We start from the raw sequence: 115,343 nt of genomic DNA, 5'->3' as shown, positions 1-115,343 counted from the left end.
TTTTCCATAATTATCCACATCCCTTATGGTCCAAGTGAATCATCCTATTAACTACTTACTTATGTTTCCTTTCTCCATTGCTAAAGGCACTCAAATATAAATCTAACGAGTCTTCAATTTCCTTCGCTACAAGATCTATAAAATCGTCATAATCTTTATTAATATAAGCTTTATCTAATGCATTGAAGTAAGCTAATCGATTTTTTATGTGAATTATAGTAGGTGGGTAATCAGATTCCATTAACTCTAAAAACAACCTAGAACTACGGCCATTACCATCTATAAATGGGTGAACCTCTCCAAAGTGAATATGTAGCATTGCAGCACGAATGATTGGATGTAATTTTTGTGCTTCGCCATTATACCATTTCATTAGGTTATCCATTCGTTCCTGAACTTTAAACGGTGGTGGCGGTGTATGATTAGAACCAGAAATAAATACTTGTTGATCACGATATACACCGGCATAATCATAATCAATGCCTTTTAGAACAAGGAACGGTACTCCTTTCTGCACAATATCTTCAACATACAAAATAGCATCTCGGTGGTTGATAACCTCTAAATGTTCACGGATGGTTTTACCGCCAACTGTAATTCCTTCAAGTACTACCTTTGTTTCATTAATCGTCAGTGTATTGCCTTCAATTGCATTTGAATTATAGATCCAGTCTAAGATGAGCTTTTCTTGTAAGCTTCGTGCCGTATATTTAGGCAGTGGACTTTTTGCAATTAACTGATGCTTTTTTAAATCGATTTGCTCAGACATTAAACCTACTCCCCTTAAAGATTTTATTTGTACTAATATTAGACATAGAGAATTGGACATCCTTGTTAATTATGTTTAACAAGTGGGGTATAGTTCAACGGTCGTTTAGCAACTTATTTTGTTTACAATATTAAATCTGTATAAATATGGGAAGTGCTTTTATTTTAGAACTATTGCAGAAGCTTTAGCAAAATTGTACATCATGATACGGATATTTATAAAGCAAATCAATGAAGTAATTTTATAATTATTCATTGATTTGCTTTATTAATTATATCAATGGAGATTAATAAAACGGTTAGCGAGAAGAGGATTTAAAACTACATACCACTTTTTGTTTCCCTTTGGTCTATAGTTAAAATAAATATAGCCATTATTATGGAGTAAAATTAAATATTTATCTAAATTATTCGCACCTTTTAATTTTAAATAAGAACGCTTATATATTTCTGAACGTGGTATCTTCACATAACCATCTTCTTCAACTATATCTTTAATTATATTTTGTAAATATTATGCAGTACTAACTAATTTTATATCCCCTCTAATTGGCATTATAGTTGGCCAATTATAGTCACTAAAGTGACCTCGATTACAGGAAGACAAAAGAAAACCCGCCTGTTATATTCCTTGATGTGGAAGAAGAGAAGATCATTGAATTAGCTCCCGACTTTGAAACATTCTTAAGCGGATTAACCGTGTGGGAAGATGATGAAGAAGACGAAGATGAAGATGAGTGACAGCCACACCAGTTGAAACGGAAAAACAAAGCCTTACTACCAGTCACATGTAGTAAGGCTTTTAGGGTAGATTAACGTCATACGCATACCTATTAAACTTTGATAGCCACCCTTTTGGTAAACAGGCGGATGAGCCATAGGAGAATGCCTACTATTACCAGCACTACGAAGACCGATACATACAAAGGCATCGTGAAGGTGTAGTTATACATCCCAATTGCGAGTCCGGCATGCATGAGAACGTCTTCTATATAAAGAACTAAGCCCCCCAATGCAATACTGCCAAGGCCGGCAATGGTTCCAAACCGGTAGAAGGCCGCCCCGATGAGCCATCCTACTATATAATAGGTGAGGACATTTAATGAGAAGATCAATAGGGCTAATAGCGGGTCACTGTGAAGTTCTACAATCGGTGTTAAAATAACGGATTGGATCATATCACTAATGAGGTTACCGCCATCATCTATATGCTCCGACTTATACCCTTGAAAAACGATCGGTAAATCAGCAAGCTTGATGATAAACGAAATCACTTGAGTAACGAGTGCGGATAACAAGGGAATGATGATGGATAAGCTAATGGAAGTAAGAGAGGCACCATAAAAGAAATCTTTCCTTGTGATTCCATGGCCTACATAGTGTTTGATGAAACTAGATGAGGAGATAATCCCGATGACAAGCATAAATATATTGGAAGTAATGGAAGACGAGGCGAAAAATGTACTTACTTCATCCTCGCTAAACTGAGAAGTGGTTATTTTAATTACATGGATAAGCAACATGACGCCAAAGAAGCTGAGTGTCCAAACAAACTGCATCCAAAACATATCCCTCGTTACTTGTAAGTATGGCTTTTGATTCATTTCAGACATCCTCTCCAGTCAAGTGAATGAATAAATCTTGAAGCGAAACGGGTCCCATTTCGAGTCCACGTTGCTGCGCCTCTTTTTGTTTGGCTTCACTAAGTTCCCCGAAAACCATTACAGACTTGGTGCCGCCCAATTGCTGTACACTTAACTGCTTCAATTCAAGGCCACGCACAAAATCATCTACCTCATCAGTTTCTCCGGTGATCGAAGCGCCCTTCGTGATGAACGATTCATACTCTTCTTGAAGTAACAGCTTTCCTTCATGCAGAATCAATACTTCATCAAACAAATAGTCCATTTCCGAAACTAAATGAGTGGAAAGGATGATAATCCTCGGATGGTGAGCTTGATCCTCTAACACTTCCCGGTAAAATATTTCACGTGTCGGCGCATCCATCCCTTGATAGGCTTCATCGAATATGGTAATCGGTGCCCTACTAGCCAAGCCGGCAACCACATCAAAGGCAGATTGCATCCCTTTTGAGAATTTCTTCAAAGGTTTATTGACCGGTAAATTGAACTTCTTGAGGAGGGTGTCTGCATAGTCACGATCAAAATTCGCTCGATACCTTTCGACGTCCTTGAGAAGGTTTTTAGCGTTTTCGGATTCTTCCTTATAATCCTTACTGTAAATGAAATTAACCAATGACATGACCTTTGCATTCTCAAAAGGTTCTTCACCATTGATTGTAAGCATACCCTCCGTTTGAGAGCGGAATGAGGAGAGAATGGACAATAAGGAGGTTTTTCCTGCCCCATTTCTGCCGAGAAGACCGTAAATTTTCGGTCCAGACAGCTTGAAATCAATATGCTGCAGGGCATGGTGCTCCCCGTAGCGTACACCAAGATTATTCACAATAACCTCTACTGTCAATTCAATCCACGTCCTTTCACCATTTTAATGAACTCCATTATTTCAAGTTCACTGATGCCTAGATTATCTGCTTCCTGAACCAATCCGATGACATACTGATCGACGAACGCCTCTTTCCGTTTTTGAACAAGCTTGCTTTTAGCACCTTCCGCTACAAACATGCCAATCCCCCTTTTTTTAAAAAGAATCCCTTCTTCCACCAACTGATTAACCCCTTTAGACACCGTAGCATGGTTGATCTTATAAAAGCTGACGAGTTGGTTCGTGGAAGGAGCCTGGTCGCCTTCCTTTAACTGATCATTCACAATCTGATCCTCGATTTTCTCGCGTATCTGTAAATAAATCGGTTTTTCCTGATGGAACGGTTTCATTTCCCTCACCACTTTTCAGAATCACCATAATAAAACTTATATGGTTATATACTTATGTGTATAACCATAAAGGGTTAACCAATATTTGTCAATAACTAAGTGGTGGGATCTCCTGTCTGCAAATTTCATGAAATTGTCATTTTCAAAGAAGCCGGACCTAAAAGTTCTATTAAACTTCACAAAATGACAAGAAAATCAGTAAAAATGAATGAATCTTCATTAAGAAAATGAAAAATTAGGCCTTTTTGGGTCTGTTTTGTAAAGAGTAAGTTCATTTAACTGGAATATGAATCAAAAAGAACAAGTTTTTTATAGGTATAAAGAATTAGGTTTATTTTACAAAAAATACAAAAAATAGGATAATGGTCGCAGGGGTGATTAATATGAAAAGAGAATACATAATTAATAAAGAAACAATTAGTTTAATATCGGAGTTTGATAATTTCGGTAAGGAGAATACTAGAGCAATAGAAGGAAAGAATATGTTTTTAGTAAATAAATCTCCAGAGAAAATAATCAATGATACTCTTAACTACCTAGGATCAAGTTTAGAAGGGGCAATTATAGGTTCGAAGTCCATACTGGGAAATATATATAGAGTGCCTATTTCCATTTCTGCAAAACAAGGAATTACTTGGTTTCCATGTAACTCCTGTAAACCAAAGGAAAGCATTTGGTTAGCGCATTCTCACATTGAAAATTTAGAAAAACTAAATTCTATTGAAACCATAGTACATATGAGTCATGGGCATAGTTTAAAGATATCTATGAGAAAAAAACAAATTGAAGATAGGATGGGAAGGGCAGCACTTCTTCAAACTAAGCTAGTTGAACGTTCCACAAAGAAAATGCTTTTTCTATATGAAAAAGGAAGTGGTATCAAGCTTTACAAAAGGAAAGGAGAGATTAATTTCTCTGTAAATGATAAAGAAAAAGTAGATTAATATTTATTCAATGCTTCCTATCCTGATTTCTGTAAAAAAGAGATAGGACTAATAATATATATTGTAAATCTCGCTATAGTGAATTATTATTAATTATGTAAAAAATAGTAAATAAAAGGAGGTTATTTCATGAGAAAAATACTGGTTCCTTTTCTCTCTTTAACCATAGTATTGGGATTTTCAATAAGTTCTAATGAGATTGTTGAAGCAAAAGCTAAAGTCAAAACATATAAAAATTGTACTGAGCTGAACAAGAAATATAAAGGAGGCGTAGCCCGTTCTTCTTCAGTTAAAAACAAGGGCGGTAAAACAAAATACAATCCTTATGTTTCAAAGGCACTCTATGATGCTAACAAAAGTAAGGATCGTGATAAAGACCTAATCGCTTGTGAAAAGTAAAGTTCCATATAAATAAGTACAAAATCATTACTTTGAGAAGGCCTTTCTTAAGAGAGGCCTTTTTAAGTAATGCTTAAAAAGAAAAAAAAGCCCTTGCTCAAGCGAGAGGGCTGTACACTATTCTATCAATCCTCGAAAAGTTCATCCATTAAATCATCAATTTCTTTTCTTAACCTTTTAGTATTTTCATTAGAAATTGTTATTTCGTCTCCATTAATGATTAGAACATCCCCAATTTTAGCATCTCTTGGGAGTGCGCTTTTCGGAAAATCCTTCATTTCTGTGCCTTCCATTTCTACAACTGCAATTTCCCCTTCAAATCGATCAATAATTCCCTGTAACATTTACTTCACCGTCTTCACAGTAATTTTCGTACCCGTAGAAGTAAAAATAATGTTTCCTGATTTGTCTGTACGATATGTTTTAGCTTTAACAGAATTTAATCGTTTTACAACGGTAGATGTGGGGTGACCATAGCCATTTTTTCCAACACTAATTACAGCATACTTTGGTTTAGTTTTATTAATGAAAGCTGAACTTGATGATGTTTTTGCTCCATGATGGCCAACTTTTAGTACATCTATACTTGGTACTAGATTTTTAGCCAACATATCTTTTTCTGATTTTTCTTCGGCGTCTCCAGTAAACAAAAATGTTTTTTTATTGTGCTTAAGCAACAGTACAGCACTCCAGTTATTTAAGTCAGAATTGGAATAGGTTTTAACAGGAGCAATGAATTTTAATGAAGTGTTCTTTACCTTGGTTGATATTTCCACTCCTGTTTTAGCTGACTTAATTGTAAGCCTTTTCTTTTTTACTGCCTTTAAAAATTCTTTGTATGCTTGCGTGGTATGGGACACTTTCGGTGCATATACAGACTTTACATTAAGTGATTGTATAACATAAGCTAATCCACCGACATGATCCGCATCTGGATGAGTGGATACTACAGCATTAAGAGTTTTTACCTTCTGATTTTTGAGGTAGGCAACAACCTCATCACCTTTACCTTTTCCGCCACCATCAATTAGGATATTTTCATTTGGTGTCTGAATTAATATAGCATCCCCTTGACCAATGTTAATGTAGTGCACTTTGACGTTTGAAGCAGCTTCAGTGGTCTTAATTCCAGTTATTAATGATAATAGTATAGCGATAATTAAGAGTATGTTTAGTTTTTTCATATTTTTCCTCCCAGAATATTTTATAGCTTAATTTAATCTTATAGTAAATAGTATTACAAGATTATAATATATTTGTAATTTACTATTCTTCACTTACAAACTGAGCTGAAGCTAGGTTATACGCGTATAATATAAGTGTCTAATAAAATTTTGTCTTTAGTTGAATAACTTCTTATTTTAAAAGTTAGTTTAGATATTAAAAAGGACTATTGTTCTATCTTTTATTAAATATGATATCATCGCAAGAAGAATATGTATATATGTCCCAAATTATAAAACGAATAGGAGCCTCAATTTATGACCACCGAGAAAAAGTTAATTGTTAACTCGGCAAAAACCAATCTATTAAATGAACTCATTTCTTCTATAAACGAATGTGAACGATTTTATTTTAGCGTGGCCTTTATTAATTATAGCGGGCTGCAACTTTTATTGGATACTTTTAAGGAAGCAGGGAAAAGAGGCGTAGAGGGGAAGATTATTACTTCTACTTATCTGAACTTCACCGAAGCTAAGGCACTTAAGAAAATAAATGAGTTTAATAATATCGATTTAAAAGTCTTTGAATCAGAAAAATCGGTTGGTTTCCATACGAAGGCTTATATTTTTGAGTTTAAGGACTCGTATAAAGTGATTATTGGTTCTTCGAATATTACACAGAGTGCTCTCAAGAGTAACATTGAATGGAATGTTGAGATCATTACGAAAGAGGATGCACAGTTCCTTAAAGATGTATTAAAAGAATATGATAGTTTATGGAATAGTAGTGTGATTGCGGATGACGTGTTTATTAGTAAATATGAAGAGTTCTTGAGTAAATTAAGTGGGTTTACCAATACACAGCCATTTATTTATGAAAGCTCCGAATATATTGTTCCGAATAAGATGCAAAGGCAAGCGGTAGAAAATCTCGAACGAATTAGATCTATTGGTGAAAATAAAGCGCTGGTCATAGCGGCAACAGGTACAGGTAAAACATATATGTCGGCTTTTGATGTGAAATCCGTTAAGCCCAAAAGATTGCTATTCATTGTACATCGAGAAGAAATATTAAAAAAAGCTAAAGAGACATTTGAAAAACTTCTTCCTAATGAAAAACGAACATTTGGATTACTAACAGGGAATCATAAGCAAAAGGATAAGGATTATATTTTTTCAACGATACAAACCATGTCTAAGTACTTTCAGGAATTCAAACAAGATGCATTTGATTATATTATTTTCGATGAAGCTCACCATGCTACAAGCCCAAGTTATCAAACCGTGTTGGAGCATTTTAAACCGCAATTCACTTTAGGAATGACAGCCACACCTGAGCGAAGTGATCAGCAAAATGTCTTTGATTTGTTTGATAATAACGTGGCGTTAGAGGTTCGATTACATGAGGCTTTAGAAGATGAGCTTGTTATTCCTTTTCATTACTTTGGTATTACCGACATTGAGGGTATTGATTTAAGTGATGTTGATATAGACGATGTAGCGGAGATCACAAAAAGATTAAAGGTTAACGAGCGAGTAGACTTTATTATTAAGAATATGAACTTCTATGGCCATGATGGGGAAAAAAGAAAAGGTCTAGGCTTTTGTGTAACAATTGAACACGCTCAATATATGGCCCAAGAGTTTAATAATAGCGGCTATCATAGTATCTGTTTAACTGGAGAGGATTCAGTCGAGCGGAGAGCCTATTATATGAATAAGCTAGAAGATGATGCGGATGAGTTAGAGTTTATCTTTACGGTCGATATTTTTAATGAAGGTGTAGATATTCCCTCTGTTAACACGGTTTTGATGCTAAGGCCTACTAATTCACCAATTGTATTCATCCAGCAGTTGGGACGTGGACTTCGTAAACATAAAGATAAAAGTTTCCTAACCGTTCTTGATTTTATCGGAAATCATAGTAAAACGTTCTTGATTGCAATCGCCTTAAATGGGACTCGTTATTATGATAAAGAAAGTTTGAAGGTGGCCATCGCGACTGGTTTTGCCAATATACCAGGTTGTACGCATATTCAAATGGATAAAATCTCTGAAGAACGAATTCTAGCTCAAATTGATAAAGAGAACTTTAACTCTTTGAAATATTTGAAGGAAGAGTATTTTGAATTTAAAAAGATGAATCAAGGGAAAATCCCATTGTTATTAATGGACTATATGAAATTCGACGGTGCTCCTGATCCTATTAAATTTATTAATCGTGATAAAACGTATTTGCAGTTCGTAGCAAAAGTAGAGAAAAATGATCACTTAAAAAGTTTATTAGTAAATGAAGCTTTTGAAGGAGTATTAAAAGAATTATCAAGTAAGCTGCCACTTAAAAGGGTATACGAATTTGTAATTTCTAAATACTTATTAGATCATGATGTGATCTCTTTAGAAACCGCAAAACATGAGATATTGAAGTGGGTTAAAGAAGTTGATGAAGATAGTGTATTGCACGCCTTAGAATGTCTAAATCAGAATTTCTATGACCCTGGTCAGAAGAAAAGAAATCTTAAACTGTTTACACTTCAGGATGGTTTATTATCGAAGACACCTGTATATGAAACAGTTCTTCAGAATGAAGAGTATAGAAAATATATCGAAGATCTCATTATATACGGGATTTTTAGATACGAGAAAGAGTTCAAGGAAGAGTACTATGGTGTGCCACATCTGAAATTATATGAGCAATACCAAATGGGTGACGTGGCACTTCTTTCAAATTATCGTAAAAGTCATAGTGCCTTTAGAGGATCAGGGTTGCTTGCGAATGGGAATGAGTATTTCTTATTTATTGACTTGCATAAGGAAGAGGACATTAAAGAAAGTATTAACTATCATGATGAATTTATAAATGAGCGATATTTCCAATGGCAGACACCAAATAGTACAGCTCCAAGCTCTGATAGAGGAAAAAATATCATATTTAACCAGGAAAGAGGAGTTCATCTACACCTATTTGTGAGAAAGTATAAAGAAATAGATGGCAAGATAGAACCTTATATTTATATAGGCAAGGGTAATACCGTGGAATATGAAGGAGAAAAGCCAATAACCGTTAAAATGGAATTGGAGAATGAAATTCCTGCAAGCTTATATACAGAATTCACGAAAAGAGTATAGTCTTCTCATTTGAGAAGACTTTTTTTCGTTCATCAATTGCTCAACTGCTGGGATGTCAGCAGGTGCCAGTTTTAGAGAGCTTAAATTTTCTCGTTTTAACCAAATAAACTTGAAATGCTCACTTGCCGTTGGTTACCTTCAATGATCATACATTTTATTGATATTAAGTTAATGATGAATGTTTTGTATTCATGCGTATAAGTAAATCTGTTCTATGATATAAAAATGCAGTAAAATCAATACTAGTAGAAATGATAGAAGCAGTACTAATGAAAATATAAATATCATTAAAGGTATATGGTTTTAATAATCATGTTGAATAGGGGGTATGTTAATGGAAACTGAACTACTGTCACAAGTCAAAAAAGTTCTTCAGACGTTCTCAGAGTATTGGGATAATGAAAATTTGCTTAAACATAAAGTAATCGAAGACTTAAGGAATTATAGGGAAGATTTGCTTAAAAGTTTAATTTCAAACGATAGAATTAAAGAAGCTTATTCCTTAGATGTTAATAACGGGTCTGTTTTTAAAATAAATGAGTTTATTGGTATGCTGCGGTTCAAAAATTATTGGGAGGACAGCTATACAAAATATTCGAATGAAATTGGGTTATCTAGTGACGGAAAGTATCTAAAGTATAATAGCGATGTTGTTTTAGACTTTCCGCATAAGGATTGTGTGCTTGAAGGCGGAATGATGAAGGAAGATTCTAAAAGAAAAGAAATGTTTTATCATAAGGTATTGGCAAAGGATGAGTTAGACGTCATGTTCTCTCCTAAAATACTCACTAATATTAAGAAATATAATGAAAAAGGCGAAACTATTCCTCAAGAATTTTTAGATACAGACAACTTAATCTTAAAGGGCAACAATTTAATTGCACTTCATACATTAAGAGTAAAATATGCAGGTAAGATTAAATTAATATATATCGATCCTCCTTATAATACAGGTAAAGATTCGTTTGGATATAACGATCGCTTTAATCACTCAACATGGCTTACTTTTATGAAAAATAGATTAGAGGCAGCCAAAGAATTATTAAGTGAAGATGGTTCTATCTGGATTAATATTGATGATGATGAATCACATTATTTAAAAGTGATTGCAGATGAAATTTTCGGCAGAAATAATTTTATAGCAAATATTATTTGGCAAAAAAAGTACTCACCACAGAATGATGCTAAATACTTTTCTGATATGCATGATCACATACTAGTTTTTGCAAAAAACAAAGAGAGTTTTAAGTTGAATTTGCTTCCGCGTACAGAGGAAATGAATAAAAGATATAAAAATCCTGACAACGATTCTAGAGGACCTTGGAAAGCTGGTGACTTTTTAGTAAAGACATATTCAGCGGATTATGATTACCCTATCACTACTCCTAGCGGTAGAATAGTAAATCCACCGAGGGGGAGATGTTGGAGGACTTCAAAGCAAAAATTTGAAGAACTAGTAAAAGACAATCGTTTTTGGTTTGGTGAAGACGGGAATAATATTCCATCTATAAAAAGATTCTTATCAGAAGTTAAACAGGGAGTCACACCATTAACAATTTGGAGTTATTCAGAGGTATCTCATAATCAAGATGCTCGCAATGAAATCTTGGGATTGGATATTGACGACTTCGCTACACCCAAACCGGAAAAATTATTGCAACGTATTATCCATTTAGGTTCAAATGAGAACGATATTGTCTTAGATTTTTTTATGGGATCATCAACTACACAAGCAGTTGCGATGAAAATGAATCGTAGGTTCATTGGTATTGAACAAATGGATTACATTGAAAGGGTTTCTATTGCTCGATTAAAGAAAGTCATACAAGGTGAGCAGGGTGGGATATCAAAAGAAGTCGGTTGGTCTGGAGGTGGTAGTTTTGTTTATGCAGAGCTATATGAGTTAAACCATAAATATATAACTCGTATTCAAAACGCACCCTCAAATCAAGAAATCGAACAACTTATTACCGAAATTAAAAGTAATGCTTTCTTGGACTATAAAGTAAATATAGAACGTTTGACTGAAGATAGTGGTTTTGCTTCATTACCATTACAAGATAAGCAGAAGTTACTGATAGAAAGTCTGGATTCTAACCAAATATATTTAAGCTATACAGAGGTTGATGATGCTAACTACTCTATTCCAGTGCCTGTAAAAAACTTTAACAATTCTTTTTATCAAGGAAAAAAAGCAGCGGTGAAGAATAATGAATAAAGAAATCTTACATGCCAGAATCGAAAAGCGATTTAATGACATATTTGAAACACCACCAGAAATACCAAAATATATCTATGATAATTTGAGACACAACTTGAGGCCTTATCAAGAACAAGCATTGAAACAATTTATTTACACGCAGCGTGCTAGCACAGCAGATATTTCATTCAATCATTTACTTTTTCACATGGCTACTGGATCTGGAAAAACTTTAGTATTGGCTGCGACTATGCTTTATCAATTTAAAGAAAATGGGCATCAGAATTTTATTTTCTTTGTTAATAGCGATGCAATTATAAAAAAAACCTATGATAATTTAACAAATATAACTTCACCTAAGTATCTATTCAATTCCGGTGGGATTATCATAGATGGTAATTCAGTTAATATTCAAGTTGTAGATGTTTTTCCAGCATTGCCTGCAGAAAATACGATTTATCTAAAACTAACAACTATTCAAAAACTCCATATGGACTTAAGTAATCCAAAGGAGAACGGACTTACTTATGAATCTTTAACGGAGACTAACCTTGTTTTACTTGCTGATGAGGCACATCATATTAATGTTCTAACAAGAAGTGATAAAAGAAAACTAAACACAAAAGAAGCAGAAGAGAAAACATGGGAAAAAACTGTTAGCACCCTGTTGGATCTCGATCCATCCAACAGATTAATTGAATATACAGCAACTATTGATTTAACGAATGACGCGCTCTTTGGAAAGTATCAAGATAAAATTATTTATCAATATGATTTAAAGCGATTTATGGAAGACGGGTATTCAAAAAATGTTGTGTTATTAAGGGCTAATGAAGATGATGAGCAAAAGATGTTACATGGTATGTTACTTAGCCAGTATAGAAAATACATTGCAAAAGATCATGGGATTGATTTAAAACCGATTATTCTCTTTAAGTCCAACAAAATTGCTATTTCTTTAGAGGCAAATAACACCTTTTTAAATCTCACAGAGAATCTTACAGTTGAAAAAATGCAAAAAATTATTCAGAAGGGTCTTACGGTATATCAAAATGAACAGAGTATTTGGCGTAAGATGTTTTCTTACTATAATGGAAAAGATTTAGACCAAATAGTTAGAGATTTAAAATGGGACTTTACAAGTGAGACTGTTTTAAACGCTAATGAGTCTACCTTTATGTCTGAGAGTAACGCACTATTGTTAAATACTTTGGAAGATTCAAGTAACCCAATTCGTGCAATATTTGCGGTGGCAAAATTAAATGAGGGATGGGATGTTTTAAACTTATTTGATATTGTACGGATAAGTGAAGGTGCATCAAATACGAAAAATACGACTGATAGCGAGGCACAACTTATTGGTAGAGGAGCCCGTAATTATCCATTTATTCATAATGGAGAAAAGTCATATATCCGAAGACTTGATTATACCAGCACTGATTTAAAAGTAATTGAAACGTTGTACTACCATACGATCAATGATAATTCATACATCAAAAATCTTGAGAAATCACTTAAAGCTGCAAATATTCAAGTGAAAGAAGACCAGATTAGCCGACTAGAAGCAAAAGTTAAAACAAAATTTCGTAAGAACGAGCTATTCAATAAAGGGAAAATCTACATTAACAAGCTAGTTCCCACTTCTGTTGAAGACTATCAGTCGTTAAGCGACTACAATATTTCCCGAGACTATGAGTTGCAATATGAAACTTCAGTCGAACAGCAATATGGTTCTCAGCGTACTACATCGGCAGGTACAAAAAAGCATGAGGAAGAGCTATTAATAGATAAGAGCTTATTACAAAAAGGAATACAACGGAATCCATTTTATCGATTCAACAATCTAAAACAATATATCCCAAGTATCTCAAGTATGAAAGATTTTATTGAGGGTAAAAAGTTCTTAGGCAATATTAGATTTAACATTACTTTACCAGATGGTATTTCTGTAAAAGACCTTTCAGCAAAAGAGAAGTTAGACATAGTAGAGAAATTCTTAGTGTATGCTGAAGGGAATATACGTTCAAATTATATGAAAGAAAGAGGAACGCCTGTATTCGAAGGTTTTGCAATCTCAAAATTAATCGATGACTATGTAATTGAAATGAATACAGTGAACCAGCGAGTAAAAAATGTTAATCAAGTAATTAGAACCAAAAATATGAAAGACCAGGATTGGTATATCTATGACCAAGCGATTGTTAACGGTCTGGAAAGTGATATGATTGATTTCATTAATAATTATATGGAAGAGTTACAATCTAAATATGATGAAGTCTATCTCATACGAAATGAACGAAAAATTAAATTTGTAGAGATTGATGGAATTCGTGGTTTTATGCCAGATTTCTTGTTATATATGAAAGACGCTGATTTTACATATCAGGTTTTTTTAGAACCTAAAGGGGATTATTTACGAGAGAAAGATAAATGGAAAGAGGACTTTCTGTTATCGTTGGCTAAACGTTCAGATATCAAAGTGTTAAATGAGAATGAAAAAGTTCGTTTGATTGGAATTAAATTTTTCTCAGAGAATAAGGAATCGAAACAAGCGTTTAGAGAGGATTTTAAAGAAAAAGTTTTTGGTCAGAGCAAATCGACATTATAAATCAACGTTACTTTATTGAAACTGAGTTCAAGGATAAATTCTTTGCCTCAGTTATTTTGTTGTTTTAAGTATCAGATATATCTTGGTAATATCATTTATTATATAATTCTAAAAAAATATTACATTATTAGTTAAAGGTGGTTATAATTATTTGTTGGTATAACAAATAGTTATGGGGGATTAATTAATGAATCAAACAGAAAAAAATGATTGGTTAAATGATTTTTTAGCACCGAAGAATTTTGTGTCGAGTCACGAAAGTTTTCGGGTTGCTCTAGGTTTACCTGAGGAATCTTTTCCTTCTATCAGATATATAAATTTAAGTGGTAAATATTTATGGCTTTTAACAATTGAGGCTTCGGAAGAAAATTGGGAAACAATAAAAAATAATCTTGATAAAAATCAAGCATATAACTTAATTAATTCAAGATTCGAAGAATATTTAAATGTTCTATTATATTCTCCAGAAAAAATGAGCTGTTTTTCTTATAAAAGCTATAACAGTAATTATGAAGATACTGATGGTAATGGTTTGAGAGAGAAACTCAAGGAAGAACTTAAGAGTATTGACGTAAATATAGGAACATCGAAGGAAGAGAACAAGAGTCTCAATGACAATTTCCAGAAATGGACAAGAGAAAATTTAAGTATGTATTGCGTAATAAATGACTTTGATGCTGTATTTTTGACGAATAAGGAAGGTGAAAAGTGCATTATATATGAGTTAAAAAGGGTCGGAGAAGATATAGTTACTTGGGAACCTTATACAGATGAAACACGTAATTACCAAAGGGTGAATGACATTTCATCAAAGCTAGGATTTAATAACTTCACAATAGCTTATAACGTTAAAAGCACTGAAACATTTGCAGTTCACTATAATATAAAACCTCAAGTTAACCAAATAACAGGTACAAGAATAATATATGATGTTAAAAATAATCAATACATTAAAACCTCTAAAAAAAGCTACGTAAGTAAAAGGAAAAGACAAAAGAGAATATAAACTTTAGACAAGCTGTTTAAATTTTATATATTTGTAAGATAAGCACTGACGAATGGCTGTGCTTATCTTTTTATGATACTGCATTCTTAATTCCTATTTCTTAGGTCCAGTAGAAAAGAATTATTTCCTTCAAAATTTATGCTGCCATCCTCGTGGACCCATCCCTTAATGATTCCTAATCTGTCAGAGATCTGTAAATTTTATATACACGTGATCTAAACCTTTTGTTATCCGGATTACCTATGATAAAAAAGAACCTATTAGAGTGGTCATAGTACTTTTGAAACTCATAATCCGTTCAATTAGATATTATCAAAAAGGAGAAATTAATGAATATTAGTATTATGTTAAAAAATAAGGAAATTTGTTTGGAGGTATTTGTATGTTAGATTTCACTGAATTGTCAATTGATGGAACCGATTTAGAGCGTTTAGTTCGAGAGATTTTTGTTCGTGAGGGATTTGAGACTCATTGGACTGGCAAAGGTCCTGATGGTGGTCGTGATTTATTGATAGTTGAAAAAGTACAAGGACCTTTGAGTAATTTTGAAAGGACATGGTTAGTTCAATGTAAACATAAGGCCCATTCAGGTAGAAGTGTTGGAAGAGAGGAATCGTATTCTCTAGTAACTGATTGTAAAAGTGCTAATGCTGATGGGTATTTATTAGTTTGTACTACCGCTTTAACAACTGGTTTAATAAACACTTATAGAGAACTACAATCTAACGGAGAGATAGTTATTGATTATTGGGATGAAGTTAAAATCGAGGATAGATTATTAAAGCCATGTAATTTTTCTTTAATTAATCAATTTTTCCCTCGAAGTTCCAGTAAGGTAGGTTGGAAAATATATAATACTCATTTAACATCTTTTTGGACCGCCCATTATAAAAGGGCTTTCCTTTATTTATCTTCGAGACTAAGTGTGCATTTTAAAACAGTATCATATATAAGTAGTATTTATAATTGTGTTCAAGCTGTATATAAAGAATTGGAGCTAAATGTTAAGGGGATAGATATGCAGTTAAGAGCTGTTTATTATGATGATAAGTATACAAACTATATAGCATTTGTTGATTTTTTTGCAGATAAAAAGGATGTACGTGAAAATCCCTTTGAATTATCAGATTTAAAGAGAGATATTGAGGAAGCTTTAAGAAATGAATTAGTGCATTATATGGTTACACTAGATGAGGGAGAGGGACTGTCATTAACTTGGGATGTTAAAGTATATTTTGTTCGTGGCTATAGCGATGATGGATTCGATTCTCACGGGAAAGAATATTATACCCCTTATATAGATAATTTTAGATATGGATATTCTAGAGAATAAAACAAATGGTTATCTACAACAAGGGCTTATTGATAAAACGCTCGGTTCATAAACCAAGCGTCTTTATTTTATGGTTATCTTTTAATGTTTACACGTATATTAGGGAAAACAAAAACAGGTGAGCATGTGGCTCAATATTGACTATATATCCCTAGCTTAATGAACCTTTGGAACTTTTCTGCTGTCTGCTCTTTAAGTCTGTTATGTGTGGCTAATACTTATAAAGGAAGTCCGCTACTGTTCTCAGTCTTGTAGGACTTCCTTGAGTTCTGTTAAAGATAGTGTTGATATTCTTCTTTAACTAGCCTCTGTAATTGAAAAAACTAGGGTCCTAAAAACATTATATGAAAGAAAATAAAAACTAACATATAAAAAGATGCCATTAAATATTTTGACCACTTTTTGGCCACGAAATATATAGAACAATATATTCTTTCATTTATCCTTTTAGGTTGTAAAAAAGGATAAATCTTATATTACAATGATCGTTTTATTTCATTTTTCTTTATATAATAAGGACATATTAAAGAACGTAAAAATACGGTCTTAATGGTGCTCACAGGTCTCTAATTATTAATGCTTCAAAGGCTCTCACCCATATTGGTTGGGGGCTTTTTTATTATTAAAAAACCTCTTTTTACTCATAAAACGTTAAGTACCCAGTATTTTTTTCGGTCAATATTGTGGCCTGCCATTTTTGCCTCAGGCCACGGATATGGTCGAACAATTCATCGAGCACCTCATTGAAAAAGGTCCTGAGGAAATCCAAGCGGAACGGATCTTACCTAGGGGAACGAAAGAAGAATGGACATCCACGTTAGAGGAAAAAGTACTTGTCGGAACGGTTTCGTCTGAAGGGGATTATCGAGATTTTATCCAACAAGGATCCTATCAAATCCCGGTTACTAGTTTGAGAAAAGGGTGGCAGGAAGCGAAATATATAGCCCTTTATAAGACCTCTGGCATCGAAGAGAACGCCATTAAGGAGTATGGTGAAATCAAGAGGTTATCAACGGATGAGTATTTCGTGACGTTCTTTGTGCATGTCTGGAAGAATACGAAGCAGGCGATCCGTCCGGTTAAATACGGAATCGCAACCTATATGATGACCACATTAACCCAACTAAATGACGCGAAAGAGCTGCCAGAGCTTTATATGAAAATTAAACAGGAAACGACTCTTTTGAGGATGCTTAGAAGGATATCAGATTCAAATCAGCCTGGATAGTCAGGTCGTCGATCAAGCCTCCAAGTTTGAAACGTTTTCATTTAAAGATATCGAAATTCGATTGAACCAAGAAGAACAAACCTTATCGATAAGTAAGAATAGCGAGACACGGGTATTAAGTACAGAATTATTAATTCACCAGCCATCGAAGGTATTTAGGGAAGTGCTTAGATTGCTTTAATAAGATGCAAATCCATTTTACTATCTGTAAAGTGGATTTTTTTCGTTCATCAATTGCTCAACTGCTGGGATGTCAGCAGGTGCCCATTTTAGAGAGCTAAAATGGGCAGGATTCAACTAATAATAAGTAAATAATTACCAATAAACCATTTATTTTTCAAAAGCGAATTACTGATACAATTGTAATATAAATATAAAGTTATCTATTCATTCTACTAAATAAAGAGGAGCCCTACATTGAATTCTTTAAAAATTGGTTGGATTGATTATTCGGGGGAACATCGAAATAAGGTGATGGCAGTCCTTGATGCCCTATCTTCCCCAGGAGCATTGGATGAACTCGGAATTGGGTCCATTCGGGATGGCTTGGCTGATATTCTTTTTCCTGGTACATCGACCATCCAGACGAGGGCGAAGTATTTTTTTATTGTCCCTTATTTATTGATGGAACTAGAGAAAGAGAATTATAAATCTTCGAAGGAACTTATCGAAAAGCTAGATATAGAAGAAATCGCGTTAATTGATATTTTGAATAAACAAGAGGTTGATGGCGTTATTGGAGCTCGTGCAGGTCATAAGCTTAAGAGGAAACCTTCCAGTATCTATTGGAGTGGACTGCGAACGTTTGAAATCTTTAAGCATAACTCCCTCTCATTGGCAAACTATGCAAAGGCAGTTATCAGTATGAAGAAGAATAAAAACTCGGCACGATTCTTAGGCAATGAAGAAAATGATGATGTGAATACAAGTATAGATGAATATAATGGTATGTTTTGGAGTTGCCTTCTTCCAGAAGCGGATTGGAGGGAAGGTCTCACTATGGAACTTAGTTATCATGAGGCGGAATTCTTAAAAGGGAAAATCGTCAAATCCGAAAGAGGTAAAGAGAGTTTATTTGCCTTTTTGCTTAAAAGAGATTTTGAAGAAGTGGAGAAAATTCATGATTTCGAAGCCATTGGTGATGCTCTCCATCTTCCGGCCCATATAAAAGAAGACTACATGATGGCAAAGCGGTTTAGCGAGTTCGTCTCTGGTGCGAATATCCGTTACAATGTAATCCTTTCTAATGGAGAGAATGAAGAAGCCCTGCAGAAGTGGGAAAAGTGGAAGGTGAGTTCCTTTGTCCAACGAGAATTTCCGTCCTTTCCATTCAGAGAGCTTACCCATCGCCTTGGCATCCATAATATTCGATTGAACAGGTTTCTTGAGGGGTGGCAAAAAGCAGTCATATCAGGGGACGAGTCAGTCATGGATCAGCTTATTATAAACCGTGAAATTGAACTGAAAACAAAAGACCGCGCAAAGCTTCACAATACGAAGGTGTACCATTATAAAGAAGGGGATTGGGTTGGGACCGAAAAGCTTCAATACCGTTTTGCAAATGCAAAAGTACTACTCACAGATACCATGAAAGGATTGGAGGAACCTCATGCTTAAACCAGCAGAGAATCGACTCAATTATAGCGATTTGCTAATGCCCCCGCCAGGGTATGATGTGGAGTTTGCCATTGGAACGACTTACTCATTGGACTTGGAGGCACTTGTTGGTGTTCCTTTGGCCCTGAGTCTTTCAGAAGAAATGGACCATACACTTCAGGATGATCCAATTTATGTTCTTGAGGGATTAAGAAGAAGCGTGGACGCATTTGCGATATATTGTGAAGCAGGACAAATTAAGGCGCCGAAGAACGGAAACAACCTATTCGCATTAATGGAGAATTCAGTATTTGAAGTGGCATTAGAAAACGATTATTCTTTTCACCCAAAAGTTTGGGTCATAAAATATCATGACAAAGATCGGAATGAATTATATCGGGTGCTGGTGTTGTCCCGTAATCTGACCTTCGATAGAAGCTGGGATATGGCGATTGCGCTGGAAGGGAAAAAGGTAAAAGGAAAGAATCCTCGAAATCAGCCATTATCCGATTTCTTGTCTTTCCTTATCCCCTATACAAAAAATAAGCAAAAGAAAAAGCAAATCAAAAAATTAATAGCAGAGCTGGAATTCGTCCAATTTGATACGGTTGATTCATCGATTCCGGAGGTTGAGTTCTGTCCGATTGGCATTGAGGGATATGGAAAAGAAGAGACGGAACTATTTGAAACCTATCATAAACTGATTATCATTTCGCCATTCCTTAGTGAAACGATCATAAAAGAACTAAATGATAAATCATTGAAAGATGCGACTAAAGTGTTGATTACAAGGAAAACGGAATTATCTAAGCTTAAAGAACACGTATTCCAGGACTTCGATGTATATGTGTTGAAAGATAGTGTGGTTGAAGGCGAGTCCTCCATTAGTGAAGAAAATGCTGAACATGTCATGGCTCAATTTCAGGATATTCATGCAAAGCTCTATGCCAGAACCAAATATAATCAGCATCATATTTATATTGGTTCCGCCAATAGCTCATCCAATGCATTTAACGGGAACATAGAGTTCTTGCTGAAATTACACTATCAAAAATATGGGTTCAAGATTATGGATTTATTGGATGATTTATTCGGGGAGAATGAAGAACAAAATCCCTTCGAAAAAATAGAAACCCTTCCACCATTCACTGACGAGTTTGAATCAGACGTAACCGATGAACTACAGAAGCGAATCAAAGAGTTATGCCGAATACCATCGAAAGCCATGATTCTTACTGAAGAAAATCACTTTACTATGCGAATTACTTTTGATTCACTTCCTGAAGATACCCAGTTTTCAATTGGGCCATTGTTAAGTAAAAACATGCAGCCACTCAAACAGGAGACATTCATTCAAAATTTGAGCCTGTTAGAGCTGGGTGAATTTTATAATATCCGGGCAGAAAAAGACGGCGAAAAGGTGAAGAGAATTATCAAGATTGAGACGGAAGGGATTCCAAAAGAAAGAGAATCAGAAATCTTCCGTTCCATTATTAATGACCCATACACCTTTCTGAAATATGTGGCTTTTTTATTATCAGATGATTTACTATTGTCTGCCCTTGAGGAGTCACAGAATAAGAAGTTTGGAGCAGGGAATTGGGATATGACGACAGGCGATTACCCTGTTCTCTATGAGAATATGCTAAGAGCAGCTTCCCGTTCACCAGAGAAACTGAAAGAAGTGGAAGCGATTATGGATATCATCACCCATGACGAAGACATCATCCCAAATGAGTTCCATGCCTTATATCAAACATTCAACAAAGCAGCTAAGAAGGTGAGAAGATGATGAATCTCATTCAAAAGGAACAGGAAATCCTTTCTGGGTTAAAAGATTTTCAGCAAGCAACCGTGGAGAGGGTCTATCACCTTTTTACCCATGATTATGCACGTGTCCTAGTAGCGGATGAAGTCGGGCTTGGCAAAACAATGATAGCGAGAGGGGTCATAGCCAAAATGGCCCGCTATCACCGGTATGCATTGAATGATGATTTATTTAAGGTCGTATATGTTTGTTCCAATCAAAGCATTGCAGGCCAAAACCTGGCGAAGCTGAAAATCGATCAACAGGTTTTGTTGGACGGCCTGTCGGATACAAGGTTATCGATGCAGCATTTGAAAATATTTGAAAATAAATTCAATCCGGAAATGAAGGATCATTATATCCAGCTCATTCCGTTAACCCCATCCACTTCCTTCGATATGACTGGAGGTTGTGGAAGTGTTTTAGAAAGAGCTTTGATGTTCGCTATTTTAAAAAGATATCACCTTTTGCAGCCTTATCTAGTTGAGTTAGAAACCTTGATGATGGACACGGCCACAAAAAGCTGGGATTGGTGGAAACACGTTTATGAAGAGAGAGTCGAGGCTTGTGACGCGCAGAGCAATAACGAATATTGCACAGTCCTCCTTGAGAAGGTCGATGGTTTCTTCAAGCAGGAAGCGGACTTGGTGGAGATTTTAGCAGAGGTTTGTCACGTCATACGCAGGGAAGGAATACCGGGTAAACGAGTAGACGGTGCCAGTAAACTGATCCATGAGCTGCGAAAAATGATGGCAGAAATCAGTGTCGATTTAATGGATGCTGATCTTGTGATTATGGATGAGTTTCAGCGCTTCCCCGAGCTGATTGATTCTGACGGAGAGAGTGAAACGGCCCTACTAGCCAGTAAGTTTTTTAACAGCTCCAAGGAAAATGAAGAAAAGGTGAACATTCTTTTATTGTCTGCCACTCCCTACAAGTTATATTCCACAATGGAAGAAATGAGTGAAACGGGAAGCGATGATCACTATAAGGAATTTATGCAGGTCACGGATTTTTTGTTTGAAAAACATCCGGAGCATCAACAGAATTTCAAGAAAGTGTGGCATGATTATTCATTCGCTTTAAGCCAATTAGAATTTCAAGATTTTGCGATGGTCACAATCAAGAAACAGAAAGCAGAAGATAGTCTCTATAAAGGTATAGCACGTACTGAACGTATGCTTGTGGAGGGTGCAAGCGAGCTGATTGATTCTTCCGTTGGGAGTCCTCTGAGGATTACCGAAAATGATGTGCTGTCCTATATCGAAATGGACCGACTTTTGGAGGATGCAGATTTAAAGGACAAGGTACCGGCAGAATATGTGAAATCCGCACCTTTTCTCATGTCCTTCATGGAGCATTATAAGCTGAAGCAAAAGATCACCCATTATTTTAGGGAAAACCGTGACAAAATCACATTGGCTAGAAAACCTGTGCTTTGGGTGAGTCGAAAGGCAATCGCAAACTATGAGAAATTGCCGGCCATGAATGCCAAGCTAACGAAACTGCAAGAAACCTCCCTTCCAAAAAAAGCGGAGAGACTTATGTGGATCCCACCGTCCATTCCCTACTATGAGTTTGGGGGTCCTTTCACCGGGCAAAGCCGTTTTTCTAAAGTGCTAGCGTTCTCTGCATGGGAAATGGTCCCGCGGGCAATCGCGACTCTTATTTCCTATGAAGCTGAGCGTCGAACAGTAGGAGAATTGATTAAGAAAACACTAAAGAAGAAAAAGGATAAAACACGAAACTACTTTGCAGAACGACGGTTCCCTTCACCAAGATTAACGTTCGCTATGAAAGATCAGGCGCCAGCCAATATGAATCATCTTACTCTTTTATATCCTTCCATCACCTTGGCTAAGCTCTTCAACCCGGTAGATGTGTTGAATAGGAAGCTTACTATTGCCGAAATAAAAGGAGAGATAAAGGCTGAAATTCAAAAAAGGCTCGATCAACTACCATATGAACGGAAGGAAGACCAGTCACGTCAGGATGAAAGATGGTATTACCTGGCTCCATTGTTATTCGATTTAGGTGAAAAGCCGATTCATGAGTGGTTTGAGAAATCGGATGTTTTACCTTCATTGGAGGCTGATGAAAAAGAAGAGAACGGAGCGGATAAAGGTGTATTAAAGAAGCATGTAGAAGAGCTTCGGTCAATCTTTGTCAGTGAAAAGCTTCCCGTGCTAGGGAGACAGCCAGATAATTTACTTGATGTTCTCGTTCATATGGTTTTAGGATCTCCCGCCGTGGCCGTAGCCAGGATGCTTGAGGATTTGGACAGTGAATCTCTGACAGGAGCCATTCATCTGGCTAAGGTCATGGTTGACCGTTTTAATACACAGGAAGCCATCTCTATTGTCGAACTAGAATATGGAACGGAAAGTAAGGACGCTTATTGGCAAAACGTGCTCAAATACTGTGTCGATGGAAATATCCAAGCCATGCTCGATGAATATGCCCATATGCTTCTTGAAGAAGGCGGGCTGAATAAAGCAGAAAAACAGCAGCGAAATAAACAGCTGATTAAAGTGATGGCCAATTCTCTAAAAACACACACGGCAAGCTACAATGTTGATACGTATCAAACTTTTAAAAATCGCATCATGTCTGATGGCAAAGAGAACAAAGGGGGAGAAGACCCCTACATCAAAATGAGAACCAATTATGCCGTTGGCTTTTATGATACGAGAAATGAGGATAAAACACTTAACCGAAAGGAAAACATCCGGCTATCGTTCAATTCGCCCTTTCGTCCATTTGTGTTGGCCACAACTTCAATCGGACAGGAGGGACTAGACTTTCACTATTATTGCCGGAAAATCTTCCATTGGAATCTCACTTCAAACCCGATTGACCTGGAGCAGCGAGAGGGTAGAATCAACCGGTATAAATCCCTAGCTATCCGGCAGAACATCGCCAATAAATACGGTGATATAAAATTTAAAAAAAACATATGGCAGGAGATGTTTCATACCGCGAACTTCGTGGAAAGAGATGATCAAACATCGGAATTAGTGCCGTTTTGGAGTCTCCCAGGAAACCAGGACATTAAAATTGAGAGGATTGTTCCACTCTATCCACTTAGCAGAGACGGGGTAAAATATGACCGGCTTATGAAAATCCTTGCTCTCTACCGACTGAGTTTAGGACAAGCGCGCCAAGAAGAACTGATTGAATATATATTTAAGGATAATATTGAAGAAGAACAGTTGAAAAAACTATTTATAAACTTGAGTCCTTTTTATAAGAAAGCGGAAAAAGACGATATGTAAAGAGAGAACGAATGTGGTAAGAGGCTAGAAGTAGTTGGGGAAATAAGCCGGTTATGAAAAAAATAGTCTACTCATTTGAGAAGACTATTTTTTTCGTTCATCAATTGCTCAACTGCTGGGATGTCAGCAGGTGCCCATTTAAGAGAGCTTAAATTTTCTCGTTTTAACCAAATGAACTTGGAATGCTCACTTGCTGTTGGTGTCCCTTCAATAATTCTACATTTTATGGATAACAAATTAATAATGAAGGTGTCGTATTCATGGGTGTTATCATTAAATACCGCCCCTTCTGTTTCTACTTTACACTGCAATTCTTCATCAATCTCTCTTATTAAAGCAGAAAAGGCATCTTCACCTTTTTCTATTTTTCCACCGGGAAACTCCCACATATTTGGAATGCTCATGTCTGGAGAGCGTAACGCACATAGTATTTCATTTTTCTCGTTTTCGATAATGGCTGCAACTACTTTAACTAGCTTCTTCATGGTATCCTCCTATGGTTTTGCTATGTGTAAATAATATCATGATTGAGAGCCTGTGTGGAAATGACAAAATAAAGAGGGTCTTTTGATATAATCATGATATAAACCTAAAGGAGGCCGTTGTTATATGCCAGTCCACAACAAACTAGTCCGGGATCGTATCCCACAAATAATCGAAGCCACAGGTAAGAAATATACAACCAGAGTGTTAAATGATAATGAATACATAGATGAACTGAAAAAGAAAAGCTTTGAGGAGTTACAGGAATATGTAGAGACGGATAATAAAGAAGATGCGATTGAAGAATTGGCAGATGTGTTGGAAATTATGCATGCACTAGCTGAGTATCATGGATCTTCTATGGAGGAAGTAGAAGAAGTTCGGAGAAGTAAGGCTGCTAAACGTGGTGGCTTTATGGAGAAGATTTATCTGATTGAGGTTGAAGATGAGTAAGGTTCAGTTAATCACCCATCAACTTGGAACGCACTTATTGGAACAGATTCAGTCTGCTTCTTCGATATGTATTTTGACTTCCTTTGTCATGAAGTCTGGTGTTCAGTATCTGAGAGATGCCTTGAAAGTGGCAGCTGAACGTGGGGCAGAGATTAAGGTGTGTACAGGCGATTATTTATTTGTGACGCAGCCAGAAGCATTGCGAATGTTTTTAGAGATTGATCCTAGGATTGAGGTCAGACTGTGGAAGAGTAATGGTGTGTCCTTTCATCCCAAAGCCTACCTTTTCCAAACGGAGAATCAGGATTGCTTGTTTGTTGGTTCTTCCAATCTATCAAGGTCAGCGTTAAGTCATGGGGTGGAGTGGAGTCTTTCCATTAGTGATGATGAGGATGTCTTTTCTGAAGGCTTGCACCTTTTTTTAGAAACGTTTTATGCCGGTCAAACGATTCCATTGAATCAAGAAACGCTGAAGGAGTACGAAGATCGGTATGAGAAGTTTCACATACATACGCCAAATCTTGCACAAAAATGGACCGAGACAGAAGAAATGGATTTAATGCTTCCAAGCGAGACAGAACCCATTCCAACAACTGAAGTCATTCATGATCCACCGGCTCCGTATGGAGAAATTTATCCACGATTTGCACAAATCGAGGCGCTTGAGGAACTGAATAAAACACTGGTAGAAGATTATGATAAGGCATTGGTCGTGATGGCGACCGGATTAGGAAAAACGTATCTTGCTGGTTTCTTTGCTCGTAGTTTTAAACGGGTCCTGTTTATTGCCCATCTTGAAGAAATCCTGCATCAGGCAAAGAAGTCATTCCAGACGGTCATGCCTGATCAGGATTTTTCGATCTATAATGGCAAGGTGAAGGAAACGAACGGACACACCACTTTTGCTTCCATTTATACATTAAGCATGCAGCGGCATCTCCAAGTGTTTGATCCTGAAGAGTTTGATTTGATTGTGGTCGATGAATTTCATCATGCGGCAGCGGATTCTTATCAACGGGTGCTGGAGTACTTTCAGCCGAAATTCATGTTGGGGATAACAGCCACGCCGGATCGAAACGATAACAAAGATGTGTATGCAATTTGCGGTGGGAATGTCGCTTTCCGATTGGATTTCTTGGAGGCAATTGAGCGGAACTGGCTTTCACCATTTAAATATTATGGTGTCTATGATGAGACAGATTATAGTCAGATTACATGGCTCGGGAATCGGTATGATGAAGCCGAATTACTTCAGCTTCAATTACGGGATGAGATGGCTGATAAGGTACTGAAGGCTTGGACAGACAAAAAGCAAACGCGGACAATAGGCTTCTGTTCTTCGATTAAACAAGCCGATTTTCTTTCTACCTATTTTAATAGGAAGGGATTTCGAACGGTTAGCCTTCATTCCAAGCAAGTGGGCCTTAACCGAGATGATGCCATAAGTCAGCTTGCAGATGGCACGTTGGATATTATTTTTACGGTCAATCTATTCAATGAGGGAGTCGATATTCCGGCCGTAGATACGCTTTTGTTTGTAAGACCGACTGAATCTTTAACGGTCTTTACCCAACAAGTGGGCAGGGGGCTACGGCTCCATGATACCAAGGATCATTGCGTGATCATCGATTTGATAGGCAACTATCGTAATGCAGATGTTAAGTTGAGTTTGTTTGATAAAGACTTCAGTGGCAAAAAGAAAAGCAAGATCATTGAGCCAGTCGTTCCTGAATTATGTGATATAGAATTGGATGTTCAAGTTATTAATCTTTTAAAGGAAATGACGAGGAAGAAACAACCTAGACGGGACAAACTACTGAGCGATTATCAAGTATTAAAGCAAGAGTTAGGAAGAAGACCAACATATTTGGAGTTACATCTAAAAGGGGCCTCCGATTCTCCGCAGTATCGGCAGGAGTTCTCTTCTTATTATGGATTTTTAGAATGGGCGGGGGAGCTTTCACAAAGTGAATCAGCCATTTTTCATAAATATGAACAATGGTTGGTGGAAGTAGAAAAGACCGGTATGGCGAAGAGTTATAAGATGGTGGTTCTACTGGCGATGCTGGAGCGCGGACAGAATGATTGGTCCAAACCCATTACATCTAAGCAAGCGGCTCCTTTCTTCCATGGTTACTTAACTGAAACCGAATATCGTAAACAAATCGACTTTGCAGACAACTCTTCTAAGAAACTATGGCAGTATGATGAAGCTGGAGTTAGTAAGTTGATAGCAACGATGCCGATGACCAAGTGGAGTGGAAGTTCTAAGGGCCTCCTTTCGTATGAAGATGATACGTTTAAGCTGAATTTCGATATTGCACCAGAGGATCAGTCGCTTTTATTTGATATGACCAAGGATATTTGTGAATATCGGTTGCATTATCATTTTGAGCGGAAGGCTAGATGATTTTTGGGTACTAGACCACCAAAGGAGAATTGCCATGCAAGAAATAATCAGTAGAAAAATCAAATCTGTCCTAGTTGTCAGCATTATCCTCAGCGGGTTCTTTCTTCTTCTGGAGCCCTGGATGTTTGTAATCGTGTTGATCTATGCTTTCATCGGGTGTACCGTATACGGAATCCCGGTTTCGTTTTTATCGGATTTTGTCACGAGAAAGGCTGGAAGATATCGTTTTGTTTTGGCTTCTTTGGTCTATTCGGTTTTTGGGTTTTTATCCTTCATCGTTTTACGAGATCTAGGAGTCTTTGCCGTTGTCTGCTCTTTGCTCTTCTTTCTTTCAGAAGAGTGGCAGAGTGCGCGAGGAAACGGGAGGGGGCAAAAGCCGGCGAACAAGATGATGTTCATGAACGGGCTATCCACCGTCCTCTTCTTCTCGTTGGCTGCATTCGGGTTAATGCTACTTCCGGATACGATGTTCGAAGAGTATACCAATCGATCGTATCTCATTCCAAAAGGGTATGAGGGGGAAGTGAGGGTGGTGTACAATATCGAGGATGCACCGCCACCTGAGAAAAGTGAAGGTTTTGATGTGTACCGAATCAATGATAAAGGCTACACACTCAGCTCCCTTCCTGTAAGCGAAGGCATAATTAATGACCAATATTATTATGTGGATTCAGAAGGGAATAAAGAAAAGATTGACGAAGCGTGCATCCATATTGGAGGCACGGATGGAGTCGGGAACGAAGAATATGAATACTCCAGTTCCTACTTTTTTGTCACACAGACACAATGTGGTGATACGTTTGGTGAAAATGCATTCCCACCCGATATGCCCCGTGGCATGTCGGTAGACCAAATTATCGATGAAGAAGGATTGGATAAGCTTGCATACTAGATTGAAATGTAGGTACGGTTTGATATATGATCAAATCACGCGCCGTCCTTACTATTGAGCGGACTTTTTTTGGAGGTATTTTCTATGAATGATGCGAACTATTATGTGACCAAGCTCGGGATGGAACCACATCCAGAGGGTGGATTTTATAAACGGACATTTGAATCCGAGGAGCGGACTTCAGATCAAGAGTTATCGGTAGCGTTTGAAGGAAAGAGAAAGCTTTATACAAGCATCTTCTTTCTATTGGGTTCGAATGACATTTCCCATCTACATCGTTTGAAATCCGATGAATTATGGTATTACCATGCGGGAAGCCCTTTAATAATTCATGTGATTGATGAGAATGGGGACTACAAAGAACATAAGCTGGGGATTAACCTGGACGAAGGGGAAGTCCCGCAAGTGTTGGTTCCGAAAAACTCCATCTTCGGTTCTTCCGTCATGGATGAAGATACGTTCTCATTAGTTGGATGCATGGTCTCGCCCGGTTTTGAGTTCCAGGACTTCGAGCTGTTCACTCAAGAAGAGCTATTGTCGAAATATCCTCAACATAGGGAAGTAATCATGAAGTTGGGTTACGAAGAGATCCCTAATGATTGAGCTGTCTTACACACGATAAAAAAGAGAAGTGGATCCTCTACAGACTAGTAGGATTTCCACTTCTCTTTTTCACTATATAGACTCTTTACGTCTTTATATTCCGACTGTGTTTCGTTTGTCTTTAGGTCGGTCCGTCATACTGAAATACACGGCTCCTATTATAATGAGAACGATGATGATTCCTGCGATAATCAGGGATGAGTTTAATAATAATATGAATCCTAATCCTGATATGGAGGTGATAGTGGATAGTACGGTCCATGTTGAGAATGTTTCTTTCATGCTTAGTCCAAAGTATTCTTTAATCATCCAAAATCCTGCGTCATTCACATGCGAACAAATGGAACTGCCGGCTCCAGTCGCAAGCGTTACCAAGGCTAGATTCACATCGTATTGAGCCAGGATGGGGATGACTAATCCTGCAGTGGAGATAGCGGCAACTGTGGCTGATCCTAAGGAAACCCTTAAGATGGCAGCGACTAACCAGGCAAGGATGATTGGTGACATGGCACTGCCTGTGAATAATTCGGCTACGTAATCTCCTACACCACCAGTGATGAGTACTTGCTTGAAGGCACCGCCGCCTCCAATGATCAAGAGCATCATCCCGATTGCGGCAATGGATGAGGTACAGGAAGCCATTACATCCCTTATTGGAGTCTTTCTTGCGATTCCCATTGTATAGAAGGCAAGAAATAAAGATAACAACATGGCAGTCGAAGCGTTTCCTACCAGACGAACGATTTCTATTAATGTATTATCTTCAAAGCCTACTGATTTTTGAACCATATCAAGGATGGTGGCTATGGCCATTAATAAAACAGGGAACATGGCAGTCAAAACACTTATTCCGAAACCAGGCGTTTCTTCCAGCTTGAATGTTTTTTGTTCGCCCAAAGAAGCGATATTACCCGTTTTCTTGAATGCATCCGGGACTATTTTTTTAGCAAACTTCGTATATAGGGGACCTGCAAGGATGACGGTCGGTATGGCGACAATGATCCCGTAAAGTAAAACCAATCCAATATCTGCACCATATTCACCAGCTATGACTGTTGGGCCTGGATGTGGGGGTAGGAAACTATGTGTGGCTAATAAGGCTGCAGCCATGGGGATACCTAGGTGTAGAATTGAAACTTTCAGTTCTTTGGCCATGGTGAATACAATCGGAATCAATAACACCAATCCTACTTCAAAGAATAGGGCGATCCCGACGATAAAAGAGGCAACCACAACAGCCCACTGAATTTTATCTTCGCCAAATTTGTTAATTAAGGTCATGGCAATCCGCTGGGCTCCTCCTGCATCGGCAATTAATCGACCGAGCATGGCTCCAAGCCCAAAGATTAAAGCAATATGGCCAAGTGTACCGCCTAATCCACCTTCAATGGTTGTCACAATATCCTTTAAAGGCGTCCCTAGCGCTAAAGAGACAACGAAAGAGACAACAATCAATGAAACGAATGTATTTAACTTGAATCCAGTAATCAAAATGAGCAACAGGATAATCCCAAACGCTACTATAAGTAATGGCATACTATACCCCCATGAAATAATTAAATTTTTCAGTTTGCTTAAACTACGAAAATAATGACTCTAGGATGGTTATGCTCTTTTGTTTACCAGTCAAATAGTAACCGCTTTCATTTTGCAAAAGTCAGCGTACTTCATTATCCAGTTTCTTAGGAGATAGGGAGAGTGTTAAAAAGCACCAAAGTTGAACAGAAATATATTAATTCTGAACGAGTGTTTTTTCTTCACCCAATGCTTTTATTCCGGCTTTTAGAACTTCGATAATTCGATCTGTATCATAGATATTTCCACGCCAAGTTCCTCCACTCACTGATTGAAGTGCAGCCCATAAACGAGTATCATCTGGAAGTTTGGGATCCGGTCTAAGGTCCGGGTGAAGGTCACGTGCTTCTAAGACTGTAGTGGCCTCTTCTAAAGAAAGTCTTTCATTCTCCGTTCCGACGAAATTGACGGAACCCGCTAATTGATTGCGATCGACGATGATTTCAATGATATCTCCGTCACGCAATTTTCCTATTGCTCCGCCAGCCAAGGCCTCGGGTCCAATGTGTCCAATACATGCGCCAGTAGAGACACCAGAAAAACGCGCATCCGTAATCAAGGAGACATGTTTTCCGTAAGACAGATGTTTTAAGGCCGATGTTAGTTGATAGGTTTCCTCCATCCCCGTTCCTGAAGGACCGCCGCCCATAACGACCATGATATCTCCTGCTTGTATGCCTCCTGTTTTAATCGCTTTTATAGCGGACTTTTCTGAAGTGAACACTTTGGCTTTTCCTGTGTGGCGATATACTCCATCTTCTCCCACTACAGATGGATCAATGGAAGTGGATTTAATGACTGATCCTTCAGGAGCAATATTTCCTTTCGGGAATGTTACGGTAGACGTTAGCCCTTTTTCTTTTGCTATGGCTGGGTCCATGATCACGTCATCAGGATTGATCCCATCATTTTCTAACAGTTGTTTCTTCATCATGGCCCGTCGTTCTGATTGTTCCCACCAATCGAGGTTAGCACCAAGGGTTTCTCCGGTAACGGTTAGTACATCTTCATGCAAGACACCTAGTTTTCTTAAATTAAGCATTACTTCCGGGACCCCACCTGCCAGGAATACCTTTACGGTTGTATGGCCAGTCGGACCATTTGGCAGTACATCGACTAGGCGGGGTACTTTCTTATTGATCCTGGTCCAATCTTCAACAGTTGGTAACTTGCATTTAGCTGCATGGGCAATGGCTGGGATATGAAGTAATAAGTTTGTGGAACCTCCGAAAGCTGCGTGAATCACCATTGCATTTTCTATCGCTTTATCCGTAATAATATCCTTGGTGGATATTTTTCTCTTCTCCAATTCTAAGGCTGCACGTGCTGATTGCTTTGCCATCTCCACCCATACTGGTTGGCCTGAAGGGGCTAGTGCCGAGTGAGGTAGTGCCATTCCAAGAGCCTCTGCCACGACTTGGGATGTGCCAGCCGTACCAAGGAATTGACAGCCGCCGCCTGGTGTTGCACACGCACGGCAACCGAGGTCGGCAGCTTCTTGCAACGTAATTTCGTTGTTTGCATATCGCGCCCCGATGGTTTGGATCTTTCCTGCATCTTCTCCATTGGTGGGTGGAAGTGTCACACCTCCAGGGACGATGACAGTTGGCAAATCGTGCATGGAAGCTAAAGCGACCATCATGGCTGGAAGACCTTTATCACATGTAGCCACCCCAATGACTGCACGGCCCGTAGGCAATGATCGAATTAATCTTCGATAGACGATGGCGGCATCATTTCGATACGGAAGGGAATCAAACATCCCGGTCGTTCCTTGAGTACGACCATCGCATGGGTCACTTACGAATCCTGCAAAGGGAACGCCGCCTTGTTTACTAATCTCTTCGGCTGCCGCCTTCATTAATAGACCTATTTCCCAATGGCCGGTATGATAGCCTAATGCAATAGGCGTACCATCATGATCCCTAATTCCCCCTTGAGTACCGAGGATGAGGACTTGTTTTCCAAGGAGGTTTGAAGCTGACCATCCCATTCCAACATTTTGAGATAATCCAAAAAGGTCACCACTTGGTGATTCTAACAACATTTCGGAAGTAAGGGGGAGGGAACCATCTGCCCCTTTTGCATGCGTTTGAATTTTGTAAAGAGAGACATCCTCATCGCCAAATATTGATTGAAATGACATATATATAAACCTCCGCAATTAGATTTTCGCTTTCATCGCAAGTAAATCACGCAATATTCCGGTAATTAATTCCCTACAAATCTATATTTATCTTCGAAGTTCTCTGAGAAACCTCCTTTTGTTTTATAATATAAAACAACGTTCATCTATAAAAAACTTATGATGTAATCTAAAGTAATCATATATTTTCTGAAAAGTCAATTAATTTTTTCGTAGGAAAAAACCGTATATTTATAAGAAGTTTTACCTAGATAATAATGACGTAATCCAGGAGGGGTCATCTGAAGAATAATCCGGATCATCTTAATTTTATGTAGGTACATAAATGGATTCAATCCAATTATTTATGGGACGAAAAAAATTCCATGTAAGTAATATTGCTTCTTGACTTTTCAAAAAATCTAGTATTATATTGAATTATGAGAAAATTTTGTCATTATAAAACCGAGTTTCATAATTTAAAACAAGTAGGTGACAATCATGCCTGTTATTCAATCAGTAGATCGCGCTCTTCGCATTCTCGATTTGTTTGACGAACATACAACAGAATTGAAGATAACAGATATCAGTAATCAAATGGGACTTCACAAGAGTACCATCCATTCTTTATTGAAAACGCTTTTAAATCATGGCTATATCAGCCAGAATCCTGAGAATGGGAAGTATGGATTGGGAATGAAGCTTTTTGAAAGAGGGAACTATGTCATACAGTCTTTGGACGTTAGAGATTTATCAAAAAAATACTTAATGGATTTATCGGCAAAAACCGGACAGACAACTCACTTGGTTATATTGGACGGAAAAGAAGGGGTATATATTGATAAAGTGGAGGGCCCTATGGCTGTTATTCTTTATTCAAAAATAGGAAAACGAATTCCACTTCACTGCTCTGCTGTCGGTAAAGCGTTAATCGCCTTTAAAGATCCGGAAGAAATTAAAAAAATTCTACATGAATATGTCTATTTAAAACAAACGGAGCTTACCATTACGGATGAATCTAAATTCATGCGTGAGCTTCAACAAGTTCGATCTCAAGGGTACGCCATCGATAACCAGGAAAATGAGCCTGGCGTTCGTTGTATTGCAGCGCCTATTCGAAATCATGAGAATAAGGTTATTGCAGCGATTAGTCTTTCTACACTCGTAGGTCGCATAAATGATTCTCAGTTAGACGTTTTCATCGAACAACTGAAACAGGCGACCTTAGAATTATCAGAGCAAATGGGAAATGGGATACCAATTTCATAGAAGGTGGTTCCCTTCCCTTTTGTCTATATATAGAAACCGTGTTTTATAATATAAAACAAAAGGAGGCTATTTAATGCGGATTATCCGATATATCAATGAGCACTCAAAAGCAACGCTAGCAGCTGTTACCATTGGGGGAGAGGTATACCCCCTTCCTCAAGAAGGCTTGATTGAACTCATCCAACAGGCAAATGAACAACAAGTGTCCCCACTCTCTTTCATAGAAAATTTCCTTTCTACATCAGTGCCTATTCAACAATCATTAGAAGATTTATCGTTACTCGTTCCCATTGTAGCGGAAGAAGTATGGGCGTCTGGCGTTACATATGAGCGTAGTCGCGATGCACGTAACTATGAAGCGACAGATGGAAAGCTTGATGCCACTACTTTCTATGACAAGATCTATGAGGCGGAACGTCCGGAAATTTTCTTTAAGTCCACGGCCGCGCGTACAGTTGGCCCAGGGAAGGACGTATATTTACGCAGTGATTCCAATTGGCAGATTCCTGAGCCTGAACTGGGCCTTGTCATCGACCGGGAAGGTGACATTCTTGGTTATACGATTGGGAATGACATGAGTTGTCGTGACATTGAAGGGGAGAATCCTCTTTATCTCCCACAAGCAAAAATGTGGAAAAACTCTTGTTCCATTGGGCCGGCCATCCTCCTTGCCGAGTCCGTGAAAGATCCTTATGATTTCGACATCACCTGTAGAATCTACCGGAATGACGAGCTTAAAGTAGAGGGACAGGCGAATACCAGCCAGTTAAAAAGAAAATACCATGAATTAGTATCGTTCCTCATTCGCGACAATGAAATTTTTGACGGCACTGTTTTGTTGACGGGTACGTGTATCATTCCAGCAAATGACTTTACTTTATTGGATGGAGATCGGATTGAAATTGAAGTCTCTGGAATCGGTGTCTTGAAAAATAATGTAAAGTTACCGAAGAACATTTTAGTTTGAGTAAAGCAGATGGTGTACTGATTTTGTAGAAGACACTTGTGCAACAATAATAATCTAACTATTCATTCAATTTATTTCACAATTAAACCATTACAAGGAATATGGGGGTATATAAGATGAACATAAAAACTGATGAAAAAACGTATTTAAACTATATCAATGGTAAATGGGTATCGGCTTCTATTCAAAAGGTTGATACGAGTATCAATCCAGCCAATCGTCATGAAGTCGTCGGGTATGTACAACAGTCCGAGAAAGAAGACTTGGATCATGCGGTGCTTGCCGCGAAGAAAGCACAAGTGTATTGGAGGAAACTATCCGGTGCTGCCCGTGGAGAGTTTTTGTATAAGGCCGCGAATGCAATCGAGCGACGTATCGATGAAATTGCGGAAACGATGACGCGTGAAATGGGAAAAACGTTTCCGGAAGCGAAAGGGGAAACAGCTAGAGGTGTCGCCATCCTACGTTATTATGCAGGAGAGGGAATGAGGAAGATAGGTGATGTGATTCCTCCATCGGATTCCGAAGCCCTGATGTTCACGACTCGTGTTCCCCTAGGAGTTGTAGGTGTGATCACGCCTTGGAATTTCCCAGTAGCCATCCCTATCTGGAAAATGGCACCGGCACTCATCTATGGAAATGCCGTTATTCTGAAACCAGCTCAAGAAGCGGCCGTAACCGCCGCCAAGGTAATAGAATGTTTTGATGAGGCAGGGCTTCCGGTGGGTACGATTAATATGGTAACAGGACCGGGGTCTGTCATTGGTCAGGAGATTACCGATCACCCGGATATCAATGCGGTTACATTCACGGGGTCTGATTCTGTCGGTAAAACAATTGGACTGGGGGCTTTCAAGCGTGGTGCTAAATATCAGTTGGAAATGGGCGGGAAGAACCCTGTTATCGTTGCCAATGACGCCGATTTAACACAGGCCGTAGAAGCAACGATTAGCGGAGGCCTCCGATCCACGGGACAGAAATGTACAGCCACAAGCCGGGTAATTGTACAAAGTGAAGTGTATGAGGAATTCAAAAATCAACTGATTGAAAAGATAAAGGAAATAAAAGTTGGAAATGGCATGAATGAAGATGTATGGATGGGTCCATGTGCAAGTGAGAATCAGCTTAATACAGCACTATCCTATGTTAAGAAAGGAATCGAAGAAGGCGCAACATTGATTCACGGTGGTAAACGTATAGAGGAAGGGGAATTAGCCGATGGATTCTTTATGGAACCCGCTGTCTTCGAAAACGTTAGTAACAGCATGACGATCGCTCAAGAGGAAATCTTCGGACCCGTACTTGCCCTGATTAAAGTGGAGACGTTAGAAGAAGCCGTACACATTGCAAACGACGTGAAGTTTGGGCTAAGTGCTTCTATTTTCACCAAAAATATCGGTCACATGCTTTCCTTCATTAATGAGATGGATGCTGGTCTCGTACGGATTAACGCTGAATCGGCTGGAGTTGAACTACAAGCTCCATTCGGGGGAATGAAACAATCCAGCTCCCACTCCCGTGAGCAAGGGGAAGCGGCAAAGGAGTTTTACACGTCTATTAAGACCGTATTTGTAAAGTCATGAATTGAAAAAGATATAAATTTAGAGGAGCTGTACAAAAGGGGTCATGTAGCCGAATTTGAGTAAATAGAGAGGCAGAAAGGTTGATTTAACAACATTTCTGCCTCTTCAATTTTGCGTAGTTATCTTCGTTTGAAGATCCTATCATGCTACTTGCAAGATGAACACCTGTTGCTTTTCGCAAATTTGGTTTTATCAGAGTTGATTATTTCCACTTTTCTCTTTCTTATTCCCCGATGCAAACCAACCGATGAGAGCGATACTGACCAATACTCCATAGAAGATTAGAGTCCAAGCGGTGCTGTGGGGGAAATCATGATCTAAGATACCAATATCCTCATGCGCAAGGGTAATCATAGCAAGTTTGACACCGACCCAAGCAACAATGGCATAGGCTGTTGTTTCTAATGCCGGACGTTTTTCAAGAAGTTTCACAAACCAAGTTGCTGCATACTTAATTAAAACAAGGCCAGCAATACCACCGAGAACAACAACTATGAATTGTCCCCCATCCATACCACCAAAATTGTTAAGTGGTGAATTTGGAAGACCTAGGGCAAGAGCAACTGCAGCTAAAATTGAATCAATTGCAAAAGCAAGGTCGGCTAATGCAATCTTCCCTACTGTTGGCCAGAACCCTTTACCAGCAGTAGCCTTTTCATCGTCCTTATGAATTTTCTCATTTTCTTTTCCAAACCGTGTCTTGATGACATGCTTTAAACCTAAGTACAGAAGATAAAGGGCTCCTATTGCTTGTACCTGCCAGACATTTGCAATAAAAGAAATGGCAAAAAGTGCACCAAATCGGAAAGCGAAAGCTATAATAATTCCGTAATTAATAGCACTTTTTTTCTGTTCTTCGGGTAAATGTTTGGCCATTACAGCTATTACAAGGGCATTGTCAGCAGATAATAATCCTTCTAATCCGATTAGAATCAACAATGTCCATGCATACTCTAGCCATATTGAATCCATCCCCTTCACTCCTTTCTTAAACTAACATGTCATGTGAAAGTTTTCTTAACATTAGAATTTCCCATTGGACTACAGTTAATCCTCGAGAATAGGGCTAATCATTAAACTTTAAAAAACATCGGTTTGGTTGAAATTCGTCTGAAAAAGAGACTGCTCTTTTTTTGCTGTCTCCGTTATTGAACTAAAGCACCCATTGTTTAATAAGTATAATAATCCACAAATTGTATTTGTGTGACACTAGTATGTTAGTATTATGAGTCTATCATTCTATATTACCGTCTTCTCAAAGGATCAACACTTTTTCCACAATAGATTCTCTTCGAAAAATCATGTCAGAACAGGTTGAGTTGGTAATGGATGAGGAAGAGTAGTGATTCTGGAATCAGCATTACCTTACGCAACTAGAGGGGAAGACTGATTTGCACTAAATAGTAGAGTGTTTCTCTATAAGGAGGAATGCTTTTTATTTTGTCTTCATACAATAAAAACAATAATTATTTATTGTTTTACGATCGTGGTAAATTCAATAGACATTAGAACAAATGAGGTGCTTTTCTATGAAACGAAGTTCGACACTCTTTTTGAAGGTGGCTGTGATTTTCATTGGCATTCCGGTTCTTGCTTTGTGTCTATTTGTGTTGCCTCAGATTGCGAATGAAGCCAATGAAGCAACTGTTAGAGGTTGGGACTTGGCCTATGTGGTATATGGAATCTTAGTGGTGATGTATGTGACGGCGATCCCCTTTTACTTCGCTTTGTACCAATCGTTTACCCTTTTAAGTTATATTGACAAGAACCAAGCTTTCTCGGAGTTATCTGTAAGAGCTCTAAAGAAAATCAAAAACTGTGCCCTCATAATCAGTGGTCTTTATGTAATCGGCTTACCATTCGTCTATATCTTAGCGGAGAATGATGATGCACCGGGTCTTATCCTAGTCGGAATGGTGATGATTTTTGCGCCGATGGTGATTGCGGTGTTCGCGGCTGTACTTCAAAGACTTCTACAAGAGGCCATCGAGATAAAATCAGAGAACGACTTCATAGTCTGAGGTGAATGACATGGCAATAATAATCAATATTGATGTGATGCTGGCTAAAAGGAAAATGAGCGTAACAGAACTGTCGGAGCGGGTTGGCATAACGATGGCTAACCTGTCTATCTTGAAAAATGGTAAGGCCAAAGCAATTCGACTATCCACATTGGACTCGATTTGCAAGGCTTTAGACTGCCAACCGGGAGACCTTTTGGAATACAAAAGGGACGAGGTTGCTCAAGAATAACTGAAAATTTTTTTTGTTTCAATCAGAGATTTGCTTTTGTGACTCTTTTTGTTAGGGGACCGGGGCAGGGGAGAGGAAGCAGAAATCTGCTTTCGGGGCGGGCATGTTTAAAATGGATAGTAGGGGTAAGAAGATAGACTTGATGATGACGTTTGTTAGGGGAATGCTTCTGCCATGCATACCCCCAATCTAAATTAAAATGAAGTGTTAAAAAATGGTCGGTATCATTCCCCCATCCATACGGATTGGAGAACCTTTAAAGGAGGATGCATAAGGACTACATACAAATGCAGTTAGTCGGCCTATTTCACTTGGATTGATAAATCGCTGTATTTCAGATTGTGGTAGGTTTGTAGTCATGAATTCTTTCTCCTTTTCTGAAAACGTCATATCTTCATTAGGGTAGATACCGTCAATGATTTGCTGCACATTTTCAGAGAGTGTTGGCCCCGGTAAGATTGTATTTACTGTAACTTCTGTTCCAATTGTTAATTTCGATAAGCTTTTTGACAAGGACAATAGCATTGATTTTGTCATGCAATACTGTGGCATTTGTCCCGAAGGCATAATGGCTTCTTCACTCGCAATAAAGATAATGCGGCCATCATTATTTTTCAACATCTTTGGTAAATAGAATTTAGATAACCCATTTGCAGCAAGAACGTTGGTGCGGAAGTATTTTTCCCATATTTCATCGTCCACGTCCTCATAGTCCATCACTTCATAAATACCCATACTGTTAACCAAAATATCAATAGTGGGATATTCCTTGAATAAAGCTTCTCTTTGTTGAGTATCCACAATATCTGCTGTAGCATTCCGAGGAAAGGTATATGGGAAATCCGACTTGATTTCATTAACCGTACGTTCTACATCTTCGGAATTTCTTCCATTGATTAGTACATTCACGCCTTCTCTGGCCAGTTCTATGGCAATTGCTTTACCTATGCCCTTTGTTGATCCAGTAACTAGAGCTGTTTTGTTGTTTAATCCCATATCCATCATACATTTCCCCTTTTTATATGAAAAAACTCACTATTAAGGCCCATCCATTTATCGAGTCTGTGTACCTAAATGTTCAGCGCGCCAATGAGAGGGAGTAACACCTTCCCATTGGCGGAAGGCGCGGTAGAACGAGTTTTGGTCCTCATATCCCATCAGGAAGGCCACTTCTTTAATATCGAGCGAGATGTCTGTTAAATACATTCGTGCCTGCTCTTGACGGACTTCTGCCAAGAGGTGCTTGAAGCTCCTGCCCTCATCAGTAAGCCGGCGCTGTAGAGTACGATCGCTCATCCCCATCTCCTTCGCGATCGTCTGTATGTCGGGGCGCCCTCCTGTTAGACTCCGCTTAATGATCCACTTCACTATCTCTCTAATGGGGGTGATACGTTGATGCTCACCCAACGATCGGTCCAGAACGGGTGTCAGGATTTCCAACAAATCTGCGTTGTACGAGACAAAGGGACGGTCCAGGTCTCTTCGATGTAGCGTCAACCGATTACCATTTGCACCGATCTGTATCGGGCAACCGAAGTAAACTTCAAGTGCCTGTACATCGCCCATCGGTTGCGAGAATTCTACAGAACTTGCCATCAAGGGTTGGCCTGTTCCCCGACGCCCTAGCTCCAGAAGAAATGCCAGCGTGATCCCAACTAGCAAGGGCGGGCCGGATTGCTCGGTATTCAACCAATCCAGTTCAATTGTGCAGTGTTCATCTTCCTCGTTTATGCGCAAAATTTCGGGGGGACAAAGTTGTTTGTATCGGGCCATTCGTTTGAGAGCGTCGCGGTAGTCACGGGCGTGATACGTCGCTAAGACGGACGGTGGATATTGAGCAGGTTCGAAGACGGTCGCAAGCTTGATGATCCCCTTGGCAGTGTCATCCATGATATCGGAATAAGCCTGCCAGATTGCTAAGTATTGGGCGGTGGGGACAACTGGTGCAGTAAGAATGGTGAGGGGCAGTTGTGCTTGTTGAACTACGTCGTTGGCGGTTATTCCTAGTTGGCGTAATCCTTCCCAAAATCCTGCCGGAATCTTAATTCGAGTCGGAGGTGTCATACTATGAGCCTTCTTTCTTTTATCTATGTAAACATTCACTAGATTAATTGTGCTTATAATCTATCTTATTGGTGGGACAGTTATATATTACCTGTCCCATGTCTCTCTGTAACTAGTAAAGAGAGACAAGTTACTTGCCGATTGCGCCAAAAACGATGCAACTATCGAAACAGGTTTATTTAAGCGAAGTACATCACAATTGTTTTTTTAAAAGCTATGTTAACGTCTAGGGTTGATTTTTCGTGAGGTGGTTTCGTTTGTAAAATGTAACACTTAAACTAACGGGGCAGGTTAGTGGAATAATCAGTTCTGAAAGAATATCATACGATAAGAAGTATTTTGTAAAGGAGGATTATTATTGAGATTAGAAATTGGATTTATTCCTCATAAATGGATTTCTGACATTCCTGATGCTTGTGGTTATTTCCCTTTTGCGATTGAAGGGGAATCAGAGAATATAGTTGATTTTACATTTAATAGTAATGATAATGTAGGTGAATTTGTTTCAAACTGGATGAATGAAATCAATCATTTTCCCATATACATATTTGTTGAAGTACATGATTTCAATCAAGAGGAATTTGAACAAGATTGCCAAACATATAATATCGAGTTTATAAGAGCTAAATTTGGATTCTATAAGGCGATTATCGAAAATTACAGACAGTTTAGTGTTATATTCCCATATGTATATGCTTGTGGAGGTATGAATGATGTAGCTTTATGGTCGATAAAAAGGGATGTTTTTAGATTAGAGAAAATGAGTATAAAAACCATTTTTGGCATAGAAAAGATTGATATTCCAGTAGTTACTCTCCTTGAGAATGACTGTGTGTTTTGGGTTGGTTTTGATGGTGATAATCTTTTTGCAATATCGAATGATAGTCAATTTTCAACAATTACAAAAATCTCAGAAAAACTCCCACCTAATACTGATTTTATTATCTATGAATACGAAGAATAGAAAATTCTTCTTCAATTAATGGGTGCGTTAGCTGAAGATCAGAGCTGTCATTAAGGCAGCTCTTTCTTGTGGAACAAAAGGGGTAGTTTTTTTGAAGAAGAAAGGGATTAGATGACATAGAATTAGATAAGAAACTAGGATTTATGTTGCAACCACAATAGAGTTACATTACCTTTAATATATGGATTTAAATGGATTGGAATAAAAATAAGAGGTGGAAAACTATGAATTGGAATCTCAAAAAATTTGATGAGTTAACAAATTTAGAACTATATACGCTTTTAAAAGAAAGAACTTTGGTTTTTGTGGTGGAACAAAATTGTCCCTATCTTGAAGTTGATGGTAAAGATCCTTTATCCTATCATCTTTTTAAAGAAGAGAATGGAGAAATCGTAGCCTATTTAAGAATTGTACCCGCTGGTGTTTCTTATCAAGAAGCTTCTATTGGAAGAGTCTTAGTAAAGAAAGAATATAGAGGACAAGGAATTGCAGGGGAACTTTTAAAGAAAGGACTAGATTTTATCCAGAATGAATTGAAAGAAACAAAGGTTAAAATCCAAGCCCAAGATTATTTAAGAACATTTTATACTTCCTTTGGTTTTCAACCTATATCGGAAACATATTTAGAAGATAATATCCCTCACGTCGATATGATATTGCAAAGGTAACACACTCATCATTATCTGATAGGATTGGAGTTATATTAAGGTATAGGAGAGAGTGAAAAAAGATTACGCTTCAACAAACAGAGGGATTGATCTAAGAAGGATTAATGCCTTTTTGTAATTTCTTAAAGAGGCAGTTTAGTTAGACAAAAACAACAGATAAAATAAAACCAATTTAAGAGTAGGGAAGAGATATTTTGGGGAAACGTACAAAAACAATCTTAATTTTTGTCATATCAATAATTTTAATATATGCAATATTTGCAAGTATAGAAACTGCAAATCTAAGTTCTAAAACTGTCGATGAAGCCTTTGAAAAATTCATAAATAGCGAATTTAAGACTGAAGTTGCTCAAAATGAAATTGGCGATAAAGAATTTTACCGAATTGGAAATTATACATTTGTGCCATTTGAAGTTGGTAACAATATTTCATTAGTACAGTTCGTAAAAGGAAAATTTGGGTGGAAAGAGAAATATATTTCTCGAGGTGAAAATAGAGGATATTCATATTCAAGTGTTGTTGATAAATTAAATGAAGAAATTCTTTTACACGATGTTATACCAGAAGATATTGTTACTGAAACGAAGACCGTAAGAGTTAATGGGATAGATGCAGATATTGTTATGCTCAATGATAAAACTAGAGTTTGGATAGTAATGAACAATAATCATCTAAAAAAATTCTCTAACATAAATATAGATTTCTTAGATAATGTTGGAAATGTAGTCGGTAAAATATAATTACAAACGTCATTTCTAAAGGTAATTGAAGAAGGAATATCAGGAAGGATAAAAATACCGAAAAAAGAGGTAAAGCAATGTTGGTTGATAAGTATAAGAGGTTAATGAAGGATTTTATAAATGAAGTCATAACTGTTGAAGAATTTGAACGTGAATATTTAATTACATGTAAAGAAGAAACAGAAAGAATGGGGAGTCCTTTATTCGAGATTCTAAACGGAGTTTTTGAAGCGGTTGATTGTTACTGGCACGAGTGTCTTCCCGGACAAGAAACAGCCTTTGAGATTTCAGAACAACGATTAAGAAAAGAGGTAAATCAAGCATTAATTTTACTTAATAAATCCTCGTATAGCCAATAGTTTCTTTAACAAACGATGCAGAATATGATTACCAAAGGATTGAGTGAGAATGAGTTTAGCTTCCTACATTGGTAGCAATATAGAATTAGCAATTAATGATGATGAATATTCGGATGACTTTTTTTACATTGGAAGTTGTTTTGCAGGAGAAAGGGAACTCCAAAATGTAAAGAAATATCAGTTGACTACCCCTTATGTTTACGAGGTATCAAGTCACTGGGGAATTGAGATTTCGGAATATATGGATCAAGAAACCTGTGCAAAATCAAAAGTAAAGTTGTTAGAACTTTGTAAAAGAATGGACAGCTATCTTGAAAAAGGAGATTATTTTGAACTGTTTAGTTGTTGGATTGGAGAAGAAACGGATAAGCGAGATGGTGAGATAACTCTCCAAATCAATAACTTTGATATTGACCAGATTGAAATACCAGAAAAAACGTTAGTAAGATTTAAAAAGTAAAGGAATCTTTAACTTATGGGTGCGTTAGTTGAAGATGTAAAGATAAGTGTACGTTATAGAAGATTGTTGCTATCCCTTTTTCTTCTTTACATCAACTAAGTGACTTAGAAATAGCCCATAAAAAGAAGAGAGCAACTGTAAACTACACAGTTGCCCTCCTGATCTAAGATCAATTATTAATCTAGCATTTCTGTACAATGCAGTACTCAGTCTACAGGACGGTTTTCAAAGTCATAGTCCACCGTGACAGGGGCCACCCGTGCATTTTTTAATGCCGGCGTTTCCGGACGGGCAATTTGATACACGCTGGCACCGATAATTTCAGTGGCTTGCTGTAATTTTTCTTTTGATATCTTATCCAGTGTATCTGTAGGCTGGTGATACCAAGGCTCTACAGGGGAATGGATGAACAGGGCGGATGGAATGCCAAGCTCATGGAATGGTTGGTGGTCACTTCTGCCCAGCTGTCCAAACGGAATCGCTACATCCATTGTCCTGGCTCCTGCTGAGGAACCTAGGTCCGTCACAAGGTTTTTCTTTCCATCGATGGTATACATGATCAGACCGCCTGCTGGATTATCCGCGCCTGCATCACGTCCACCTATCATATCCATTTGGAAGTGAGCCACCATGCGGTCTACATCCGATTTGGGAAGGGAATTCGCATAGAAAGATGATCCAACGAGCCCTCTTTCCTCTGCTCCAAACGTCATGAAGCGAATTTCCGTGTCAATTGGCGTTTTGGCCAGGATTCTTGCCAGTTCCAGCACAGCCGATACACCCGAAGCATCATCGTTTGCACCAGGGCCGCCTGGGACAGAATCATGGTGGGCTCCAACCGTAATGATTTGACCATTATCCTTATTAGGTTTTGGCTTTAGGGAAGCGATGACATTGTAGGATGTCTTTTCGATTCTCTCGACTTTTCCCACTTCCAGAGTGGCCGTGATCGGTTTAGTTTTAAGTTGTTCTACCAACTCTAACCCTTGGGCTTGGGTAATGGCTACAGCAGGTATATTTTGCCCGGCTGATACTTGTCCAAAGTTATTTCCTGAAGGGGAGTTGTTGTACATCAAGACGCCAACCGCTCCCTTATTTAGGACATTCTGAACCTTATCAACAAAGTTAATGTCCCCACGTTCGATTAGGGCAATTTTCCCGGATACATCGCCAATCTCCTCTGGTTTTGCTTTCCCAACATGAACAAGTTCGGCGGTGACCTTCCCGCTGATACTGCCGCTAAAGGCACGCGGTGTTCCTCCTAAATCGCTGTCACCAAGTTTCACTTTTACAATTTGTACCGTATCATAGATGGGAAAAGGCTGAATCTTTGTTTCAAAACCGAGACTCTTAAACTGGCTTTCTATGTATTTAACTGCACGGATCTCGCCTTCTGTACCAGCTGCCCTCGGTTCCTCTGATAGATAGGCAATCGTGTTATACATGTTGTCCGCACTGATTTTTTTAATCACTTTGTTATCAAAAGCTGTGCTGGACTGGGCATTAGGTGCCCCGTTTCCGTTTGGTTGTGCCAATGCTGTACCAGATGATAGAACCATCCCCGTAGCCAATAGAACTGTTAATGATTTTCTATACATAAAATCCCACCTTCGTAATATTATCCCTAATTATGTAATTTACTGAATAGTTTGTAAATGAGTCGTTAGTCTGTAAAATCCAACAATCAGTCGGTATCCGACCCCTACTTTTATCCTGATAGCTAGGAAAATCAGGGTAGGGAAAAAGGTATCCATCTATCTTTTGCCGAAAAGATAAGGGACTAGAGGAAATGCTTTTTAGTAGGTAATAGATTTAGGAGGGAAAGGATTGAAACAAACCTTATTGATCATTGATGCACAACAGGATTTAATGGAAGGGAACTCAGAGGAACAAGGGGTTTTTGAGAAAGATAGAATCATCCAAACCATCAATAGCGTCATTGAAAAAGCGATACGTGAAGGGATTCCCGTTGTTTTCATCAGGGATCTAGATGTGGCAAATGGTGAAGGACCCGGGTTTCAGATACATAGAGATATTAACGTTCCATCAACCGCTACCATCTTGGAAAAAGCGGCCACCAATTCGTTTTATGGTACACCGTTGAACGAACATTTACGTGAAAACCATGTGGAGCACCTTGTGATAATGGGATGTAAGACCGAGCATTGTATTGATACGGCCGTACGAACAGCAACGATCAATCACTATGATGTCACGTTAGTGGGAGATGGACACTCCACGACTGACTCGAAAATCCTATCTGCCAAACAAATCATCCTCCATCACAATGAAACCCTTCATGGACACTATAATGTAGATAACTTTTCCCTTGTTAGACAATCTACTGAAGATTTATTTAACCCTGTTCATAGTGAATACCGATAATTATTAACGAAAGAAGAAACTTTTCCCAACCATCATTAACTTGAAAATCCAGATGATCCAATGACAAATCATAAGGAGAAAAAGAGTGAAGCGAAACATACACCTCATTATTGTGGCTCTTGGCATACAATCTTTACAATCCAGTATTGTCTTCCTCACGTTAGCTTGGTTCTTTATTAACATCACCCATTCGCCCTTGGTGTTTAGTTCATTAATGGCATTTCGTTATATACCCGGGATATTATTGGCAGTGTTAAGCGGCATACTCATTGATCGATTCAATAAAATCTCCTTAGGGTTATGGGCTAGCGTTTGGCATTTATTCACGTTATGTGCATTATTCGCGATTGGACTAATGGAAGTAGTACCAAGTGGCTTCGGTTACTGGATTTATTGCCTGGTTCTTCTTTTCATGGGTGTGGCCTCCGCCATATTAACACCGCTTGAAAGAACGTTAATCCCATTGTTAACTCCGCCAGAAGAATTAAAATCGGTCAATAGTGTCATAACGGCCATCACCCAAATCGCAAACTTATTAGGTACGGCAATTGCTGGTGGTCTTTTGGTAATAGGGGGATTTACGGTGGCGATGCTAACGTCCATCATCCTGATTCTTCTATCTGTGGTTTGCTATCTGATTCTAAGGTACAGGGCGGTAATGAAAGATGCCAATAATCAAGATACCAATCGTATACAAACACCAATTAAGGTAACATTCTCGATTTTAAAAAGACAGAAGTGGATCTTTTCGGCTATCACGGCAGCGGTGTTTACGAATATGGCATTCGTTATGATCATGGATGTCTTACTCCCCACTTTATACTCGGAAATTAAGGTGAATGGTTCAGCGGCTTTGGGACTCTGCTTTACAGCCATTGGGATCGGGACTCTCCTGGGAGTAACCATTACGTATAAAATCAAACAAATGAATTTTGAAATGTCGATCGTATTGTATGTTTTATCTGGAGTCGTGGGCACGATTGCCGGTTTTGTAGTGGATTCCACTATCATGAGTATTGTGTTGTTTGGAGTATTCGGACTTTTAGCGGCTCCCGTCACAATAATCTTCCAAACTGAATTGCAGCAGGCTATTCCCCAAAACATCATGGGCAGTGCCATGGGTTTTCTGACAGCTGGAGCGACATTGGCACAACCCATAGGGGTTTTCATTGCTGGTGTATTTCTCTTAAAACTCAATGGAAGTTATGTTCTTGCTATTTCTTGCTCTGTATCGATCATAGCTGTTGTGATGGGCTGGTATCGAATCAACAAGCAAAAGAAATTAATAAGCCAAGAAGTCATGATGACAAAACAAACATTAGGGTAGTGAAACGGAGCAATGAGGGAACTCCTCATTGCTTTTTACTATGTGTCGATTCGTGGAAGATTGCCTAAGAATACTACTAATTCCTTATATTAACTAATAAAGAAATTCATCCAAACATATATGGTAAAATTAGTTAGGTTCATTTATATAGGGTTAGGAGGATATTGAATATGAGTAACTGGTTATACATTCTTTATGCTGGAATTTTAGGTATAGTATCTTGGTTTACAGGGGAAATAGTAACCTTTGTTATGTTGGGGATTATTCTTATTGCTTTGAATAATATAAATACAACACTTAAAAAGATTCATCTTCAAAATGATGAAAGAAACCATAAGGAAATAAGTTGATGTAGAACTCCATCGCGCGCACTATTGCGAAGGTTCGCCATTCATGTTCATCTTTTAGGAGGTCACGCCTTTTGGTTATTGGGAGTCTTGCTGCATGTGAAAACGAACAAGACATGAAAAATGAAAAGATAGAAATAGGGGAGAATACAGAGGTACAAGATTCTACACAAAAAGAGGATGTACCCTCGTACGAAGCATCCAAGTATCAGATATATGGTGGCTGGATGAACGATGAATCTTATATACTGATTAAAAGTGATGGTTACGACGGCAAGAATAAATCCAAATACATAGTAGAAAAATTCACTAAAACGGGGAAAGATAAAACGATAAAGCATTTCCAGTTAGCAAAATCTACTGGATCAAAACTGACCGGCATACTATTTAACAAGAAATCAAACAAGACATCTTTTCTGACGCTAGAATTGAATAAAGACCATACCGAAATAACGGTCACGTTGTCGAATGAAAGACCCGATACATATAAAAAAGCAGATATAGAACCGGAAGAATTTAATTCAGATTATGAGTGGGAAGATTGAAACCATAAAGGGAGTTGCTTTCGCAGCTCTTTTTCTTTATGGAGCTAATGGGGCAGGATAGTTCAATAAAGGTGATGAATATACTATATACATTTTTCTTAGGGAGTGAAGGTAAGTGGGGATCAGAAGAGCAAATATAAAAGATTGGAAGGCAATATCGGATTTACTGGGCCAGTTGGATTATTTAGATACTGAGACCTTCATTAAAGATAAAATAGAAAGATTCATCACTCATCCTGATGAGGAATTATTGGTTTATGAAGATAATGAAAGAGTCATTGCTTTTATTTCCATGCATTATATACCCCAAATAGCGTTAATAGGGGATTTTGCTAGAATCAGTTATTTTGCAGTAGATTCAACAAATAGGGGTAAGGGAATTGGACAAGAGATTGAAGAGTTTTGTACTGAGTTAGCTAAAAAGCGAAACTGTGACAGACTGGAGGTTCATTGTCATTCAAGAAGAATCGATGCACATCGATTTTATTCCCGCCAAGGCTACATTGAATCACCAAAATACTTTATTAAGATGATCAAGTAATTCTTTCTTTGGACTTTAAGGTTTTTCAACTAAGGATGCTTTACTTCAAAAAGGGAGTTGCTTTCGCAGCTCTTTTTTCTTATGAAGCTTCTGGGGAAAGGTAGTTGTACAAAGGATAAAAGGGGATAAGATGGAAAAATCCTACGTGCTAGTTATTAGCACGAATCTTATTTTGTCTAAAATCAAAACCCTTCAGAAATCTGTATCCAAAAAAGTAGGCTGGCCGATTATCATTACAGCCCTTATCTTTGTAGGTGTCTTGAACAATTTACTTCATTAAGGTGCTTACCTTCAAAAAAATCATCAATTAAACAACTCAGAGGCGATGGAAAGAACATGCTGAAACTAGTATCGATTAATTTACTACCTATTTTAATTATCAATTTTTTATTTTTTCTCTTCACACAAAATACAAGACTAAATGATTCTGGTAGTATTTCGTTTCTTCAATTGTTATTTGAACTATTTACTCCCCTTCTCCTAGTGACAATGAATTATAAAATGGCTGTGAAAAAAGATAGAACCTATTTCATACCCAATTTTTTTCTTATTCTTATTAGTAGTTTGCTTGGAATAGGGTTAGGTTTCTTAAACTGGGGACTCGATGCTGGGGGTTATACTCTTCAAAATGATCTTGGTGGCAATATCCTTCTAAATCCTGATGCTGAAACATACGGAATTGTTAGGTTAGAGGCACAAATCAACGTAATAGTCAGTATCGTTGGTAGTCTGTTTTGTTCTATCCTTTTAATAATAAAATATCGCAAAAAACGTTCACTTCAATAAAACGATTGGATGGGTTTTGTTCCCTAAGAGAGTTGCTTTCGCATCTCTTTTTTCTTGTAGAACCTAGATTTTTCAACTTCTAAACAAGACATTTTCATGTTATATTCATACATATATTTCCACTATAGAAATGCAAACACCCCTCTCTTCCTTATTAGATTTCTTAGTATTTGACATTGATATAAATCCAAAGTGAAATGAAGTAGATCTAACCGGTTGCAAAGGAGTGAAACGCATGTAAATACCTCTTTATTCTCTTAGAAAAATGAATAAAGAGGGGTTGTTTGCATTGAAGAATAAATCATTTACTGTGTTGGTGGCAGGACAATCGTTAGCGAATGCTGGGGATGTTTTTTATATTGTTGCGCTGATAACAAGTGTTTACGCTGTCACCCATTCGTTATTTTATGTTTCGTTGGTTCCTGTCATAAATATGCTTGGTGGGTTTGTAGGAGGTTTATTCGCACCACTGCTCATCGATCGATACCCGTTGAAAAAGATTTTATTTCATTCCCAGTTCGTTAAAACGTGTCTCTTACTTGTGCTGACCCTATATGTATCATCGCTTTTCTCGAAAGACTCAATGGAAGTGGTTTATATCCTAATTTTCTTCATCATGTTCTTAGATGGGTTCGCTAATCCAGCAAGTAGCGCCTTAATCCCTCAACTTGTTCCGGAAGAGTCCTTATTAAAAGCAAATAGCCTCATGTCTTCTATCCAGCCATTCATTCAGATGGGAGGATGGGCTGCAGGTGGCATTCTGGCGGCACTTTTGCAGGCTCGCGGACTGTTCCTGTTAACGTGCTGTTTGTATGGGCTATCCACTTGCTTGCTGGCATTCGTTAGAGTCAAGGAACAACAGCGATCTGAACGTGAAGGGAAGGAGAGCAAAAGGGATTCCCTATTTGAAGGGTGGAGGTTGATCGCAGGAGATAAGAGATTGCGTGCCCTACACTTCACTCTGTTTTTTGGTTCGATCGCTAGCCCGGTCTGGGTATCCTCGATCCTTTATCCGTTTATAGATAAACGCCTGGGAGTAGGAACGGAGTGGTGGGGCTATATCAACGCCTCTTTATTACTAGGATTATTTCTGGCGGGCATACTTGCATATAGACGGTCCGCCTTCATTCATAAGAATATCCAGAAGGTGCTGTTGGGTGGAGGGTTCATGGTCTTTCTGCTGACCCTTTTATTTGGAGTGAATGTGAATCCCTTCCTTGCCCTTTTGTTCATTGGTTCTTATGGTCTATTCGAAGAACTGAGGATGATTTCCATTCATACGATCATCCAAAGTGTAGTCAGGGAAAAGCTTTTGGCTAAGGTGTATGCCGTCCAAAGTTCTTTCATCATGCTAACTTTTGCGATATCCACTCTCTTGATGGGCATACTGGGCCAGCGATACAGCATCGTCGTGGTATTTATGGTCGCTTCGGTTTCCTTATGTATTTCATTCGTGTATCTTATGATCTGTAGAAAGCATGTAACGCTCCCTATAGATGGATCTAGCTTTGAAGAATAAATATGAATGATTGATTGATGAAAAGCCAACTTAATTCCGTTGGCTTTTTTTCGTAAAATGTCATCCAACTTTACATAGGGTGGAGGGGTATGATATGGTTTTGATATAGGGTATAGGGGTATATGAGTGAGGGGGGCGACAAATGGAATTCGACCTGAATAAAGAAACAGCAGATCAAGATACTTGTTGTTCCGGTACAAATGAGCGGAAAAGCCATCATTCCGAAGCAACAAAGAAAAATCTTGTTACAAGACTGAATCGGGTGGAAGGCCAAATTCGCGGCATAAAGGGGTTAATCGAAAAAGACACATACTGTGACGACGTGATTACTCAGATAGCTGCTGCGCAATCCGCCTTAAATGGTGTGGCCAAGCTGCTTCTTGAAACGCATATGAAAGAATGTGTGGTAGATCGTATTCAAGAAGGGGACTTGGAAGTACTCGATGAAGTTCTCGTGACAATCCAAAGACTAATGAAAAAATAAGGAGTAGATACTATGGAAAATGTAACATTACAAGTAAGCGGGATGTCTTGCGGACATTGTGTAAAAGCAGTGGAAGGTAGTGTAGGCAAATTAGAAGGTGTCGATCAAGTAAAAGTTCAGCTAGAAGCTGGTCAAGTTACTGTATCGTATGATAAGGAAAAAGTAACCCTGGATACCATCAAAGAAACCATTGATGATCAAGGCTACGAAGTAGAATGATTTTGGGTACCATAATGAAAAGATGAAGAGTGCCTCCCTGGTACTCTAATTCTTTCGGTAGAATATACCCCTATTGGGTATAGTGGAGGTGAATGAGATGGCAACTGCATCTAATGATAAAGCAGCAGCGAAAGAATCAAATCTTCAAATTTCAGGGATGACGTGTGCAGCGTGTGCGAACCGCATTGAAAAAGGGTTGAATAAAATGGACGGGGTCGAACAAGCCTCCGTCAATTTAGCACTTGAAAAGTCCACGATTACATACGATCCTTCCAAACTGAGTGAAGAAGATTTTGAAAAGAAAATTGAAGCGCTTGGGTATGGTGTCGTGAAGCAAAAAAAGGAATTCGCCATCACGGGAATGACGTGTGCCGCTTGTGCGACACGGATTGAAAAGGGCCTAAATAAAATGGATGGTGTATCATTTGCCAACGTCAATTTAGCGCTTGAAAAAACGACGGTAGAATTCAATCCATCTGAAGTTACGATTGCGGACATCATTGCAAAGGTAGAAAAGCTTGGGTATGGTGCCCATCAAAAGCAAGACGGAAAAGAACAAGTGGATTATCGTGAAAAGGCCATCAAAGAGCAGAAACTGAAATTCATCATTTCTGCCATTCTTTCCTTGCCTTTACTATGGACAATGTTTGGGCATTTTTCTTTTACATCCTTTCTATATGTACCAGAATTTCTAATGAATCCCTGGGTTCAAATGGTCTTTGCCACGCCTGTCCAATTTATCATCGGTAAACAGTTTTATGTAGGTGCTTATAAATCACTACGTAACGGTAGTGCCAATATGGATGTGCTCGTGGTGATGGGTACGTCAGCGGCTTATTTTTACAGTGTATACCAAGCCATCGTTACAATGGGTGCGCATCATGGTCCGCATCTATATTTTGAAACAAGTGCCGTGTTAATTACCCTTATCCTGTTAGGTAAGTTATTCGAGGCAAAAGCAAAAGGTCGTTCATCCGAGGCCATCAAGAAATTAATGGGGCTGCAAGCGAAAACAGCCATGGTCATTCGAGAAGGTCTGGAACAAGAAATCCCGCTAGAAGAAGTGATGATCGGTGATACCATCCTGGTGAAACCGGGTGAGAAGATCCCGGTCGATGGAGAGGTAATCGAAGGAACGACGGCTGTCGATGAATCGATGCTAACAGGTGAAAGCCTGCCGGTGGATAAGGCTAGTGGTGACCTGCTTTATGGCTCCACCCTCAACAAAAATGGCTTCATTAAAATGAAAACGACAAAAGTTGGCCGGGATACGGCATTAGCCCAAATCATTAAGGTAGTAGAAGATGCGCAAGGTACAAAAGCGCCGATCCAACGATTGGCAGATAAGATTTCAGGCGTGTTCGTACCGATTGTCATAGGCATTGCCATTCTTACGTTCTTAGCCTGGTTGATCCTGGTGGATCCGGGGAATTTCACGGCTGCGCTTGAAGTGTTGATTGCCGTCCTTGTGATTGCCTGTCCATGTGCTCTTGGATTAGCCACGCCAACTTCCATCATGGCGGGTTCAGGTCGTGCCGCTGAATTCGGCATTTTATACAAAGGTGGCGAGCATTTAGAACAGACACAAGGCATTGATACGGTGGTTGTGGATAAAACAGGGACCGTCACACATGGTAAACCTGTATTAACGGATGTTCATGTGGCAACTGGTCAGGATGAGGAGAAGTTCCTATCCTGGATTGGGGCTGCCGAAAAGCAATCCGAACATCCCTTGGCAGAAGCAATCGTGCAAGGCATTCAGGATAAAGGCATCGAACTCGGCGATGTCCAATTCTTTGAAGCGATTCCGGGTCATGGGGTACAGGCAACGGTTTCAGGTCAAGGTATTATTGTAGGTACTCGAAAATTGATGAAACAATACGGTATCGATATCCAATCCATTCTGCCGATGATGAAAAAGCTGGAAGGTGAGGGTAAAACAGCCATGTTAGCGGCCGTTAATGGACAGTATGCAGGTCTAGTTGCGGTGGCCGATACCATTAAAGAAACATCGAAAGAAGCCGTATCTCGCCTACAAGGCATGGGCATCAACGTCATTATGATGACAGGTGATAATGAGCGTACAGCACAAACGATTGGTAAAGAGGTAGGCGTTGACGCCGTCATTGCGGAAGTGCTTCCGGAAGGCAAAGCGGAAGAAGTGAAGAAGCTGCAACAACAAGGCAAGAAGGTTGCCATGGTCGGGGATGGCATCAATGACGCACCCGCTCTTGCCATAGCGGATATTGGCATGGCAATAGGAACCGGTACGGACGTTGCCATGGAAGCCGCCGACATTACATTAATTCGGGGGGACTTGAACAGTATAGCGGATGCCATACTCATGAGTCGCAAAACGATGCGCAATATTAAACAAAACCTATTCTGGGCATTCGCCTACAACGTGATTGGAATTCCGATTGCAGCACTGGGGCTTCTAGCACCGTGGGTCGCTGGCGCTGCTATGGCATTCAGTTCAGTATCGGTTGTCTTGAACGCATTGCGTCTCCAAAGGGTCAAACTAGAAAAGTAAGCTAATTAAATGAAAAAAGAGCCTTGCTACCATAACGTGTAGCAAGGCTCTTGATTGTGTGAGAATTTAGTTAACTAGTAAACTCCTTGACGATGCCAATTCCATCCACTATAATCAAATCTTGTGAAAAAAACAGGAAAAGGGTGGGGACACATGAAAAGAATTCTAACGGCAGCTTTAGCATCCTCCATGCTATTATTATCGGCGTGCTCAGAAGACACGGACTCAAAGGAAGCAGAAGTTACGAAGGAAGTAGATACAAAAGTGTCAGCTGAAACGGATGCTGCAGCTACCATCAAAGGAAAAGATTACGATAAAACGGGTGGAGCGGATGCCTATGATTCTGCGGGAGACCATGCGGATTCTCGTTACTATAAAGCACCTGATTTCTATAATATGAAGTCAGATGATCGGTTAATTCTGATTGAAAACTATCAAACGATGCAACAAACGACGGAATGGTCTTGTGGACCTGCCACGGCTTTAATGGTCGCGAATCATTTTGGGTACACGGATCTAACAGAGATGGATATCGCGAAGCAAATGAAGTCGATGACGGACTTAGATGTTAAAGATGCGTTGCCAGGAACCGCGAATAATTTCCCGGAATATGGTTCGAATGTTTCCCAACTCTATGATTTCTTCAAGGACTTAGAAGGCTTTGAAGTTGTCGAATCAAGCTATCGCGAGGAATACAATGACGCAGACTTAATTCAAGCTAGTAAAGAAGTCACTGAGAATAATGTTGGCAACCTGCCAGCAACCTTCACGTGGAACAGCCTGTATGCTTCCGAAAACAGTGAAACGACAGAAGCGTTTGTAGAAGATGCGAAAGATAGCTATTTCGTGAAATGGCTGACGAATCATTTGAAGAACGATCGTCCAATCATGGTGGAATGGGGCGACTGGGATGGCCATTGGCAATCGATTATCGGATATGACAATAACGGCACACCGGGCATTGGCGATGATACACTGATCTTCGCTGACCCGTATGATACATCTGATCACGCGCAAGATGGCTATTACTTCTATCCATTAGAGCGTTGGTTTGGCCAATGGAATGACCGCAACATCGCACCAAAACCATTCCAATTACAACCTTATCTTGTCGTAGACAAGAAATAAGCAGATACGACCCAAGCGGCAAGATCCAGTTCAATGGATGTTGCCGCTTTTTTATTTATTCTATTTGTGAGTTTCCATTAGTCTTAGTGAAAGAAACGATTCATTGTTCTATTTTGGTAACTTCCCTACAAATGTCCATACTATTGTAGTATAATTATTTAGCGTAAAAATAAAATAAGCAATAAAAGGGGATCAAATGTATCAAAAGCTAGTAGACTTTCTTGAAAAATTGCCGAAAAACTTGCAAATTATTTCTGAAAAGATTGAAAGACTATCAAAGATTATTGACGAAGTCGGGATAAAGCTCATTACCTTTTCCTGTGGAATTTTAGGTATAATTATAACATTTCGTTGGTTATTCTAACTCCATCCTATCTTTTGGATACATATACAGCATGCTAAATACATAGAAAATGAGTTGAATGAGTTGGGAAAAAGTAAAAAAAAAGATTTTAGCATTATAAAGCTTATAAGTAGTATCATTTGGTCAATTTTTTGTATCATTGGTGCGATATTTATAGTGATTTTTTTTGTTAAAGAAATTTTCAATGCGGTTTTGTAGATCCACAGGCTGTCGACATAGGCAGCTTTTTTTGTACCAAGTTTAGCAGCAATTTAATGTTTCTAACTAGTAGATAGGATTCAAGGATGAAGAAACCGTAAATTTTTATGGTTTCTTTTTTATATGTATGGAAGGTTGGATGAACGTCTTTGTATATGGTTTAGTTATCATGTATGGAATAGATAAATTTATTTAACCATCTAGATATTATAAATTAAGGGGTCACATCACTACGGCAATCCTTTTTCTTATAACTGGTTAGGTTACTTTTACAAGAATAAAAATAAAGAAGATCATTTGTTTTCTTAATAAAAAACAAGTAATCTTCTTCATAGTACAATTTAAAAACTTTTTTATGAGACCCAGACCTATTGCAACACCTAAGACCATGCCTGTAAACAATTTGGCTGCTTTCTTCAAGTCTTCGGCCACAATCATTGCATTGCTGTATGACTATCAATAGGCTGTTTTTGCCTCTTCTCTCGAGCGTTTATTCCCTTTATAGATAAAATAAAGGGAAATGATCATAAATAGTAATGCGAAGACACGTTTCATATCTAATTCTATGACTAAGCTATTGAACCATCCAAAATGATCAATGATTACACCAATTACAAGTTGACCGGTTATTCCGGCAATATTGGTTGCGATAACCCCAATTCTAGGAACGGCCATGACAGTCAGAAGTAAGTACATGGTGCCTAAAAATGCTGCACTCAACTGCCATTTCGGTGCTTCTAGAAGGCCAAGCACATTTCCCCTCCCAAAAAACATGATGAAAATCGTAAGAAACATGGTTCCAGTGAGGAAGGTCAAAAATGTTGTTTCAATGGTTCCAGCTTTTCGACTAAATGTGCCATTTATAGATGATTGAGCGCTTAATGTGATGCCGCCTAAAAATGTAAATAAAATCATGAATAACCCCATAATTGTATACCTCCTAGTTGATTAATATAAGTGCAATAATCATTGAAACAACTGCCAGAATCTTTTCTTTATTTATTCTAGTTTTTGTACTGCCTAGCCACCCAAAATGTTCAATCACCATACTCATGACTAATTGTCCGATAATGACAGCAACCATTGTAATGCCAACACCGACGTATGGGACACTTATAACAATGGAGGTTAAATAAACAACACCCAGGACACCACCAAGTAATGACCATTTCGGTGCTTCAAATGTATAGGAAAGCCTTCCTTTTCCAAAAAACAGCCACAATAGCCCCATGATAATGGAGCCCATGAAGAAGTTATAAAAGCTTGTTTCTATTTGGCCAATTGTTTTTCCCAATTCAGCATAGATAGCTCCTTCAAAGCTAAGTGCTGCTCCAGCCAACAGAGCTAGTATATAAGATATAAAGCGCATAGAGAGTTTCTCCTTTTTAATATATTTATATATCTGGAAAAATAGATATAAATAGTTGGAAAACAGAAATCAAGATAAATTAGATCTCCGTTCTAAAATAATTGGCTAATTGTTGAATAAATTCTTCATTGCGCCTATAGTATGTCCATTGTCCATGACGAATCGATTCAAGTAGCCCAGCTTTTTGCATCATGTTTAAGTAGCTAGAAACCGTAGATTGAGAAACTTTGGCTTTTTCTTGAATATCCCCAACACATACTCCACCTTTATAACTTACCCCCTTTGGTAGGTGAGCGCCTTGTTTTGGAAAGTGCTTCTCTGGTTCCTTTAACCACTTAAGGATGTGAAGCCTTGTTTCGTTAGATAACGCCTTGAATACATCAATAGGATTCATGGACGTAATTATATATCTAGATTTCTCGATATGTCAACTTGAGGAAATAAAGAGAGTACAGGTAATGAAGCGTACCTTCATTAACGAACAAGTGATATAGCGAAAATAGGAAACGAGCCTCATCCCTAAGAATCGAGGTTTTATTTTTGTTCATGAAATAGGGGCGAGGTGTGGTACACTGATTCAAAAACCAAGGTGCACATCATTTGTACAATATATTTTTGTGCAGGCATGTGGACAACAATCGGACTGAGAAACCATATATATCAAATGAAAAGTAAGGTATCGTGGAAATAGGGAGAGGAAGAGCCGATGTTTTTAGAGGAAAGAAGCGCAAACCTAATAAAAATATTACAGCATTCACCCATTTCAAAAATGAAAGATATTGAAGAGCAAACTGGTCTGACGAGAAGACAAATTCAATATGCTTTTGGTAAAGTGAATGATTGGCTTCACTATCACGGGTATCCAGCCATTCTCTATCAAAAAGAATTAGGGTATTCCCTTCCTGACAAAGTTAAAGAGGAAGAATTGAACGTAAAACTAACCAAACGTAATTATGTATTTTCTGAGACAGATAGGGAGAAATTGTTCTATCTCATGATTTTGCTTAGTCCTGAAGCGTTATCTGTCTATCATTTTCAATCAATCACGGGGCTATCACGTAATACCGTATTAAAGGACCTGAAGCAGCTCAAGAAGAAAGCGCAAGAAGTTAACCTTAAGATTCACTACTCCAAGCAAGAGGGTTATGTGATAAAGGGAGAAAGCAGAGTCAAGCGATACATGATTGAACAACTGGTACATGATGTCCTTAATCGCCCGGATAATAATCTGATTATTGAGTGTATTTGGGGAGATCAACAACCAAACATTCAATCCATCCGGTATCAGCTGGAGCAGATTGAACGTGAATTGGGAATCACCTTTACGGATGAGCGGCTGCATGAATTGACCTATTTATTTCTATGTACAGATCAGCTCATTGGAAAAGGGGAAGAATTGCAAGCCAATCAGAGTTGGCTACCTTTTGTGACAACAGATGAATTTAAAGCGGTTGAGCAAATGACGAAAACCGATGCGTTCCAATCGGTTTGGAGCGAAACGGAAAATTTATATGTAACCCTCCATCTGCTTAGCATGAACCGGACAAAGGATATATCTCCGCTCAAGGAGGATGAAGTGATCGAAACGCTTTTGCAGGAGATTGTAAAAGAGTTCGAAAAATTGGCCTTTGTTCATTTACATGATAAAGACCAGCTATGCCAGCAATTGTACGTTCATTTTAAACCGGCCTATCATCGTCTAAGATACGGGCTTTCATCCATGAATCCGATGACGGAAAAGGTACAAAAGGTCTATCCTGAACTGCATCACCTGACCACTAAATCTTTATGGGTACTAGAGAAAGAGATTGGGCGCCCAGTACCTGAAGAGGAAGTGGCATACTTTACGATTTATTTTGGAGGCTGGTTGCGAAGACAAGGGACTACTTTGGATGACCGCAAAAGAGCCATCGTTGTTTGCCCGAATGGGATTGGCATCAGCAATATTCTCATCTACACATTGAAGGAATTATTTCCGGATATATTGTTTTTGGATGTATTATCTGTCCGGAATGCGTCCGAGTATCCATTAGCGTACGATCTCGTTTTTTCAACGGTACATATGAGAACAAAAGTTCCGTTATTTGTCGTACCGCCCATTTTGGAAAGGCAGGACAAACATAAGCTGCGCCTGCAAGTCATGCAGGAATTGTATGGGTATACGACACAAAATGTTGATGGTTCCGCTCTGTTAAAAGTCATTTCAAAATATGCAACCATCCATGAACCTGATCAACTTGAAAAGGCCCTTGAATCCCTGATGTACATAGATACCCCCAAGGTAAATAAATATTCCTTAAAGGAGGCGGAGAAACCAGTGTTAGATGAACTACTCAACCTACAAACGATTCAAATCCTGCCGCGTGTTACAGAGTGGAGAGAAGCGATTCGAGTTGCAGCCCAGCCTCTTGTTCATTTAGGAACTGTCGAAGAGAGATATGTGGATGCAATGATTGAAGGAATCGAAACGAATGGTCCCTATGTGGTGATCACGCCTGACGTGGCCATCCCTCATGCACGTCCTGAGCAAGGTGTTCGCTCATTATCCATGAGTCTATTGAAATTGGATGAACCGGTGGAATTTGCACCCGATAAACCTGTTAGGTTGATCATTGTTTTGGCTGCGGTAGATAACGATTCACATTTACGGGCATTAATTCAGCTGACTCAATTACTGAATGAACGAGCTAATATTGAAGCGATTTTAGAGACAACGGATCCATCCATACTTATGGATTACGTACATAAATATTCTAAGGAGGAAACAGAATGAAGAAAATCATGGTAGTTTGCGGGAATGGATTGGGCAGTAGTTTCATTATGGAGATGAATGTGAAAAAGGCTTTAACACAAATGGGGAAAACGGCTGAGGTAGATCATACGGATCTCACATCCGCTAAATCGGTCCAAGCGGATATATTCCTAGGGGCAGCAGATATTGTCGGCCAACTGGATGATGGAACCCGTACGATTGTTACATTAGAAAATATGATGAGCATTCCTGAAATTACATCCAAATTGGAATCACTTGTCTAACTAAAGCTCGGTAAAAGGGGAATAGACTATGTTGGATATCATTATGAACGATATTTTAGGCACACCTTCTATACTCGTGGGGTTATTCGCTCTGATTGGCTTACTGTTACAGAGAAAGTCCAGTGCCGATGTCGTGTCAGGTACGCTGAAAACGGTTATGGGGTTCATTATCATCGGAGCAGGGGCAGCCGTCCTTACAGGTGCCCTTAACATTTTTAGTCAAATGTTCGACCAGGCGTTTCATGTAGAAGGTGTCATCCCGAATAACGAAGCCATTGTAGCGGCTGCACAAAGTGATTTTGGAACATCGACGGCCCTGATTATGGTGTTCGGTATGATTGTGAATATTTTATTAGCTCGCTTTACTCCATTAAAATATATCTTTTTAACGGGTCACCATACATTATTCATGGCCTGTCTACTAGCTGTCTCTTTGTCGGTTGGCGGACTCGGCGGATTCCCGCTTATCCTTATCGGCTCCATTTTATTAGGACTATGTATGGTCGTGTTTCCTGCCATTCTGCAGCCTTATGTAAGAAAGATTACCGGAAGTGATGATTTTGCGATCGGTCACTTTGGGACAATCGGATATTTCGTTTCCGCTACGATTGGGAAATGGTTCGGAAACAAGGAAAAGACAACAGAACAAATTAAGGTCCCTAAATCTTTAGGATTTTTACGAGACACATCAGTGGCTGTATCGCTGACAATGACGATTTTCTTTTTGATTGTCGCCCTGTTTGCAGGACAAGATTATATTGAATCAACGCTTTCCTCTGGTTCCAACTTCCTTGTATTTTCGTTTATTCAAGCCATTACATTTGCAGCTGGGGTATATATCATTCTAGCTGGGGTGCGGATGTTGATTGCTGAGATCGTGCCAGCCTTCAAAGGGATTGCAGATAAAATTGCGCCCAATACGAAGCCTGCATTAGATTGTCCAACGATTTTCCCTTTTGCTCCAAACGCAGTGATTATCGGCTTTTTATTTAGTTTTATAGCGGGGATCTTATCGATGTTCCTGCTGCCGGTATTGGGCTTGAAGGTTATTGTTCCGGGACTTGTGCCACATTTTTTCACAGGAGCTGCCGCCGGTGTCTTTGGAAATGCGACGGGTGGTCGTCGTGGAGCTATGCTGGGATCTTTTGCAAATGGACTCATCATTAGTTTCTTACCAGCCATTTTACTGGTATTATTAGGTGACATAGGATTTGAAGGCACGACATTCGGTGACTCAGATTTCGGTGTGGTAGGTCTATTCATACTAAGTATTTTGAAACTGTTAGGATTTTCTTAATCTACTAGATAAATAGATAGATTCGCCAACAGCCTAAATCTCACAGATCATGGGCTGTTGGCATTTTTGTTACGAAATTCGCACGGACGGGGTGGAAACATGGGATACAAAGCAATCGTGCTCGATATGGATGGCACGACTTTGAATGAAGTGAATACGGTGAACGATACGCTGAAAAACTACTTAATCGAACTTAGGAATAGTGGAATGAAGGTATTCATTGCAACGGGAAGAACGGTAAAAGAATTAAGAGATGTGCTGCCAGAGGATTTGATCATCGACGGGATGGTAACGGCCAATGGTATGTCCGCCTTTATTGGAACGGAGAAGATTTTTGAACATGCACTGCCTTCCGAACTTGTGGATGACATGATTAATAAAGCGGCAGCGAGAAAGATATTTTACGAAGTCCATCCAAATGATGGCGTCAGAATGGCCTTACAAAAAGATAAAGACTATACGGTCGAACAAATGACGGGGGCAAAACCGGAGACGGTTGATGAAAACGAATGGTTGTCCAGAAAAGTCGCCGTCGAGAGCAAAATCAACTGGGTCGATCAGCTCGAGGAATTAAGTGTAGCCAAGATTTATTTTTTCAGTAAAGAGATGAAGGCAATCAAAGACTGGATCACAGAACTCGAACAGTTCAAGAAGATAACGGCCTTTACAACGGCTTCCTCCACACATCACAATGTGGAAGTGACCGTGGACGGTGTATCCAAAGCAACAGCGGTTCAAGTCTTGCTTGATCACTTTAGTCTCTCTCCGGACGATATTCTGGCCGTAGGAGACGGAGAAAATGACCTTCCTCTATTCAAACTCTCCGGCCACTGTGTCGCCATGAAAAATGCGCTCGAATCGGTAAAGGAACAGGCGGATGAAGTGACGGAGTATTCCTATCGAGAAGATGGCCTGTATCACTTTTTGAAAAAAACATTTCCAATCGCTCAACCAAAGTGAATAATAATAAAGGGCGTACGGATTTTCCGTGCGCCCTTTATTATATAGAAGGAACGAAAAGGAACGTCCTCGGAAGCAATGGAGGTCATGGCGAAAATATTATACATACATCGATGAAATGCCCCCATCAATCCTAAGACAACTACAATCTGGTATATGGTATGATTGATAAAAAAGGAAAAGGTGGATTTATTTTGAATGTTAATGTCGGTGATATACTATTTCAACTCATGATGTTTATCGTACTGTTTGGCATGATTTTTGCCGTTTACTTTTTTGTCCGGAACCTCGTTAGAAAATCTCGCAATTCTAAAGCCATAGAACAAAAACTTGATAAAGTCATCGAGCTGCTTGAAAAGGAAAAAAGAGAGTAAGGTGTGAGCCAACCGTGAATACCATGGATTGAATTGTGGCGCTCTTTATAAATAAGTATCTAATAAAGGAGCTGGTTTCCTTGGAACTAAAAGAAGTGACTTATCAAAAGAAGCATGGGGTCATTAGTATCATTTCAATTGTTTTAGGGATGATTTGTTTTTTTATAGTTTTTATCACGCCTACAAGAATAGCGAACATTGGTAGTTCGATTGGTGATTATCTAACATTTTTCCTTACTGGTTTAGGTATGATCATTTCTATTGTAGGTATCGTAAAGAAAACGGAAAAAAATACACTCCCGATTATTGGGTTAATCCTGTCATCATCTTTTTTTATTTATTGGGTTATTATTATAATCATGCTGTTCACAGGTCAGATTGAATTTGGGCCATGATCCTATAAAAAAAGAGATAGTTCCCGAAACTATCTCTTTTTGGTTTATACGATCATCTCCAACACCGATTCGGGGTCTGTTAGCCGGATAAGGAATATTATGTGGTAGAATAATCCATATATAAACGACTAAGGTGGTTTTAATCATCCATTCAGCGATAAGGAGAATGTACCTTGGAATTTAAACGATTAGAAAAAAAGGACTTAATTAAGTGTACGGAAACATTTATTGAAGTATTTAATGATGAACCTTGGAATGATGAATGGACATTTACAAAGGCTGAAAAATATTTACTGAGTTTTTACCAGACACCTGGATTTTTAGGCATTTTAGCGGTAGAAAACGACGAAATTCTCGGCTTTATTTTGGGTGTAAATAGAGTATGGTGGAGCGGAGATGAGTTTTTCATTAATGAAATGTGTGTAAAAACACAATATCAAAATAAAGGTATTGGAAGAGCGATGTTAAATCATTTAATAAAGGAGCTTCATGGCAGTCATATAAGTAACATTACACTTCTCACAGATAGAGGGATACCTGCGGAAGAATTTTATAAGAAAAATGGTTTTGAAGAAATAGAAAGAATCATTTTCTTGCATAAGAACATTTAGACTAGAGGAAGAATGTACGTAAACTAAATATTAGTAATCTGCTATTTCTTGAAGGAGGCATGTATGGAGAATATAAATGGCAATTCAGAAGAGTACGATGATCCGATTTTATATGATAAGGAAAATGATTCATATAGGCAAGACCTTCCTTATCTATTGAAATGGGCTTCGAAAACCGAAGGCCCCATCATCGATTTAGCTTGTGGGACAGGGCGGGCGACCATTCCTTTAGCGATTAAAGGATATGAACTTATCGGTGTGGATGTCCATAAAGGAATGCTAGACGAAGCAAAAAGGAAGTCGTTGGACCTGAATGTACATATTGAATGGATCGAACAGGATGCTAGAATGCTTACCTTGAATGTAAGAAGTCATTTGATCTTTTCAGTCGGGAATTCCTTTCAGCATTTTCTTACAAACGAAGATCAGGACGGATTCTTATCATCTGTAAATAAACATTTAGAACTTGATGGGCTATTCATCTTTGACACGAGGTTTCCAAGTACAGAAGAATTACTCCAACCTGACACGGAAGAATACTGGAGAACCATTGAAGATAAGGATACGCAAAAAAGGATCGATGTTTATACGAAAAGTACCTATGACTCACTCAGTCAGGTCCAACATTACACAACGATCAGAAAGTATGTAGATCAAAGTGGGGAAATAGTAGATGAACATAGAACGAACATACGGTTACGATACGTGTTTCCTAAAGAAATGGAACGCATTCTATCGAGTAACGGACTGGAAATCGTCCAAATCTTCGAGGATTGGAATGAAACACCTGTGACGAATGATAGTTATGGAATGGTCTATGTTTGTAAGAAAACAAGGGATATAAAGACTTCTTTATGCGTGGGTGTTTCGAACGGAAGTTTAGGATAACGGAGGGGCTTTCCAGTGAAGCATATCTTATTTAATCAAGCAGCATTCGGTGCATTGAGCCATGCATTAAAAAGAGAAAATGTTGAGATCATCACGTTTCCGGATTACTTTGGTGAAGGCCCCATCCATCGTTTATTAACGGAGAAAGGTTTTCTAGATAGGATGAAATGGCTACAGGAAGCCTATCGGTTTGATAAGAAGATGAGTGAACAATATGTGGTCTTGTTTCATGATGCACTTGCATGTGTTCAACAGATTAAAGAAGGCGAGCAAGTGATTGTTTGGACGTGTGAAAATGCGGCGGAACAATTTGGGTTACGCTTAGTAAGCCATCTATTGTCAGGCAAAAAGTGTTCGATTTCCGTGTGTAATACATACTTTCCCATGCTTTATTTCCATGAAGATGAACATACACAATATGATATTCGCCATTCTGGTGATGTTAGCCCTTCGCAGATGAAGCGAATGCTAAAGCTGAATTTACTAGATCCACTTACTGAAGATGAGCTCGTTCTTTTACAGGCAGAGGCGCTTCAATTAATGGAGGGGCATTCAATAGTTCGTACATGGTTTAGGGGAAGGATTATCGAGGATGACGAGTCCAGGGATGATCAAGAGATTATCCGGTATGCAAGTGACATGCAATCCGAATACGGTATCGATAATTTTTACAACGCTGCTCGCTTGATTGGTCATGTTTTAGGATGGAGTGAGCATGACATCAACGATACATGGATTGATTACCGTTTGCGTATGTTGATAAAGAAAGGCGCTTTTGCATATAACGGTCATTTAAGGGAGATGCTTTCCTATCAAATTCGATTGAACACTAGCCAAGATAAATGATATGTCTTTCGTAATAGAAGATGCTGAATAGTTATCATCGCACACCCAACCCTTTATGCACCAATGGGTTGAATGTGCGATGTCCACTTCAAACAGGTAAAGCCTATCATCCTTGAACTTGATTAACAAAAAGCTGTGTGATGTCTTTTGGACGTGTGATGGCCCCTCCGACGACACTTGCATGGGCGCCCAATTCCATGCACCTTTTATACATGTCGGGTGTCATGACATTTCCTTCCGCAATAACGGGGATGTTCACATGCTGGAGAACCTGTTTCAAGAATTCAAAGTCATCATGATAGAGTTTCTCTCCACTTGTTTCTTCCGTGTAGCCATGTAATGTAGTGGAAATACAATCGAATCCGAGTTTTTCCGATTGTATGGCATCCTCTAAAGTAGCGATATCCGCCATGAGTTGAATGCTAGGATTCTTTTCTCTTACATAGTTGACCAGATCGCTTAAAAGAAGATTCTCCGGTCTTGTCCGATGGGTGGCATCCATGGCAATCATCTCGCAGCCACTAGCCAGTAACTCATCGATTTCCTTGCAAGTGGCGGTAATGAACACGGAGCTATCGTCATAGTCGCGTTTAACGATGCCGATAACGGGCAGGTCCACTTCTTTTTTTATCGCGATGATATCCACTTCGGAGTTTGCCCGGATTCCTTTTGCACCGCCTTGTTTAGCGGCCAACGCCATTTTCGACATGATGAATGAGCTATGTAGAGGCTCATTTGGTAGGGCTTGACAAGATACGATTAATCCACCTTTAACTTCGTTTAACATTCTATATTTCCCCCTTTGAAAAATGGATGGACCGCCCCGAATAGGGAGGCATCATTATATAATTGAGCAATTTTTATTTCTGTCTTCAAAAAATCAGTAGGAAGATAAGTGGTGAGCTGCTTTTGGATATGGTTCAGTAAAAAGTCGCCTTGGCGGGAAATGCCGCCTCCTATCAGGATACACTTCGGATCGACTAACAGGATTATTTGCGCCAATCCCCTAGCCACTTCCTTACTCCATGCCTCAATCAAGGCTATGTATGGCTCTTCATCGAGTCTTGCTTTCTCAAAGACTTCCTTCGTGGAGACACCTTTACCAAACTCTTTTTCAATCATTCTATTTAAAGCGGTTGTGGATGCCCTCATTTCATAATTCGTTTTTGTTTCCGGATCGTATAATAGATAGCCGACGGAGTTTGCCTGATGATGGGTTCCATCCATGATTCCGTCATGATAATAGGCCCCGCCTATGCCTGTCCCTAAGGTAATGCAAAACACATCGTTTTCCCCTTGGGCAGCGCCTTGCCAAAGCTCGCCGATCAAAGCGGCATTCACATCATTTTCTACAGAAATGGGGAAAGGGAATGTACGGGATAAATGGGCTTTGAATGCGGTACCTTTATAGTCCCGGATAGTGGGCCCCGCAAAGATGATTTCCCCTTTTTCCCGGTCGACGATCCCGGCAGTGCTGATGCCCACGCCGTTAATGGCCGTCTCATTGGAAACAGCGGAAATGATGGCCTCCACCTGTTTCAGTATAGCCTGGTCGATGTTTTCTTTTGTTTTCACTTGTTGATGCCCATGCAGATGTTTCTGATCGTCCAAGAGGGCATATTTAATAAACGTACCGCCGATATCAATCGATAAATAATCAGCCATGGATATCCTCCTACACTTTCGTTTGTTTAATATGTTGAATGAGAAGTGTTTTTGCCTCATCGGCATTCCCCATCAGTAGCGCTTCGACAATATTCCTGTGTTCCTGGATGAGGCCTTTGAATTCTTCTAGGGAGAGGTGGATATGTTGCACTTGGAAAAAATAACTGGTGATCATGTTCGTCATTTGTATAAATAAATCATTATTCGTGGCTTGCAGAAGCTGCTTATGAAATAGGGTATCCGCTTCTTTGAATTCCTCTTGGGTCGTAGCCTTTTCGCTTTCTTCGACCACTTCCTTCAACATGTCCAAATCATCCATACTCTGATTTTTTACAATTTCATCAATGGCACTTGATTCAAATAGAATTCTCAAACCCAATATATCCCGGATATTTCCGCTGTTTATTTGCCATAAAAAGAAGAAGTTATCCAAAAGGTTTTCTATATTGGATTCATTGAGAAAAGCGCCCTGGCCCTGTCTGATGCGTATGACATCCGTATTTTCAAGGTAGCTCAACGCTTCCCTCACTACGGACCTGCTTACGCCAAACATTTCCGTGAACTTGCGCTCCGTTGGGAGTTGATCGCCCGCTTTTAAGTTTTGCGAAATGATATAGTTTTTAATTTCTTGAATGACCGTTTTCTTAAGTGGCTTTTTTTCTTCCATTTTAATGGGTTCCATTTGCTTCCTCCAAAGTAGTAATAAAACGAAAAATGGGTTGGAAATGTTCCTTTAGGACTTTTTGAGCCACAGGCAAATCTTTATTCTTGATCGCATCGATGATGTCTGCATGCTGTTTGTATGAATCAATCAGTGTGTCCTCTTTCTCGATAAAATCCATTCTAACCAGGGAAAAGTACTCACTGATCACTTCACTGAACTTGAAATAGGCTTCATTTTCCGTTGATTTAATTAAGGCTTGATGAAATAAACGGTCGAATTGTTTCGTGTCTTGTTTTTGGATGATCGTCTGATAATACGATTCATTTATGCTGATGAGATGATCAATATCGACATCCACTTGTTTCTCGATGATCAATCGCAATGCCCCTAATTCGATGACTTCCCGGATTTCCATCAATTCTTTCATTTTTACACCGTGCGTGTCGTAATAATGTTTAAGTATCGTATTGATTGAATCGAGTGTAGGCTCAGCTATATAGACACCACCACCGGGCTTCACGTTCAAGATCCCTACGGTTTGGAGAGAGATTAACGCTTCGCGTATAACCGTCCTGCTTACTTGCAACTGTTCGACCAGTTCTTTTTCTGTTAAAAACTTATCATTCGGTTTCAGATTATTTTCTAAGATATGGCTCTTAATTCTTTCAATCGCGATTGTGACCAATGAGGTCTTATGAATTGTCATGACGCCACCCCTTTATGTATGTCTACCATATTATAGAAATGAAGGAAAGGGATTACTGAAATTTGTTGACATTTTTATGAAAGGCTTTTATGATAAATTTGTAAATAAAAATTGGTCTGACAATATTATATCTTTGTTATCTGAATTTTTCAAACTAATTAGGGGGTTAAGATATGAAGGGGTTATTTTCAGCACTACTGATACCATTTGATGAAAATGGGAAGATTATCGAACAAGGCTTGCGTGAGATCGTTAGACAAAATATTGATGTTCAGAAAGTGGACGGACTATATGTGAATGGCAGCTCAGGTGAAAACTTCATGCTATCTACCGATCAAAAAAAGCGAATTTTCGAAATTGTCAGTGAAGAGAGTAAAGGGGAGGTCAAGCTAATCGCCCAGGTAGGATCGATCAATCTGGACGAAGCCGTTGAACTGGGTCAATTTGCAACAGAGCTTGGCTATGATAGTCTATCAGCCGTCACGCCGTTTTACTATAAGTTCAATTTTGAAGAGATCAAGCATTACTATGAAACCATCATTGATAATACAGGCAATAATATGATCATTTACGCCATTCCATTCTTAACGGGTGTATCGATGAACATGGATCAATTTGAGGAACTCTTTCAAAATGACAAAGTCATCGGCGTGAAATATACGGATGGAGACTTCTACTTATTGGAGCGACTTCGTAAAAGATTCCCAGATAAACTGATCTATTCTGGATTCGATGAAATGCTTATCTATGGAGCCATTTCAGGAGTGGATGGGGCAATCGGGAGTACATATAATATCAATGGAAAGCGATCTAGACAGATTTTGGAGTTGGCGCAAAGTGGCAAGGTAGCGGAGGCGTATGAGATTCAGCACGTCACCAATGACCTTATTGAAAGAGTGCTAGATTTGGGATTATATCAAACGTTGAAAGAAGTACTGAATGTAAAAGGCATCCAAGCAGGTACGGTCAAAAAACCGATGGCTCCATTTGATTCAAGCAAAAGGGAAGAAGTGGAACAACTCGTAAAAGATTTTAACTTATAAGATAGCTCATAGATAGAATGTGTTGGACACTTAACTATCTGATTTTTCTGTAATCACGATGTACCGCAAGGGCGTGCCACTCTTTTTTTAAAAGAAGAGGGGGGCAGGCGCTTTTGTTACCTTTTAAGGAAGCTCTATAAAATGATTTTATGATGAGGGGTGTATTATATGGAGAAGATTAGTTTTGGCGTGGCTAACTGGGCTGTCATGGTGGTCTATCTACTAGCGATGCTAGCAGTGGGGCTTTATTTTACAAAGAAATCTGGTAAGAATACTGATGCGTTCTTTACCGCAGGCGGTAAGATTCCTGCTTGGGCAGCGGGTTTCAGTATCTATGCTACAACGTTAAGTGCGATTACGTATATGTCGACACCAGAACAGGCATTTTTATCTGATTGGACTTATGCAGCAGGTAATCTATCAATACTGGCCATCATACCTGTGTTGATCTATTTTTATATTCCTTTCTTTAGGAAGCTGAATGTCACGACGGCCTATGAATATTTAGAGGAGCGCTTCGGTGTATCTCTTCGCGTGATAGGAAGTTTACTCTTTACACTTTTCCACATTGGCCGTATAGCGATTGTCGTCTACTTGCCAACGCTTGCCATTACACTCGTTTCCGATATCAATCCCTTTATCATAGCGCTTGCGGTTGGAGGTTTATGTATTGTTTATACGTTCCTCGGGGGGATTGAAGGGGTCATTTGGAGCGATGTGATTCAAGGGATCATCCTTCTAGGCGGTGCCATTTTACTTGTGGTCCTTGGAATCTTCTCTATCGATGGCGGAATCTCGACAGTTATCGATGATGCGGTCAACAACAAGAAAGTGGTAACGGCAGACAGTTTCAAGTTCAGTGCCGTCACGGCAGCGATCCCGATTATCTTCTTAGGCTCCATCTTTAATAATCTACATCAATATACAGCCAGTCAAGACGTCGTACAACGTTATCAAACGACTAGTTCAATCAAAGAGACAAATAAGTCTTTGTGGACCAATGGAATCTTGGCTCTTATCACGATCCCTGTCTTTTTTGGATTTGGTACCGTCCTTTATAGTTACTATACGAATGTTGAAGCCCTTCCAGAAGGATTTAATACTTCAGCCATCGTGCCGTATTTCATCGTTTCAAGTTTACCAGCGGGGGTAGCGGGTTTACTGATCGCCGCCATATTTGCCGCTTGCCAATCTACAATCTCCTCTAGTTTAAATAGTATTTCCGCTTGTGTAACAGTCGATTTTAAACAAAGATTTTTAGGTGCAAATGAAAAAAGTGATGTATTATTGGCGAGAATTGTCATTATCGCGTCCGGTGTACTGGGTATGGCAGCCGCTTTATATCTCATTTCAAGCAATCAAGCTGAAACATGGAACTTGTTCTTGGCCATCACAGGATTATTCGGTGTTCCAATTGCCGGTATCTTTGCTCTTGGGATATTCACGAAACGTGCCAATACACCTGGAGTATTGATCGGTCTATTCTTAAGCGCGATTACCTCCTATTTCGTGCAACAAACAGACCTGACACCATTCGTCGTTAGTATCGTCTCGTTCATTACTTCCTTTGGATTTGGTTATGTTGTAAGTTTGCTGTTCCCGACATTCAACAAAAACACCACAGGATTGACCATTTATACGAAAAACGAAGAATATGTGAAGCCTCACCTACATCCAGAACCGCAATCAAAGTCTAAAGCAGTGTAAGAAAGTCTCATATAAGGATAGCCAGTCATGTTGATGATTGGCTATTTACTACATTTACATTTATCCAAAGCATGACGAAAATAAATAAAGGGTTTTTAACCTTGGATAGTGAACATAAATACATGGATAAGAGAAGGGGATTTTGTGAATAAAATGAAATGCATCATCCTTAAGAATATAACGATTTACAGTGAGAGAAAAACGATTGAATGTGGGTTTTTAATCGCGAAGGATGGGAAAATTGTTTCCTTTGGTTCTATGGATGATATTAATGACTTAGAGTTTAAGGGTGAGGTCATTGATTTTCATGCCCTGCCGGATTATAAGGTGATACCGGGAATGATCGACATTCATATTCATGGCGTAAATGGCGCCGATACCATGGACGCAACGCAGGAAGCGTTAAAGCGTATGGCTGCAGCTCTTCCTTGGGAAGGGACGACGAGTTTTTTAGCGACCACCATGACACAGGAACCCGAAGCCATCGAGAACGCGTTAATGAATGCCGGTCAGTACATCGATGACCATCAGCCACCGGGAATGGCCGAAATCGTTGGCATTCATTTAGAAGGGCCCTTCGTCAATCCAAAGATGGCAGGGGCGCAGCCAGCGCAATATATGATCGATCCAGATTTACACATCTTTAAAAAGTGGAATGAGTTATCGAATGATCATGTCAAAGTCGTTACGCTTGCACCGGAACAGCCAGGTGGAAGTGAATTAATCCGTTATTTAAAGGAACATGGAATTGTGGCTTCCATTGGCCATTCAGATGCAACCTATGACGAAGTGGATCAAGCGATTTCGGATGGTGCAACGCAAGTCACGCATCTGTTTAATCAAATGAAAGGCCTACATCACCGTGAACCGGGAGTTGCCGGAGCGGCACTTTTGCGTGATGAATTGAAAGCGGAAATGATTATGGATGGCATTCATGTCCGTCCAGAAATCATCAAGCTTGCCTATAAACAAAAGTCAAAAGAAGGGCTCCTATTAATTACTGATTCCATGCGGGCGAAGTGCCTGAAAAACGGAACCTACGATTTAGGGGGCCAAGACGTGACGGTGAAAGATGGGAAGGCAGTTCTTGCGGACGGGACACTGGCAGGAAGCATCCTGAAAATGGGGCAAGCGGTTAAGAACCTCTTATCCTATACAAATTGTCCGCTTGAAGATGCCATTGAAATGGCTGCCCTGAACCCAGCCAAACAGCTTCAACTGGATGATAGAAAAGGAAGCATCAAGGTAGGGAAAGATGCGGACTTAGTCATTTTGAACGAGGAAAATGAAGTGGTCATGACCATCTGTAGAGGAGAAATGGCATATAGCATAATGGAGGTTGAATAATATGGAAATCATTGAAGCTCAAAACTACGATGAAATGAGCCAGAAAGCAGCACACCTTATTCTGGACAAGGTAAAACGGACACCTTCTCTTGTATTGGGCCTTGCGACTGGAGGAACGCCGGTCGGGACGTATCAACACTTAGTGAAGGATTATCAGGAAAATCAGACCTCCTATCGCCATGTTCATACCGTGAACCTGGACGAATATGTAGGAGTGGAAAAAGATCATCCCACTAGTTACCATACATATATGAAGGACCATCTCTTTAACCATATCGATATCCCAATCCAACAAACTCATTTGCCGGATACCATGGCACCAGACTTACAAGCAGAATGTCAAAGGTATGAAGAGCTCATTGAAAACCTTGGTGGAATAGACCTTCAGCTATTGGGGATTGGGGTGAATGGCCATATTGGATTCAATGAGCCAGGTACACCTTTTGCCTCCACCACGAATGTAGTGGAGCTTACAGCCTCCACAAGAGAAAAAAATGCCTGCTATTTTGATAATCCCTTCGACGTACCAAAACACGCGGTGACGATGGGAATCTCGACGATCATGAAGAGTAAACAAATCGTACTCCTTGTTTCGGGAAAGCAAAAGGCACATATTTTATACAAACTACTATCTGAACCAACCAATGAGCAAGTCCCAGCTTCCATCCTAAAACAGCATAAAAATGTGATGATTATTGCCGATCAGGAAGCCTTGGCGGAACTCAAGCAGAACTGTTAATAGGGTTGTAATGATCTTGGCGAGTCGTATGATAAGGTTAACCTGTTTTTATTGGTTAACCTTTTTTTGTTGAAGATTCTTTTTATCAGCTTGGGGTTCAGAATATTAGAAGACAAACAAGAAGTTGAGGGGGCACGAACTTGAATAAGAAAAGAAGAGCCGTACTGTTTCTTTTGTTGGTGTTTTCTATTGGGCTTGTCCTTTATGGACTATCCGGGCAAGCCACTCAGGAAAACAACAAATTGTATGTGTCTTCCGCTGGGGATGACAAAAACGTCGGAAGTAAGAAAGAACCTTTAAGAACCATACAGAAAGCCGTCGATTTAGCAAAACCGGGTACAACTGTCCATGTTCGAAAAGGAGTCTACAATGAACAAGTCGTCATACGGAAATCAGGCAAAGAAAATGCCCCTATCACCATTAAGGCCTACCCAAAAGAAAAGGCGATCATCGATGGGAGGGGCCTAAAGGTTTCATGGGATGACCAGGGTTTAGTATCGATACATAATCAAAGCTACGTTACCATCGATGGATTGGACATCCAAAATTACAAAACCGAACAAGAGGATTTAGTGCCAATCGGAATATCCGTTAGCGGAAGCGGAAACGGTATCCGTATTTTGCGTACTCATATTCATCATATTGAAACACTTCATGAAAACGGGAATGCCCATGGGATTGCTGTTTATGGCACCGAAGCACCGCAAGCGATTGAAGATATCATCCTTTCAGGCAATACACTAGAAGAGATGAAACTCGGTGCCAGTGAAACGTTGGTGCTGAATGGTAATATATCAAACTTCCAGGTTACAAATAACATCGTCAGGAGAAATGACAATATCGGAATCGATGTTATTGGGTTTGAAGGTGTGTCTCCTGTTGAAAAATTTGATCAGGCAAGGAACGGTATCATCCGTAACAACACAGTCTATGAAATATCCAGTTACGGAAATCCAGCCTACGGAAACCAATATGCGGCTGGCGGAATCTATGTCGACGGTGGTAAAGATATCGTTATCGAGAAGAATAGGGTTTATAAAAACGATATAGGAATCGAAGCGGCTAGCGAGCATGAGGGCAAAGTTACTAGTTCCATCACCATACAAAACAATTCGATTTATGAAAATAGAAGTGCAGGTATCGCAATAGGTGGGTATGACAGGAAAAGAGGAAGCACCATAAACAGTACAATTACCGGCAACGTCCTGTATAAAAATGATACGGAATTTCAAGAGGGCGGACAGGTATTGCTTCAATATCATACAAACCATAATAGAATCGAAAACAACATCATGGTCGCGGGTGATTCCAATCTCCTTATCAGCAACCCTTTCAAGCAAAACAAAGGGAACATACTAGATAACAATGTCTACTACCTGCATGGGGGAGAGAAAGAAACGCGTTGGATATGGAAAACGGAAGATATCATGGGGTTCTCTGCCTTTAAAAAGAGAAGTCTTCAAGACACGAATAGTATGTTTCAGAAGCCGAAGTTCATGAATGAAAGTAAACGTGATTTCCGGCTCAAGTCCAAATAATCTGTGTTGAGGGTGATAATGATTAGCAAATTATCACCCTTTTTATTGGCTCAAATCCTCACTTTTTACTAAGGCATTCTTTAGTTGAAGACGTATTTTTAAACTTAAATTTCCTTTAAGCATTTTTCAATGCTTTTTTGTAGAGATAGCAAGTTAGAATTTGTCATAACTTTTATGTAGAAACTTTTTAAGAATGCCTTACAGTTCGCAAGTAAGAACCAATATTGTTCTTCATCCATTTTTTCTTTCTGTAACCTTAGCTTTACCGGTATATACTGTATATATGATTCTACTTCTTTTGTATCCAATCCGTTATTTAACATTTCTAATATAGGTATTAAAAGCCTTTCGTCTTCGTCGTGGGCATAAACAAAATTAGAGACAAATACTTTATTCCATATTGGTTTTAAAATTTCTAAATAAAACTCCTGATTTACTTTTGGACTTTTTACAAGTTGATCAAAAGCGTCGGCTGCATGAGCTATACTATGAGCCCACCCTTTTACAGAGACATATCCCCTTAAATCCTTCTCAGAATTCATGTAATCGATTAATTTATCTTTTATTTTATACACCATATCTGGGGAGAGAAAATTGTCTTCGTTATCCCTGAATAAAATGAGGGCTATTAAAAGAGTAGTAAAAGACCTTGTAAACACAGTATCAGTTCCATTTTCACCAATTCCTTTAAATAATAATTCACTTAAACACAAATCTAATAGTTCCGTTAATAGTTCATACTCAAGTTGATTTTTTTCTATAATTATTTGATGAAAAGTGCTATAAATCAATTGGTCTCTAAGATCACTATCAGTGGAGCCAATATGTTTAACCATGGATTTAACTATCAAAACTTTACTTTCTTCTTCCCAGGTTCTTTCCCCGCTCTTCATTTCCCTTAGGACTGTTTTCAGTTCATTTTCCTTCATAGGAACTGTGTTGAATAATATACTCATAAATAATCCCCTTTTTCCGCCTTTATGGATGTTTTATAAATAATATATAACTAGTAGGTTGAACATTTCTTTTCATTAAACTACCTATAGTATAAGTAGAAGCTTTCACAATCTAATGTTAATTTTAACATTAATATCCACTACCATTTATACCATTATTTTAGTTTTTTTCGTATTTTTGTTATATTTAATGTAATAGATTGGCAGGGAATATATTCAGAGGGAGGAAGGAAATTTGAATAAACGAAGGAATTTGCTGTTTTTCTTAGCATGCATGAGTGCAGTGGTCCTATTCATGACAAGTGTTCAACAGCCAAGTAAAGCGAACGCTGCCAAGGACAACCTGAATCTTAAGAAGCTGGAAGTCGATGAATTCTTTACGAACCATGACGGAACATTCATATTACGTGATCTGAAAAAAGAAAAGACATTCGTCTATAACCAGGAACGTGCGAATCAACGATTTGCACCGCAATCGACTTTTAAAGTGCCAAATTCATTGATTGGGTTGCAAGTTGGAGCTGTAGAAGATGAATATGACATTAAGTATTGGGATGGTGTTGAGCGGGAGATCGAGGCCTGGAACCAAGATCATACGCTTGGGTCTGCAATGAGAAACTCTGTCGTTTGGTATTATCAAGCGATGGCTCGTGACATTGGAGAGAAGCAAATGGAGGAATGGGTTCGTACTATATCTTATGGCAACCAAGATATTAGTGGAGGCATCGACCAGTTCTGGTTAAGCAGTTCAATCGAAATTTCACCAATAGAACAAGTAGACTTTATGGAGAAACTATATAAAGAGAACCTTTCCTTTGATAAGGATGTCATGAAAACCGTGAAACGCATGATGATCCAGAAGGAAGGGGATGACTTTACCCTTTACGGGAAAACAGGGCAAGGGTCAGGTATAGGCTGGTATGTCGGTTTTATCAAAACAGACAATCATGCGTATAGTTTTGCTACGAATATTGCCGGAACAAGCACGGACGCTAAAGCCATCACAATGGACATATTAAAGAAGTACAACGTAATGACAGCTGAATGAAACCAAAAATAAGAGGATAGGATGTTGAAATAAAGGCATCCATCCTCTTTTTCATACGAAAAACATGTCCGATGTTAAAATAAGCTTCGCATTAGGGCACTGATCCAAGAAGGATTGACACTCTTTTTTAATGGATTGTTGATTAAAGACTTCCAACTATACTTACAAATACATGATTTGTGCTTCTAATAATCTCTTACATTTAAAATCAGATCATTGTTATATAATCGAAAAAATTATTCATTTATTTTTCTTCTATTTTAATTTTAAGTAGAAATATAACTTTATAATCACTTATCATTTTCTTCCTCAAGGATGTATTAAAGTAGGATCTATCCTTTCATAACAAAGTAACCTTAATGAACGAACAGGTTTGTAAGTTCATTAAGGATTAAAAAATCTTATTTTCTTTATAAAATTAGCCCTACACCGAACAGTAATTAGTTAGTTCACTTTTATTACGTCTATTCTTCATTCGCTTCGTTCACGATTTGCTTTAAGTAACCTTCTGGAATGGACTGGGTCAAACGGAAATGCTGTGTAAACGACTGATTCTTTGTTGTGGTGATTTCCATGAGCAGTTCATCGTCTGAGCTAAGTTTATACGGCTCCTCAATTTGAACATCGACGGATTGTCCTTTTTTAAGAACTAAGGGGAACTCAATTTCGTCAAAGGAAATCAGTGCTTCGCTGTCATGGTGACCAATTGATTCAATCGTTATATCTTCAGGTGCTGTAAATGTATAGAGGAGTGCATACCCTTGCTTTGTTACCTCAGCGGCCTCATCTTTCAATAAAATCGCGAGTATGGTTTGAATTGGTGAATAGTCTTTAAAGGATATGTCAACGGATACGGCACGTCCTTCAAGAGATAAGAAATACGCGAGTTGATCGTCTGTCAGGTCGACAATATCTTCCCGCAGCTCATAGCCATCTTGTGTTGCAAGTACTTGTGTATTGTTCTCCCTATTCCCTTTACCGTTCGAACTATCCGGATAAAAACCTTTTGTATCGTGTGCAATCTCCATTACATACGTACTATCATCTTGCTCCACTATATAGGAGACTGCTAGAGTTTTAGCAGCTTCGTCAAATTGAACTGACGTTACAACTGGCTCTTCTAAATGCGCTTTAGACCATGCGAAATACGTTCCTATCGCTATAATCACCACTAAAATTATAATCCATTTCTTCACCGATTTTCCTCCTGGTCACTTCGTTTTCAAGTTATGCCTATAAGATTCGTCCACTGAAACTTATAGGCATAACTACTATTCTATTATAAATATTAAAAGAAGAAACCAATTATTTAGTCACGACTCTTGGTTAAATGGATTAATAAATCTTATCAATGTATACAAGGGATGATAAATTGTTATTTATTAAGGCTGGATGGCAGAAGTAAAAGAGGTTGGCATGACAATTTTCAGTAAGAATAGTTTAATAAACTCTCCTGGAAACATACTAAACTATATATCCGGTGATTAATTACTTGATGTAAATAAAAGCGATATCTAGTCTTACCGGTTTGTAAAACCTTGATGGGTATTTATGGTAAAATAGTTACATAGAATGGGAGAGAATATTATTGACTATACATACTGATTCTATTGTAACTTTTATGATCATGTGGGGAATACCCGCATTCATGGTTGTTAGAGGTTATTTAAAAATGAATACTGACGATAGGAAATCAGTCATTCATGATTTCAGGACCCCACGTTTTATATTGACAATTGGCCTTTTTATAATCGGGGCTTTCTTAACACATTTATCAACTGTATTCCCCATACATACCATGAAAGGAATGGGTATAGCTTTATTGAGTATTGGCGGAATCATTTCAATAGTGAATTTGTGGAAGGAAAGTAAAATGAAAAGTATAGGATTATTTATACTATTATCGTTCTTGATTTTCCTGATCATTCAACTACTAAAACTGTTCTAGCAGATATAGATATAACGGAGCTGTTTGATGAATTTTTGAATCATCGTGGATTGGAGAATGTAATGCAAATTAAATTATTTCGTTATTTATTATTGAGCTTACTTTCACTCTTATTCTTAACCGGTTGTCCAGGCCCATCTGACTATGAAATGGACTTACCTGGAGGATATTCTGTTATAAGAACTTCAGCCGACGAAGTCAAGATTGCACCAAAAGTTAGTGAAGGTAGTTGGGGAACCGACGTCATTCCTGCGAAAGTTACCGAAGTTGCTTGGGATGATAAATATATTATCGCAAAGCAGCTTGGTTTGAAAAATGACGACGACGGCTATCAAATTCCTGATGAAAAGAACGTGAGCTTTTGGATACTGGAAATGACTACAGACGAAGTGACTGGACCTTTAGATGGTAAAAGCTTCACAAAGAAAAAAGCTGAATTTGGAATATCTAATGATATTGTGCTACAAGAAATAGATGACATTAGGGGGGATGGATAGGCGTTCCTCTTAAAGAAGATTTCCGTGTTCCTTCATTTGTTCTGACAATTTTTACAGTGAATATTATCTGAAAAACGAATGACTGAAACCAGGTAGGGAAGAATATCAGCGAGTCTGATTACTTTTTTTAAGGAGGAATGAAGATGAACAATCGTTTTGACGATAAAGTCGTGCTGATTACAGGAGCCGGATCTGGACTGGGACAGGCTTCTGCCCTGCAAGTGGCCAAAGAAGGGGCGAAACTTTCCTTGGTCGATGTGAAAAGTGATTCCTTGGAAACAACGGAAAAGTTGATTCACGAAGCGGTCCCCAAGGCGGAAGTGCACTTGATTACGGCGGACGTTTCAAAGGAAGGTGATGTGAAGAAGTATGTGGATGAAACGGTGGATCGATTCGGCCGCATCGACAGTTTCTTCAATAACGCCGGGATCGAAGGAAAACAGAATCTGACGGAGGATTATGGAATCGATGAGTTCCGCAGAGTGGTGGGTGTGAACCTGAACGGGGTTTTCTTCGGGATGAAGTATGTACTGGAAGTCATGAAAAAGCAGAAGTTCGGCACAATTGTCAATACGGCATCTGTCGGTGGAATCCGCGGCGTGGGGAACCAATCAGGCTATGCGGCAAGTAAGCATGGTGTCGTCGGACTGACGCGAAACTCCGGAATCGAGTATGGCCAATACGGCATCAGCATCAAGGCGATTGCCCCGGGTGCGATCATGACGCCGATGGTCGAAGCTTCCTTGAAACAGATGGGTGGCGAGAATTGGGAGGCAGCCGGTAAGGAATTCGTCAGCGTCAACCCGATGAAACGCTTTGGAAAACCGGAAGAAGTCGGGTACTTGGTCGCTTTCCTTCTTTCCGAACAGGCAACCTTCATCAATGCCGCCGTCATCCCAATCGACGGTGGACAGTCGTATAAATATTAAGTAGTAAAAATGATCTTTTCGCTTAAGCGAAAGGGTCTTTTTTATAGAATTGCTTTCCTTCTATTAATAGGGTACTAATTATAAAAAGGCGATTTCAAATGGGGGACGGGCATGGATACGACAATCCTGTATTATAAAAGATATGAAGGAAAAGCAAAGCCTATTGATTATGTTACGTGGGCTTATCAAAAATTAACGGAGGGTTCTTCGGTGAACTCATTAAAAATCCTAGCATCCTTTAGAGAACCTCTTAACCAATTCGAGGTAGAAGATTATTTTCAAAGGGTTATAAAAGAATGGGAAATGCCAGTGCCTACGCATGAAGAGTGTGCCAAAGCCTACTTATATATATCACTTATTAAGACAAATCGTCGGCGAAGATAAAAATGTCGCCCATATAGCATACGAAGTGTATGAAGTAGTTCACGAACACTTTAATGAGTTAAATGTATGGTATGACATTAGTGAAATGATAGACGAATTTCAGTGTGGGGAAAATAGACTAAGACAGAATTTAACGTGGGAGCAGTTTCTTTCCATGATCAAGCTTGAAGCAGAGAAACAATTAGAAAGTGAATTCTTCCTCCAGTAAAGGGCTATAGACTTACGGAGAGACTACTTATTATAGGCTGGATTTCCTTTGTTGGAGGAAACGTAGAAAACTTTTCAATTCTTCCGTCCAAGTGGCATATACATATAAGCGATCTTGTAATGAGGAGGAGGATTGCTTTGGACGGAGTTACGTTATATGATATCTTCTTTATCGTGGCGTCCGAAATCATTTTGCTTGCGACAGTGGTGCTTACTGTACTTTGGGTCATCCGGGCACGGAAGGAAAAGGTTCATTTTCTACTTGCATTTATCATTATTGCTTTTCAGCTTGTATGGAATGTCGCATCCAACTATTTCATGATGACCGCGATTTTGATTCCAGGTGTATCGGTGGTTTTGATGCTGGCCTGGAGGCTTTTCATCCGGGATGAATACACGAAAAGCCGGCTGTTCAGTGCTGCGCTTCTGCTACAGGGTATCTGGTTTGTTTTGTATATCGTCGTGCTGATCGAAAACTGGTTAGGTTTTTAGTCATCGGAAGGCCCTTACATGGTGAGGGTCTTTTCTTTATGGATGGCTTCTTTAGACTGACGGTCGAATTAATGCGTGTATCGGTCGAATTATTGGCGTTGATGGTTGAATTATCAGCTTGTATGGTCGAATTAATCCGATCCGTGGTTGAATTCTACCGATTACAGCTCCGTTTAAGAATCGATTTTGCGTGAATTGTGCGCTATACTGAATGTAACTCGTCTTAAAGGAGATGGACTAGCCCGTGTTTAATAGATTAACGAAGAAAACAAAGGTAGCTCTAGTAGCTTCCATCTTATATGTGATTGTACCGACGGATCTCATTCCGGATTTTATAGTAGGTTTCGGACAGGTTGATGACGCAGCTGTACTGCTCTACCTAGGCAAATGTTTATACACAGATTTGTTTGCCAAGAAATCTCGTCCTGACGTTATAAAAGGGTAGTAGATTAATAGGGTCATGTAACCCATTAGAATACATTTTCATAAAAAAAAGCCATGCTCCCAGCCGATAGGCTGGAAGGCATGGCTTTTTCCTTTTACTTTTGAGCGTTAATCCAAAGCTTACCTGTTGCTCGTTGTGTTGTAACATTACCATAGCTATCTTGGGCTTTTACCTCAACGACGGCACCTGGTGCTTTTACATTCGTCGTGGCTGTGTAGTAGCCGACATAATGTCCTGATGATGTTTCTTTCATTGGTAATTCCGTTGCATTGGCAACGCCTCCTGCATTTGTCAAAGGCATCAAGATGGAGAAGTCTGCGGATAAGCCTGGTTCACTGTCAAATTCGATTTTGACCGATTCCCCATTTTTTAAGACCTTATCCTGATTTGGCACTAAACCAGAGATTTCTGGAGCTGTGAATTTCACATCGATGGAGATGGTTTTCGTGACTGAATTGCCTGCCTTATCAAGAGCGACTACTTTGATTTTATTGATTCCTTCATCAAGTAGAAGGCGATAAGAGAAGGTGTTATCTTTCACTTCGGCCTTCTTCCCGTTCACTTTAACTGAATCCAGGTTTTCATCCGAGATGGTACCCTTCACGGTTACCGTTTCGCGGTTTACTTTGCTGCCATCAGTTGGTGAAGTAATGGCGAGTGTTGGCTTTTTCGTATCCAATATCACCGTTACAGGAGCGGATGCCTCAGTCGTGCCTTGGCTAGTCCGCGCTTTTGCAGTTAACGTGTTTTCCCCGTTGTTTAATGTGACAGGAACGGAGAAGGTTCCTTCATTCGTAGAATCTGTCGTTGCTACTTTTTCCCCTTTGTTGAAAATATCCACTTTCGTTGTCGGTGCGGATGTACCTTCAACGGTTACTTCTTTTTGATTCGAATAGGAACCGTCTTTAGGAGAGGTGATGACAGGTTCTTTTACTTCGTAATCGACCGTTGCCCGAATCATGTAATTTCCTTCTTCAGTTGGGGCTGGTGACCAAGCACCGCTTACACCCTGCCAGCTTCGTCCTGCATTCGGTCCATCTTCATCTGTAGCTAGACCTGGTGCATTCGGATTGGCTTTTGTTTGGGTATAAACCATAAAGAAATCGCCTTCAACCATGATTCCATGTTCGCTAAGATCAACATGTGTCCATTGACCGTTACGTAAGGCCGTTTCGGTGAAAGGACCTGCGATTTTCTTGCCAGGTGATCCGTCTGTTCCTGAAGCATCATATACGGAAACTTGGAACTCAGTCCCACCTGGGGTAGGCCATGTTGTATCCCAGAAGCGTAAAAGAGCGCCGGTTACATTGGCCGTTTTATTCCCTGAAGCCAAGGACATTTTTACAGCCCAGCTGTTGCCTGCCGCATTATAGGCACGAGCGTTTTCAGCTGTTCCATCATCATACTTGATTTCATCTGGGTACCCGATGAACGGTTTTAGTTCGATATTTTTCGTGCTAGTTTCTTCAGAAATCGTCACGGATGCCTCATTGCCGTAATAAGAAGGAGCCATGACTTTTAATGTGTAATTCCCCTCATAAGCAGTTAGTGAGTATTCACCGTCTGCATTTGTTGTTACTGGCTGAATGGCCGCATCCTCTAGAAGGTAAACGGTAGCACCAGAGACGGGTTCACCAGTAACCTTGTTGGTGATGGTACCATTGATTGTTCCTTTAGGGATTTCTTGAAGAGTAAAGTTAGCTGTTGATGTTGCATCTTGTTCGATGTTGACTGGCGCTGTTTGTGAACGATACCCATATGTTTCTGCTTGCATGGTATATGAGCCTGTTGCATGTGTAAGTTGGTATGAACCATCTTGTGGGTTTGTATATACAGAACGTCCTGTTTCTAAAACACTTACCTGTGCCTGTAATGGAAGAAGCACTGGTGCAGGTTGTTCTTTTTCAGGTTCTTTTTGTTCTTTTTCCAAAACTGGCTTGATTTTATCAGGATTCACTTGCGGTTTAGCCGATACCGAAGAATCAGACTTATTGACGCCTAATCCTGCTTTTGCTTTTGTCGTTGGTAGAATCGAAGTATTGGCCAATTTAACATCATCGATATACCAGCCCGGTTTTTGGACGGAACTATCTGATGTGACATTAAAGGCGATGTAGATCCGTTCTCCAGCATATTCGCTTAGGTTTACTTCACCATCGATCCAAGTATTTGACTTATCATTGAAACGGGCAGCTTGAACCCAGTTTGTTTCGTCTGTGGAAATAAATACATGACCGTAATCATAGTTCCTTTCCAGTTCGTACCAGTGCTTGAATTGTAAATAGCTTGTGCCTTCTGGTACATCGACCGGAGGCATGGCCAGGCTCATGTTGGCGCTATTTGCATAGTTTCCAGCCAGGTTTGTAGCATAGACCTTCTGACCGGATGCTGCTGATCCAGGACCGCTTGTCGGAATGCCCCATTCCCAGTTATTGTTTGTCCCGTAAGAAGTCCATCCAGTTGGATTTTCTTCAAAATCCTCTGTATAGCCTACGCTGATACCAGGTAATAGTTCAATGGAATAAGCATTGGAAGTCGTGACGGAGCCACCAAAATCTGTTGCCATCCATTTATAAGTGACTGTATTTCCAGTCAAATCAGCACCTGGGATCGTGGCTTCGTACGTTCCAGACTTATAATCGCCATTCTTTCTCTCTGCCTTGACTTCAGCCCAGCTTCCGTCCGCTTTTTTGTAGCTGAGTTTAACGGCAGTGACACTTACATTATCTGATACTTCAGCTTGAAGCTTTAGGTTCATTTTTTTATACGAATTTTCTGGTGCTTCATGGGAAATGACGGCTGCTTCTGTGTCATCACCAGACTTGGTTACTTGACCTTCGATTTTACCCAGTCCGCTTACAACGGAAGAGACCGCGTCAAATGCGTTTACTAGGCCATAACCATATGCATGATTAGGCGTTGTCGGGTAATTGCTGTCTGTCAAAGGTGTCGCCGTTGTCAGTAGAATTTCCTCAAGTTGGTCAACGGTTAAGCTGGCATTTACCTGTCTTAATAGAGCAGCGACTGCTGTGACATGAGGGCCAGCCATCGATGTTCCATTCCAGCCACCTTCATAGCCACCACCAGGAACAGCAGACCGGATGTTAACACCAGGCGCGGAAATATCCGGTTTGATTTCTCCGTATGGAGATGGACCCCGTAAAGAGAAATTTCCGACTACGTTGTTAATGTCTGTTGCGCCAGTGGCAAAAGACTCTGGATAGTTGGCTGGGTTAGCTACTGAACCAGCTCCGCCGGGATTCGTTAATGTCGTATTTCCAGCAGAAAATTCAGGGAAGATTTCAGCTGCTTTCCAAGCTTGTACCATTGGACGGTACCACTCGTCAAGGCCAGCTCCGCCTCCCCAAGAGTTATTGACAACATCCGGTGCTTTCTCAGGATGAGGATTACCTGCCGCATCTTTTGGGGCGATTATCCATTCACCGGCTTCCAATAAATCAATATCTGAACCTCCATTTGCAGAAAACGCCTTAACTGCGATGAATTTAGCGCCTGGAGCCACTCCGATTTGATTGGCACCATTTGGCTCAGAGCCTACCATTGTACCGATTGTGTGAGTTCCATGATCTAAATCATCATATGGTGAAGCTTGTCCGCTCACCGCATCGAACCAGTTGTATTCATTGTTTGCGACATCTGGGTTGGCAGGGTTATATCCGCGGTACTTGGTTTTTAATGACGGATGGTTCCATTGGACGCCTGTATCGATAGAAGCAATAACGGTTCCTGCTCCATCAATGCCCATATCCCATACGGCCGGAGCCCCGATTTTTTCGATGTTCCACTCAATGGAAGATGTGTCTGCTTTGGTTTTACTTGATTTTGGGATTGTAACAGCTTTAGAAGCGACGGTCTTGCTTGCCGGTTTAATAAGCTGTCTTGTTTCATTCGGCATGATTTTATCTACTTCCGGAAGAATGGCGATTTGCTCCATTACTTCCTTCGTGGCTGTCACGGCAATCGCATTAACGATATAAAAGGATTGAATATCCTTTGCATTGCCGGCTTTTTCTTGCTTTTCTAAGTAGTTCTTGATATCGACTTGTGTTTCAAGAGCAGTTGCGCGAAGCTCCGAGACCACACTCGAACGTTTAAGTAACTTTGCATTATTTGCAGATAGTTTTTGTGATTTTGCTGTTTTGGCAGCTTTTGAGGATACGTCCTTGGTGTCTACTTGTTTTTTGAGTTTAACGAGAAAGGTTACCTTTTCATCTTTTTCAAACTGTTTTAAGACCTTAGAGGCCACTTTCTTTTGATTCTTTCCCGCTAATTCATCTTTAGCAGAGGTGTGGAGTTTGTTTGTAGATGCAGCGATGGAGTTTGTTGGAATGATCAGTGATCCAATAAGCATGATGACAAATGCTATTGCTAACCACTTCGTCCTTCGTTTCTTTCGCAAGTCAATTCCCCCTTATTCTATTTTCAAAGAACAGCACCTTTGGCCAATCTAACAGGTACATTGCACCTCCATTCTTTTTAGTTGGCCAGTATGTAGAACACAGATGTTCCCATAATGATAGCAAACGGATGAATGAGAAAAATGTCGTATTATAGGGCGATAAACTCGAATCAGCCAAAATGAATAGTTTGTAGGAACACCAATTATGGGAAAATAAGGATTAATACCTTCTCCTTTTCACGTAATGGTGGTAAATTATAGAAAAAACATGCTAATTTACGAGTGTCTAAAGAACTTTCCTTATATGGGATATTGAAAAATGGTAAATAAATACTGTTTATCGCAAGTGGAGAGGTGGGTTTCAATGAAAAACTCCCCATCATAAAAAATGGGGAGTTCATATAGAGTATTAAGCAGTTGCATCCAACTTTTTAAGAATAATAGAAGCGTTCCTGCTGCGCCCCCTGTTCCAGTCGGAAGAGTGATAGACGAATTTGTGACGTTTCGTAGGGTGAGAACATCCCCATCAGCTAAGGTGACCAGAGCCTGGCCGGTAATTTCCTGGCTACCTGAACCGGATCCATAAACGGAACCTGGAACCAATGCGCCATTTAAAGTTAAACCGAATTGGCTAGTTTGTTGAGGCGTACTGAGAAAGTAACTTCGTAGGTTCCTGGTGTGGTAACGGTTATATCGGGTGAACCTGCTGTATGCGTAATACCCGGTGTAATTGTTCCATTTGTATCAAAAGTAACATCCGTTCCGGCAGCCACTGTTTGAGCTGTTGTGTTGTAAATAAATCCGAACTCTGCTAAACCAGTACCACAGTGATTCCAGTAGGTTCAGTAGCACCCATTGGTCCTACAAAGTTATTGGGATGGGTACATGACATGAAATATGCATTTTTTTATAAATGACCCTTAAACTTCTAGATTTTTTGTTCGTTTGGCACAGGGCCATCTTGGGTACTAACTTATAAAAAGAAGAAAAGAGGAAGGTCCATGTGGAACGCAGTCTTATGGGGTGGAGTTTCAGGTTCGGCCGTTTTGCTTGGGGCGCTTATGGCTTTATTTGTTCCAATTAAAAAGAAAGCGATCGGTTACATCATGGCATTTGGGACGGGCGTTTTAATCGGGGCAGCCGCCTATGAGCTTTTAGGCGATTCCGTTCGGGATGGGGGGATCATGGCGACGTCCATAGGTTTCATAGCAGGTGCAGCAGTGTTTACCGGTTTGGATTTTCTTGTTTCCAAAAAGGGTGCATCTAAAAGGAAACGCTCCAATCATGCTTCTACAAAGGAAGCTGGGTTGGCCATCTTTATTGGGACCGTGATGGATGCGATACCGGAGTCGATCATGATCGGCGCCAGCTTGATCAGCGGCGGGGCGGTCAGTTGGTTGCTCGTCATCGCCATTTTTATCAGCAACATTCCAGAAGGACTTTCCAGTACGACGGGGTTAGTGAATAGCCACTATTCGAAGAAGAAAATCATGGCTCTCTGGTTTTCCGTATTGATCATTTCGGCCATGTCGTCACTGGGGGGCTATCTCTTCCTCGATCAAGCATCGGAAGCGATGATGGCAGGAATGGCCGCCTTTGCAGGTGGAGGAATCATTGCCATGGTTGCGTCCACCATGATGCCTGAAGCGTATGAAGACTCAGGTCCAATCACTGGAATCTTCGCTTCAGCGGGGCTGCTCGTTTCACTGGTTCTGGATTCGATGTGAGTGTAATAGAATGCGTTTAATAAAATTGATAAGTGTATCCGTACTATTTTAGTTGTCATCAACTCATTTAAAACAGCCACCTCCAGAAAGGAAGTGGCTGTTTTGTTATGGAAGAAACGTCACTGTTGTACGTTCTCTTATTTATGTTCAAGTCCATCTAGAACAATATTAGTTTAAAAAGTCCTTTTTATATCGAAAAGCTAGATATATTCCGGAAGCTATGAAAGCAAGAGAATATTTAAATAAGAAGAAAATTTGCCACATATATTCTTTCGGGAAGATGATGTCGCATAAAATGATTCCATATAGCATAATGAGGGCGCCTTTTAAAGATATTTGAATGGTCCTTTCGTCAGCCGCACCCATTTTTTTATAGAATACATAGATGAGGATCACTCCGACTATAAGCAATACAAAGCTGATACCAATAAGCATATTCCAATTGCCAGTTGATTCATCTGTCCAGGTTTTTAAAGGATAAAAGACTGAATTTGATAGTTCTTCAATTTTCATTTTGTTCACTCCCTTTCACATAAATAAAGATATCGTTTACCTCTACGTTAAAGAAATCAGCTATTCGAAAAGCTAAAACAAGAGAAGGTGAGTAATTATTCTTTTCCATCACATAAATGGTTTGTTTGGATACTCCCACAGCGGCAGCCAATTCTTTTTGAGACAATCTTTTTAAAACCCGGTGTTCATATACTTTATTTTCAACATAATCCTCAACTGCTTTCTTCAAAGTCGTCACCTTCCTTTTTACCATAATCTTACAGTACATTATACTTATAGAAAAGTAAAGTAAACTTATACAAAAGATAAATATTATTATGCAATTTGAGATATAAAAAGTAAAAACGCTTGGGGATCCCAAGCGTTTTTCAATGGAAACTATCATGTTGTTTGAGTGTAAAAAAATACATTTATTGGATGTTTGTTGGAACTTTCTTTCAGATTATCCGTATAGCTTATTATCAAAACAAGGAGGATATCATATGTACGATGTGGATGTTGGTGGAGGGGATGGGCTTTTCACAGCGGCACCAGTATTTATAGGAATTATTTTTGTTATCATTCTCATACTATTCATAGTGAATGTATTCAATGGCCTTAGCCAGTGGAAGGAAAATGAAGAATCGCCTCGTTTATCTGTTCCGGCACATGTCATAAGTAAACGGACGAATGTCACAAGGCATAATCATTTCCATGATAACGATGTCCATTCGTATTCTTCCTCTACGACCTACTTTATAACATGTGAATTTGACAGTGGTGATCGAACGGAATTTCGTATTTCAGGCAAGGAGTTTGGTTTGCTTGCTGAAGGAGATATCGGCACGTTAACCTTCCAGGGAACAAGATTTATAGATTTTTCTAGGAAAAAGCAGACGGAAGAAAACTTACATTGAATTCAATTGGATTGGGAGATGAGGAATCATGAGTGAAAAAGGATGTATAAAATGCGGTAGTGATGATGCGGCTAAGAAGGACGTGGCAATGACGGGAACAGGATTGTCGAAGATGTTCGATGTCCAAAATAATCAATTTACGGTTGTGTATTGCAAGAAGTGCGGGTACTCGGAATTTTATAATAGGCAATCGTCCACAGGAAGTAACCTGCTCGATTTATTCTTTGGTTAATCTTTGGAAGAGAAGGGACTGTCCCAAAAGGCGGGAATGTCGATCACAACATTTCTGCCTTTTTTCTTTTGCGTTTTTTCACTTGAAAAAGGGACTTTTGAAAAGGCTACTTGTTTGGTATGTTTTAAGAGTTCTATCCGATATTCATTATTTTAAGAAAGCATTTAATTCACTTTGCCCATTGCTCTATAAAGGCTGACAATCGCTAAACGAGTTAATTGTAAGGCCATGTAATGAGGGCTGTAAATCATGTTTTTTTCCACCCATACCTTTGTGATTCCAATGATAGATGAACTACTATAATCAAGCAATATATCTAAGGGGACCAATAATCTTTGTTCCTTACTCATGTTTGAAATGCGAAGGTAAAGGTTCTCCCTAATCACTTTATATAGGTTTTGAAGAAATTCTTCGGATTTTATTTTAGTGAACATGGTGTGGTAGAACTTTTGATTTATAGCTATATTTTCAAAGAAAGACTCATAGTAGGGATCAGCCATTTCAAGGTTAGATTGGTCATTTCCATGATTCGGCATGGACTTCATCAAGGATTCTTTTAATTCTGATAATTTTTCTTGGACCGTTTTATCTAACCAATCATATTTGTCTTGATAATGTGTATAAAATGTAGAACGGCTGATATTGGCTTGATTGGTGATGTCCTTGACAGATATTCGTGAAAATTCCTTTTCGGATAGTAGAGAAATAACAGTTTCATAGATGACTTCACGAGTCCGGATGATTCGTCGATCTGTAATCGGTTGATGGCTTTCCATTTTTTCCTCCTAAAGATTGAAAGTAGAACGTAAAGTGATTATCGTTTGTTGACGCCTCTATGCTTTTATTCGTATCAATGTTGTATTAATATAATAGACCATCAATTCATATATAATCAATAGGAATTGTTATATTTGTGATTGGAGCAGGGACCAGAACGGATGGAACATGAAAAATACAATATAAATCATAATGTGGTTTTACTTTACTTAATCGAACATTTCGTTATTCACTGTCCTCTAAACGTCAAAAATGCCTTAATTGTTTGTTGCAACGGAGTGGAGTCTTGCTATAATAAATATCAAATTCCGATTTTATTCATGTGATTTATAGGTATATGTAAGAACTTGTCTAATTTTATATGTCGACTGGACTACCAGAGACTTTTATGTAAGCTTAAATCCCCTGATGTTTAAGCAAACAATAAAGGTGTCTGTTTTTTTTGTATGCTTACGGTTTGATTGAATTTGGATGAAAAGAGGTTCGTAAGTGCTGAGCAGAGGAGATCGCTTTATTCAAAGCTTGAATGATGAACGTAGCGTATTACTAGAAGGGGAAAAGTTAACCGACTTGGCCGGGCATCCTGCGTTTAAAGGAACGCTCGAAACCATTACACATCTCTTTAATATGCTCGATGATCCCAAAGAAAGAGACAACGTTGGGTTTAAATTGCCTGATAGAGAGTCATATGCACATAGTTCATTTTTAGTCCCCTATACACAAGAAGATTTACAAAAGCGTAGCCGGGCCTTTCATTATTGGTCTAAAGAGACTCATGGCATGATGAGCAGGTTGTCTGATTATGCACGATCCATGATTACGGGATGGTATGCGGCCAGGAAGCAATTGGGTGTTCTTGATCCCCATTTTGAATCGAAGATCACAGCTTACTATACAGAGGCAAGGGATCATGATTTGTTCTTAACAACTGCCATTGTCGATCCGCAAATTGATCGCTCGAGTGGTCTGGAGGATGTCAGAGTGGCAGACAGGTTTCTCCATATTGTTAGAGAAACAAGTGATGGAATGATTGTCCGCGGGGCAAAAATGATTGCGACGGGTGCTCCCTATGCCCATGATTTTATCATCTCGTCCTTTCTGAAATTCAAACCGGAACAGGCCAAACACGCACATGTTCTGATTGTTCCAGCAAACTCCCAGGGTCTTCATATTGTTTGTCGCGAATCCTTTGCTGATCTGAGGAAAAGCGACCATATTTTAAGTGCTAGATATGACGAAATGGACTCCGTGCTATTTTTCGATGATGTCTTCATTCCTTGGGAAAGGGTCTTGCTTCATGGCAATTCAGAGAATGTATTAGCACTTCGAGCCAACGAAACGGCTAATTCCCTTGCTTTTCATCAGAATATTGTTCGGTACGTGGCAAAGCTGGAATTCGTGACGGGGGTGGCCTTTGCGGTAGCGGAGGCAATAGGTGTGAATGAATATTTGCATGTGCAGGAAAAACTTGGTGAGCTGCTTACCCAGGTTGATACCATGAAAGCGCTCGTGATTGCCTCAGAAGTTCAAGCTAAGCCGGATGAGGCGGGAGTGCTAGTACCAAACCTATCCTATATCCATACAGCTCGAAACATTGGAACCCGTTTTTACCCGAGGGCCATCGAGATTTTACAACAAATAGGCGGTGGGGGATTTGTTCAGGTTCCCTCCAGATTCGAAGATTTCTTTGGAGTGATTTCAAACCACATGCAACACTACTTTGAAGGAAAGACGGTCAGTGCGGAGAAAAAAGTACAGTTATTTAAACTGGCCTGGGATCTAATTGGGAGCCCTTTAGGGTCGCGGCATGAACTGTATGAACGATTCTATGCGGGAGATCCCGTTCGTGCTTTTGCCAGTCAGTATAGTGAAGCAGACCACGCTTCCTTCACGGAGCCGATTTGGCGGTTATTATGGGAAACAAGTAAGTAGGGGGAAGTAAGCTAAAGAGATTGAACCCGTCCATCATAGTCTTGCTAGTAAACGTTCTAAACCAACAATGATTAAGGAGCATTCAGTATGAATGATGAGAAATTAAGCATATTCGAACTTTCTGAACATCCCCTACAAAAGAGAAATCTGGAAAAAAGCGAGTATCTTAACCTACCGGATATCGAGTTTTTTCTATTGTGTCAGCAGCAATATAGGGTGAATAAAGGGGTGTATAACACGATAGATAAATGGTTTCATCATGATGGAATCGTTAATATTATTCACCGTCGAATCTATCTTCTAGCCTTTTTGGACTTTGTATCAGAAGAGAATGCGAAAGATGACCGCCATAAATATATACGATTCGGGAATGGCGGATTAACTAAAAAGCTCAACGAATTTATGAAGGAAACGGAAACCAATAAATATATGATTTAAATCTGGTCCATTTGAAGGAGGATCCTCATTCATGAATATAGCTGAAAAAGGAACAGAACTGGATTATCTTGAAATCGCCCAATCATTAGCAAATGAATTCGCAAAAACTGCCGTTCAACGAGATAAACAAGGTGGAACGGCAAAAGTGGAACGTGATTTACTTCGCAAAAGTGGATTACTCTCTCTTAACGTTCCCAAGCATTTGGGGGGACATGGTGAGAACTGGGAAACCATTTTTCGAATAACCCGTGAACTGGCTAAAGTCGATGGCTCGATGGCTCATTTATTCGGTTACCACTTTTTGTGCTTGACGTCGGTTCATTTATACGGAACTGAACAGCAGAAGGAAAAGCTTTATAGAGAAACAGCCGAACATGATTGGTTCTGGGGTAATGCCTTTAATCCACGTGATGAAGGATTAGTAGTAAGGCAAGAAGGGAATTCATTGCGATTGAATGGAAAGAAATCCTTTTGTTCCGGTGCCACAGACTCGGACCGACTGCTTATCTCAGCCAAAAGCCCAGATCATGACCGGCCTGTTATTGCCGTTATTCCGACTAAACGAACAGGTATAGTTGTCGGGGGCGATTGGGATAGCTTCGGTCAACGTCAAACAGATAGCGGAACCGTTATGTTCAATGATGTGCGGTTAGAAAAAGAGGAAGTACTGAGTTTTTACGAACACCATCAGGAGGGCTTCTTTCCCACTTTACGAACACATATTGCTCAAACGATTTTAGTTCAGGTTCTCCTTGGTGTGACGGAAGGAGCGTTTGAAGAAGCCAAAAAGTACACCAGAAGCGTTTCTCGCCCTTGGTTGACTTCCGGTGTTGAGCAAGCAACTCTTGACCCCTATACCATTCGTCACTATGGGGATTTCTTCATACAGATAAAAGCTTCTGAAGCATTGGCTCAAAATGCGGTAGTGGCATTACAAGAAGCGTGGGACAATGAGTGGTCACTAACAGAACAGGAGCGAGGTGAATGTGGGATTATGATTGCAACGGCTAAAGCTTCCGTTGCAAAAACGGCATTAGAGGTGACAAGTCGCATGTTTGAGGTTATGGGAGCAAGGGCCACTTCAGCACAGTATGGATTTGACCGATTTTGGCGTAATGTAAGGACGCACACTTTGCATGATCCGATTGAATACAAAGTTCGGGATCTCGGAAACTGGGCTCTAAATGGTCAGGTACCTGAGATTACCCCCTATTCTTAAATAGTACGTAACAACTGCTTTTTAAAGAATTTACTGAAGCGTCTACCAAAAGAAAAAACAGAAAAACCCGTTAAATAAAACTTGATTTTAGAGAAAGAGGTTGATTAATAAATGGAAATCTTTTGGTTTATCCCTACAAACGGTGACTTTCGTCAATTAAATAATAGTGAAGGCGCTCGTCCTGCCACATATAACTATTGTAAGCAAATTGCAGAAGCGGTTGATGATCTAGGCTATACAGGGGTGTTAATTCCAACAGGAAAAACATGCGAAGAAGGATTCATTGTGGCGTCTACACTTGTACCTGTAACAAAAAATCTAAAATACCTTGTAGCTGTACGCCCAGGTTTAATGTCACCTAGCTTTGCCGCACGTATGTCTGCCACATTAGATCGGTTTTCTGATGGTCGGTTGTTAATTAATGTGGTAGCGGGGGGCGATCCTGTAGAAATGGCAGGAGAAGGTGTCTTTTTAGATCATGATGAACGGTATGAGCTAACTGATGAGTTTTTAACCATTTGGCGACAATTACTTGCAGAAGAAGAAGAGGTAGGCTTCAAAGGTGACCATTTACGAATTGAAGGGGGACAATTACCATACCCTACGGTGCAAAAACCATATCCGCCCCTTTATTTTGGAGGATCTTCGCCCGTTGCAATGGATGTGGCAGCAGAACATATTGATGTCTATTTAACATGGGGAGAGCCACCAGCTCAAGTGGAGAAAAAAATCAATAAAATGCGTGAACTTGCAGCTAGGCAAGGAAGAACATTGAAATTCGGAATAAGACTTCATGTGATTGTTCGACCAACAGAAGAGGAAGCATGGGAAGCAGCGAATAAGCTCATTGAACACGTGGATGACGAAACCATTGCACAAGCACAAAAAGTATTTAAGCGGATGGATTCGGAAGGTCAACGTTTGATGACGAGCCTACATGAAGGAGACCGAGACCGATTAGAAGTAAGCCCTAATCTATGGGCAGGAGTGGGATTAGTGCGAACAGGTGCCGGCACGGCTCTTGTAGGAGATCCGGATACGGTAGCGGCGCGTATGAAGGAATATGCTGATTTAGGCATCGAAACCTTTATTTTATCAGGCTACCCGCATTTAGAAGAAGCCTATACCGTATCGGAATTATTATTCCCTAGGTTGCCAATTGAAAGGAAGGATACTTCTAATCAAAAAACATTCCTTAGTCCATTCGGCGGTGACATCAAGCCGGCTGCTGTTAAATAACTATTCTTTGGAAGAAAGAATCTCCATTGATGTTCTTACTAGGTTCATAACATTTACACTACATCACTTTTTAATAGTGCCCACTGGACGACCAGAGGCTCGTATCGATTCCTTTCCTTTGGGATGTTGATAGGGCCTTTTGATTTCTGAATATAAAGGAGGAAAAAGGATGAGTTTACAATTTGCTTATTGGGCTCCAAATGTTAGCGGGGGCTTAGTCGTTTCTCAGATTCCACAAAAAACAGGTTGGTCTTTTGAAGATAATAAACGCTACGCTCAAATTGCTGAAGAAATTGGTTTTGATTATGTGCTATTGCAAACAAGGTTTTTCGCTAGCTATGGTGCTGAAAACCAATTAGAAGCAGCTACCCTCGCTTCAGCTCTTGCCGCTGTGACGAACAAATTGAACATCATTACGGCTGTGTTGCCTGGTCTATGGCACCCAGGTGTAATGGCAAAAATCATCTCGACGATTGACCATATTAGTAACGGGCGTGCGTCTGTCAATATCGTCAGCGGCTGGTTTAAAGGGGAATTCCATGGCTACGGAGAACCATGGTTGGATCATGACGAACGGTATCGTCGTTCTGAAGAATTTATCGAGGTTCTCAAGGAAATGTGGACACAAGAAAAAGCTAATTATCGAGGCGACTTTTACCGATTGAACGACACGCCCTTAAAACCAAAACCTATTAACCCCCCGAAAATCTTTCAAGGAGGGAATTCTCGAGCTGCCAAAGAAATGGCCGGACGCGTATCGGACGTCTATTTCATGAATGGCGGGACCCTTGAAAAAATAAAGGAACAGATTGAGGAAGTAAAGGCGCTAAGAAAGGCGAATGGTGAAGGCGACATCCAGTTTGGCGTGAATGGTTTCGTCATTGTCCGCGATACAGAAGAAGAGGCAAAACAAGTGTTGCGGGATATTGTCGAAAATGCGGATCGAGAAGCGGTGGAAGGGTTTAGAAAATCAGTCAAAACCGCAGGGGCAGCTTCTCCCGATGGAAAAGGAATGTGGGCTGAATCCACCTTTGAAGACATTGTCCAATATAATGACGGATTTAAGACAGGACTAATCGGAACAGCTGAACAAGTAGCGGACCGGATTATGGAACTGAAAAAAATCGGTGTGGATATCGTGCTGACAGGATTTCTTCACTATGAAGAAGACTTGAGAGCGTTCGGTGAAAAGGTCATTCCAATGGTCAGAGAAAAAGAATTGGTATTTGCTTGAGAATAGCTAGACTATTCTGCTCTTCAAAATTAAGTCGAGTGGTCGAATTAGTGGCTGGGCGTGGTTGAATAATCAGCTTGCATGGTTGAATTAAACCGATTCGTGGTCGAATTAATTGGTACATAATGAATCCATTTTGATCAATCGAAATGGATTCATTTTATTTATCATTTTACTAAGCCCCTAGTTTAAGAAAGATTCAAAGGATGATACCTGAAAAAGCTCCTTTTAACACTTCTTTTTCATGTTGATTCTTACATGAGAACAAGGCCATAAGGGCTGTTCGATTATTTTCTTGCCTTTCATATTGATCGATTTGAACTTCACACATTATTGTATCCCCCGTAAATACAGGTCGTATAAACTCAAAATTCATGGTGCGAGCCAGTACGTTATGGTCCCCACCTACTTTTGTTGGTAAGGTAGCCGTTAATAACCCTTGAATGACAAGCCTCCCCTGTTCATCTGGGGTTATGTGATGATTCCCTTCATCCCCCGAAATCTCCGTGAATAATTCAACATCCCTCACTGTAAACGTCCGTTCAAACGTAATGATATCTCCTACTTGTAAAGACATATAAATCTCCTCCGGAAAGTTTTTTTGATAGAATATCTCTTTTTGAATTTCCTTTCTTGTTATATCGTTAAGGAATATATTCGGGGTGAAAAATACAAATCCCTTCTTCCACTGCCTTGCCGTTCATGACCAGTACGATGAAGGTAAGTAAGGAAGGAGATATCAGGCATGGTACAGAATATATATGAATATAGAAAATTAAAGGTACTAGGGGGAAATGCAATGGTGTACAAGGAAAGCGGATTAATGATTAGGCCAATTATTGAGGAAGATTTACATACACTATGGGAGTTAATGTATAAAGATGAATTTCCTGAGTGGAAAAAGTGGGATGCCCCTTACTTTGAACATAAGCACATACCATTTGATGAATTTGTATCCAAAAAAGAAAGGTATGTGGATCAAGATAATCGCTGGGCGATTGAGGTAAATGGAAAGGTGGTTGGAACGGTGAGTTATTATTGGGAGCACGAATCCTCTTATTGGCTTGAAATGGGAATAGCCATTTACACTCCAAATTTATGGAGTGGTGGATACGGATCTAAAGCTCTTCGTCTATGGATAGAACACTTGTTTCATACCTTACCATTGGTACGCGTAGGTTTTACGACTTGGTCAGGGAATGAACGTATGATTAAACTCGGAGAAAAACTAGGAATGACAATGGAAGCAAGACTAAGAAAATGTCGGTTGTATAATGGGGAATTTTACGACTCTATCCGAATGGGGATTTTAAGAGAAGAATGGGAAGCGAAATCCTTGTGTTACTAATGGGTCAGGGTAGCAGAATAAAAATATGGAACATATATGATGTAATTCAATTTATTTAAAAAAATTCGGGAATTTTGAGGGGACCTTATGACGAAGTTAAAAGAACTTTTAATGCTTGATCGTACATACTTTGAAACTTTTTCAAAACGAATGGATACTTCGTGGGGAACGTTATTTTATAATGAAAACCAACCAAATTATTATGACTCAAATCACGCACACATAATTGAAAAGTGTTTAAATCCACAGTCAGTTGTCGAAGAAGTTATCAATTATTATCAATCTAAAAAAATCATACCAAGGTTTTATATCTATAATATAGAAAGCCAACAAAATCTCATCAATGAGTTAAAAATAAGAAGGTTTAGATATGAAGAATTGGCTAGTCCTATTCAATTGTGGAATAACCAAGTGGTTAACATTCGGAAGAGTACTAGAATTATTGTTGAAATCGTTACAGATGAAAATTATCAAGAAGCTTTAGATGTAGAAAGTAGTATTAAAGAGTTCGGAGGAAAAGAATCAATTGAGAAGGTTTTTAAAGAACAATTCAATCATCCTTCTTTTACACATTATCTTCTTCGGTACGATGGGAACGCCTGTTCAACTGCTTGCATTTTTGAAGATGGAGCACAAGCTCGAATGGAAAGTGTAGCTACAATGGAGGGATTTAGAGGGAAGGGCCTGATAGGTGAGTTGATACAATTTTTACAAAAAGAAGTGAAAAAGAGAGGACTAAAAGAGCTTTGGGTTTTCCCAATAAATGAATCAATAGAAAAAGTGTATGAGAAGTATGGATTTCAAACAGTGGCTAAATTAACAATGGGACACGCATTTCTAAGTGGCAAAAGTATTAGTGAGATTCGTGGATAAGGTTATTTTTTTATTTTAGCCGGAGTCGCTTCCATTTTAAATATGTGTGAGGAAAGCAAAATGGTTAAATCTGTGATATAGTGATTCATTTCGGCGTGTCAAAACCAAATTATAGGATTGTTCAGAGGTTTAGAATTGCATAAAAAAACCTCGGTATGAGGTAAATTTCATGGGTTACTAGGATCTGAAGAAAACTCATCTACTGTGGCTATGTCGTTGTCTAGATACCTTACAAAGTTTAATGGACAGGATGGTACACATATAATCTAAGGTGGGGAAACTAGTCCCATCACAATCAAGGGGAGGGAACTAAATGAAACAAAATGTTCACCTCTATTTGAAAACCTCTAGTACCTGCTTGTAGGGGAAATGACGACCTCTTAAGATCTCTTGCAAGCTCGGTACATTTCTTAAGGGGGTTTTCAAAGTGAACAAACGTACAAAAGCTTATTACCGGTATCAAAGGAACAAATCGATCCAACGTAAACTAAATATTATTAAGAATGTTTGGGATTACGATGAGCATGCAGACATAAAACATCCTTATATTTTACATCCAGGTAAGTTATCTAAAGGGAAATTAAATTGTTCCTGTAAGATGTGCAAGTTTGAGAAACATTATGATATCCCGAAGAAGCAGACAAAGTCTAAATTGGATTTAATGACGATGGAAGTTAGGGAGTATCTTGAGGGTGAATTTTAATTTAATTTCAAATTGAATGGAAGGCATCCTTATAGGGTGCTTTTTTTGTTGATAAAATATGTCCAAGATATATTAATAAGGGTAATAAGTAGCTATCTAATAGACAGAATTGGCTTAAATTATAATCCATCAAACAGGATGTTTGAGAATAAATGAATTCTCATTTAGTATGACTATACAGGGTTATTTTGTAATAATTAACGGCTTTGGAAGTTCATACTAAAGGAGAGGTGTTTGTTGGATAATCATTCTTTTCAAGAAGTTATACGCAGTCGAAGATCTATACGTCAATTTCTTTCTACACCAGTGGAAGAAGAAGTTCTTCGTGAAATTCTAGAGGATGCCCAAGCTACCCCATCGAATTGCAATACTCAGCCCTGGGACGTTCATATCGTTTCTGGTGCAAAGAAAGAGGAATTGAAGAAAGCCCTCTTAAATACGAGCGAACAAGGGCAAGCCACGCCCGATTTTACATTTGATTTACATCACTATTATGGACGTTATGCTGAACGACAAATAGAACAGGCCCAAACATTCTATGGGGAATTGCAGATAGCTAGGGAGGATCACGAAGCCCGTCAAAAGGAAGTCATGCGAAATCTATCATTCTTCGATGCACCGCATGTTGCGTTCCTATTCATGCCTTCATTTGGAGATAATGTGCGTGTCGCTTCTGATATTGGCATGTATGCTCAGTCGTTCCTTTTATCACTGACTGCACGCGGGATAGGAAGTGTTCCTCAGACAATCTTGGGCTTTCACGCTGACACGGTTCGCCAAGTACTTGGCATTTCCGATGACATGAAGTTATTGTTTGGCATTTCCTTTGGTTATCCTGATCAAGAAGCAAAAGTAAATAGTTTTCGTGTGGGACGTGACCCCATCGAATCCAATGTAACCTTGCATAACTAGACTAACGAGAAAGGGCGTAATCAACGATTAAGTGGATTACGCCCTTTTTATAGTGAGTAGGAAATTAATCGTTTCTTGAAGAAGGAGAACTTAGCTCCCTTTCCCTACATAACCCCATCCGTTTTCATCTCCAATACCTTCAATAACTCTTTCACTGCAAACGAGTGATAGGACCCTTTCTTTGTAATAATCCCGAGTTTCCAAAGGAGTGTGGCGTTTTCAATCGGGATGATTTTAACATCACTGTTGGTTTGCTTTTCATATATCAATTTGGGTAATAATGCAATGCCCAGCCTGGATGAGACCAATTCGACGATTAAGTCCCATTGTGAACTTTGGTACGAGATGATGGGGCTGAATCCCTTTTCTTCGCATGCTTGTATCACATAGTCGTGCAAAGTGAAGTCCTTCGTAAATAAGATGAACTTTTCTTCTTTTAGTTCAGTCAAGGAGACGGATGATTGATGTGCGAGCGGATGGTCGTCGTGGACAAATAAAACGAATTCATCCTGAATGAACGGGTAGATGTCGAATTTTGCCTCATTCGCTGGCATGACAATGAGGCCAAGGTCAATTCGTCCATCTTCGACAAGCTGACCAATCAACTTGGCGCCAAGTTCAACTAATTCAATTGAGACATTCGGATGTTGTTGGTGAAAACGACGGGCGATTCCCGGAAAGAAAAGGGTACCGATCAGAGGGGGCATCCCGATTTTAATTTCCCCTGTCGCAATGTCTTTGAGGTCATCTAATAGGACGTCCAATTCTGACAAGGCCTGTAGCGCTTTTTGACCTTGCTGATAGACGATCCGTCCAGCATCGGTCAAGCGGAGGTGCCTTGTAGATCGATCGAACAGTTCAACATGAAGCTCCTGTTCAAGCTTTTTGATGGCTTTGCTAAGTGAGGGTTGTGACAAGTAGGAATGGGCGGCAGCTTTTGTAAAACTGTTATGGTTCGCAACCTCGATAAAAGATTGTAAGTCTCGTAGTTCCATGCGTTTTATCTCCTATTTATTCTTTATTTTCATACAATATATTCTATTTATGTATTTTACTTATAGGAGATATAAATGTAAACTTTAAACAATAATACTATTCAGAATATTTATGATACTAAAGGGGGCGAACATATGAAAAAAGGAAAAGTGATGCATTCATTTTTGGAAGCGGTTTCAGATATTAAGGACGGTTCCACTATAATCGTTGGCGGTTTTGGGTTGTCAGGCATCCCGGAGTATGCCATACAGGCGCTAAAGGAACAAGGTACCAAAGATTTGACGGTTGTCAGTAACAATTGTGGCGTCGATGACTGGGGTCTGGGCCTGTTGCTTCAGAATAAGCAGATAAAAAAGATGGTGTCATCTTACGTGGGGGAAAATAAAATATTTGAACAGCAATACTTAAGTAAGGAACTCGAAGTCGAATTAACGCCTCAAGGTACACTGGCGGAGCGAATCCGGGCTGGTGGGGCAGGCATCCCTGGTTTTTATACAGCGACGGGCGTCGGTACACCTATAGAAGAAGGAAAGGAGACGAAGGTGTTCGATGGCAAGAAGTATCTTTTGGAAAGAGGAATTGTTGGGGACTTTGCCCTTGTAAAAGCGTGGAAAGCCGACACGCTTGGGAATCTTGTATACCGTAAGACAGCAAGGAATTTTAATCCACTTGCGGCGATGGCCGGGAAAATCACGATTGCGGAGGTAGAAGAAATCGTCGAACCAGGTGAATTGGATCCCGATGAAATTCATACACCAGGCATTTATGTACAGCGGATCTTGCTTGGATCCAATTATCAAAAACGAATCGAACGACGGACGGTTGCACAAGGATAAAAGTTAAAAGGAATGGGGTGTCTGATGATGAAGGATACACGTATGGTCATCGTAAAAAGGGCGGTTATGGAAATTGAAGACGGCATGAATGTCAATCTGGGCATTGGGATGCCGACACTTATTGCCAATGAGATCCCGGATGATTTCAATGTTTTACTTCAATCAGAGAATGGCTTGCTTGGCATTGGTCCATATCCACGGGAAGAGGAGATAGATCCGGATTTGATCAATGCAGGAAAAGAAACGGTCACGGCCGTTCCGGGATCGGCCTTTTTTGACAGCGCAGAATCGTTCGCCATGATTCGTGGCGGCCATATCGATCTTGCCATCCTTGGGGGAATGGAAGTATCTGAAACAGGGGATTTGGCCAACTGGATGATTCCCGGGAAAATGGTGAAAGGGATGGGCGGTGCGATGGACCTCGTTAATGGGGCCAAGCGGGTGGTCGTGATTATGGAACATGTGAACAAACATGGAGAATCTAAAATCAAAAAAACATGTTCGCTGCCATTGACTGGTCAAAAAGTTGTGCATCGTTTAATCACCGATCTAGCCGTGTTTGATTTTACCCCTGAAGGAATGGTTCTAATTGAGACGCAAGGAGATGTTTCCATAGAAGAAGTGAAAGAAAAGACGGAAGCCCATTTTTCTGTGGCGCCTGAATGTTTAGCTAAAAACTAAAAGTGAGGCGTTGTGTTCAATCCTAATTTTCTCTTTGCATGTTGAAGGGGAGGGGAAATTAGGATTTAGTGCGTAAGGTAAGAATCTTTCAAGAAGCATTTGCACAAGATATAGATATGTGATATTATTATCTCGAATTAAATATATTTTAATTAAGAACAATGGGTCATTACGATCTCATTTATTTTTATATAATATCTCGAATTCGAGATAATTTGAAACAGGAAGCACAATGAAAAGGGGAGAAAGTTGATGAATCACATTAAAGGAATTCACCATGTAACAGCCATAACAAGCAGTGCAGAAAAAAACTATGAGTTTTTCACATTCGTATTGGGCATGCGTTTGGTCAAGAAGACGGTAAACCAAGATGATATTCAAACCTATCACTTATTCTTTGCGGATGACAAAGGAAGTGCCGGGACGGATATGACATTCTTCGATTTTCCAGGTATTCCAAAAGGAACCCATGGTACGAATGAGATTTTCAAAACGGGATTCCGAGTACCCACAGATGCCGCTCTCGAATATTGGGTCAAACGTTTTGACAAGCTACAAGTGAAACATACAGGCATTCAAGATCTTTTCGGGAAAAAGTCTTTATCATTCGTTGATTTCGACGATCAACAGTATCAATTCGTATCAGACGAGTTGAATGAGGGAGTGGCTTCGGGCACACCATGGCAAAAAGGACCGATTCCGCTTGAATTTGCGATTACAGGATTGGGACCGATTCATGTACGGGTTGACCAAATTGACTATTTTAAAGAAGTGCTGGAGAAAGTCATGGCATTCCGTGAGATTGCCAAAGAAGGGTCGCTTCTTTTATTTGAAGTTGGTGATGGCGGGAATGGGGCACAAGTCATCGTGGAACATAATACGGTCTTGCCACGTGGACGCCAAGGCTTCGGTACGGTGCACCATGCAGCCTTCCGCGTGGAAGATACAAGTGTATTGAAGGAATGGATCGACCGTATGGAAAGTTTCGGATTCAGTACTTCTGGCTATGTGGACCGTTTCTTCTTTGAATCGCTCTATGCACGTGTCGCACCTGGCATATTGTTTGAATGGGCTACGGACGGTCCAGGATTCATGGGCGATGAGCCATATGAAACGGTGGGTGAAATCTTATCATTGCCGCCATTTTTAGAATCGAAACGGGAACTAATCGAGAAAATGGTCCGCCCGATCGATACGGTCCGCAGTACGATGAAGATTGAGAAAGAGTACTTGTAAGCAGTTCCGTTCACACCATGTGCAGGTAGTACGTGTACATGGTGTGTTTATAAAAAGAAGAATGTTGAGCAAATAGGTTAAATTCTTTTGACCTATGTGCTCAGCATTCATCTAAATAAGGAGGAAACGAAGATGAAAAAACAGACGGCAGGGATTCACCATATAAGCGCCATTGTCGGCCATCCGCAGGAAAACATCGATTTTTATTCAGGTGTACTGGGCTTACGCTTGGTGAAGCAAACGGTAAACTTCGATGACCCTGGCACGTATCATTTATACTTCGGTGACGGAGGGGGAAATCCGGGGACCATCATTACCTTTTTCCCTTGGGCAAATGCTCGTCAGGGGCGGATTGGCGATGGACAAGTGGGTGTGACGTCGTATGTCGTGCCAACAGGAGCGCTTGGTTTTTGGGAGAACCGGTTACAGAAATATGATGTGGAGTTTGAAAAAGTGAAGCGCTTTGGCGAAACGTATTTACAATTTGACGATCCGCATGGCCTTCACCTTGAACTTGTCGCTCGTGAAGCGGGCGAAGAGAATGCTTGGGCAGTGGACGATGTGACAAGGGAAGTGGCGATAAAAGGGTTCGGAGGCGCCACCCTTTATTCATGTGAACCAGGTGAAACGGCCGCTACATTGACGGATGTGTTAGGTCTGGAAATGATGGGTGTAGAAGGCGATTACACACGGTTCAAAGCTCTAGCTGACATCGGCAATATCATCGATTTGAAAATGGTCACAGGCGTTCGGGGCACAATAGGTGCCGGTACGGTGCACCATATCGCATGGCGTGCGAACGACAAAGCCGACCACTTGGAATGGCAAGAGTATGCAATGAATCATGGGCAGCATGTGACCGAAGTGAAAGACCGCAACTATTTCGATGCGATTTATTTCCGTGAATCAGGAAAGATCTTATTCGAAATCGCGACAGACCCACCAGGATTTGCGATTGACGAAAGTGTGGAATCGATGGGGATGAAACTTATGTTGCCGCCCCAATTCGAGCAGCAACGTGAGCGCCTCGTTCAATCATTGATTCCCATTCAAGTACCATCCAATAAAGTGAGATAACTAAGCAAGGGGAGAATATAGAATGAAACATATCTTTAAACCAGGAACGAATCCGAATAAACCAGTCTTATTGCTTTTACATGGAACGGGCGGGAATGAAAATGATTTGCTTCCGCTAGCTGACATCGTGGATCCAGAAGCTTCTGTCCTTAGTGTAAGAGGGAATGTATCGGAAAACGGGATGCCCCGATTCTTTAGACGTTTGGCGGAGGGGATATTTGACGAAGAGGATTTGATTTTCCGTACGAATGAACTGAATAGCTTCCTGGATGAAGCGTCCACTACCTATGCATTTGATCGTCAAAATATCATTGCAATCGGGTATTCAAATGGAGCGAACATCGCGGCGAGCCTATTATTCCACTTTAAAGATGCCTTAAAGGGTGCGATTTTACATCATCCGATGGTGCCAAGACGTGGAATTGATTTACCTGATTTAACAGGTACGAACGTCTTCATCGCAGCCGGAGTCAATGACCCGATTTGTCCACAGCAAGAATCCATCGACCTTAAAGAATTATTAGAAGCGGCCCATGCCTCGGTTGATGTACAATGGGAAAATAACGGACATCAATTATCGATGAATGAAGTGAACGCCGCGAAACAGTGGTATCAAGAAAAATACTAATCAATGATCAATCAAGAAATCCACCTACAATTTGTATGGTGGATTTTTTGTGTGTTACAACTAGTTTGGCCTATTCATTACCTAACAATAAACTCTATCACTATCTAAAAATTATAGGTAGAGAGGGCATAAAGTCTTAGTGGTATTCGTGGATAGATGAGGATTATTTCCTGGTCAATCGGATAATTAGCATATTTATCCCTATTTATCTCCCTGACTATCTTCCTTATAATTATATAATATGAAAAATATACCAATAATAATGAGGTGTTTCTTTTGGAGATAGGACAGGAGAAAGCTCAAATTTATCCTTTGCCAAGCACCGTCTCCATTTTCCTACAGAGGGATGAGCGATTATGACGATTTTTGAAGCGAAACCCTTGAAATCGGCCGTCAAGTCACGGGCCAAGCAATATGAAGACCTATTGGGGCAAGTGGAGACACTGAAAAAGGAATTCCAGGGAATCGTCGATTTGGATGAAGAACTGGCCGGATCCGGGGCTACAGCCATCAAGAACTTTTACCGAGCACAAGTCATCGTTGCCGATGCCTGGATCGAACTATTCACGACACAAATCAGCTTTTTAAAAGGCATTCCGGCGATTTTGGAAGATGCAGACTTATCCGGTGAAACCGTGGTCGAGGTACCGTTTTTAGAGGGGGAAGTGACCCACGGTCTCTCCAACGCCAAATCGATGGTGAACCAGCAGTCCACCGATCTCCAAAAGATTTTCCAGAACATTGATGATATCCTACCGCTAAAGGTGTTCGATCAAGAGGATTTCCATGAGAAAATGGAAAAGGCGGAAAAAGAAAAGAACGATACCATCAACAAAGTCCAGGAAGTAGATAATAAATTAGTAGAAGAATACCAAGTGAGCGAAGCCCAGGAAAGTGTAGCCATTAGCCTTTTCCAGGCCTTACTTGAAGCCACCAGTCAGGATGGCACCGTTTCCCCGATGAACTTCAACCAAAGTGCCTTTCAAGCGAGTCAAGCTTATCAAGTGAAGGATGAAGTGGCCGAGAACATGCAAGGATACCGGGACTTCAAGCAGCAAGAAGAGGAAGCGCGGAAACTCGAACAGGAAATGGAAGAACTCGAGAACCGCCCTTGGTATGAAAAAGCCTGGGACACGACAAAAACCTTTACAGGGGAAATCACGGGGTATTATGATTCAGTAAGAGCAACAACGGGAGTCGATCCCGTCACAGGTCGTAAACTTTCCGAAGCCGAACGAATCGCCGCGGGCGCGATGGCCGCCGCCGGATTCATACCCATTGTCGGCTGGGCTGGGCGTGCTGTCAAAGGCGGAAGTGCGATTTATAAAACAGCCAAAACAATGAATGCTGCAGAGCATGCAATGAGCGCCTATAAAACAGCTGATTCAATGAAATGGATGGCTCAAGCCGAAAAAGGAATCTATGGTCTAACCAGTGCGAATGAAGCAAATGCCTATTTAACCGGAAAGGACCTCTTAGGCAATGAATATTCCGGAGGAGAACAAGGTTTCACCCTCGCAGGTATAATTGGCATGGGTAGTGTCATGAAGAATGGTATGAAATTAAATGGACCTAACTCACGTATATTAAATAATGATACGAATACTGGCCCAGTAGAGGTTAAAGCTCCTCCAGGTGCTTCTGCAGAACAAATAGCTCAAGTTAAGGCTTATGTTGAGGGTTCAAATAAGGCTTTACAAGATGGAGCTTTGTCACCTACTGGAAGGATATCAACTAAAGGAAAATTAAGACAGGATGCGTCCAGATCCGCAAGATTAGAAGGGAAGAGAGCCGCGGAGAGTGGGACTCCATATAAAGGTCATGTAGGTCATGTTCCTGACACAACTTGGGGAGGAAAACCTGACCCACATAGTTGGTTAGATCTTGACCCTAAAGTTAATACGAGTCTTGGAGGACAAGCGAAAAAATATCCTATAGGTTATAGACCTACAGAATTTAAGTTTGTTAAGGAGGATTTAGACGAATGAATAATTGGACAGAAAAAATAACGGCAATGGTTATAGTAAAACAGGAAATTATGAAACAAGATGTGAAACAAATTTGGCCACACCATTTTCCGGAGGTGGCGACAACTGAAGAACAGATAGCTAAACTTGAAATGGAAATAGGATTTAAACTCGATTCCATTTATCGAGATTTCCTGAAATATGCAAATGGATGGAAGGGATTTTACCAGACAGTTGATTTATTTGGGACAGAGCAACTAAAGAAATCTAAGGCTATGGATTATGCAAATTCATTATTAAATTCAATAGAAGAAGACGTTATAAAAGAAAGTGGTTTTCTTAGAAATCAGTTGTTACCTATTGCCGCGACCGAATATGATAAGGATTTATTTGTTATAGGTTTACCCCATTCACCATATCCAGGAAAAGTAATTTGGTTTGCTGGGGAAGAGATTGATAGATATGAAAATTTTAATGAATATTTTTTAGCGATGATTGATTATAATCGAGAAGAAATAGTTGCTTTAAAAAGCTAGTTTGTTGCTGATTTTATAAAAATAGCGGTAAATACAATTCGAATGGTTAAAATCAACATTTTATAGTCGTTCAGAAGAGGGTGGAACTTATGATGATGGAAGAGAAATTCATGAATCCTCAAGCATTGACTAGTATATTTGGAAATATACCTGTATTCGAAGGTGCAGAGCTATTAGATATTCAGCTTATAAGAGATGGCCCCATTTTATTTATGACTTTAATGACGTATGACTTTAATGACGAAAGAAGAAGTTAAAACTAAGCCAAAGCGTTGGGACCACTGGGACGTGGTTTATATTCAACTATCATTTTTAACTATTAGTAACTTAGATATAAAAGGGTGGGGCAATGATAATATAATTTCTCGATTTGATCTTTCAGGTAAGATGGAGAATAATTATTTAGAAATAAAAGGGAATAATGGGTTGAGAATAAATACGAATTTGGAATGGGTAAATGTAGAAAAGGTTACTCCTGGCTTAATAGGGTTACCGTAAAAATTCTTAGAAATTAAAAAAAGATAAAATGAAAGTTGTAAATGAACATTGGGCTCCTGAGGTGAGAAAAAATAGGAAATAAGATAGATATTTTAGATAAGAAATATGTACTTGAACATGGAACGGATTTTGATGAGAAACTTTGGTTCACTTCATATAGTGATGAAGTTTTAGATAATCCTGAAGACGAGGGAGGAAAACCTTTTAATGGGCTAGCCTACGAGTTATATGAGAACGGAGAATTGGCTTATTATAGTTATTATAACGAAGGATTTTTAGAAGGTGATTTTGTTAGATTTCACAACAATGGCAAGGTGAAGTCCATAGATTATATGATTAAAGGACAAACTAGGGGGTTAAGGAGAATGTGGTACGAAAGCGGCGAAAAAAAATATGAGGGTGAATATAAATTTGGTGTTTGTTTAAGGTATACCGAATGGGATAAAGAAGGGGAGATAATTAAACAAAAATTTTCACCAACAGAAGAAGAATTAGCCCTTATTGATCGATTCTCCAATATGGGAAAAAACTGAAAAGCACATTGTAGTAGCTTTTCGCAATGAAAATATTATTCTAACGTATATCAACAGAGCTGTAGATTATTTTAAAGGTGCTTGAATAGTAAGCGTTATTATCCTTTAGGTTCACGTGAAATGACAAAGATAAAGTGGTTGGCTTAACTAAACCCGAACAATGACACTCATATAAAAGTGACTCGTTGTTCGGTTTTTTCTATATAAAAAGATCTTTGGAAATCCAATTTATGTATAATGGGAATGATAGATTTTTGAAATTTATAAACAATGTAACGGACTCTAGAGTTGTATTAGTATGAGACTCGACACAAGAGCTAGGGTTAAAATATTACTAGTTTTCCGATGATCAAATAAAGGTTGTGGTGACTTTGAATGATGAATTAAAACTTGAAACCTTTAAGTATTTTCTTGAATGCTATTTCAACGCAAGTGTTAACTATGATGAGTTAACTGACCAAATAAAACACTTTAATTCGTTCGAAAATACTAAATATCATCAAAAACTCAGAGATGAGCTAAACTTAATAGAGCAACTAAATAACTGGGAACATGTACAGGAATTCGTTAAAAGATATGGCATGAGGAAAATGAATGAAGAGAGACTAAAATGGTTGATCCACAGTATTTCTGAGGATTTATTATAAAATTAATCGCATTCTTCTGGCAATTTTACTAGTTTAAATTATAAAAAGTTTAAAGCTTTATCTTAAAACTGAGCTGTAGAGGAAAGATTTCTGTAGTGCAAGCGTTTATGTTCATCTGAAGTGATTAATACTCAATTAAGAGAGTTTAATATTCAAATTGTATATCAGTCTTCAGGAAATAAAGAAATCTTTTAGGGGGAACTGGATAAGGAACAAAAAGGGGAATGGCAATGATTTGGAATGACCAATTAAATAAAGAAAATCTATGGAAGGGTTGTATGGTAGCAATGATAGCGCATGCTATTATGGTAGCCCGATATCCTGAATTATCATATGAACATTCCTGGGATGGTTCGAATTATAGCATGATAGATGGTTCAGGGGGGCGGGGGACTCTGACTTTTACTGAAAAGCATATCGTGGCAGCTTTTCGCAATGAAAATATTATTCGAACAGATATCAACAGAGCTGTAGATTATTTTAAAGGTGCTTCCCAAGAAATTATTGAGTTGGCAGAAAATGAGGCTCTTCAATATCTATTGATGGAGGGAGATGATGGGAAAACTATACCTTCTATTACTACCGCATTTTGGGGGGATATTAATAGCGTATCATCGAATGATACGATAGTGAAATTCGTACAAAGTGGTGGTTATCTTATTGAAAATCAGTTATTGGATTACACATCAGCAATAGATGCCTGGCGTGAATATTACAAGATGTCAAAAGATCAAATCAAGTTATTAGAATCTTTATACAAGAGGAAGGTTGAAAGGAAAGAGAGTAATATTGTCTTAACTAGAAATGAAATTAAAGTTCTAGGAACAGATGATATAGAAGGATTAAGAGAGAGCCAAAACTCATTTGAAGAAATAGGGATAATGTTTAAGGGTGATTAGAATGAACTTTTCTGTAGATATTTTCAAGCAAAACAAAATTAATTACGATTGGAGAACATTATATATAGGATTAAAATTAGATGTAATAAAATATAGTGACATAACTGATTATGCAGTCGAATATTTAACTAACTATCCAGACACTAGCAATCAAAACATTATTCAGCTTGCTTGGGGTGGAGATGAATTAGATTACGAGAGCTTATTGGAAACTATATTGAAAGAGTCAGATATCAGTGATTTGGACTTAGACTCCCGACGTTCCCATCTTGAAAAAAGAAAATGGAGATTTGGCATACTTGATTCTTTAAAAATGAGATATCAAGATGATTTTGAGGAGTTATTAAACAAGGTTGCTGAAGTGTATGCCGACTTTGATTATCCAAAAGACATGGAGAGCTTTATTCATTATCTGGCTCCTAAAGACGGATTTAATCCTTCTCAATACTCGAAAGAAGAGAATGAAGTTAGATTAATTAACTTATTTACTGTCTTTCTAAACCAAGAAAAACAATACTTACAAAATGATATTGCCATTTAGGACTTTGACTGATAGAAAAGCACAAGTTAAGCTCAATACCCTCCAAATTCCTGTATAGATTTCCCTGCTCCTGGACAATCTAGTTTAGATTACTAATCCAGGAGAGGAGTGGTTTGGATGGACCGCACGATTGGTTACTTACGTGAGATCTTGTCTAATTATACGGATCAGCACCCGGAGGCACAGCACATTTACGATAAGATTAAACATGGTCAGTTCCATTCGGAGAAGGAGCTCGTTCGTGAGCTTACTGGAAAGGAATCAGAACTTCTTAACCGAATTCTTCCTAAGGAAATGGCGCATGCAAAAGAGGCGATGGATTCCGAACGTTATACGCAATTAAATGAAGTGTATGAACAACTGATTATGTGAGAAAAAAACCTTGTCCATGTTGCTCACCGGACAAGGTTTTCTTATTAGCCTATTCATCCATGCTAGTCAGAGAATCCATATGACTCGCAATCATCGAGATGATGGTACCAGCTTCTTCTTTACTGAACATGAAGTTCGTTTCATCTCTTAAAATAATATCGTCTTCTTCTGTCCAGATCCGATTGACCCGTCTCAGCAGTCCATCACCTGTTTCCTGGACGATTCCGAATTGATAGGTGACCTCTACTTCGTTTTCTTTTATATAAGCCGTCACTTCTGGCGTTTCCCATTCAACATCGATTTCGAATACCTCAGAATCATCGTTTCCTGTTGAAGGATAGGACATGGAGCCTGACACGATTTCCAACCCATTATTGTCGTCATCGAGTTCATAGTCGTATTCGTCGTCGTCCCCTTCTATGTAAGCATGGAAGGTTTCATGGACGGCCTCCACGATATCTTCAATATCAGGTAATAGCACCTTGCTTATTTGCCCAAAATCGATGTCGAAGGATTCCATATAAAATTCTTCACTTTTCGGATCGAAAAACAGGGCGCAAAAATTCTCCTGCTCATCTTCATCTAATTCTGTATAAAATTCGATGCGTGGATGTTTTGCTCCTCGCTCCACGGTCATGCTGCCAATCCGATCGTATTTATCACAAATCGATTGAAGATGGTCCTGCAATTCCCCACATACTCTGTCAAACCATTCTAATGACATTTCATCCACATCCTTTCGCTCCTTATTGTTTACCACAATACGAAATACACTCTCGTCCAAAATATGTATTTTTAAAGGGGGATAACTCTACCATTACGAATACTATTTGAAATGACCCGATAGGAGGGTGTGCTATTGTCAGCGTTCAAAAAAATCATGATGGGATTCCTTGGTATAAGTCTCCTTGCTGCATGTGAGGACCAACAACCATTCAATGACGATAAGGAAGCGGTACATGCAGAAAAAGAAGTCGGGGATGCCAAAACGGGGAACGATGAACCTTTGTATGAAGCCTATAAATATAATGGAAGACACTTATATGGAGGGTGGATATCAGAAGGAACCTATCTTCTCATTTTAAGGGACCCCATCAGTACCTATACCATGCAAAGGATAACGAGAGATGATTATGAAGAGGTACGACATTTTGAAATAGTCAAACCCATTGACAATACCATGACAGGTGTACTTTATAATGAAGAACATCGGAATCGGACGACTACGTTCACACTAAAACTTAACGACGACCATACGAAACTGACGATTACCATGCCGGATGAGCCTCCTGTTACATACAAACAAACCGTAATGGAGCCAAACGAATTTAATCCTACTTACGAATGGGGATTTGAGGAATAAGCCGTTTCTGACGATCTGAAAAGTGAAAGTCGAAATCCCTACAGAATATATAGCGTAAATTTGTTAAACTATAGACAAGTGACGACTGAAGGGGAGTTTTGATTTGTCGATTCAGATTTATATCTTAGGGAAATTGGCTGAAGAGAATAGTTATCCATATAAGTTGAAAAAGCAATTATCCGAACCAATTCCTATTGATAAATTTACGGGGATAAGCGAAAGTAAATTATATTATCATTTTGATAAGTTAGCGGATATGGGGTTTATCCGTGCTGTGGAAACCATTAAGGAAGAGAACAGGCCAGACAAGCATGTCTATCAAATTACAGATCCGGGACGAGAAGAATTAAACAAGCGGATTTACCAAACGTTTGAAAAGGCCACTGAAATAAATGAAATGTATATTGCCCTTTCCTATATCAAGCACGTGAAGGTAGAGAAAGTGCTCACGATATTAGAGGAGAAAATTGAAAAACAGCGTAAGACTTGGGAAACCTACACAAGCTTCAGCCACGAAATTGATGAAAATGCTGAGAACTATTGGGGAGTTAAGTTTATTCAGGAGCATGCACACAGTCGGGCGCAGCACAACGCCGAATGGCTGGAAGAACTTAGAGCACGCATAAAAGAACGGGCATGACTTCATGAACAGCTCACGCTTTGAAAGCATGATGCTTTAGTTTTGAAAAAATAATCTACCCATGCAAGACATAAAGGTTGAATGGTAAGTAAGTTCTATCAGGATAATCATAGGTGATTTCTAGTGGAGACAGCGTAATGGCTGTCTCCTTTTTTAATTGAGTTTATTTTCACTGCCATGCTACTTTTCCCTCGAAAAAGTTTATATAGAGTATGAAAGGGGGTGAGCGACATGGCAAACCAAATCAAATTATCGACAACGTTACGATTGGATTTTGAAACGGGCCTCAATGAAAAAGGGAAGATCGTTTTCAAGCGTAAGTCCTTCTCTAACATTAAAACGGATGCATCGGTCGATCAATTATCGGCGACAGCCAAGGCCATTGCGAGTGTGCAGAATTATCCGATGGGTGAAGTGAACCGCGTGGATACGAACGCTATCATCGGGTAAGTAGTGTGATGTCAAAAAAACGAGGGAGGTGACAGGTATGGCTAAAGCATTGGAAATGATCTTCGTAACAGAAGAAGGAAAGTCGTCAACGATTTCTGTGGATAATCCAAAGGAACCGGTGGACGTGAATCAAGTGAAGCAAGCGATGCAGCAAATCATCGCGCAAAATGTTTTCATCACCTCATCAGGAGATTTCGTTAGCATCAAGGGAGCACGCGTGGTCGAGCGTAATGTCGAGGACGTTGAAGTGCATTAAAATCAGTAACGGTTGAATTATCTCTTCTGACGGTCGAATTATTGGTCGTAACGGTCGAATTAATCGCCACAATGGTTG

115 protein-coding genes and 2 pseudogenes (1 of these 117 running past the window's edge) are annotated in these 115,343 nt (G+C 39.4%); 87 read left to right on the top strand and 30 right to left on the bottom strand.

The annotated features are described in order from the left end of the window. Together ACQKL6_RS06370 and ACQKL6_RS06365 are read right to left on the bottom strand one after the other, a co-directional pair. Positions 1-8 carry the 5' end (the start) of a hypothetical protein gene (locus tag ACQKL6_RS06370; RefSeq protein WP_427650837.1) on the bottom strand. 283 nt of this gene lie to the left of the window's left edge, so 8 of the gene's 291 nt are visible here — the first part of the coding sequence; the start codon lies at positions 6-8; its stop codon lies beyond the left edge, outside the window. Positions 9-55: 47 nt separating this feature from the next. After that, positions 56-769 carry a Fic family protein gene (locus ACQKL6_RS06365; RefSeq protein ID WP_427650836.1) on the bottom strand — a complete coding sequence of 238 codons (714 nt, stop codon included), beginning with the start codon at positions 767-769 and terminating at the stop codon, positions 56-58. A gap of 587 nt (positions 770-1,356) precedes the next feature. On the opposite strand from ACQKL6_RS06365, the pseudogene ACQKL6_RS06360 reads away from it, so the two are divergent. Continuing rightward, positions 1,357-1,509 (top strand): annotated as a pseudogene (locus ACQKL6_RS06360) (SMI1/KNR4 family protein); the annotation flags it as partial. 92 nt (positions 1,510-1,601) lie between these two features. On the opposite strand, the gene ACQKL6_RS06355 reads toward ACQKL6_RS06360, so the two are convergent. Genes ACQKL6_RS06355 through ACQKL6_RS06345 form a run of 3 tightly spaced genes read right to left on the bottom strand, consistent with a single transcriptional unit; the run spans position 1,602 to position 3,623 of the window. Then, positions 1,602-2,372 carry a hypothetical protein gene (locus tag ACQKL6_RS06355; RefSeq protein WP_427650835.1) on the bottom strand — a complete coding sequence of 257 codons (771 nt, stop codon included), beginning with the start codon at positions 2,370-2,372 and terminating at the stop codon, positions 1,602-1,604. Between the two features lies 1 nt (position 2,373). After that, the gene (locus ACQKL6_RS06350) at positions 2,374-3,252 is read right to left on the bottom strand and encodes an ATP-binding cassette domain-containing protein (protein WP_427650834.1); all 879 of its coding nucleotides are present in this window, start codon (positions 3,250-3,252) and stop codon (positions 2,374-2,376) included. Beyond that, positions 3,249-3,623, bottom strand: a complete 375-nt coding sequence (locus ACQKL6_RS06345) for a GntR family transcriptional regulator (RefSeq protein WP_427650833.1) — start codon at positions 3,621-3,623, stop codon at positions 3,249-3,251. The genes ACQKL6_RS06350 and ACQKL6_RS06345 overlap by 4 nt, the downstream gene beginning before the upstream one ends. Before the next feature lie 383 nt (positions 3,624-4,006). Between ACQKL6_RS06345 and ACQKL6_RS06340 the strand changes: the two genes are divergently transcribed. Together ACQKL6_RS06340 and ACQKL6_RS06335 are read left to right on the top strand one after the other, a co-directional pair. Further along, on the top strand, positions 4,007-4,567 hold the full coding sequence (locus tag ACQKL6_RS06340; protein ID WP_427650832.1) for a competence protein ComK: 561 nt from the start codon (positions 4,007-4,009) through the stop codon (positions 4,565-4,567). Positions 4,568-4,696: 129 nt separating this feature from the next. Then, positions 4,697-4,966, top strand: a complete 270-nt coding sequence (locus tag ACQKL6_RS06335; RefSeq protein ID WP_427650831.1) for an excalibur calcium-binding domain-containing protein — start codon at positions 4,697-4,699, stop codon at positions 4,964-4,966. Positions 4,967-5,091: 125 nt separating this feature from the next. On the opposite strand, the gene ACQKL6_RS06330 is transcribed toward ACQKL6_RS06335, so the two are convergent. After that, on the bottom strand, positions 5,092-5,310 hold the full coding sequence (locus tag ACQKL6_RS06330) for a DUF3006 domain-containing protein (RefSeq protein ID WP_427650830.1): 219 nt from the start codon (positions 5,308-5,310) through the stop codon (positions 5,092-5,094). Then, complete coding sequence (locus ACQKL6_RS06325; RefSeq protein ID WP_427650829.1) at positions 5,311-6,150, bottom strand: ComEC/Rec2 family competence protein; 840 nt, start codon at positions 6,148-6,150, stop codon at positions 5,311-5,313. A gap of 297 nt (positions 6,151-6,447) precedes the next feature. Between ACQKL6_RS06325 and ACQKL6_RS06320 the strand changes: the two genes are divergently transcribed. The 9 genes from ACQKL6_RS06320 (at position 6,448) to ACQKL6_RS06280 (ending at position 24,311) form a co-directional block, all read left to right on the top strand. Next, positions 6,448-9,258, top strand: a complete 2,811-nt coding sequence (locus ACQKL6_RS06320; RefSeq protein WP_427650828.1) for a DEAD/DEAH box helicase — start codon at positions 6,448-6,450, stop codon at positions 9,256-9,258. A gap of 334 nt (positions 9,259-9,592) precedes the next feature. After that, positions 9,593-11,476: a DNA methyltransferase gene (locus ACQKL6_RS06315; RefSeq protein WP_427650827.1), complete on the top strand. Its 1,884-nt coding sequence runs from the start codon at positions 9,593-9,595 to the stop codon at positions 11,474-11,476. Beyond that, positions 11,469-14,066 carry a DEAD/DEAH box helicase family protein gene (locus ACQKL6_RS06310; RefSeq protein WP_427650826.1) on the top strand — a complete coding sequence of 866 codons (2,598 nt, stop codon included), beginning with the start codon at positions 11,469-11,471 and terminating at the stop codon, positions 14,064-14,066. Before ACQKL6_RS06315 ends, ACQKL6_RS06310 begins: the two co-directional genes overlap by 8 nt. A gap of 187 nt (positions 14,067-14,253) precedes the next feature. Then, positions 14,254-15,072, top strand: a complete 819-nt coding sequence (locus tag ACQKL6_RS06305) for a hypothetical protein (protein WP_427650825.1) — start codon at positions 14,254-14,256, stop codon at positions 15,070-15,072. Positions 15,073-15,454: 382 nt separating this feature from the next. Then, positions 15,455-16,405: a restriction endonuclease gene (locus tag ACQKL6_RS06300; protein WP_427650824.1), complete on the top strand. Its 951-nt coding sequence runs from the start codon at positions 15,455-15,457 to the stop codon at positions 16,403-16,405. 697 nt (positions 16,406-17,102) lie between these two features. Further along, a complete protein-coding gene (locus ACQKL6_RS06295) occupies positions 17,103-17,633 on the top strand; it encodes a hypothetical protein (protein WP_427650823.1) in 531 nt (176 codons plus the stop codon). 417 nt (positions 17,634-18,050) lie between these two features. Next, positions 18,051-19,250: a DUF6361 family protein gene (locus ACQKL6_RS06290; protein ID WP_427650822.1), complete on the top strand. Its 1,200-nt coding sequence runs from the start codon at positions 18,051-18,053 to the stop codon at positions 19,248-19,250. Beyond that, entirely contained in the window at positions 19,243-21,021 is a 1,779-nt protein-coding gene (locus ACQKL6_RS06285; protein WP_427650821.1) for a phospholipase D family protein, read from the top strand. Before ACQKL6_RS06290 ends, ACQKL6_RS06285 begins: the two co-directional genes overlap by 8 nt. Continuing rightward, positions 21,018-24,311 (top strand): DEAD/DEAH box helicase, encoded by a 3,294-nt coding sequence (locus ACQKL6_RS06280; protein ID WP_427650820.1) that lies wholly within the window; start codon positions 21,018-21,020, stop codon positions 24,309-24,311. The genes ACQKL6_RS06285 and ACQKL6_RS06280 overlap by 4 nt, the downstream gene beginning before the upstream one ends. 71 nt (positions 24,312-24,382) lie before the next feature. On the opposite strand, the gene ACQKL6_RS06275 is transcribed toward ACQKL6_RS06280, so the two are convergent. After that, positions 24,383-24,796 (bottom strand): (deoxy)nucleoside triphosphate pyrophosphohydrolase, encoded by a 414-nt coding sequence (locus tag ACQKL6_RS06275; protein WP_427650819.1) that lies wholly within the window; start codon positions 24,794-24,796, stop codon positions 24,383-24,385. A gap of 124 nt (positions 24,797-24,920) precedes the next feature. Between ACQKL6_RS06275 and ACQKL6_RS06270 the strand changes: the two genes are divergently transcribed. The 4 genes from ACQKL6_RS06270 to ACQKL6_RS06255 all read left to right on the top strand — a co-directional run bounded on the left by ACQKL6_RS06270 (position 24,921) and on the right by ACQKL6_RS06255 (position 29,152). After that, on the top strand, positions 24,921-25,247 hold the full coding sequence (locus tag ACQKL6_RS06270; protein WP_427650818.1) for a nucleoside triphosphate pyrophosphohydrolase: 327 nt from the start codon (positions 24,921-24,923) through the stop codon (positions 25,245-25,247). Then, positions 25,240-27,657 carry a DEAD/DEAH box helicase family protein gene (locus ACQKL6_RS06265; protein WP_427650817.1) on the top strand — a complete coding sequence of 806 codons (2,418 nt, stop codon included), beginning with the start codon at positions 25,240-25,242 and terminating at the stop codon, positions 27,655-27,657. Before ACQKL6_RS06270 ends, ACQKL6_RS06265 begins: the two co-directional genes overlap by 8 nt. 34 nt (positions 27,658-27,691) lie before the next feature. After that, the gene (locus ACQKL6_RS06260; protein ID WP_427650816.1) at positions 27,692-28,549 is read left to right on the top strand and encodes a DUF6843 domain-containing protein; all 858 of its coding nucleotides are present in this window, start codon (positions 27,692-27,694) and stop codon (positions 28,547-28,549) included. A gap of 84 nt (positions 28,550-28,633) precedes the next feature. Further along, on the top strand, positions 28,634-29,152 hold the full coding sequence (locus ACQKL6_RS06255; protein ID WP_427650815.1) for a cupin domain-containing protein: 519 nt from the start codon (positions 28,634-28,636) through the stop codon (positions 29,150-29,152). A gap of 93 nt (positions 29,153-29,245) precedes the next feature. Here ACQKL6_RS06255 and ACQKL6_RS06250 read toward each other — a convergent pair whose 3' ends face one another. Further along, positions 29,246-30,688: a GntP family permease gene (locus ACQKL6_RS06250; protein WP_427650814.1), complete on the bottom strand. Its 1,443-nt coding sequence runs from the start codon at positions 30,686-30,688 to the stop codon at positions 29,246-29,248. Positions 30,689-30,884: 196 nt separating this feature from the next. Then, positions 30,885-32,873 (bottom strand): YjhG/YagF family D-xylonate dehydratase, encoded by a 1,989-nt coding sequence (locus ACQKL6_RS06245; RefSeq protein ID WP_427650813.1) that lies wholly within the window; start codon positions 32,871-32,873, stop codon positions 30,885-30,887. 480 nt (positions 32,874-33,353) lie between these two features. On the opposite strand from ACQKL6_RS06245, the gene ACQKL6_RS06240 reads away from it, so the two are divergent. From ACQKL6_RS06240 to gucD, 3 genes are all read left to right on the top strand, one after another. Continuing rightward, positions 33,354-34,121: an IclR family transcriptional regulator gene (locus ACQKL6_RS06240; RefSeq protein ID WP_427650812.1), complete on the top strand. Its 768-nt coding sequence runs from the start codon at positions 33,354-33,356 to the stop codon at positions 34,119-34,121. Positions 34,122-34,194: 73 nt separating this feature from the next. Then, on the top strand, positions 34,195-35,088 hold the full coding sequence (locus ACQKL6_RS06235; protein ID WP_427650811.1) for a fumarylacetoacetate hydrolase family protein: 894 nt from the start codon (positions 34,195-34,197) through the stop codon (positions 35,086-35,088). 116 nt (positions 35,089-35,204) lie between these two features. Beyond that, a complete protein-coding gene (gene gucD, locus ACQKL6_RS06230; protein WP_427650810.1) occupies positions 35,205-36,671 on the top strand; it encodes an alpha-ketoglutaric semialdehyde dehydrogenase GucD in 1,467 nt (488 codons plus the stop codon). Between the two features lie 192 nt (positions 36,672-36,863). On the opposite strand, the gene ACQKL6_RS06225 is transcribed toward gucD, so the two are convergent. Continuing rightward, entirely contained in the window at positions 36,864-37,643 is a 780-nt protein-coding gene (locus ACQKL6_RS06225) for a TerC family protein (RefSeq protein WP_427650809.1), read from the bottom strand. 557 nt (positions 37,644-38,200) lie between these two features. On the opposite strand from ACQKL6_RS06225, the gene ACQKL6_RS06220 reads away from it, so the two are divergent. Beyond that, positions 38,201-38,692, top strand: a complete 492-nt coding sequence (locus ACQKL6_RS06220) for a DUF2975 domain-containing protein (protein WP_427650808.1) — start codon at positions 38,201-38,203, stop codon at positions 38,690-38,692. A 10-nt stretch (positions 38,693-38,702) separates the two neighbouring features. Next, positions 38,703-38,924, top strand: a complete 222-nt coding sequence (locus ACQKL6_RS06215; protein ID WP_402986972.1) for a helix-turn-helix domain-containing protein — start codon at positions 38,703-38,705, stop codon at positions 38,922-38,924. 207 nt (positions 38,925-39,131) lie between these two features. On the opposite strand, the gene ACQKL6_RS06210 is transcribed toward ACQKL6_RS06215, so the two are convergent. Further along, positions 39,132-39,926 carry an SDR family NAD(P)-dependent oxidoreductase gene (locus tag ACQKL6_RS06210; RefSeq protein WP_427650807.1) on the bottom strand — a complete coding sequence of 265 codons (795 nt, stop codon included), beginning with the start codon at positions 39,924-39,926 and terminating at the stop codon, positions 39,132-39,134. 51 nt (positions 39,927-39,977) lie between these two features. After that, positions 39,978-40,988 carry a helix-turn-helix domain-containing protein gene (locus ACQKL6_RS06205; RefSeq protein WP_427650806.1) on the bottom strand — a complete coding sequence of 337 codons (1,011 nt, stop codon included), beginning with the start codon at positions 40,986-40,988 and terminating at the stop codon, positions 39,978-39,980. Between the two features lie 358 nt (positions 40,989-41,346). On the opposite strand from ACQKL6_RS06205, the gene ACQKL6_RS06200 reads away from it, so the two are divergent. The 5 genes from ACQKL6_RS06200 to ACQKL6_RS06180 all read left to right on the top strand — a co-directional run bounded on the left by ACQKL6_RS06200 (position 41,347) and on the right by ACQKL6_RS06180 (position 44,179). Then, complete coding sequence (locus ACQKL6_RS06200) at positions 41,347-41,952, top strand: hypothetical protein (protein WP_427590800.1); 606 nt, start codon at positions 41,347-41,349, stop codon at positions 41,950-41,952. Between the two features lie 224 nt (positions 41,953-42,176). After that, a complete protein-coding gene (locus tag ACQKL6_RS06195) occupies positions 42,177-42,620 on the top strand; it encodes a GNAT family N-acetyltransferase (RefSeq protein ID WP_427650875.1) in 444 nt (147 codons plus the stop codon). A 194-nt stretch (positions 42,621-42,814) separates the two neighbouring features. Further along, positions 42,815-43,360 carry a hypothetical protein gene (locus tag ACQKL6_RS06190; RefSeq protein ID WP_427650805.1) on the top strand — a complete coding sequence of 182 codons (546 nt, stop codon included), beginning with the start codon at positions 42,815-42,817 and terminating at the stop codon, positions 43,358-43,360. 77 nt (positions 43,361-43,437) lie between these two features. Further along, on the top strand, positions 43,438-43,719 hold the full coding sequence (locus ACQKL6_RS06185) for a colicin immunity domain-containing protein (protein ID WP_427650804.1): 282 nt from the start codon (positions 43,438-43,440) through the stop codon (positions 43,717-43,719). A gap of 49 nt (positions 43,720-43,768) precedes the next feature. Then, positions 43,769-44,179 carry a hypothetical protein gene (locus ACQKL6_RS06180; protein WP_427650803.1) on the top strand — a complete coding sequence of 137 codons (411 nt, stop codon included), beginning with the start codon at positions 43,769-43,771 and terminating at the stop codon, positions 44,177-44,179. A gap of 206 nt (positions 44,180-44,385) precedes the next feature. Here the strand turns inward: ACQKL6_RS06180 and ACQKL6_RS06175 are convergent, their stop codons facing one another. Beyond that, complete coding sequence (locus tag ACQKL6_RS06175; RefSeq protein ID WP_427650802.1) at positions 44,386-45,777, bottom strand: M28 family peptidase; 1,392 nt, start codon at positions 45,775-45,777, stop codon at positions 44,386-44,388. Positions 45,778-46,006: 229 nt separating this feature from the next. Here ACQKL6_RS06175 and ACQKL6_RS06170 point away from each other — a divergent pair, with 229 nt between their 5' ends. From ACQKL6_RS06170 to ACQKL6_RS06115, 12 genes are all read left to right on the top strand, one after another. Beyond that, positions 46,007-46,564, top strand: a complete 558-nt coding sequence (locus ACQKL6_RS06170) for a cysteine hydrolase family protein (RefSeq protein ID WP_427650801.1) — start codon at positions 46,007-46,009, stop codon at positions 46,562-46,564. An 85-nt stretch (positions 46,565-46,649) separates the two neighbouring features. Continuing rightward, entirely contained in the window at positions 46,650-47,891 is a 1,242-nt protein-coding gene (locus tag ACQKL6_RS06165) for an MFS transporter (protein ID WP_427650800.1), read from the top strand. Positions 47,892-48,061: 170 nt separating this feature from the next. Continuing rightward, on the top strand, positions 48,062-48,241 hold the full coding sequence (locus ACQKL6_RS06160) for a hypothetical protein (RefSeq protein WP_402986932.1): 180 nt from the start codon (positions 48,062-48,064) through the stop codon (positions 48,239-48,241). Between the two features lie 71 nt (positions 48,242-48,312). Then, positions 48,313-48,783, top strand: coding sequence for a hypothetical protein (locus ACQKL6_RS06155; RefSeq protein ID WP_427650799.1), 471 nt, complete (start codon positions 48,313-48,315; stop codon positions 48,781-48,783). 115 nt (positions 48,784-48,898) lie between these two features. Then, positions 48,899-49,324, top strand: a complete 426-nt coding sequence (locus ACQKL6_RS06150) for a GNAT family N-acetyltransferase (protein WP_427650798.1) — start codon at positions 48,899-48,901, stop codon at positions 49,322-49,324. A 130-nt stretch (positions 49,325-49,454) separates the two neighbouring features. Then, complete coding sequence (locus ACQKL6_RS06145; RefSeq protein WP_427650797.1) at positions 49,455-49,604, top strand: hypothetical protein; 150 nt, start codon at positions 49,455-49,457, stop codon at positions 49,602-49,604. A gap of 56 nt (positions 49,605-49,660) precedes the next feature. Further along, on the top strand, positions 49,661-50,110 hold the full coding sequence (locus tag ACQKL6_RS06140) for a hypothetical protein (RefSeq protein WP_427650796.1): 450 nt from the start codon (positions 49,661-49,663) through the stop codon (positions 50,108-50,110). Between the two features lie 289 nt (positions 50,111-50,399). Beyond that, complete coding sequence (locus ACQKL6_RS06135; RefSeq protein WP_427650795.1) at positions 50,400-51,629, top strand: MFS transporter; 1,230 nt, start codon at positions 50,400-50,402, stop codon at positions 51,627-51,629. A 142-nt stretch (positions 51,630-51,771) separates the two neighbouring features. Beyond that, positions 51,772-52,113, top strand: coding sequence for a metal-sensitive transcriptional regulator (locus tag ACQKL6_RS06130; RefSeq protein ID WP_427650794.1), 342 nt, complete (start codon positions 51,772-51,774; stop codon positions 52,111-52,113). 12 nt (positions 52,114-52,125) lie between these two features. Then, positions 52,126-52,332, top strand: coding sequence for a copper chaperone CopZ (gene copZ, locus ACQKL6_RS06125; RefSeq protein WP_402873508.1), 207 nt, complete (start codon positions 52,126-52,128; stop codon positions 52,330-52,332). A gap of 97 nt (positions 52,333-52,429) precedes the next feature. Continuing rightward, complete coding sequence (locus ACQKL6_RS06120) at positions 52,430-54,865, top strand: heavy metal translocating P-type ATPase (RefSeq protein WP_427650793.1); 2,436 nt, start codon at positions 52,430-52,432, stop codon at positions 54,863-54,865. A gap of 153 nt (positions 54,866-55,018) precedes the next feature. Then, the gene (locus ACQKL6_RS06115) at positions 55,019-55,993 is read left to right on the top strand and encodes a C39 family peptidase (RefSeq protein WP_427650792.1); all 975 of its coding nucleotides are present in this window, start codon (positions 55,019-55,021) and stop codon (positions 55,991-55,993) included. Between the two features lie 1,018 nt (positions 55,994-57,011). Here the strand turns inward: ACQKL6_RS06115 and ACQKL6_RS06110 are convergent. From ACQKL6_RS06110 to ACQKL6_RS06100, 3 genes are all read right to left on the bottom strand, one after another. Next, positions 57,012-57,482 (bottom strand): DMT family transporter, encoded by a 471-nt coding sequence (locus ACQKL6_RS06110; RefSeq protein WP_427650791.1) that lies wholly within the window; start codon positions 57,480-57,482, stop codon positions 57,012-57,014. Between the two features lie 13 nt (positions 57,483-57,495). After that, positions 57,496-57,924, bottom strand: a complete 429-nt coding sequence (locus tag ACQKL6_RS06105) for a DMT family transporter (protein ID WP_402873525.1) — start codon at positions 57,922-57,924, stop codon at positions 57,496-57,498. Between the two features lie 79 nt (positions 57,925-58,003). Then, positions 58,004-58,318: an ArsR/SmtB family transcription factor gene (locus ACQKL6_RS06100; RefSeq protein WP_403080241.1), complete on the bottom strand. Its 315-nt coding sequence runs from the start codon at positions 58,316-58,318 to the stop codon at positions 58,004-58,006. Positions 58,319-58,630: 312 nt separating this feature from the next. Between ACQKL6_RS06100 and ACQKL6_RS06095 the strand changes: the two genes are divergently transcribed. The 9 genes from ACQKL6_RS06095 (at position 58,631) to ACQKL6_RS06055 (ending at position 66,331) form a co-directional block, all read left to right on the top strand. Beyond that, a complete protein-coding gene (locus tag ACQKL6_RS06095) occupies positions 58,631-60,697 on the top strand; it encodes a BglG family transcription antiterminator (RefSeq protein WP_427650790.1) in 2,067 nt (688 codons plus the stop codon). Then, positions 60,694-60,960 (top strand): PTS sugar transporter subunit IIB, encoded by a 267-nt coding sequence (locus tag ACQKL6_RS06090; protein WP_402957611.1) that lies wholly within the window; start codon positions 60,694-60,696, stop codon positions 60,958-60,960. The genes ACQKL6_RS06095 and ACQKL6_RS06090 overlap by 4 nt, the downstream gene beginning before the upstream one ends. Positions 60,961-60,988: 28 nt before the next feature. Further along, entirely contained in the window at positions 60,989-62,257 is a 1,269-nt protein-coding gene (locus tag ACQKL6_RS06085) for a PTS ascorbate transporter subunit IIC (RefSeq protein ID WP_403080244.1), read from the top strand. Positions 62,258-62,356: 99 nt separating this feature from the next. Next, on the top strand, positions 62,357-63,217 hold the full coding sequence (locus ACQKL6_RS06080) for an HAD family hydrolase (protein WP_427650789.1): 861 nt from the start codon (positions 62,357-62,359) through the stop codon (positions 63,215-63,217). A gap of 161 nt (positions 63,218-63,378) precedes the next feature. Continuing rightward, positions 63,379-63,591, top strand: coding sequence for a DUF4083 domain-containing protein (locus ACQKL6_RS06075; protein WP_427650788.1), 213 nt, complete (start codon positions 63,379-63,381; stop codon positions 63,589-63,591). Between the two features lie 149 nt (positions 63,592-63,740). Further along, positions 63,741-63,986 (top strand): hypothetical protein, encoded by a 246-nt coding sequence (locus tag ACQKL6_RS06070; RefSeq protein ID WP_427650874.1) that lies wholly within the window; start codon positions 63,741-63,743, stop codon positions 63,984-63,986. Positions 63,987-64,159: 173 nt separating this feature from the next. Beyond that, entirely contained in the window at positions 64,160-64,597 is a 438-nt protein-coding gene (locus ACQKL6_RS06065; protein WP_427650787.1) for a GNAT family N-acetyltransferase, read from the top strand. 63 nt (positions 64,598-64,660) lie between these two features. Then, positions 64,661-65,485, top strand: a complete 825-nt coding sequence (locus ACQKL6_RS06060; protein WP_402957619.1) for a class I SAM-dependent DNA methyltransferase — start codon at positions 64,661-64,663, stop codon at positions 65,483-65,485. Positions 65,486-65,500: 15 nt separating this feature from the next. Continuing rightward, positions 65,501-66,331, top strand: coding sequence for a DUF1835 domain-containing protein (locus ACQKL6_RS06055; protein WP_427650786.1), 831 nt, complete (start codon positions 65,501-65,503; stop codon positions 66,329-66,331). 106 nt (positions 66,332-66,437) lie between these two features. Here ACQKL6_RS06055 and ACQKL6_RS06050 read toward each other — a convergent pair whose 3' ends face one another. Genes ACQKL6_RS06050 through ACQKL6_RS06035 form a run of 4 tightly spaced genes read right to left on the bottom strand, consistent with a single transcriptional unit; the run spans position 66,438 to position 69,366 of the window. Further along, positions 66,438-67,118, bottom strand: a complete 681-nt coding sequence (locus tag ACQKL6_RS06050; RefSeq protein ID WP_402957623.1) for an N-acetylmannosamine-6-phosphate 2-epimerase — start codon at positions 67,116-67,118, stop codon at positions 66,438-66,440. After that, positions 67,112-67,996, bottom strand: coding sequence for an ROK family protein (locus ACQKL6_RS06045; protein ID WP_427650785.1), 885 nt, complete (start codon positions 67,994-67,996; stop codon positions 67,112-67,114). Before ACQKL6_RS06045 ends, ACQKL6_RS06050 begins: the two co-directional genes overlap by 7 nt. A gap of 10 nt (positions 67,997-68,006) precedes the next feature. Next, positions 68,007-68,678: a FadR/GntR family transcriptional regulator gene (locus ACQKL6_RS06040; RefSeq protein ID WP_402873557.1), complete on the bottom strand. Its 672-nt coding sequence runs from the start codon at positions 68,676-68,678 to the stop codon at positions 68,007-68,009. Further along, a complete protein-coding gene (locus tag ACQKL6_RS06035; RefSeq protein ID WP_427650784.1) occupies positions 68,665-69,366 on the bottom strand; it encodes a FadR/GntR family transcriptional regulator in 702 nt (233 codons plus the stop codon). Before ACQKL6_RS06035 ends, ACQKL6_RS06040 begins: the two co-directional genes overlap by 14 nt. Before the next feature lie 173 nt (positions 69,367-69,539). On the opposite strand from ACQKL6_RS06035, the gene ACQKL6_RS06030 reads away from it, so the two are divergent. From ACQKL6_RS06030 to ACQKL6_RS06010, 5 genes are all read left to right on the top strand, one after another. After that, positions 69,540-70,409 carry an N-acetylneuraminate lyase gene (locus ACQKL6_RS06030; protein WP_402873563.1) on the top strand — a complete coding sequence of 290 codons (870 nt, stop codon included), beginning with the start codon at positions 69,540-69,542 and terminating at the stop codon, positions 70,407-70,409. A 168-nt stretch (positions 70,410-70,577) separates the two neighbouring features. Beyond that, on the top strand, positions 70,578-72,116 hold the full coding sequence (locus ACQKL6_RS06025; protein WP_427650783.1) for a sodium:solute symporter: 1,539 nt from the start codon (positions 70,578-70,580) through the stop codon (positions 72,114-72,116). A 153-nt stretch (positions 72,117-72,269) separates the two neighbouring features. Continuing rightward, entirely contained in the window at positions 72,270-73,463 is a 1,194-nt protein-coding gene (gene nagA, locus ACQKL6_RS06020; protein WP_427590982.1) for an N-acetylglucosamine-6-phosphate deacetylase, read from the top strand. 1 nt (position 73,464) lies between these two features. Next, positions 73,465-74,202, top strand: coding sequence for a glucosamine-6-phosphate deaminase (nagB, locus tag ACQKL6_RS06015; RefSeq protein ID WP_427650782.1), 738 nt, complete (start codon positions 73,465-73,467; stop codon positions 74,200-74,202). Positions 74,203-74,342: 140 nt separating this feature from the next. Then, a complete protein-coding gene (locus ACQKL6_RS06010) occupies positions 74,343-75,740 on the top strand; it encodes a right-handed parallel beta-helix repeat-containing protein (protein WP_427650781.1) in 1,398 nt (465 codons plus the stop codon). Positions 75,741-75,844: 104 nt separating this feature from the next. Here ACQKL6_RS06010 and ACQKL6_RS06005 read toward each other — a convergent pair whose 3' ends face one another. Continuing rightward, on the bottom strand, positions 75,845-76,696 hold the full coding sequence (locus ACQKL6_RS06005; protein WP_402873574.1) for a DUF2785 domain-containing protein: 852 nt from the start codon (positions 76,694-76,696) through the stop codon (positions 75,845-75,847). A 295-nt stretch (positions 76,697-76,991) separates the two neighbouring features. Here ACQKL6_RS06005 and blaOXA point away from each other — a divergent pair, with 295 nt between their 5' ends. After that, complete coding sequence (gene blaOXA / locus ACQKL6_RS06000; RefSeq protein WP_402873926.1) at positions 76,992-77,744, top strand: class D beta-lactamase; 753 nt, start codon at positions 76,992-76,994, stop codon at positions 77,742-77,744. Between the two features lie 464 nt (positions 77,745-78,208). Here the strand turns inward: blaOXA and ACQKL6_RS05995 are convergent, their stop codons facing one another. Further along, complete coding sequence (locus ACQKL6_RS05995; protein WP_402873576.1) at positions 78,209-78,940, bottom strand: hypothetical protein; 732 nt, start codon at positions 78,938-78,940, stop codon at positions 78,209-78,211. Between the two features lie 814 nt (positions 78,941-79,754). Here ACQKL6_RS05995 and ACQKL6_RS05990 point away from each other — a divergent pair. From ACQKL6_RS05990 to ACQKL6_RS05965, 6 genes are all read left to right on the top strand, one after another. Continuing rightward, complete coding sequence (locus ACQKL6_RS05990; RefSeq protein ID WP_427650780.1) at positions 79,755-80,189, top strand: DUF3997 domain-containing protein; 435 nt, start codon at positions 79,755-79,757, stop codon at positions 80,187-80,189. Between the two features lie 143 nt (positions 80,190-80,332). Next, positions 80,333-81,118 (top strand): SDR family oxidoreductase, encoded by a 786-nt coding sequence (locus ACQKL6_RS05985; protein ID WP_427650779.1) that lies wholly within the window; start codon positions 80,333-80,335, stop codon positions 81,116-81,118. Between the two features lie 319 nt (positions 81,119-81,437). Continuing rightward, positions 81,438-81,710, top strand: coding sequence for a hypothetical protein (locus tag ACQKL6_RS05980; protein ID WP_427650778.1), 273 nt, complete (start codon positions 81,438-81,440; stop codon positions 81,708-81,710). 137 nt (positions 81,711-81,847) lie between these two features. Next, entirely contained in the window at positions 81,848-82,201 is a 354-nt protein-coding gene (locus ACQKL6_RS05975) for a hypothetical protein (RefSeq protein WP_427650777.1), read from the top strand. A 38-nt stretch (positions 82,202-82,239) separates the two neighbouring features. After that, positions 82,240-82,395, top strand: coding sequence for a hypothetical protein (locus ACQKL6_RS05970; protein ID WP_427650776.1), 156 nt, complete (start codon positions 82,240-82,242; stop codon positions 82,393-82,395). A 50-nt stretch (positions 82,396-82,445) separates the two neighbouring features. Next, the gene (locus ACQKL6_RS05965) at positions 82,446-82,646 is read left to right on the top strand and encodes a YkvA family protein (protein ID WP_402873590.1); all 201 of its coding nucleotides are present in this window, start codon (positions 82,446-82,448) and stop codon (positions 82,644-82,646) included. A 94-nt stretch (positions 82,647-82,740) separates the two neighbouring features. On the opposite strand, the gene ACQKL6_RS05960 is transcribed toward ACQKL6_RS05965, so the two are convergent. Further along, positions 82,741-87,066 carry a S8 family serine peptidase gene (locus ACQKL6_RS05960; protein WP_427650775.1) on the bottom strand — a complete coding sequence of 1,442 codons (4,326 nt, stop codon included), beginning with the start codon at positions 87,064-87,066 and terminating at the stop codon, positions 82,741-82,743. Between the two features lie 1,001 nt (positions 87,067-88,067). Between ACQKL6_RS05960 and ACQKL6_RS05955 the strand changes: the two genes are divergently transcribed. Then, the gene (locus tag ACQKL6_RS05955; RefSeq protein WP_402986881.1) at positions 88,068-88,793 is read left to right on the top strand and encodes a ZIP family metal transporter; all 726 of its coding nucleotides are present in this window, start codon (positions 88,068-88,070) and stop codon (positions 88,791-88,793) included. 168 nt (positions 88,794-88,961) lie between these two features. On the opposite strand, the gene ACQKL6_RS05950 is transcribed toward ACQKL6_RS05955, so the two are convergent. Together ACQKL6_RS05950 and ACQKL6_RS05945 are read right to left on the bottom strand one after the other, a co-directional pair. Beyond that, complete coding sequence (locus ACQKL6_RS05950) at positions 88,962-89,306, bottom strand: DUF2178 domain-containing protein (protein WP_402873601.1); 345 nt, start codon at positions 89,304-89,306, stop codon at positions 88,962-88,964. After that, the gene (locus ACQKL6_RS05945; RefSeq protein ID WP_402873604.1) at positions 89,296-89,559 is read right to left on the bottom strand and encodes a helix-turn-helix transcriptional regulator; all 264 of its coding nucleotides are present in this window, start codon (positions 89,557-89,559) and stop codon (positions 89,296-89,298) included. The genes ACQKL6_RS05950 and ACQKL6_RS05945 overlap by 11 nt, the downstream gene beginning before the upstream one ends. 229 nt (positions 89,560-89,788) lie before the next feature. Here ACQKL6_RS05945 and ACQKL6_RS05940 point away from each other — a divergent pair, with 229 nt between their 5' ends. After that, positions 89,789-90,202, top strand: coding sequence for a DUF2500 domain-containing protein (locus tag ACQKL6_RS05940; protein ID WP_427650774.1), 414 nt, complete (start codon positions 89,789-89,791; stop codon positions 90,200-90,202). Between the two features lie 28 nt (positions 90,203-90,230). Further along, entirely contained in the window at positions 90,231-90,434 is a 204-nt protein-coding gene (locus ACQKL6_RS05935; protein WP_402873610.1) for a zinc ribbon domain-containing protein, read from the top strand. Between the two features lie 164 nt (positions 90,435-90,598). Here ACQKL6_RS05935 and ACQKL6_RS05930 read toward each other — a convergent pair whose 3' ends face one another. Then, positions 90,599-91,210, bottom strand: coding sequence for a TetR/AcrR family transcriptional regulator (locus ACQKL6_RS05930; protein WP_427650773.1), 612 nt, complete (start codon positions 91,208-91,210; stop codon positions 90,599-90,601). Between the two features lie 490 nt (positions 91,211-91,700). Here ACQKL6_RS05930 and ACQKL6_RS05925 point away from each other — a divergent pair, with 490 nt between their 5' ends. The 5 genes from ACQKL6_RS05925 to sfnG all read left to right on the top strand — a co-directional run bounded on the left by ACQKL6_RS05925 (position 91,701) and on the right by sfnG (position 97,273). Further along, complete coding sequence (locus tag ACQKL6_RS05925) at positions 91,701-93,143, top strand: 4-hydroxyphenylacetate 3-hydroxylase family protein (protein ID WP_427650772.1); 1,443 nt, start codon at positions 91,701-91,703, stop codon at positions 93,141-93,143. Positions 93,144-93,230: 87 nt separating this feature from the next. Next, positions 93,231-93,581, top strand: coding sequence for a hypothetical protein (locus ACQKL6_RS05920; RefSeq protein WP_402958059.1), 351 nt, complete (start codon positions 93,231-93,233; stop codon positions 93,579-93,581). Positions 93,582-93,612: 31 nt separating this feature from the next. After that, positions 93,613-94,800: an acyl-CoA dehydrogenase family protein gene (locus tag ACQKL6_RS05915; protein WP_427650771.1), complete on the top strand. Its 1,188-nt coding sequence runs from the start codon at positions 93,613-93,615 to the stop codon at positions 94,798-94,800. Between the two features lie 111 nt (positions 94,801-94,911). Beyond that, positions 94,912-96,039 carry an FMNH2-dependent alkanesulfonate monooxygenase gene (gene ssuD / locus ACQKL6_RS05910; RefSeq protein ID WP_427650770.1) on the top strand — a complete coding sequence of 376 codons (1,128 nt, stop codon included), beginning with the start codon at positions 94,912-94,914 and terminating at the stop codon, positions 96,037-96,039. Between the two features lie 169 nt (positions 96,040-96,208). Beyond that, positions 96,209-97,273: a dimethylsulfone monooxygenase SfnG gene (gene sfnG / locus ACQKL6_RS05905; protein WP_427650769.1), complete on the top strand. Its 1,065-nt coding sequence runs from the start codon at positions 96,209-96,211 to the stop codon at positions 97,271-97,273. Between the two features lie 199 nt (positions 97,274-97,472). Here sfnG and ACQKL6_RS05900 read toward each other — a convergent pair whose 3' ends face one another. After that, positions 97,473-97,850: an FAS1-like dehydratase domain-containing protein gene (locus tag ACQKL6_RS05900; protein WP_402986876.1), complete on the bottom strand. Its 378-nt coding sequence runs from the start codon at positions 97,848-97,850 to the stop codon at positions 97,473-97,475. Positions 97,851-98,072: 222 nt separating this feature from the next. On the opposite strand from ACQKL6_RS05900, the gene ACQKL6_RS05895 reads away from it, so the two are divergent. The 4 genes from ACQKL6_RS05895 to ACQKL6_RS05880 all read left to right on the top strand — a co-directional run bounded on the left by ACQKL6_RS05895 (position 98,073) and on the right by ACQKL6_RS05880 (position 101,109). Then, positions 98,073-98,621: a GNAT family N-acetyltransferase gene (locus ACQKL6_RS05895; protein ID WP_402987381.1), complete on the top strand. Its 549-nt coding sequence runs from the start codon at positions 98,073-98,075 to the stop codon at positions 98,619-98,621. Positions 98,622-98,708: 87 nt separating this feature from the next. Continuing rightward, positions 98,709-99,494: a GNAT family N-acetyltransferase gene (locus ACQKL6_RS05890; protein WP_402986874.1), complete on the top strand. Its 786-nt coding sequence runs from the start codon at positions 98,709-98,711 to the stop codon at positions 99,492-99,494. A gap of 427 nt (positions 99,495-99,921) precedes the next feature. Then, positions 99,922-100,197 carry a hypothetical protein gene (locus ACQKL6_RS05885; RefSeq protein WP_402986873.1) on the top strand — a complete coding sequence of 92 codons (276 nt, stop codon included), beginning with the start codon at positions 99,922-99,924 and terminating at the stop codon, positions 100,195-100,197. A gap of 237 nt (positions 100,198-100,434) precedes the next feature. Then, positions 100,435-101,109 carry a nitroreductase gene (locus ACQKL6_RS05880; protein ID WP_402873635.1) on the top strand — a complete coding sequence of 225 codons (675 nt, stop codon included), beginning with the start codon at positions 100,435-100,437 and terminating at the stop codon, positions 101,107-101,109. Between the two features lie 104 nt (positions 101,110-101,213). Here ACQKL6_RS05880 and ACQKL6_RS05875 read toward each other — a convergent pair whose 3' ends face one another. Beyond that, positions 101,214-102,104, bottom strand: a complete 891-nt coding sequence (locus ACQKL6_RS05875; RefSeq protein WP_402873640.1) for a LysR family transcriptional regulator — start codon at positions 102,102-102,104, stop codon at positions 101,214-101,216. A 135-nt stretch (positions 102,105-102,239) separates the two neighbouring features. Between ACQKL6_RS05875 and ACQKL6_RS05870 the strand changes: the two genes are divergently transcribed. The 12 genes and pseudogenes from ACQKL6_RS05870 to ACQKL6_RS05815 all read left to right on the top strand — a co-directional run bounded on the left by ACQKL6_RS05870 (position 102,240) and on the right by ACQKL6_RS05815 (position 112,556). Beyond that, positions 102,240-102,941 carry a CoA transferase subunit A gene (locus tag ACQKL6_RS05870; protein WP_402986869.1) on the top strand — a complete coding sequence of 234 codons (702 nt, stop codon included), beginning with the start codon at positions 102,240-102,242 and terminating at the stop codon, positions 102,939-102,941. 27 nt (positions 102,942-102,968) lie between these two features. Then, positions 102,969-103,622: a 3-oxoacid CoA-transferase subunit B gene (locus tag ACQKL6_RS05865; protein ID WP_427650768.1), complete on the top strand. Its 654-nt coding sequence runs from the start codon at positions 102,969-102,971 to the stop codon at positions 103,620-103,622. 252 nt (positions 103,623-103,874) lie between these two features. Next, a complete protein-coding gene (locus ACQKL6_RS05860) occupies positions 103,875-104,858 on the top strand; it encodes a ring-cleaving dioxygenase (RefSeq protein WP_402873649.1) in 984 nt (327 codons plus the stop codon). Positions 104,859-104,990: 132 nt separating this feature from the next. After that, positions 104,991-105,935 (top strand): ring-cleaving dioxygenase, encoded by a 945-nt coding sequence (locus tag ACQKL6_RS05855; RefSeq protein ID WP_427650767.1) that lies wholly within the window; start codon positions 104,991-104,993, stop codon positions 105,933-105,935. A gap of 22 nt (positions 105,936-105,957) precedes the next feature. Continuing rightward, positions 105,958-106,563 (top strand): alpha/beta hydrolase, encoded by a 606-nt coding sequence (locus ACQKL6_RS05850; RefSeq protein ID WP_427650766.1) that lies wholly within the window; start codon positions 105,958-105,960, stop codon positions 106,561-106,563. Positions 106,564-106,919: 356 nt separating this feature from the next. Next, a complete protein-coding gene (locus ACQKL6_RS05845) occupies positions 106,920-108,551 on the top strand; it encodes a ribonuclease YeeF family protein (protein ID WP_427650765.1) in 1,632 nt (543 codons plus the stop codon). Further along, positions 108,548-109,066: an SMI1/KNR4 family protein gene (locus ACQKL6_RS05840; RefSeq protein WP_402873660.1), complete on the top strand. Its 519-nt coding sequence runs from the start codon at positions 108,548-108,550 to the stop codon at positions 109,064-109,066. Before ACQKL6_RS05845 ends, ACQKL6_RS05840 begins: the two co-directional genes overlap by 4 nt. An 89-nt stretch (positions 109,067-109,155) precedes the next feature. Further along, a pseudogene (locus ACQKL6_RS05835) lies at positions 109,156-109,564 on the top strand (Imm50 family immunity protein). A gap of 83 nt (positions 109,565-109,647) precedes the next feature. Beyond that, positions 109,648-110,097, top strand: coding sequence for a toxin-antitoxin system YwqK family antitoxin (locus tag ACQKL6_RS05830; protein ID WP_402873928.1), 450 nt, complete (start codon positions 109,648-109,650; stop codon positions 110,095-110,097). A gap of 877 nt (positions 110,098-110,974) precedes the next feature. Next, on the top strand, positions 110,975-111,643 hold the full coding sequence (locus ACQKL6_RS05825; protein WP_402873663.1) for a hypothetical protein: 669 nt from the start codon (positions 110,975-110,977) through the stop codon (positions 111,641-111,643). A 1-nt stretch (position 111,644) separates the two neighbouring features. Continuing rightward, positions 111,645-112,184, top strand: a complete 540-nt coding sequence (locus tag ACQKL6_RS05820) for a DUF2247 family protein (protein WP_402958025.1) — start codon at positions 111,645-111,647, stop codon at positions 112,182-112,184. 117 nt (positions 112,185-112,301) lie between these two features. Further along, a complete protein-coding gene (locus ACQKL6_RS05815) occupies positions 112,302-112,556 on the top strand; it encodes a sigma-G-dependent sporulation-specific acid-soluble spore protein CsgA (protein WP_402873669.1) in 255 nt (84 codons plus the stop codon). A 49-nt stretch (positions 112,557-112,605) separates the two neighbouring features. On the opposite strand, the gene ACQKL6_RS05810 is transcribed toward ACQKL6_RS05815, so the two are convergent. After that, positions 112,606-113,280, bottom strand: coding sequence for a hypothetical protein (locus ACQKL6_RS05810; protein WP_402873672.1), 675 nt, complete (start codon positions 113,278-113,280; stop codon positions 112,606-112,608). A gap of 135 nt (positions 113,281-113,415) precedes the next feature. Here ACQKL6_RS05810 and ACQKL6_RS05805 point away from each other — a divergent pair, with 135 nt between their 5' ends. From ACQKL6_RS05805 to ACQKL6_RS05790, 4 genes are all read left to right on the top strand, one after another. After that, positions 113,416-113,919: a hypothetical protein gene (locus ACQKL6_RS05805; protein WP_402873675.1), complete on the top strand. Its 504-nt coding sequence runs from the start codon at positions 113,416-113,418 to the stop codon at positions 113,917-113,919. Positions 113,920-114,022: 103 nt separating this feature from the next. Further along, positions 114,023-114,559, top strand: a complete 537-nt coding sequence (locus ACQKL6_RS05800; RefSeq protein ID WP_402873677.1) for a PadR family transcriptional regulator — start codon at positions 114,023-114,025, stop codon at positions 114,557-114,559. Between the two features lie 231 nt (positions 114,560-114,790). Further along, on the top strand, positions 114,791-115,009 hold the full coding sequence (locus tag ACQKL6_RS05795) for a DUF1659 domain-containing protein (RefSeq protein WP_427650764.1): 219 nt from the start codon (positions 114,791-114,793) through the stop codon (positions 115,007-115,009). Between the two features lie 37 nt (positions 115,010-115,046). Continuing rightward, positions 115,047-115,265 (top strand): DUF2922 domain-containing protein, encoded by a 219-nt coding sequence (locus tag ACQKL6_RS05790; protein ID WP_402873683.1) that lies wholly within the window; start codon positions 115,047-115,049, stop codon positions 115,263-115,265. The last annotated feature ends 78 nt before the right edge of the window (positions 115,266-115,343 follow it).

Origin of the sequence: Peribacillus sp. NPDC097197, assembly GCF_050278025.1 — a bacterium.
In the GTDB taxonomy this organism is placed as follows: Bacteria; Bacillota; Bacilli; order Bacillales; family DSM-1321; genus Peribacillus.
The sequence above is the reverse complement of the archived record's forward strand: the minus strand, read 5'-3'. Positions and strand labels throughout refer to the sequence as shown.

Bases quoted from the DNA above. Each gene is read 5' to 3' on its own strand.
- ACQKL6_RS06365 (WP_427650836.1), bottom strand. From the start codon at position 769: ATGTCTGAGCAAATCGATTTAAAAAAGCATCAGTTAATTGCAAAAAGT.
- ACQKL6_RS06355 (WP_427650835.1), bottom strand. From the start codon at position 2,372: ATGAATCAAAAGCCATACTTACAAGTAACGAGGGATATGTTTTGGATG.
- ACQKL6_RS06345 (WP_427650833.1), bottom strand. From the start codon at position 3,623: ATGAAACCGTTCCATCAGGAAAAACCGATTTATTTACAGATACGCGAG.
- ACQKL6_RS06340 (WP_427650832.1), top strand. From the start codon at position 4,007: ATGAAAAGAGAATACATAATTAATAAAGAAACAATTAGTTTAATATCG.
- ACQKL6_RS06335 (WP_427650831.1), top strand. From the start codon at position 4,697: ATGAGAAAAATACTGGTTCCTTTTCTCTCTTTAACCATAGTATTGGGA.
- ACQKL6_RS06330 (WP_427650830.1), bottom strand. From the start codon at position 5,310: ATGTTACAGGGAATTATTGATCGATTTGAAGGGGAAATTGCAGTTGTA.
- ACQKL6_RS06325 (WP_427650829.1), bottom strand. From the start codon at position 6,150: ATGAAAAAACTAAACATACTCTTAATTATCGCTATACTATTATCATTA.
- ACQKL6_RS06320 (WP_427650828.1), top strand. From the start codon at position 6,448: ATGACCACCGAGAAAAAGTTAATTGTTAACTCGGCAAAAACCAATCTA.
- ACQKL6_RS06315 (WP_427650827.1), top strand. From the start codon at position 9,593: ATGGAAACTGAACTACTGTCACAAGTCAAAAAAGTTCTTCAGACGTTC.
- ACQKL6_RS06310 (WP_427650826.1), top strand. From the start codon at position 11,469: ATGAATAAAGAAATCTTACATGCCAGAATCGAAAAGCGATTTAATGAC.
- ACQKL6_RS06305 (WP_427650825.1), top strand. From the start codon at position 14,254: ATGAATCAAACAGAAAAAAATGATTGGTTAAATGATTTTTTAGCACCG.
- ACQKL6_RS06300 (WP_427650824.1), top strand. From the start codon at position 15,455: ATGTTAGATTTCACTGAATTGTCAATTGATGGAACCGATTTAGAGCGT.
- ACQKL6_RS06285 (WP_427650821.1), top strand. From the start codon at position 19,243: ATGCTTAAACCAGCAGAGAATCGACTCAATTATAGCGATTTGCTAATG.
- ACQKL6_RS06280 (WP_427650820.1), top strand. From the start codon at position 21,018: ATGATGAATCTCATTCAAAAGGAACAGGAAATCCTTTCTGGGTTAAAA.
- ACQKL6_RS06275 (WP_427650819.1), bottom strand. From the start codon at position 24,796: ATGAAGAAGCTAGTTAAAGTAGTTGCAGCCATTATCGAAAACGAGAAA.
- ACQKL6_RS06270 (WP_427650818.1), top strand. From the start codon at position 24,921: ATGCCAGTCCACAACAAACTAGTCCGGGATCGTATCCCACAAATAATC.
- ACQKL6_RS06265 (WP_427650817.1), top strand. From the start codon at position 25,240: ATGAGTAAGGTTCAGTTAATCACCCATCAACTTGGAACGCACTTATTG.
- ACQKL6_RS06260 (WP_427650816.1), top strand. From the start codon at position 27,692: ATGCAAGAAATAATCAGTAGAAAAATCAAATCTGTCCTAGTTGTCAGC.
- ACQKL6_RS06255 (WP_427650815.1), top strand. From the start codon at position 28,634: ATGAATGATGCGAACTATTATGTGACCAAGCTCGGGATGGAACCACAT.
- ACQKL6_RS06250 (WP_427650814.1), bottom strand. From the start codon at position 30,688: ATGCCATTACTTATAGTAGCGTTTGGGATTATCCTGTTGCTCATTTTG.
- ACQKL6_RS06245 (WP_427650813.1), bottom strand. From the start codon at position 32,873: ATGTCATTTCAATCAATATTTGGCGATGAGGATGTCTCTCTTTACAAA.
- ACQKL6_RS06240 (WP_427650812.1), top strand. From the start codon at position 33,354: ATGCCTGTTATTCAATCAGTAGATCGCGCTCTTCGCATTCTCGATTTG.
- ACQKL6_RS06235 (WP_427650811.1), top strand. From the start codon at position 34,195: ATGCGGATTATCCGATATATCAATGAGCACTCAAAAGCAACGCTAGCA.
- gucD (WP_427650810.1), top strand. From the start codon at position 35,205: ATGAACATAAAAACTGATGAAAAAACGTATTTAAACTATATCAATGGT.
- ACQKL6_RS06225 (WP_427650809.1), bottom strand. From the start codon at position 37,643: ATGGATTCAATATGGCTAGAGTATGCATGGACATTGTTGATTCTAATC.
- ACQKL6_RS06220 (WP_427650808.1), top strand. From the start codon at position 38,201: ATGAAACGAAGTTCGACACTCTTTTTGAAGGTGGCTGTGATTTTCATT.
- ACQKL6_RS06215 (WP_402986972.1), top strand. From the start codon at position 38,703: ATGGCAATAATAATCAATATTGATGTGATGCTGGCTAAAAGGAAAATG.
- ACQKL6_RS06210 (WP_427650807.1), bottom strand. From the start codon at position 39,926: ATGGATATGGGATTAAACAACAAAACAGCTCTAGTTACTGGATCAACA.
- ACQKL6_RS06205 (WP_427650806.1), bottom strand. From the start codon at position 40,988: ATGACACCTCCGACTCGAATTAAGATTCCGGCAGGATTTTGGGAAGGA.
- ACQKL6_RS06195 (WP_427650875.1), top strand. From the start codon at position 42,177: ATGAATTGGAATCTCAAAAAATTTGATGAGTTAACAAATTTAGAACTA.
- ACQKL6_RS06185 (WP_427650804.1), top strand. From the start codon at position 43,438: ATGTTGGTTGATAAGTATAAGAGGTTAATGAAGGATTTTATAAATGAA.
- ACQKL6_RS06180 (WP_427650803.1), top strand. From the start codon at position 43,769: ATGAGTTTAGCTTCCTACATTGGTAGCAATATAGAATTAGCAATTAAT.
- ACQKL6_RS06175 (WP_427650802.1), bottom strand. From the start codon at position 45,777: ATGTATAGAAAATCATTAACAGTTCTATTGGCTACGGGGATGGTTCTA.
- ACQKL6_RS06160 (WP_402986932.1), top strand. From the start codon at position 48,062: ATGAGTAACTGGTTATACATTCTTTATGCTGGAATTTTAGGTATAGTA.
- ACQKL6_RS06145 (WP_427650797.1), top strand. From the start codon at position 49,455: ATGGAAAAATCCTACGTGCTAGTTATTAGCACGAATCTTATTTTGTCT.
- ACQKL6_RS06140 (WP_427650796.1), top strand. From the start codon at position 49,661: ATGCTGAAACTAGTATCGATTAATTTACTACCTATTTTAATTATCAAT.
- ACQKL6_RS06130 (WP_427650794.1), top strand. From the start codon at position 51,772: ATGGAATTCGACCTGAATAAAGAAACAGCAGATCAAGATACTTGTTGT.
- copZ (WP_402873508.1), top strand. From the start codon at position 52,126: ATGGAAAATGTAACATTACAAGTAAGCGGGATGTCTTGCGGACATTGT.
- ACQKL6_RS06120 (WP_427650793.1), top strand. From the start codon at position 52,430: ATGGCAACTGCATCTAATGATAAAGCAGCAGCGAAAGAATCAAATCTT.
- ACQKL6_RS06115 (WP_427650792.1), top strand. From the start codon at position 55,019: ATGAAAAGAATTCTAACGGCAGCTTTAGCATCCTCCATGCTATTATTA.
- ACQKL6_RS06110 (WP_427650791.1), bottom strand. From the start codon at position 57,482: ATGGGGTTATTCATGATTTTATTTACATTTTTAGGCGGCATCACATTA.
- ACQKL6_RS06105 (WP_402873525.1), bottom strand. From the start codon at position 57,924: ATGCGCTTTATATCTTATATACTAGCTCTGTTGGCTGGAGCAGCACTT.
- ACQKL6_RS06100 (WP_403080241.1), bottom strand. From the start codon at position 58,318: ATGAATCCTATTGATGTATTCAAGGCGTTATCTAACGAAACAAGGCTT.
- ACQKL6_RS06095 (WP_427650790.1), top strand. From the start codon at position 58,631: ATGTTTTTAGAGGAAAGAAGCGCAAACCTAATAAAAATATTACAGCAT.
- ACQKL6_RS06090 (WP_402957611.1), top strand. From the start codon at position 60,694: ATGAAGAAAATCATGGTAGTTTGCGGGAATGGATTGGGCAGTAGTTTC.
- ACQKL6_RS06085 (WP_403080244.1), top strand. From the start codon at position 60,989: ATGTTGGATATCATTATGAACGATATTTTAGGCACACCTTCTATACTC.
- ACQKL6_RS06080 (WP_427650789.1), top strand. From the start codon at position 62,357: ATGGGATACAAAGCAATCGTGCTCGATATGGATGGCACGACTTTGAAT.
- ACQKL6_RS06075 (WP_427650788.1), top strand. From the start codon at position 63,379: ATGATTGATAAAAAAGGAAAAGGTGGATTTATTTTGAATGTTAATGTC.
- ACQKL6_RS06070 (WP_427650874.1), top strand. From the start codon at position 63,741: ATGATTTGTTTTTTTATAGTTTTTATCACGCCTACAAGAATAGCGAAC.
- ACQKL6_RS06060 (WP_402957619.1), top strand. From the start codon at position 64,661: ATGGAGAATATAAATGGCAATTCAGAAGAGTACGATGATCCGATTTTA.
- ACQKL6_RS06050 (WP_402957623.1), bottom strand. From the start codon at position 67,118: ATGTTAAACGAAGTTAAAGGTGGATTAATCGTATCTTGTCAAGCCCTA.
- ACQKL6_RS06045 (WP_427650785.1), bottom strand. From the start codon at position 67,996: ATGGCTGATTATTTATCGATTGATATCGGCGGTACGTTTATTAAATAT.
- ACQKL6_RS06040 (WP_402873557.1), bottom strand. From the start codon at position 68,678: ATGGAACCCATTAAAATGGAAGAAAAAAAGCCACTTAAGAAAACGGTC.
- ACQKL6_RS06035 (WP_427650784.1), bottom strand. From the start codon at position 69,366: ATGACAATTCATAAGACCTCATTGGTCACAATCGCGATTGAAAGAATT.
- ACQKL6_RS06030 (WP_402873563.1), top strand. From the start codon at position 69,540: ATGAAGGGGTTATTTTCAGCACTACTGATACCATTTGATGAAAATGGG.
- ACQKL6_RS06025 (WP_427650783.1), top strand. From the start codon at position 70,578: ATGGAGAAGATTAGTTTTGGCGTGGCTAACTGGGCTGTCATGGTGGTC.
- nagA (WP_427590982.1), top strand. From the start codon at position 72,270: ATGAAATGCATCATCCTTAAGAATATAACGATTTACAGTGAGAGAAAA.
- nagB (WP_427650782.1), top strand. From the start codon at position 73,465: ATGGAAATCATTGAAGCTCAAAACTACGATGAAATGAGCCAGAAAGCA.
- ACQKL6_RS06005 (WP_402873574.1), bottom strand. From the start codon at position 76,696: ATGAGTATATTATTCAACACAGTTCCTATGAAGGAAAATGAACTGAAA.
- blaOXA (WP_402873926.1), top strand. From the start codon at position 76,992: ATGACAAGTGTTCAACAGCCAAGTAAAGCGAACGCTGCCAAGGACAAC.
- ACQKL6_RS05990 (WP_427650780.1), top strand. From the start codon at position 79,755: ATGCAAATTAAATTATTTCGTTATTTATTATTGAGCTTACTTTCACTC.
- ACQKL6_RS05985 (WP_427650779.1), top strand. From the start codon at position 80,333: ATGAACAATCGTTTTGACGATAAAGTCGTGCTGATTACAGGAGCCGGA.
- ACQKL6_RS05980 (WP_427650778.1), top strand. From the start codon at position 81,438: ATGAAGAGTGTGCCAAAGCCTACTTATATATATCACTTATTAAGACAA.
- ACQKL6_RS05970 (WP_427650776.1), top strand. From the start codon at position 82,240: ATGGATGGCTTCTTTAGACTGACGGTCGAATTAATGCGTGTATCGGTC.
- ACQKL6_RS05955 (WP_402986881.1), top strand. From the start codon at position 88,068: ATGTGGAACGCAGTCTTATGGGGTGGAGTTTCAGGTTCGGCCGTTTTG.
- ACQKL6_RS05950 (WP_402873601.1), bottom strand. From the start codon at position 89,306: ATGAAAATTGAAGAACTATCAAATTCAGTCTTTTATCCTTTAAAAACC.
- ACQKL6_RS05945 (WP_402873604.1), bottom strand. From the start codon at position 89,559: ATGGTAAAAAGGAAGGTGACGACTTTGAAGAAAGCAGTTGAGGATTAT.
- ACQKL6_RS05940 (WP_427650774.1), top strand. From the start codon at position 89,789: ATGTACGATGTGGATGTTGGTGGAGGGGATGGGCTTTTCACAGCGGCA.
- ACQKL6_RS05935 (WP_402873610.1), top strand. From the start codon at position 90,231: ATGAGTGAAAAAGGATGTATAAAATGCGGTAGTGATGATGCGGCTAAG.
- ACQKL6_RS05930 (WP_427650773.1), bottom strand. From the start codon at position 91,210: ATGGAAAGCCATCAACCGATTACAGATCGACGAATCATCCGGACTCGT.
- ACQKL6_RS05920 (WP_402958059.1), top strand. From the start codon at position 93,231: ATGAATGATGAGAAATTAAGCATATTCGAACTTTCTGAACATCCCCTA.
- ACQKL6_RS05915 (WP_427650771.1), top strand. From the start codon at position 93,613: ATGAATATAGCTGAAAAAGGAACAGAACTGGATTATCTTGAAATCGCC.
- ssuD (WP_427650770.1), top strand. From the start codon at position 94,912: ATGGAAATCTTTTGGTTTATCCCTACAAACGGTGACTTTCGTCAATTA.
- sfnG (WP_427650769.1), top strand. From the start codon at position 96,209: ATGAGTTTACAATTTGCTTATTGGGCTCCAAATGTTAGCGGGGGCTTA.
- ACQKL6_RS05900 (WP_402986876.1), bottom strand. From the start codon at position 97,850: ATGTCTTTACAAGTAGGAGATATCATTACGTTTGAACGGACGTTTACA.
- ACQKL6_RS05895 (WP_402987381.1), top strand. From the start codon at position 98,073: ATGGTGTACAAGGAAAGCGGATTAATGATTAGGCCAATTATTGAGGAA.
- ACQKL6_RS05890 (WP_402986874.1), top strand. From the start codon at position 98,709: ATGACGAAGTTAAAAGAACTTTTAATGCTTGATCGTACATACTTTGAA.
- ACQKL6_RS05875 (WP_402873640.1), bottom strand. From the start codon at position 102,104: ATGGAACTACGAGACTTACAATCTTTTATCGAGGTTGCGAACCATAAC.
- ACQKL6_RS05870 (WP_402986869.1), top strand. From the start codon at position 102,240: ATGAAAAAAGGAAAAGTGATGCATTCATTTTTGGAAGCGGTTTCAGAT.
- ACQKL6_RS05865 (WP_427650768.1), top strand. From the start codon at position 102,969: ATGAAGGATACACGTATGGTCATCGTAAAAAGGGCGGTTATGGAAATT.
- ACQKL6_RS05860 (WP_402873649.1), top strand. From the start codon at position 103,875: ATGAATCACATTAAAGGAATTCACCATGTAACAGCCATAACAAGCAGT.
- ACQKL6_RS05855 (WP_427650767.1), top strand. From the start codon at position 104,991: ATGAAAAAACAGACGGCAGGGATTCACCATATAAGCGCCATTGTCGGC.
- ACQKL6_RS05850 (WP_427650766.1), top strand. From the start codon at position 105,958: ATGAAACATATCTTTAAACCAGGAACGAATCCGAATAAACCAGTCTTA.
- ACQKL6_RS05845 (WP_427650765.1), top strand. From the start codon at position 106,920: ATGACGATTTTTGAAGCGAAACCCTTGAAATCGGCCGTCAAGTCACGG.
- ACQKL6_RS05840 (WP_402873660.1), top strand. From the start codon at position 108,548: ATGAATAATTGGACAGAAAAAATAACGGCAATGGTTATAGTAAAACAG.
- ACQKL6_RS05825 (WP_402873663.1), top strand. From the start codon at position 110,975: ATGATTTGGAATGACCAATTAAATAAAGAAAATCTATGGAAGGGTTGT.
- ACQKL6_RS05820 (WP_402958025.1), top strand. From the start codon at position 111,645: ATGAACTTTTCTGTAGATATTTTCAAGCAAAACAAAATTAATTACGAT.
- ACQKL6_RS05815 (WP_402873669.1), top strand. From the start codon at position 112,302: ATGGACCGCACGATTGGTTACTTACGTGAGATCTTGTCTAATTATACG.
- ACQKL6_RS05810 (WP_402873672.1), bottom strand. From the start codon at position 113,280: ATGTCATTAGAATGGTTTGACAGAGTATGTGGGGAATTGCAGGACCAT.
- ACQKL6_RS05795 (WP_427650764.1), top strand. From the start codon at position 114,791: ATGGCAAACCAAATCAAATTATCGACAACGTTACGATTGGATTTTGAA.
- ACQKL6_RS05790 (WP_402873683.1), top strand. From the start codon at position 115,047: ATGGCTAAAGCATTGGAAATGATCTTCGTAACAGAAGAAGGAAAGTCG.